Source organism: Shinella sp. GW835-FHT14H05, assembly GCF_058793575.1.
The window spans coordinates 1-112,019 of the sequence record NZ_JBXAFY010000001.1 but is presented as its reverse complement, the minus strand read 5'-3'; the positions used below and the strand labels follow the sequence as shown (position 1 = coordinate 112,019).

The 112,019-nt window shown below is 63.9% G+C and carries 102 protein-coding genes, 2 pseudogenes and 1 riboswitch (1 of these 105 running past the window's edge); of the genes and pseudogenes, 50 read left to right on the top strand and 54 right to left on the bottom strand.

Annotated features, from left to right (window positions below):
- Both AC1Q6Z_RS00520 and AC1Q6Z_RS00515 read right to left on the bottom strand, forming a co-directional pair.
- Positions 1-1,152: the 5' portion of a sugar ABC transporter ATP-binding protein gene (locus AC1Q6Z_RS00520; RefSeq protein WP_256119682.1), read on the bottom strand. It extends 390 nt beyond the left edge of the window; 1,152 of the gene's 1,542 nt are visible here — the first part of the coding sequence; its start codon is at positions 1,150-1,152; its stop codon lies off the left edge, out of view.
- A complete protein-coding gene (locus AC1Q6Z_RS00515; protein ID WP_492646377.1) occupies positions 1,149-1,799 on the bottom strand; it encodes a DUF2291 family protein in 651 nt (216 codons plus the stop codon). The genes AC1Q6Z_RS00520 and AC1Q6Z_RS00515 overlap by 4 nt, the downstream gene beginning before the upstream one ends.
- A 778-nt stretch (positions 1,800-2,577) precedes the next feature.
- On the opposite strand from AC1Q6Z_RS00515, the gene AC1Q6Z_RS00510 reads away from it, so the two are divergent.
- The 7 genes from AC1Q6Z_RS00510 to derI all read left to right on the top strand — a co-directional run bounded on the left by AC1Q6Z_RS00510 (position 2,578) and on the right by derI (position 9,734).
- Positions 2,578-4,128, top strand: coding sequence for an FGGY-family carbohydrate kinase (locus AC1Q6Z_RS00510; RefSeq protein ID WP_492646376.1), 1,551 nt, complete (start codon positions 2,578-2,580; stop codon positions 4,126-4,128).
- A gap of 47 nt (positions 4,129-4,175) precedes the next feature.
- The gene (locus tag AC1Q6Z_RS00505) at positions 4,176-5,687 is read left to right on the top strand and encodes a glycerol-3-phosphate dehydrogenase (protein WP_492646375.1); all 1,512 of its coding nucleotides are present in this window, start codon (positions 4,176-4,178) and stop codon (positions 5,685-5,687) included.
- An 8-nt stretch (positions 5,688-5,695) separates the two neighbouring features.
- Positions 5,696-6,631: a sugar phosphate isomerase/epimerase family protein gene (locus tag AC1Q6Z_RS00500; RefSeq protein WP_492646374.1), complete on the top strand. Its 936-nt coding sequence runs from the start codon at positions 5,696-5,698 to the stop codon at positions 6,629-6,631.
- Between the two features lie 72 nt (positions 6,632-6,703).
- On the top strand, positions 6,704-7,648 hold the full coding sequence (locus tag AC1Q6Z_RS00495) for a sugar-binding transcriptional regulator (RefSeq protein WP_492646373.1): 945 nt from the start codon (positions 6,704-6,706) through the stop codon (positions 7,646-7,648).
- An 86-nt stretch (positions 7,649-7,734) separates the two neighbouring features.
- Positions 7,735-8,508, top strand: coding sequence for a DeoR/GlpR family DNA-binding transcription regulator (locus AC1Q6Z_RS00490; RefSeq protein ID WP_492646372.1), 774 nt, complete (start codon positions 7,735-7,737; stop codon positions 8,506-8,508).
- Entirely contained in the window at positions 8,505-9,263 is a 759-nt protein-coding gene (locus AC1Q6Z_RS00485; RefSeq protein WP_492646371.1) for a triose-phosphate isomerase, read from the top strand. Before AC1Q6Z_RS00490 ends, AC1Q6Z_RS00485 begins: the two co-directional genes overlap by 4 nt.
- A gap of 12 nt (positions 9,264-9,275) precedes the next feature.
- Positions 9,276-9,734: a D-erythrulose-4-phosphate isomerase gene (derI, locus tag AC1Q6Z_RS00480; protein WP_256119673.1), complete on the top strand. Its 459-nt coding sequence runs from the start codon at positions 9,276-9,278 to the stop codon at positions 9,732-9,734.
- Positions 9,735-9,797: 63 nt separating this feature from the next.
- On the opposite strand, the gene AC1Q6Z_RS00475 is transcribed toward derI, so the two are convergent.
- From AC1Q6Z_RS00475 to AC1Q6Z_RS00450, 6 genes are all read right to left on the bottom strand, one after another.
- The gene (locus tag AC1Q6Z_RS00475) at positions 9,798-10,511 is read right to left on the bottom strand and encodes an aspartate/glutamate racemase family protein (protein ID WP_439617704.1); all 714 of its coding nucleotides are present in this window, start codon (positions 10,509-10,511) and stop codon (positions 9,798-9,800) included.
- Between the two features lies 1 nt (position 10,512).
- Positions 10,513-11,235: an ABC transporter ATP-binding protein gene (locus AC1Q6Z_RS00470; RefSeq protein WP_492646370.1), complete on the bottom strand. Its 723-nt coding sequence runs from the start codon at positions 11,233-11,235 to the stop codon at positions 10,513-10,515.
- Between the two features lie 3 nt (positions 11,236-11,238).
- Complete coding sequence (locus tag AC1Q6Z_RS00465; RefSeq protein ID WP_256119670.1) at positions 11,239-12,021, bottom strand: ABC transporter ATP-binding protein; 783 nt, start codon at positions 12,019-12,021, stop codon at positions 11,239-11,241.
- Complete coding sequence (locus AC1Q6Z_RS00460) at positions 12,018-12,989, bottom strand: branched-chain amino acid ABC transporter permease (RefSeq protein WP_256119669.1); 972 nt, start codon at positions 12,987-12,989, stop codon at positions 12,018-12,020. The genes AC1Q6Z_RS00465 and AC1Q6Z_RS00460 overlap by 4 nt, the downstream gene beginning before the upstream one ends.
- A 4-nt stretch (positions 12,990-12,993) precedes the next feature.
- Positions 12,994-13,863, bottom strand: a complete 870-nt coding sequence (locus tag AC1Q6Z_RS00455; RefSeq protein ID WP_256119668.1) for a branched-chain amino acid ABC transporter permease — start codon at positions 13,861-13,863, stop codon at positions 12,994-12,996.
- A gap of 96 nt (positions 13,864-13,959) precedes the next feature.
- Positions 13,960-15,147: an ABC transporter substrate-binding protein gene (locus AC1Q6Z_RS00450; RefSeq protein WP_305112339.1), complete on the bottom strand. Its 1,188-nt coding sequence runs from the start codon at positions 15,145-15,147 to the stop codon at positions 13,960-13,962.
- A 234-nt stretch (positions 15,148-15,381) separates the two neighbouring features.
- Between AC1Q6Z_RS00450 and AC1Q6Z_RS00445 the strand changes: the two genes are divergently transcribed.
- Positions 15,382-16,086, top strand: a complete 705-nt coding sequence (locus AC1Q6Z_RS00445) for a GntR family transcriptional regulator (RefSeq protein WP_256119667.1) — start codon at positions 15,382-15,384, stop codon at positions 16,084-16,086.
- A gap of 6 nt (positions 16,087-16,092) precedes the next feature.
- Here AC1Q6Z_RS00445 and AC1Q6Z_RS00440 read toward each other — a convergent pair whose 3' ends face one another.
- On the bottom strand, positions 16,093-16,281 hold the full coding sequence (locus AC1Q6Z_RS00440; RefSeq protein WP_439617705.1) for a DUF6894 family protein: 189 nt from the start codon (positions 16,279-16,281) through the stop codon (positions 16,093-16,095).
- Positions 16,282-16,394: 113 nt separating this feature from the next.
- The gene (locus AC1Q6Z_RS00435; protein WP_439617706.1) at positions 16,395-17,000 is read right to left on the bottom strand and encodes a hypothetical protein; all 606 of its coding nucleotides are present in this window, start codon (positions 16,998-17,000) and stop codon (positions 16,395-16,397) included.
- A 433-nt stretch (positions 17,001-17,433) separates the two neighbouring features.
- Here AC1Q6Z_RS00435 and AC1Q6Z_RS00430 point away from each other — a divergent pair, with 433 nt between their 5' ends.
- Positions 17,434-19,377: a methyl-accepting chemotaxis protein gene (locus tag AC1Q6Z_RS00430; RefSeq protein ID WP_492647222.1), complete on the top strand. Its 1,944-nt coding sequence runs from the start codon at positions 17,434-17,436 to the stop codon at positions 19,375-19,377.
- A 65-nt stretch (positions 19,378-19,442) separates the two neighbouring features.
- A complete protein-coding gene (locus tag AC1Q6Z_RS00425) occupies positions 19,443-19,646 on the top strand; it encodes a hypothetical protein (protein WP_492646369.1) in 204 nt (67 codons plus the stop codon).
- Positions 19,647-19,697: 51 nt separating this feature from the next.
- On the opposite strand, the gene AC1Q6Z_RS00420 is transcribed toward AC1Q6Z_RS00425, so the two are convergent.
- The 6 genes from AC1Q6Z_RS00420 to AC1Q6Z_RS00395 all read right to left on the bottom strand — a co-directional run bounded on the left by AC1Q6Z_RS00420 (position 19,698) and on the right by AC1Q6Z_RS00395 (position 26,087).
- The gene (locus AC1Q6Z_RS00420) at positions 19,698-20,822 is read right to left on the bottom strand and encodes a substrate-binding domain-containing protein (protein WP_492646368.1); all 1,125 of its coding nucleotides are present in this window, start codon (positions 20,820-20,822) and stop codon (positions 19,698-19,700) included.
- Between the two features lie 62 nt (positions 20,823-20,884).
- Positions 20,885-21,886, bottom strand: a complete 1,002-nt coding sequence (locus AC1Q6Z_RS00415) for an ABC transporter permease (RefSeq protein ID WP_492646367.1) — start codon at positions 21,884-21,886, stop codon at positions 20,885-20,887.
- Positions 21,883-22,863: an ABC transporter permease gene (locus AC1Q6Z_RS00410; RefSeq protein WP_492646366.1), complete on the bottom strand. Its 981-nt coding sequence runs from the start codon at positions 22,861-22,863 to the stop codon at positions 21,883-21,885. The genes AC1Q6Z_RS00415 and AC1Q6Z_RS00410 overlap by 4 nt, the downstream gene beginning before the upstream one ends.
- Positions 22,860-24,368 carry a sugar ABC transporter ATP-binding protein gene (locus AC1Q6Z_RS00405; protein WP_492646365.1) on the bottom strand — a complete coding sequence of 503 codons (1,509 nt, stop codon included), beginning with the start codon at positions 24,366-24,368 and terminating at the stop codon, positions 22,860-22,862. Before AC1Q6Z_RS00405 ends, AC1Q6Z_RS00410 begins: the two co-directional genes overlap by 4 nt.
- Positions 24,365-25,213, bottom strand: a complete 849-nt coding sequence (locus AC1Q6Z_RS00400) for a sugar phosphate isomerase/epimerase family protein (RefSeq protein ID WP_492646364.1) — start codon at positions 25,211-25,213, stop codon at positions 24,365-24,367. Before AC1Q6Z_RS00400 ends, AC1Q6Z_RS00405 begins: the two co-directional genes overlap by 4 nt.
- Before the next feature lie 7 nt (positions 25,214-25,220).
- Positions 25,221-26,087 (bottom strand): sugar phosphate isomerase/epimerase family protein, encoded by an 867-nt coding sequence (locus tag AC1Q6Z_RS00395; protein ID WP_492646363.1) that lies wholly within the window; start codon positions 26,085-26,087, stop codon positions 25,221-25,223.
- A gap of 161 nt (positions 26,088-26,248) precedes the next feature.
- On the opposite strand from AC1Q6Z_RS00395, the gene AC1Q6Z_RS00390 reads away from it, so the two are divergent.
- Complete coding sequence (locus AC1Q6Z_RS00390) at positions 26,249-27,283, top strand: AraC family transcriptional regulator (protein ID WP_256119657.1); 1,035 nt, start codon at positions 26,249-26,251, stop codon at positions 27,281-27,283.
- 1 nt (position 27,284) lies between these two features.
- On the opposite strand, the gene AC1Q6Z_RS00385 is transcribed toward AC1Q6Z_RS00390, so the two are convergent.
- The 10 genes from AC1Q6Z_RS00385 to katG all read right to left on the bottom strand — a co-directional run bounded on the left by AC1Q6Z_RS00385 (position 27,285) and on the right by katG (position 38,502).
- Positions 27,285-28,421 carry a GNAT family N-acetyltransferase gene (locus AC1Q6Z_RS00385; protein WP_492646362.1) on the bottom strand — a complete coding sequence of 379 codons (1,137 nt, stop codon included), beginning with the start codon at positions 28,419-28,421 and terminating at the stop codon, positions 27,285-27,287.
- A gap of 37 nt (positions 28,422-28,458) precedes the next feature.
- Positions 28,459-29,322 carry an ROK family protein gene (locus tag AC1Q6Z_RS00380; protein ID WP_492646361.1) on the bottom strand — a complete coding sequence of 288 codons (864 nt, stop codon included), beginning with the start codon at positions 29,320-29,322 and terminating at the stop codon, positions 28,459-28,461.
- Positions 29,323-29,333: 11 nt separating this feature from the next.
- Positions 29,334-30,410, bottom strand: a complete 1,077-nt coding sequence (locus AC1Q6Z_RS00375; RefSeq protein WP_492646360.1) for an ABC transporter ATP-binding protein — start codon at positions 30,408-30,410, stop codon at positions 29,334-29,336.
- Between the two features lie 22 nt (positions 30,411-30,432).
- On the bottom strand, positions 30,433-31,242 hold the full coding sequence (locus tag AC1Q6Z_RS00370) for a carbohydrate ABC transporter permease (RefSeq protein ID WP_492646359.1): 810 nt from the start codon (positions 31,240-31,242) through the stop codon (positions 30,433-30,435).
- The gene (locus AC1Q6Z_RS00365; RefSeq protein WP_492646358.1) at positions 31,242-32,111 is read right to left on the bottom strand and encodes a carbohydrate ABC transporter permease; all 870 of its coding nucleotides are present in this window, start codon (positions 32,109-32,111) and stop codon (positions 31,242-31,244) included. The genes AC1Q6Z_RS00370 and AC1Q6Z_RS00365 overlap by 1 nt, the downstream gene beginning before the upstream one ends.
- Positions 32,112-32,167: 56 nt before the next feature.
- Positions 32,168-33,460 (bottom strand): ABC transporter substrate-binding protein, encoded by a 1,293-nt coding sequence (locus tag AC1Q6Z_RS00360; protein ID WP_492646357.1) that lies wholly within the window; start codon positions 33,458-33,460, stop codon positions 32,168-32,170.
- 85 nt (positions 33,461-33,545) lie between these two features.
- Entirely contained in the window at positions 33,546-34,559 is a 1,014-nt protein-coding gene (locus AC1Q6Z_RS00355) for a Gfo/Idh/MocA family protein (protein ID WP_492646356.1), read from the bottom strand.
- A 16-nt stretch (positions 34,560-34,575) separates the two neighbouring features.
- On the bottom strand, positions 34,576-35,250 hold the full coding sequence (locus tag AC1Q6Z_RS00350) for an N-acetylmannosamine-6-phosphate 2-epimerase (RefSeq protein ID WP_492646355.1): 675 nt from the start codon (positions 35,248-35,250) through the stop codon (positions 34,576-34,578).
- A gap of 96 nt (positions 35,251-35,346) precedes the next feature.
- Positions 35,347-36,186, bottom strand: coding sequence for a MurR/RpiR family transcriptional regulator (locus AC1Q6Z_RS00345; protein ID WP_492646354.1), 840 nt, complete (start codon positions 36,184-36,186; stop codon positions 35,347-35,349).
- A gap of 132 nt (positions 36,187-36,318) precedes the next feature.
- On the bottom strand, positions 36,319-38,502 hold the full coding sequence (katG, locus tag AC1Q6Z_RS00340; protein ID WP_492646353.1) for a catalase/peroxidase HPI: 2,184 nt from the start codon (positions 38,500-38,502) through the stop codon (positions 36,319-36,321).
- A 152-nt stretch (positions 38,503-38,654) separates the two neighbouring features.
- Between katG and AC1Q6Z_RS00335 the strand changes: the two genes are divergently transcribed.
- Positions 38,655-39,569: a hydrogen peroxide-inducible genes activator gene (locus AC1Q6Z_RS00335; protein ID WP_492646352.1), complete on the top strand. Its 915-nt coding sequence runs from the start codon at positions 38,655-38,657 to the stop codon at positions 39,567-39,569.
- A 3-nt stretch (positions 39,570-39,572) separates the two neighbouring features.
- Here AC1Q6Z_RS00335 and AC1Q6Z_RS00330 read toward each other — a convergent pair whose 3' ends face one another.
- Positions 39,573-40,007 (bottom strand): Lrp/AsnC family transcriptional regulator, encoded by a 435-nt coding sequence (locus tag AC1Q6Z_RS00330; protein ID WP_256119645.1) that lies wholly within the window; start codon positions 40,005-40,007, stop codon positions 39,573-39,575.
- 126 nt (positions 40,008-40,133) lie between these two features.
- Here AC1Q6Z_RS00330 and AC1Q6Z_RS00325 point away from each other — a divergent pair, with 126 nt between their 5' ends.
- Together AC1Q6Z_RS00325 and AC1Q6Z_RS00320 are read left to right on the top strand one after the other, a co-directional pair.
- Complete coding sequence (locus AC1Q6Z_RS00325; protein ID WP_492646351.1) at positions 40,134-43,184, top strand: aminotransferase class III-fold pyridoxal phosphate-dependent enzyme; 3,051 nt, start codon at positions 40,134-40,136, stop codon at positions 43,182-43,184.
- A gap of 98 nt (positions 43,185-43,282) precedes the next feature.
- Positions 43,283-44,290 carry an amino acid ABC transporter substrate-binding protein gene (locus tag AC1Q6Z_RS00320; RefSeq protein WP_492646350.1) on the top strand — a complete coding sequence of 336 codons (1,008 nt, stop codon included), beginning with the start codon at positions 43,283-43,285 and terminating at the stop codon, positions 44,288-44,290.
- Positions 44,291-44,336: 46 nt separating this feature from the next.
- Here the strand turns inward: AC1Q6Z_RS00320 and nrdF are convergent, their stop codons facing one another.
- From nrdF to AC1Q6Z_RS00295, 5 genes are all read right to left on the bottom strand, one after another.
- The gene (gene nrdF / locus AC1Q6Z_RS00315; RefSeq protein WP_492646349.1) at positions 44,337-45,326 is read right to left on the bottom strand and encodes a class 1b ribonucleoside-diphosphate reductase subunit beta; all 990 of its coding nucleotides are present in this window, start codon (positions 45,324-45,326) and stop codon (positions 44,337-44,339) included.
- A 14-nt stretch (positions 45,327-45,340) separates the two neighbouring features.
- Entirely contained in the window at positions 45,341-47,488 is a 2,148-nt protein-coding gene (gene nrdE, locus AC1Q6Z_RS00310) for a class 1b ribonucleoside-diphosphate reductase subunit alpha (protein WP_256119752.1), read from the bottom strand.
- Positions 47,485-47,880 carry a class Ib ribonucleoside-diphosphate reductase assembly flavoprotein NrdI gene (gene nrdI, locus AC1Q6Z_RS00305; protein WP_256119641.1) on the bottom strand — a complete coding sequence of 132 codons (396 nt, stop codon included), beginning with the start codon at positions 47,878-47,880 and terminating at the stop codon, positions 47,485-47,487. The genes nrdE and nrdI overlap by 4 nt, the downstream gene beginning before the upstream one ends.
- 10 nt (positions 47,881-47,890) lie before the next feature.
- Positions 47,891-48,112 carry a glutaredoxin-like protein NrdH gene (gene nrdH / locus AC1Q6Z_RS00300; RefSeq protein ID WP_256119640.1) on the bottom strand — a complete coding sequence of 74 codons (222 nt, stop codon included), beginning with the start codon at positions 48,110-48,112 and terminating at the stop codon, positions 47,891-47,893.
- A gap of 281 nt (positions 48,113-48,393) precedes the next feature.
- Positions 48,394-48,610, bottom strand: a riboswitch (cobalamin riboswitch).
- A 98-nt stretch (positions 48,611-48,708) separates the two neighbouring features.
- Complete coding sequence (locus tag AC1Q6Z_RS00295) at positions 48,709-49,950, bottom strand: aromatic ring-hydroxylating oxygenase subunit alpha (protein WP_256119639.1); 1,242 nt, start codon at positions 49,948-49,950, stop codon at positions 48,709-48,711.
- A gap of 247 nt (positions 49,951-50,197) precedes the next feature.
- Between AC1Q6Z_RS00295 and AC1Q6Z_RS00290 the strand changes: the two genes are divergently transcribed.
- A complete protein-coding gene (locus AC1Q6Z_RS00290; RefSeq protein ID WP_492646348.1) occupies positions 50,198-50,671 on the top strand; it encodes a hypothetical protein in 474 nt (157 codons plus the stop codon).
- Between the two features lie 47 nt (positions 50,672-50,718).
- Here the strand turns inward: AC1Q6Z_RS00290 and putA are convergent, their stop codons facing one another.
- On the bottom strand, positions 50,719-54,405 hold the full coding sequence (gene putA / locus AC1Q6Z_RS00285) for a trifunctional transcriptional regulator/proline dehydrogenase/L-glutamate gamma-semialdehyde dehydrogenase (protein WP_492646347.1): 3,687 nt from the start codon (positions 54,403-54,405) through the stop codon (positions 50,719-50,721).
- Between the two features lie 178 nt (positions 54,406-54,583).
- Here putA and AC1Q6Z_RS00280 point away from each other — a divergent pair, with 178 nt between their 5' ends.
- Positions 54,584-55,057 (top strand): Lrp/AsnC family transcriptional regulator, encoded by a 474-nt coding sequence (locus tag AC1Q6Z_RS00280; RefSeq protein ID WP_492646346.1) that lies wholly within the window; start codon positions 54,584-54,586, stop codon positions 55,055-55,057.
- 6 nt (positions 55,058-55,063) lie between these two features.
- On the opposite strand, the gene AC1Q6Z_RS00275 is transcribed toward AC1Q6Z_RS00280, so the two are convergent.
- The gene (locus AC1Q6Z_RS00275; RefSeq protein WP_492646345.1) at positions 55,064-55,498 is read right to left on the bottom strand and encodes a PACE efflux transporter; all 435 of its coding nucleotides are present in this window, start codon (positions 55,496-55,498) and stop codon (positions 55,064-55,066) included.
- A gap of 93 nt (positions 55,499-55,591) precedes the next feature.
- On the opposite strand from AC1Q6Z_RS00275, the gene AC1Q6Z_RS00270 reads away from it, so the two are divergent.
- On the top strand, positions 55,592-56,485 hold the full coding sequence (locus AC1Q6Z_RS00270; RefSeq protein ID WP_492646344.1) for a LysR family transcriptional regulator: 894 nt from the start codon (positions 55,592-55,594) through the stop codon (positions 56,483-56,485).
- A 25-nt stretch (positions 56,486-56,510) separates the two neighbouring features.
- Here AC1Q6Z_RS00270 and AC1Q6Z_RS00265 read toward each other — a convergent pair whose 3' ends face one another.
- From AC1Q6Z_RS00265 to AC1Q6Z_RS00255, 3 genes are all read right to left on the bottom strand, one after another.
- Complete coding sequence (locus AC1Q6Z_RS00265; RefSeq protein WP_492646343.1) at positions 56,511-56,909, bottom strand: VOC family protein; 399 nt, start codon at positions 56,907-56,909, stop codon at positions 56,511-56,513.
- A 212-nt stretch (positions 56,910-57,121) separates the two neighbouring features.
- Positions 57,122-58,879: an ABC transporter ATP-binding protein gene (locus tag AC1Q6Z_RS00260; protein WP_492646342.1), complete on the bottom strand. Its 1,758-nt coding sequence runs from the start codon at positions 58,877-58,879 to the stop codon at positions 57,122-57,124.
- 148 nt (positions 58,880-59,027) lie between these two features.
- The gene (locus tag AC1Q6Z_RS00255) at positions 59,028-60,005 is read right to left on the bottom strand and encodes an oxidoreductase (protein WP_492646341.1); all 978 of its coding nucleotides are present in this window, start codon (positions 60,003-60,005) and stop codon (positions 59,028-59,030) included.
- Between the two features lie 92 nt (positions 60,006-60,097).
- Here AC1Q6Z_RS00255 and AC1Q6Z_RS00250 point away from each other — a divergent pair, with 92 nt between their 5' ends.
- Positions 60,098-61,021, top strand: coding sequence for an AraC family transcriptional regulator (locus tag AC1Q6Z_RS00250; protein ID WP_492646340.1), 924 nt, complete (start codon positions 60,098-60,100; stop codon positions 61,019-61,021).
- Positions 61,022-61,031: 10 nt separating this feature from the next.
- On the opposite strand, the gene AC1Q6Z_RS00245 is transcribed toward AC1Q6Z_RS00250, so the two are convergent.
- Together AC1Q6Z_RS00245 and AC1Q6Z_RS00240 are read right to left on the bottom strand one after the other, a co-directional pair.
- Positions 61,032-61,928 carry a fructose bisphosphate aldolase gene (locus tag AC1Q6Z_RS00245; protein WP_492646339.1) on the bottom strand — a complete coding sequence of 299 codons (897 nt, stop codon included), beginning with the start codon at positions 61,926-61,928 and terminating at the stop codon, positions 61,032-61,034.
- A 131-nt stretch (positions 61,929-62,059) separates the two neighbouring features.
- A complete protein-coding gene (locus tag AC1Q6Z_RS00240) occupies positions 62,060-65,707 on the bottom strand; it encodes a caspase family protein (RefSeq protein WP_492646338.1) in 3,648 nt (1,215 codons plus the stop codon).
- Between the two features lie 312 nt (positions 65,708-66,019).
- Between AC1Q6Z_RS00240 and aspT the strand changes: the two genes are divergently transcribed.
- Together aspT and AC1Q6Z_RS00230 are read left to right on the top strand one after the other, a co-directional pair.
- Positions 66,020-67,705, top strand: coding sequence for an aspartate-alanine antiporter (gene aspT, locus AC1Q6Z_RS00235; RefSeq protein ID WP_492646337.1), 1,686 nt, complete (start codon positions 66,020-66,022; stop codon positions 67,703-67,705).
- A gap of 35 nt (positions 67,706-67,740) precedes the next feature.
- The gene (locus AC1Q6Z_RS00230) at positions 67,741-69,336 is read left to right on the top strand and encodes a bifunctional aspartate transaminase/aspartate 4-decarboxylase (protein ID WP_256119626.1); all 1,596 of its coding nucleotides are present in this window, start codon (positions 67,741-67,743) and stop codon (positions 69,334-69,336) included.
- A gap of 57 nt (positions 69,337-69,393) precedes the next feature.
- Here AC1Q6Z_RS00230 and AC1Q6Z_RS00225 read toward each other — a convergent pair whose 3' ends face one another.
- Positions 69,394-70,224 carry a hormone-sensitive lipase gene (locus tag AC1Q6Z_RS00225; protein ID WP_492646336.1) on the bottom strand — a complete coding sequence of 277 codons (831 nt, stop codon included), beginning with the start codon at positions 70,222-70,224 and terminating at the stop codon, positions 69,394-69,396.
- 306 nt (positions 70,225-70,530) lie between these two features.
- Here AC1Q6Z_RS00225 and AC1Q6Z_RS00220 point away from each other — a divergent pair, with 306 nt between their 5' ends.
- The 7 genes from AC1Q6Z_RS00220 to AC1Q6Z_RS00190 all read left to right on the top strand — a co-directional run bounded on the left by AC1Q6Z_RS00220 (position 70,531) and on the right by AC1Q6Z_RS00190 (position 77,583).
- Positions 70,531-72,150, top strand: a complete 1,620-nt coding sequence (locus AC1Q6Z_RS00220; protein WP_492646335.1) for a benzoate-CoA ligase family protein — start codon at positions 70,531-70,533, stop codon at positions 72,148-72,150.
- 1 nt (position 72,151) lies between these two features.
- Positions 72,152-72,988 (top strand): tryptophan 2,3-dioxygenase, encoded by an 837-nt coding sequence (gene kynA, locus AC1Q6Z_RS00215; protein ID WP_492646334.1) that lies wholly within the window; start codon positions 72,152-72,154, stop codon positions 72,986-72,988.
- Positions 72,989-73,028: 40 nt separating this feature from the next.
- On the top strand, positions 73,029-74,165 hold the full coding sequence (locus tag AC1Q6Z_RS00210) for an ABC transporter substrate-binding protein (RefSeq protein WP_492646333.1): 1,137 nt from the start codon (positions 73,029-73,031) through the stop codon (positions 74,163-74,165).
- A 93-nt stretch (positions 74,166-74,258) separates the two neighbouring features.
- On the top strand, positions 74,259-75,179 hold the full coding sequence (locus AC1Q6Z_RS00205; RefSeq protein WP_319320150.1) for a branched-chain amino acid ABC transporter permease: 921 nt from the start codon (positions 74,259-74,261) through the stop codon (positions 75,177-75,179).
- Positions 75,180-75,186: 7 nt separating this feature from the next.
- Positions 75,187-76,158 (top strand): branched-chain amino acid ABC transporter permease, encoded by a 972-nt coding sequence (locus tag AC1Q6Z_RS00200; protein ID WP_492646332.1) that lies wholly within the window; start codon positions 75,187-75,189, stop codon positions 76,156-76,158.
- On the top strand, positions 76,151-76,900 hold the full coding sequence (locus AC1Q6Z_RS00195; protein ID WP_492646331.1) for an ABC transporter ATP-binding protein: 750 nt from the start codon (positions 76,151-76,153) through the stop codon (positions 76,898-76,900). Before AC1Q6Z_RS00200 ends, AC1Q6Z_RS00195 begins: the two co-directional genes overlap by 8 nt.
- Positions 76,897-77,583: an ABC transporter ATP-binding protein gene (locus tag AC1Q6Z_RS00190; RefSeq protein WP_492646330.1), complete on the top strand. Its 687-nt coding sequence runs from the start codon at positions 76,897-76,899 to the stop codon at positions 77,581-77,583. Before AC1Q6Z_RS00195 ends, AC1Q6Z_RS00190 begins: the two co-directional genes overlap by 4 nt.
- 3 nt (positions 77,584-77,586) lie before the next feature.
- Here AC1Q6Z_RS00190 and AC1Q6Z_RS00185 read toward each other — a convergent pair whose 3' ends face one another.
- The 5 genes from AC1Q6Z_RS00185 to AC1Q6Z_RS00165 all read right to left on the bottom strand — a co-directional run bounded on the left by AC1Q6Z_RS00185 (position 77,587) and on the right by AC1Q6Z_RS00165 (position 82,597).
- Complete coding sequence (locus tag AC1Q6Z_RS00185) at positions 77,587-78,555, bottom strand: threonine ammonia-lyase (RefSeq protein WP_492646329.1); 969 nt, start codon at positions 78,553-78,555, stop codon at positions 77,587-77,589.
- Positions 78,556-78,570: 15 nt separating this feature from the next.
- Positions 78,571-79,818 (bottom strand): kynureninase, encoded by a 1,248-nt coding sequence (gene kynU / locus AC1Q6Z_RS00180; RefSeq protein WP_492646328.1) that lies wholly within the window; start codon positions 79,816-79,818, stop codon positions 78,571-78,573.
- Between the two features lie 15 nt (positions 79,819-79,833).
- Positions 79,834-80,757 (bottom strand): ABC transporter permease, encoded by a 924-nt coding sequence (locus tag AC1Q6Z_RS00175; RefSeq protein WP_439617749.1) that lies wholly within the window; start codon positions 80,755-80,757, stop codon positions 79,834-79,836.
- 5 nt (positions 80,758-80,762) lie between these two features.
- Positions 80,763-81,542 (bottom strand): ABC transporter ATP-binding protein, encoded by a 780-nt coding sequence (locus AC1Q6Z_RS00170; protein WP_492646327.1) that lies wholly within the window; start codon positions 81,540-81,542, stop codon positions 80,763-80,765.
- Positions 81,543-81,610: 68 nt separating this feature from the next.
- The gene (locus AC1Q6Z_RS00165) at positions 81,611-82,597 is read right to left on the bottom strand and encodes an ABC transporter substrate-binding protein (RefSeq protein WP_492646326.1); all 987 of its coding nucleotides are present in this window, start codon (positions 82,595-82,597) and stop codon (positions 81,611-81,613) included.
- A gap of 160 nt (positions 82,598-82,757) precedes the next feature.
- Between AC1Q6Z_RS00165 and AC1Q6Z_RS00160 the strand changes: the two genes are divergently transcribed.
- The 8 genes from AC1Q6Z_RS00160 to AC1Q6Z_RS00125 all read left to right on the top strand — a co-directional run bounded on the left by AC1Q6Z_RS00160 (position 82,758) and on the right by AC1Q6Z_RS00125 (position 91,877).
- Complete coding sequence (locus AC1Q6Z_RS00160; RefSeq protein ID WP_492646325.1) at positions 82,758-83,522, top strand: GntR family transcriptional regulator; 765 nt, start codon at positions 82,758-82,760, stop codon at positions 83,520-83,522.
- A gap of 67 nt (positions 83,523-83,589) precedes the next feature.
- On the top strand, positions 83,590-84,114 hold the full coding sequence (locus AC1Q6Z_RS00155; protein WP_492646324.1) for a MarR family winged helix-turn-helix transcriptional regulator: 525 nt from the start codon (positions 83,590-83,592) through the stop codon (positions 84,112-84,114).
- 154 nt (positions 84,115-84,268) lie between these two features.
- Positions 84,269-86,590, top strand: a complete 2,322-nt coding sequence (locus AC1Q6Z_RS00150) for a bifunctional salicylyl-CoA 5-hydroxylase/oxidoreductase (protein WP_492646323.1) — start codon at positions 84,269-84,271, stop codon at positions 86,588-86,590.
- Positions 86,587-87,357 (top strand): SDR family NAD(P)-dependent oxidoreductase, encoded by a 771-nt coding sequence (locus AC1Q6Z_RS00145; protein WP_492646322.1) that lies wholly within the window; start codon positions 86,587-86,589, stop codon positions 87,355-87,357. The genes AC1Q6Z_RS00150 and AC1Q6Z_RS00145 overlap by 4 nt, the downstream gene beginning before the upstream one ends.
- Positions 87,358-87,368: 11 nt before the next feature.
- Entirely contained in the window at positions 87,369-88,211 is an 843-nt protein-coding gene (locus AC1Q6Z_RS00140; RefSeq protein ID WP_492646321.1) for an enoyl-CoA hydratase family protein, read from the top strand.
- Between the two features lie 2 nt (positions 88,212-88,213).
- Positions 88,214-89,401, top strand: a complete 1,188-nt coding sequence (locus AC1Q6Z_RS00135; protein ID WP_492646320.1) for an acyl-CoA dehydrogenase family protein — start codon at positions 88,214-88,216, stop codon at positions 89,399-89,401.
- A gap of 122 nt (positions 89,402-89,523) precedes the next feature.
- Positions 89,524-89,919, top strand: a complete 396-nt coding sequence (locus AC1Q6Z_RS00130; protein WP_256119606.1) for a RidA family protein — start codon at positions 89,524-89,526, stop codon at positions 89,917-89,919.
- A gap of 11 nt (positions 89,920-89,930) precedes the next feature.
- A complete protein-coding gene (locus AC1Q6Z_RS00125; protein ID WP_492646319.1) occupies positions 89,931-91,877 on the top strand; it encodes a 3-hydroxyacyl-CoA dehydrogenase NAD-binding domain-containing protein in 1,947 nt (648 codons plus the stop codon).
- 38 nt (positions 91,878-91,915) lie between these two features.
- Here AC1Q6Z_RS00125 and AC1Q6Z_RS00120 read toward each other — a convergent pair whose 3' ends face one another.
- Together AC1Q6Z_RS00120 and AC1Q6Z_RS00115 are read right to left on the bottom strand one after the other, a co-directional pair.
- Positions 91,916-92,356, bottom strand: coding sequence for a GlcG/HbpS family heme-binding protein (locus AC1Q6Z_RS00120; RefSeq protein ID WP_492646318.1), 441 nt, complete (start codon positions 92,354-92,356; stop codon positions 91,916-91,918).
- A gap of 21 nt (positions 92,357-92,377) precedes the next feature.
- A pseudogene (locus AC1Q6Z_RS00115) lies at positions 92,378-92,929 on the bottom strand (ROK family protein); the annotation flags it as partial.
- A gap of 168 nt (positions 92,930-93,097) precedes the next feature.
- On the opposite strand from AC1Q6Z_RS00115, the gene AC1Q6Z_RS00110 reads away from it, so the two are divergent.
- The 5 genes from AC1Q6Z_RS00110 (at position 93,098) to AC1Q6Z_RS00090 (ending at position 99,671) form a co-directional block, all read left to right on the top strand.
- Positions 93,098-93,376 carry a hypothetical protein gene (locus AC1Q6Z_RS00110; RefSeq protein WP_492646317.1) on the top strand — a complete coding sequence of 93 codons (279 nt, stop codon included), beginning with the start codon at positions 93,098-93,100 and terminating at the stop codon, positions 93,374-93,376.
- Positions 93,377-93,474: 98 nt separating this feature from the next.
- Complete coding sequence (locus tag AC1Q6Z_RS00105) at positions 93,475-94,935, top strand: MDR family MFS transporter (protein WP_492646316.1); 1,461 nt, start codon at positions 93,475-93,477, stop codon at positions 94,933-94,935.
- Positions 94,936-95,115: 180 nt separating this feature from the next.
- Complete coding sequence (locus AC1Q6Z_RS00100) at positions 95,116-97,302, top strand: caspase family protein (RefSeq protein ID WP_492646315.1); 2,187 nt, start codon at positions 95,116-95,118, stop codon at positions 97,300-97,302.
- Positions 97,303-97,392: 90 nt separating this feature from the next.
- Positions 97,393-98,451, top strand: coding sequence for an alpha/beta fold hydrolase (locus AC1Q6Z_RS00095; protein WP_492646314.1), 1,059 nt, complete (start codon positions 97,393-97,395; stop codon positions 98,449-98,451).
- Between the two features lie 170 nt (positions 98,452-98,621).
- Positions 98,622-99,671 carry a class I SAM-dependent methyltransferase gene (locus tag AC1Q6Z_RS00090; RefSeq protein WP_492646313.1) on the top strand — a complete coding sequence of 350 codons (1,050 nt, stop codon included), beginning with the start codon at positions 98,622-98,624 and terminating at the stop codon, positions 99,669-99,671.
- A gap of 90 nt (positions 99,672-99,761) precedes the next feature.
- Here the strand turns inward: AC1Q6Z_RS00090 and AC1Q6Z_RS00085 are convergent, their stop codons facing one another.
- Positions 99,762-100,355: a general stress protein gene (locus AC1Q6Z_RS00085; protein ID WP_435266551.1), complete on the bottom strand. Its 594-nt coding sequence runs from the start codon at positions 100,353-100,355 to the stop codon at positions 99,762-99,764.
- 22 nt (positions 100,356-100,377) lie between these two features.
- Entirely contained in the window at positions 100,378-100,695 is a 318-nt protein-coding gene (locus AC1Q6Z_RS00080) for a PepSY domain-containing protein (protein WP_492646312.1), read from the bottom strand.
- 265 nt (positions 100,696-100,960) lie between these two features.
- Here AC1Q6Z_RS00080 and AC1Q6Z_RS00075 point away from each other — a divergent pair, with 265 nt between their 5' ends.
- Both AC1Q6Z_RS00075 and AC1Q6Z_RS00070 read left to right on the top strand, forming a co-directional pair.
- Positions 100,961-101,860, top strand: coding sequence for a hypothetical protein (locus AC1Q6Z_RS00075; protein ID WP_492646311.1), 900 nt, complete (start codon positions 100,961-100,963; stop codon positions 101,858-101,860).
- 128 nt (positions 101,861-101,988) lie between these two features.
- Positions 101,989-103,068: an extracellular catalytic domain type 1 short-chain-length polyhydroxyalkanoate depolymerase gene (locus AC1Q6Z_RS00070; RefSeq protein WP_492646310.1), complete on the top strand. Its 1,080-nt coding sequence runs from the start codon at positions 101,989-101,991 to the stop codon at positions 103,066-103,068.
- 211 nt (positions 103,069-103,279) lie between these two features.
- Here the strand turns inward: AC1Q6Z_RS00070 and AC1Q6Z_RS00065 are convergent, their stop codons facing one another.
- The 5 genes and pseudogenes from AC1Q6Z_RS00065 to AC1Q6Z_RS00045 all read right to left on the bottom strand — a co-directional run bounded on the left by AC1Q6Z_RS00065 (position 103,280) and on the right by AC1Q6Z_RS00045 (position 104,925).
- Positions 103,280-103,489 carry a hypervirulence associated TUDOR domain-containing protein gene (locus tag AC1Q6Z_RS00065; RefSeq protein WP_492646309.1) on the bottom strand — a complete coding sequence of 70 codons (210 nt, stop codon included), beginning with the start codon at positions 103,487-103,489 and terminating at the stop codon, positions 103,280-103,282.
- A gap of 17 nt (positions 103,490-103,506) precedes the next feature.
- Positions 103,507-103,632: a hypothetical protein gene (locus tag AC1Q6Z_RS00060; protein WP_492646308.1), complete on the bottom strand. Its 126-nt coding sequence runs from the start codon at positions 103,630-103,632 to the stop codon at positions 103,507-103,509.
- 9 nt (positions 103,633-103,641) lie between these two features.
- Positions 103,642-103,704: pseudogene (locus AC1Q6Z_RS00055) on the bottom strand (DUF2934 domain-containing protein); the annotation flags it as partial.
- Between the two features lie 119 nt (positions 103,705-103,823).
- Positions 103,824-104,120 carry a PRC-barrel domain-containing protein gene (locus AC1Q6Z_RS00050; protein ID WP_435269820.1) on the bottom strand — a complete coding sequence of 99 codons (297 nt, stop codon included), beginning with the start codon at positions 104,118-104,120 and terminating at the stop codon, positions 103,824-103,826.
- Positions 104,121-104,430: 310 nt separating this feature from the next.
- Complete coding sequence (locus AC1Q6Z_RS00045; protein WP_256119592.1) at positions 104,431-104,925, bottom strand: BON domain-containing protein; 495 nt, start codon at positions 104,923-104,925, stop codon at positions 104,431-104,433.
- A gap of 175 nt (positions 104,926-105,100) precedes the next feature.
- On the opposite strand from AC1Q6Z_RS00045, the gene AC1Q6Z_RS00040 reads away from it, so the two are divergent.
- The 8 genes from AC1Q6Z_RS00040 (at position 105,101) to AC1Q6Z_RS00005 (ending at position 111,805) form a co-directional block, all read left to right on the top strand.
- Positions 105,101-105,337 (top strand): hypothetical protein, encoded by a 237-nt coding sequence (locus AC1Q6Z_RS00040; RefSeq protein WP_435269819.1) that lies wholly within the window; start codon positions 105,101-105,103, stop codon positions 105,335-105,337.
- A 276-nt stretch (positions 105,338-105,613) separates the two neighbouring features.
- A complete protein-coding gene (locus tag AC1Q6Z_RS00035; protein ID WP_492646307.1) occupies positions 105,614-105,859 on the top strand; it encodes a hypothetical protein in 246 nt (81 codons plus the stop codon).
- 14 nt (positions 105,860-105,873) lie between these two features.
- Positions 105,874-106,023 carry a hypothetical protein gene (locus AC1Q6Z_RS00030; protein ID WP_492646306.1) on the top strand — a complete coding sequence of 50 codons (150 nt, stop codon included), beginning with the start codon at positions 105,874-105,876 and terminating at the stop codon, positions 106,021-106,023.
- Positions 106,024-106,191: 168 nt separating this feature from the next.
- A complete protein-coding gene (gene coxB, locus AC1Q6Z_RS00025) occupies positions 106,192-107,244 on the top strand; it encodes a cytochrome c oxidase subunit II (RefSeq protein WP_492646305.1) in 1,053 nt (350 codons plus the stop codon).
- Positions 107,241-109,745 carry a cytochrome c oxidase subunit I gene (gene ctaD / locus AC1Q6Z_RS00020; RefSeq protein WP_492646304.1) on the top strand — a complete coding sequence of 835 codons (2,505 nt, stop codon included), beginning with the start codon at positions 107,241-107,243 and terminating at the stop codon, positions 109,743-109,745. Before coxB ends, ctaD begins: the two co-directional genes overlap by 4 nt.
- Before the next feature lie 4 nt (positions 109,746-109,749).
- The gene (locus AC1Q6Z_RS00015; RefSeq protein ID WP_492646303.1) at positions 109,750-110,130 is read left to right on the top strand and encodes a hypothetical protein; all 381 of its coding nucleotides are present in this window, start codon (positions 109,750-109,752) and stop codon (positions 110,128-110,130) included.
- Positions 110,127-110,741, top strand: a complete 615-nt coding sequence (locus tag AC1Q6Z_RS00010) for a cytochrome c oxidase assembly protein (protein WP_492646302.1) — start codon at positions 110,127-110,129, stop codon at positions 110,739-110,741. The genes AC1Q6Z_RS00015 and AC1Q6Z_RS00010 overlap by 4 nt, the downstream gene beginning before the upstream one ends.
- On the top strand, positions 110,741-111,805 hold the full coding sequence (locus AC1Q6Z_RS00005; RefSeq protein ID WP_492646301.1) for a c-type cytochrome: 1,065 nt from the start codon (positions 110,741-110,743) through the stop codon (positions 111,803-111,805). Before AC1Q6Z_RS00010 ends, AC1Q6Z_RS00005 begins: the two co-directional genes overlap by 1 nt.
- The last annotated feature ends 214 nt before the right edge of the window (positions 111,806-112,019 follow it).

Sequence of the window (112,019 nt, the reverse complement as noted above, 5' to 3'; positions counted from 1 at the left end):
CGTGGAGGTGAAGAGGCGGCGCGTGAAGGCGCCGATGCTGGCAAGCGACAGGTTGCGGCCGACCGTCATGGTCTGCACGAGGCCATCGCGTTGCCGGTCTTCCGGCACCAGAACGAGGCCATCGCGAATGCAGCTCGCAATCGACTGCCCGGTAACGTCCCGGCCCTTCAGCACGACCTTGCCGGCAGATGCCTTCAGGCGTCCCGCGACCGCTTCGAGCAGTTCCGTGCGCCCCGCGCCCATCAGGCCGTAGATGCAGACGATCTCGCCGGCGCGCACCGAAAGCGACAGCCCGTCCACCACCGAATAGCCAGCGCCCGCCGGATCAGGCACGGTGATGCCCTCGATCGACAGCGCGACATCGCCCTTCTCATAGCCGGTCGGCGGCGAGCCGAGGTCGAAATTGTCGCCGACCATGTGGCGCACGATCCATTCGAGATCGATGTCCTTGCGTTCGGCGTAAGCCGTCATTGCGCCGTCGCGCAGCACCACCGCATGGTGGGTGATCTGCAAGGCCTCTTCCAGATGATGCGAGATATAGACGATCGACACGCCGCGGCCCGTGAGGTCGCGGATGACCTTGAACAGCACTTCCACTTCCGTGGCGGACAGCGCCGAGGTCGGCTCGTCCATGATCAGGATGCGTGAATTGACCGAAAGGGCGCGCGCAATCTCGACGATCTGCTGCTGGCCGAGGCGCAGGTCCTCGACGGGGGTCAGAGGATCGATGTTCTCTTCCAATTCAGCCATCAGGAGGCGCGTCTGGCGCTCTTCTTCCGCGAAGTCCACGCCCGTCGCAGTCATGATCTCGCGACCCATGAAGATGTTGTCGCGCACGTTCATGTTGGGAGCGAGGCTCAGCTCCTGATGGATGATGGAGATACCGCGATCACGTGCTTGGGAGGATGACGCGAAAACGATTGGCTCTCCATCTAGGACGATCTCGCCGGAGGTGGGCTGCACCACGCCGGAGAGAATTTTCATCAGTGTCGACTTGCCGGCGCCGTTCTCGCCAAACAGCGTCGTGACCTGGCCGCGGTGAATGTCGAAGTTCACGCCCTTGAGGGCATGGATGTTGCCGTAGGCCTTCGCCACGTTGCGCGCGGCGAGAACGACTTCACCCTTCTGATACGAGCCATCGAGCGCACTCATTGGACGTCGATCCTCACGGGGGTGACGATCCAGCTCTTCGGATTGACGAGCTTGAAGACGCCGATGACCGTCACGGTCTTGCCGGTGAGCGCCGCCGGGTCGAGGCTGCCGAGCACGACCTTCTTGACCTCGTTGTTGATGGCTGAGCCGGCATCCTGATATTCGATCTGGTTCTTGAACTGGCCGAATTCGATCTGGCCCGTGGCATCGCGCAGGTCCGTGCCGTTCAGCGCCGGGCCGGTCTGCACGCGCAGCGTCAGCTCGGCGGGAAGGCCCTCGACGGCGACGACGTTGTAGTTCGCCTTGCGCTCGCCGACGACGCCGGTGAACTTGACCGGGAAGACCGGGCCGACGGAGGTCGCAACACCGTATTTCTCGCCCGCCGCCTTCTTGTCGGCGGTGATCGCCTGCGCCAGTTCCGCGGCCTCGACGGCGCGCGTCTCGACGCTCTGCTTGATCAGCGGGAACTGCTCGGTTCCGAACGCTTCCGGCGAGAACCGCTGCACCTGCACGTCCCTTTCGGAACCGATCTGCACGATTGTCGTGTCGAGCGCCATGGCCACGAGCAGCGCGACGACGGCGACGCCACCGATCCAGCGATAGCTCTTCGCGGGCTGGGGCGATTTGGAAATCGTGGTGTCAGTCATGTCGATTGGCCTTGGATGGGATGGACGGTTTCAGCGGGGATGCCGGCGACAGGCCGATGGCATAGGCAGGCCCTCGGGTGGACGCGCAGCGCAGCGCCCAGGCATCGCTCTCTTCCGTAAAGACCATGTCATGATGACCTCCCCATGAACGGCGCCGGCCAGGTCTCCTCACCCGCCTTGCGCTGCATTGCACACATCTTCGCAGTTGCGATATCTGCATGTTATATGTCGCAGTATATATGTTAAATTAACACAGCATGTCAATTGGGCTTTTTCGCTTAGGCTTCGATCATATGCTCACTATTTCGTCATAAAAAGGCGAACCTGTGCATTGAAATGAGCGCTCGATGCAGAGGCGCACTGTACGTGAAACACTCCGGCGAACTGAAAGATAGGCGGCATAAATATCAGATATTATTAGATAAAGATCTGAATTTTCTTGCGATTGAAGCGCCATTCTGCCAAACGCGCCGACGATTTGCGGCGGCAGCGGCCGACGAACGAAGCCGCCAGACACTTTCCTTCCCTCCCTCTATCATACCTGAAAAAAAATTCTTGGTGCGCAAAATTTTACGAGACATAAGGTATCTTTGTGTTATGTTCGTTATGAGGTCCGGGAGGCCCGTGGTAAATCCTCTGAAACAGGTCGCAGGACCTCTGCTCTGCGGTACAAAGGGACCACGCGCACTTTCGCGAGAGAATTTCGGGAGGAAATCATGCTCTGTTTCGGGTCAGGCGAAGCGACGTGCGTCGTCGTGCGGTCCGTGGAGCAACAGGCATGACTGAACGCGCAGACCTCATCATCGGCATCGACGCCGGCACCTCCGTCATGAAGGCCGTCGCCTTCACGCTCGCCGGCCGCCAGGTCGCCAGCGCCTCCGTGCGCAACACCTATACCACCGGCGATGACGGCTCGGTCACGCAATCCCTCGACCAGACATGGCTCGACTGCACGCGCGCCTTGCGCGGGCTCGCCGACAAGGTCGAAGGCCTCGCCGAGCGCACCGCCGCGATCGCCATCACCGCCCAGGGCGACGGCACCTGGCTCGTCGGCGCCGGCAACCGTCCGGCCGGCGACGCCTGGCTGTGGCTCGATGCCCGTGCGGCACCCACCGTCGAACGGCTGGCCGCGACCGAGGCCGACCGCGCACGGTTCGAGGCGACCGGTACGGGCCTCAACACCTGCCAGCAGGGCACACAGCTCGCCCATATGGACCGTTATTTCCCGGAGCTGCTGGCCGGCGCCGAGACGGCGATGCACTGCAAGGACTGGCTCTACCTGAACCTGACCGGCATTCGCGCCACCGACCCGTCTGAAGTAAGCTTCACCTTCGGCAACTTCCGCACGCGCTGCTATGACAGCGACGTTCTTGCGGCCCTCGGCCTGACGCACCGCCGCGCCCTGCTGCCGGAGGTGATCGAAGGCACGGAGACCACGCATCCGCTGACGGCGGAAGCCGCGGCCGCCTCCGGCCTGAAGGCCGGCACGCCCGTCTGCCTCGGCTATGTCGACATGTGCATGACGGCGCTCGGTGCCGGCGTGCGCAGCGAAGGCCGCAACGCTGCCTGCTCCGCCATCGGCTCGACCGGTGTGCACCTGCTCGCCAAATCCGTCTCCGAAGTGGTGTTGAATGCCGAGCGCACCGGCTATGTCATCGCGCTGCCGATCCCGGGCGTCGTCACCCAGGTGCAGACGAACATGGGTGCGACGATCAACCTCGACTGGCTGCTCCAGCTCGGCGCCGACCTGCTCGGGGAATTCGGCGTGACCGTCAGCCTCAACGAGATGATCGCCCGCGTCGACCCTTGGTTTGCCGCAAGCAAGCCGGGCAACATCCTCTACCACCCCTATATTTCCGAGGCGGGAGAGCGCGGCCCCTTCGTCAATGCGCGGGCACGCGCCAACTTCTCCGGCCTTGCCAGCCGCCACCGCTATCCGGATCTCGTGCGCGCCGTCGTCGAGGGCCTCGGCATGGCGACGCGCGATTGTTACGCCGCGATGGGCACATTGCCATCGGAGCTTCGCGTCAGCGGCGGGGCAGCCCGTTCCGCGGCGCTGCGAAGCACGTTGGGTGCCGCCCTCGGCGCGCCCGTCCGCATGAGCCTTCGCGAGGAGGCGGGTGCTGCTGGTGCTTCGATGATGGCCGCGGTCGCCATCGGCGCCTACCGCACCATGGACGATTGCATCGCCGACTGGGTGACGCCCGAACTCGGCGAGCCTGAAAAGCCGAACGCCGAAGACACCGAACGCATGACGCGCCTCTTTGCCGCCTATGCGGATGTCCGCCGGGGCATCGCGCCCGCCTGGGACATCCTGGCCGCGCGCTGACACGAATGACGATTGCGCCTTCCCAAGGGGTGCCGAAGGAGAATTTGATGAACGAGCCCGAGCTTATTGACCTCTTCGTGATCGGCGGCGGCATCAACGGCGCCGGCATCGCGCGCGATGCGGCGGGCCGCGGCCTTTCCGTCGTCCTCAGCGAAAAGGACGATCTGGCCGAAGGCACCTCCTCGCGCTCCGGCAAGCTGGTGCATGGCGGCCTGCGCTACCTCGAATATTACGAATTCCGGCTGGTGCGCGAGGCGCTGATCGAGCGTGAGGTGCTGCTCAACGCAGCGCCGCACATCATCTGGCCGATGCGCTTCGTGCTGCCGCACAGCCCGGAGGATCGCCCGGCCTGGCTGGTGCGGCTCGGCCTCTTCCTCTACGACCATCTCGGCGGTCGCAAGAAGCTGCCCGGCACCCGCACGCTGAATCTGGCCCGCGACCCCGAGGGCACGCCGATCCTCGATCAATATGCCCGCGGCTTCGAATATTCCGATTGCTGGGTGGACGACGCCCGCCTCGTGACCCTCAACGCGGTGGGTGCTGCGGAAAAAGGCGCCGTGGTGCTGACCCGCTCGCCCACCGTCTCCGCCCGACGAGAAAATGGCGCGTGGAGCGTGACGACGAAAAACAGCGTGACGGGCGAAACCCGCACCTTCCGCGCCAAATGCCTCGTCAACTGCGCCGGCCCCTGGGTCTCCGACGTCATCAACCGCGTCGCCGGTTCGAATTCCAGCCGCAACGTGCGCCTCGTCAAGGGCAGCCACATCATCGTCCCGAAATTCTGGGCGGGCTCGAACGCCTATCTGGTGCAAAACCACGACAAGCGCGTCATCTTCATCAACCCCTATGAGGGCGACAAGGCGCTGATCGGCACCACGGATATCGCTTACGAAGGCCGCGCCGAGGATGTCTCCGCCGACGAGACGGAAATCGACTACCTGCTCAAGGCCGTGAACCGCTATTTCAAGGAAAAGCTGCGCCGGCAGGACGTGCTGCATTCCTTTTCCGGCGTGCGCCCGCTGTTCGACGACGGCAAGGGCAACCCCTCCGCCGTCACCCGCGACTATGTCTTCGATCTCGACGAGACCGGCGGCGCGCCGCTGCTCAACGTCTTCGGCGGCAAGATCACCACCTTCCGCGAGCTCGCCGAGCGCGGCCTGCATCGCCTCAAGCACATCTTCCCGAACATGGGCGGCGACTGGACGGAAAAAGCGCCGCTCCCTGGCGGCGACATGCCCGGAGCCGACTACGAAACCTTCGCCAACAGCCTGCGCGACGCCTATCCCTGGATGCCGCGCAAGCTGGTCCATCACTACGGCCGCCTCTATGGCACGCGGGCAAAGAATGTCGTTGCCGGCGCCACCAGCCTCGACGGCCTCGGCCGGCATTTCGGCGGGCAGTTCTATGAGGCGGAAGCACGCTATCTCGTCGCGACCGAATGGGCGCAAAGGGCTGAGGACATCCTCTATCGCCGCACCAAACACTACCTGCACCTGACGGAAGCCGAGCGTGCGGCCTTCGCCGACTGGTTCCATTCCGCCCGCCTTGCCGCCGCCTGAGGACGACCATGCCGCTGACGCTTTCGCTCAACACCAATCCGCTGGTCAACCGCTTCGCCGATCCCGACGACCTGATCGAGACCGTGGCGCGCGACCTGCGCCTGCGCGATCTCCAGCTGACGCATGAATTCATCAATCCGAGCTGGAATGCTTCCACGATCCGCCGGCTGACGCGGCAGATGGACAAGGCACTCCAGCGCACCGGCGTGCGCGTCACCTCCGGCATGACCGGCCCCTACGGCCGCCTCAACCATTTCGGCCATCCGGATGCGGATGTGAGGCGCTACTATGTCGACTGGTTCAAGACTTTTGCGGACATCATCGGCGATCTCGGCGGCACCTCCGTCGGCACCCAGTTCGCCATCTTCACCTACAAGGATTTCGATGATCCGGCGCGCCGCGAGGAACTGATCCGGATCGCCATCGACTGCTGGGCCGAAGTGGCGGAACACGCCAAGCGCGCGGGCCTGTCCTATGTCTTCTGGGAGCCGATGAGCATCGGCCGGGAATTCGGCGAAACCATCGCCGAATGCGTGAAGCTTCAGGATCGCCTCACCGCCGCGGACATGGCCATCCCCATGTGGATGATGGCCGATATCGACCACGGCGACGTGACGTCCAGCAATCCGGATGACCTCGACCCCTATGCCTGGGCGCGCGCGGTGCCGAAGGTGTCGCCGATCATCCACATCAAGCAGAGCCTGATGGACAAGGGCGGACACCGTCCGTTCACCGCCGAATTCAACGCAAGGGGCCGCATCCAGCCGGAACCGCTGCTCAAAGCCTTTGCGGAGGGTGGCGCGGTAGACAACGAGATCTGCCTGGAACTCTCCTTCAAGGAGCGTGAGCCGAACGACCGGGAGGTCATTCCGCAGATCGCCGAGAGCATCGCGTTCTGGGCACCCCATATCGATACCGGCGTTTCCAATCTCAAGCTGGGCTGACCGTCCGACGGCCACTTGCTAAGACGGACCTGAAAACCGCTTCCGGTTGCAAAGCAAGGCAGGACATCGCTGATGACCGACAATGAAGACTCCCTCGCCGTCCGCGCCGCCTGGCTGCACTATGTCGGCGGGTTCACCCAGTCCGCCGTTGCGAAGCGCTTGGGGATTCCCTCGGTGAAGGCGCACCGGCTGATTGCGCGCGCGGTCGCCGAAGGCGTGGTGAAAGTCAGCATCGATGGCGACATCGCGGAATGCGCCAACCTGGAGGTCGAGCTTTCCACCCGCTACGGGCTCGATTATTGCGAAGTCTCGCCCGATATCGACGACGATCCGCTGGCGCTGACGACGCTCGGCCAGGCGGGCGCGAATTTCCTGCGGCGCGAGATCGAGCGCGGCGAGGCGTCCGTCATCGGCCTCGGCCATGGCCGCACGCTTTCGGCTGCCGTTCGCCACCTGCCGCGCATCAGCGCGAGCGGCATGCGCTTCGTCTCGCTGCTCGGCGGCCTCACCCGCAACTACGCCGCCAATCCCTATGACGTCATGCATCGCCTGGCCGAAAAGACCGGCACGCAGGCCTATGTCATGCCCGTGCCCTTCTTCGCCAACACGGAGGAGGACCGCGAGGTGCTGCTCTCCCAGCGCGGTGTCAGCGAGGTGTTCGATCTCGCCCGCAGCGCCGACCTCAAGATCGTCGGTATCGGCACCGTCGACAACCAGGCGCACCTCGTGAAATCCGGCATGTTGCAGCCGGATGAACTGGAGGAGATCGCCAGCCTCGGCGGCGTCGGCGAACTGCTCGGCCACTTCTTCGACAACCGGGGCCGCATCCTGCAGACGTCGGTGACCGCGAGAACGCTTTCCGCATCCTTCTCCGAGAACGGCAAGGACAGGATCGTCGCGATTGCCGGCGGGCCGGTGAAGACCGAGGCCATCCGCGCCGTGCTTCATAGCAACAAGCTCTACGGCCTGATCACGGACGAGCGTACGGCCCACGCATTGTTACAAGGCACCCCGTAAGAAAATCACAAAATCACAAAATCTGTGTTATATTCTGCGAAGAATGGTGTTATAGACCTCCCCACGGCGTGAAGATGGAGAACGCGGTGAAACGGGAAGAGCGCAGGCAGGAGATCATCAACCTTCTGATCGAAAGCCGGGCCGTCGAACTCGACGACATCGCGGCGCGCTTTGGCGTCTCCAAGATGACCATCCACCGCGACCTCGACGATCTCGAACGCGCCGGTGTGCTGCGAAAGGTGCGCGGCGGCGCGACGATCGATGCCGGCACCCAGTTCGAGAGCGATTTCCGGTTTCGCGAATTGCAGGAGGCCGACGTCAAGCGCGCGCTGGCGGAGACCGCAGCAGAGCTGGTCGAGCCCGGCATGACGGTCATGATCAACGACGGCTCGATGGCCTCCGTGCTCGGCGACGTGCTGGCTTTGAAAAAGCCGATCACGCTCATCACCAACAACGCGGCGATCATGGAGCGCCTGAAGGGCGTCTCCGGCGTCACGCTGATCGGCCTCGGCGGCGTCTATTCCGCAAAATTCAATGCCTATTTCGGCATCGTCACGGAAGAGGCACTGTCGCGCCTGCGCGCCGACATCGCCTTCGTTTCGGCGCCCGCCGCCACCGGCCGGCTCGCCTACCACATGGACGAGGCGGTGGTGCGCACCAAGCGGGCGATGATGAATGCCAGCCGCCAGACCTGCCTCCTGATCAACAGCCGCCGCTTCGGCCATACGGCGCTCCATGTGCTGGCCGATCTCGCTGAATTCGACACGGTCATTTCAGACAAACCCCTGCCCCACGATACCGCCGCCGAACTCGGCAGCGGCAAGATCGTGGTGACGATTGCCAAGGAGACAACGACATGACGTTCTGGGTTGGCACCAGTTGGAAGATGAACAAGACGCTCGCGGAGGCGAAGCTTTTTGCAGACGGCCTCGCTGCCGCGGATGGCGATCGCGACCCACGCATCCAGCGCTTCATCATCCCACCCTTCACGGCCGTGCGCGAGGTGAAGGCGATGCTCGCGAACACCTCCGTCAAGGTCGGTGCGCAGAACATGCATTGGGCCGACGAAGGCGCGTGGACGGGCGAAGTCTCGCCGGTGATGCTGAAGGATTGCGGCCTCGATCTCGTCGAGCTCGGCCATTCCGAGCGTCGCGAGCATTTTGGCGAGACGGATGAGACGGTCGGCCTCAAGACCGAAGCCGCCGTGCGCCATGGTCTCGTGCCGCTGATCTGCATCGGCGAAACGCTTGCCGACCGCGAAGGCGGCCATGCAACCGAGGTGCTGGCGCAGCAGGTTCGCGGCGCGCTTGCGCGGCTCGACACAACGCAGAAACAGGCGGAAATCCTGCTCGCCTACGAGCCCGTCTGGGCGATCGGCGAAAAGGGCATTCCGGCGACGGCGGATTATGCAGATGCGCGTCACGCCGAAATCGCCGAAGTGGCGGAAAGCATCCTCGGCCGCCGCATTCCCTGCCTCTATGGCGGCTCGGTCAACCCGCAGAACTGCGAGGAACTGATCGCCTGCCCGAACATCGACGGGCTCTTCATCGGCCGGTCAGCCTGGAAGGTTGAAGGCTATCTCGACATCCTGGCGCGCTGCGCCTCCACGATCTGAAAGGAGATTTCCATGAAACTCGCTATTGCCGGTGACAGCGCGGGCGAAGGCCTCGCCAAGGTTCTCGCCGATCACCTGAAGGACCGCCATGACGTGCACGAGGTCTCGCGCACCGATGCCGGCCCGGATGCCTTCTACGCCACCCTCTCCGACCGCGTCGCCTCGGCCGTCATCGCCGGCGAATACGACCGCGCGATCCTCGTCTGCGGCACCGGCATCGGTGTCTGCATCTCGGCCAACAAGGTGCCGGGCATCCGCGCCGCGCTGACGCACGACACCTATTCGGCCGAGCGCGCCGCGCTTTCCAACAATGCGCAGATCATCACCATGGGCGCCCGCGTCATCGGCACGGAACTCGCCAAGGCGATCGCCGACGCCTACCTCGCCCAGACCTTCGACGAAAACGGCCGCTCGGCCGGCAACGTCCAGGCGATCAACGAGGTCGACGCCAAATACAACGCGGGCAAATAAGCCGCAGCACACGAAGCGGAATGCGATCGCCCGATCGCCTTCCGCTCTTCGCGTAAGCTTTGACTAACCTAGAGCCGCCTGGAGCTTGCTGGCCGGCGGCGGCGCATAACCGCCGAGGCGGGATGTGCGCATGTTGAGGCCGGCCATGGCCTCGGCAAGCTTCACCGCACAGGTGACGCCATCGAGCACCGGCAGGCCGTGTTCCTGCGCAAGGTCGTTCGCGAGGCCCGCCATACCGGCGCAGCCGAGCACGATGGCCTCCGCCCGGTCCTCGCTGACGGCAAGGCCAATCTCGGCACTGATCTTCTGGCGCGCATTGGAGCCTGGCTGCTCCAGTTCCAGCACCGCCACTTCCGAGGACCGCACGCGGGCGCACCGGACCGACAGGCCGTAGCGCGAGAGATTGTGCTCCAGCGCCGGCACCGAGCGCGCCAGCGTCGTCACCACGGAAAACTTGTTCGAGATCATCGAGGCGAAGTGATAGGCCGCCTCGCCGATGCCGATGACCGGCCTGTCGGTGAGGCAGCGCGCCGCATCGAGCCCGGTATCGTCGAAACAGGCGATGACCACGGCGTCGCAATCCGGATTGCTGCGGATGGTGGAAAGCAGCCCGGCGAGGCTCATCGCCTCGTCGAAATAGCCCTCGATCGAGACCGGGCCGTGCGCCGGGTTGACAGCGACGATCTCGGTGCCGGGGGAAGCGGCGTTGCGCGCCGCCGCCCCGATATGCGCCGTCATCGATGCGGTCGTGTTGGGGTTGATGACGAGGATTTTCATGTCAGAGTTCGCCTCCGAGGTAGGCAGCCTTGATGCGGTCGTCGTTCATCAGGTCCTTGGAATTGCCTGACAGCGCGATCGACCCGGTGGAAAGCGCATAAGCGCGGTTGGAGATGGATAGCGCCATGCGGCTGTTCTGCTCGACGAGCAGGATGGAGACCTTCTCGTCGCGGCTGATGGCGACGATGGCGCGCGCAATGTCCTGCACGAGCTTCGGCGCGATGCCGAGCGAGGGCTCGTCCAGCAGCAGCAGTTTCGGGCGGGCCATCAGCGCCCGGCCGATCACCATCATCTGCTGCTCGCCGCCCGACATGGTGATCGCCTGCTGGTGATAGCGTTCGCGCAGGCGGGGAAAACGCGTCAGTACGTTTTCCAAGGTCTGCTCGATTTCCGCCTTGTCCGAGCGCGTGAAGGCGCCCATCAGCAGGTTGTCCTTCACCGACATCAGCGGGAAGGCGCGCCGCCCCTCCGGCACCATGGAGATGCCCTTGCGCACGACATCGGCGGCCGACGTGCCGTCGAGCCGCTCGCCCTGGTAGAGGATCTGGCCCGACTTGATGCCCCGCAGGCCGGTGATCGCCCGCAGGATGGAGGACTTGCCCGCCCCGTTCGCGCCGATCAGCGCGACCGTTTCGCCTTCCGCCACGTCGATGGAAACGCCCTTCAGCGCGTAGATGTGGTCGTAGTAAAGCTCGACATTCTCAACACTCAAGATCTTGGTCATGGCTTACATCCCGATCGCAGCATCTTCGGAACCGAGATAGGCTTCGATCACCTTCTCGTTCTCGCGGATTTCCTGGGGCGTGCCTTCGGCGATCTTCTGCCCGAAGTTGATGCACACGATGCGGTCGCTGATCTTCATCACCGCAGGCATGTCGTGCTCCACGAGGAGAACGGTGACGCCACGCTCGTCGCGAAGCCGGCGGACAAGGCCCACCATCTTCATCGTCTCGTCGTGGTTCATGCCGGCGAAGGGTTCGTCGAGCAGGATGACCTTCGGATCGGTGGCAAGGCCGATGGCCATGCCGAGCGCGCGCAGGTGCCCCTGCGGCAGGTTGGAGGCAAGCTCGTTGCGGATCGCCTGGAGGCCGAGGAAGTCGACGATGTCGTCTGCCGAAGAGGCAAAGGCCGCCTCGTCTTCCTTGGCCTGTTTCGTGCCAAGGAAGAAGCCGAAGAGGCTCGCCTTGGACCGAAGGTGATGGGAGACGATGATGTTCTCGCGCACCGTCATGGAGCGGAAGATCGTCGTTTCCTGGAAGGTGCGCACGACCCCCATCTGCGCGACCTTGTGGGGCGCGAGGCTGGAGATGCGCCCGCCGTTGAAGAGCACCTCGCCGGAGGTCGCCGGCACGAAGGAGGAGATCAGCTTGAACAGCGTCGACTTGCCGGCGCCGTTCGGGCCGATCACCGAGAGGATTTCTCCCGCCTTCACGTCGAAGGAAACATCGTTGACCGCGGTGAGGCCGCCATAGCGCTTGGTGATGTTCTTGATTTGCAGGATGGGTGTCATCTGCTGCCCTCCTTCTTGTCGAGAAGACTCAAGACACCGTTCGGCAGGACCAGCATGAGCAGGATCATGACGCCGGAGTAGATGAGGAGCTGGTATTCGCGGGCGATCGACAGCAGGTCCCAGCCGAAATAGAGGAGCAGCGTGCCGAGCATCGGGCCGAAGACGTAACCGAGGCCGCCGAGGAAGCAGTAGAGCATGAAGTTCACGCTATCGGCGACCACGAAGGAAGACGGATAGATCGACTGCGCGATGGAGGCGAACATGGCGCCCGCAATGCCGCCGAAGAACGATGAGATCGCATAGGCGAGCACTCGGAGATAGGCGGTGTTGACGCCGATCGAGGCCGAAAGCTCTTCGTTCTGCTGGAGGCTGCGGCAGAGATGCCCGAGCCGCGAGTTCACGATGCGCCAGAGCACCAGATAGGTGATGATCATCAGGAGCACGGCCATGATGTAGAAGCCGAAGCGCGGATTGGACAGCGTGCCGAAGGCCGGGATGATCGTCAGGCCGAAGATCGACAGTTCGCCGGGCAGCGGGATGGAGGTGATGCCCTTCGCGCCGTTGGTGATGGGAAGGGCGAGTGCCGTGAGGCGCGCGACCTCGGTCAAAACCAGCGTGACCATGGCGAAGTAGACGCCGCGGAGCCGGAGGATCGGGAAGCCGATCGCCACCGAAATAATGGCGCAGAACAGGCCCGCAAGCGGCAGCGTCAACCAGAAGGAGACGTTTGCCTGGGTGACGAGGATGGTCGACACATAGCCGCCGATCAGGGCATAGGCGCCCTGCCCGATATTGATGCGGCCGATATAGAAGGTGAGCCAGACGCCGGCAGCCCCGACGGAAAGCAGCGCGACCGAGGTCAGCGTGTAGAAGAAGTCCCAGCGTCCGGTCGCGCTGATGAACAGCGGCACCAGCACGAAGACGACAACGAGGAAGGCGATAAAGCCAAGGAGTTTTTTACCGATCATCGCCTCAACCCCACGGCTTGCCCATCAGCCCCTGCGGGCGGACGGCCAGGAACACCATCAACGATGCGAAGATGACGAGGTAGGTGATATCGCCGTAGGCGGAGAGCACGGTGAGCCCGACGCTCTCCATCATGCCGAGGATGAACCCGCCGGCAATCGCCCCGGAAATCACGCCCGCACCGCCGATCATGATCATCAGGAAGGCCTTGACCGAGGTCGGGCCGCCCATGCCGAGATTGACGCCGGTGATGGTGACGAGCAGCCCGCCGACGAGGCCGGCCAGCATGGCGCCGAGCGCAAAGCCGATCATCGAATAGCGGGAGACATTCACGCCCATCAACTGGGCGGCTACCTTGTCCTGGGCGAGTGCGCGCATGGCGCGGCCGGTCCGGGAATAATGCATGAAGGCGATAAAGGCCACGATGAGCAGGATGGCGAGAACGCCGATCAGGATACGGTCATAAGGCATGATGATGCGCATATCGAGATTGAGCACGCCGTTGACGATCTTCGGCACGCCGCGCTGCTTTTCGCCGAAGAACAGCAGGATGACGGCATCGAGGAAGAAGGCGATGCCCGCCGCAAGCAGCATGGTCGATTCATCGCGTTTTGACCGGCGCACCACAGGCGCGAAGAGGAATTTCTCGATGGCCGCGCCCATGACCGCAAGCACGATCGCCGAGGCGAAGAGGCCGACGATGAAGGGCAGGCCGAGCTGCACGACGACCGTGTAGGTGACGAAGCCGCCGAAGACGTACATCTGCCCGTGGGCGAAGTTCAGCACGTTCATCAGCGAGAAGATCAGCGTCAGACCAAGGGCGATCAACGCATATTGCGCCCCGAGGTAGAGACCGTTGGCGATTATCTGTTCCATCGTGAGCCTCCAATGGAAGGTTCAGGCAAAGAGGGACCCGGCCGGAACTGCACGCGCGGTCCGGATCCCGTTTCTTTGTAAGGTCCTAGGCTCGGATCAGTCGACCTGGCCGACGAACAGCGTCTCGAACTTGCCGCCCTTGTACTCGTTCACCACGAGCGGAACGGAGACCTGGCGCTTCTGGCCGAAGGAGGTCATGCCGACATATTTCAGCTTGGCGTCGCCCTTCATGAAGGGGTTGGCGGCTTCGAACGTGTCCATCGTCTTCTTGAATTCATCGACATTCTCGATGGCGGCTGGGTTCGCCTTCAGTGTCTCGAGGATGTATTCGAGCGCATAGACCTTGGTGTTCGACTCGTCGTTATATTCGCCGAACATCTTCGTATAGCGGTCGACGAATTCCGTCATCGTTTCGCTGGCAAGCTCCGGCGTGGACGCACCACCGACGGAGATGAAGCCGTCCGCGAGTTCGCCCGCACCTTCCTGCAGGACGCTCGCATCCTGGCCGGTTTCCGTCGAGATGAGGCCGGTATAACCGAGCTCGCGCGCCGAGCGGATGAGCTGCGGCGCATTGGCCGGCGAAACGCCGGAAAGCACCAGCAGATCCGGCGACGCCTGGATGACGGGCAGCAGAACCGGCGTGAAGTCCGTCGTGTCCACCTGGTAGGTCACGTTGCCGGACACGACTTCCAGCCCGAGCGCCTCGGCGGCGGCAATGCCGGATTCACGCTGGCTGAGCGGGTCGGATTCGTTGGCGGCAACGAAGGCCACTTTCTTCACGCCCTTGTTTTCCTTCAGGAACTTGTAGATGGCGGGACCGGACTGGTAGTTCGCCACCATGCCGAGGATCGCGTTCGATGCCGGCGCAGTGAAGAGTTCCTTCGGGAAGGCATACGGGAAGTACATGATGCCGTTCTGTTCGGCGACCGGGCGAACGGCCGCGGCACCGTCATCGACGTTCGGGCCGACGACGTAGTGCACGCCGTCCTGCGCCATCTTTTCCATGCCGGCGATGGCACGCTTGGGGTCCTTCTGGTCGTCGAAGGGGACGATCTCGATATTATAGGTCTTGTCGCCGATCTTGACGCCGCCGAGCTCGTTCAGCCAGGCCGCCCGGGTTTCCATCGAGCGCTGGTTGGAAACGCCCCAGGATGCGGCCGGGCCGGAGGTGACGCCCACGAAGCCGATCTTCAGCGTCGCGTTCTGGGCATAAGCCATAAGCGGCAGCGAAAGGACGGTCGCTGCGGCAAGGGCGGAAAATTTCAGGAATGTGCGCTTTTGCATGATGTTCCACTTCCTCTGGGCCATTGATCTGTTTTCTATTGGCGAGCGGGCCGCTGAGCGCGGCCTCATTCGGCCTTTGGCATGGGCATTACGCGCATTGTTAACGATCCTGTCAAGGGGTTGTGAACAAGACATTTTGATCATGTCAACGAAATCGCGGCTTGTTGGTGAACCGAATGCGACATATTAGATGGATCATGCGAGTGCAGGCGGAGCGTATCGAGGTAAACGGCAGTGGTTGAACTCAGCAGCGGAGCGCCCTTCGAAGCGGACGAGATCGACGAGAGCGATATCGTCGAGCGTATTTTCGAGGCGGTCATCGAACAGCGGTTGCCCCCGGGCACGAAATTGTCGGAATCCGCCCTGTGCGATGCCTTCGGCGTCGGGCGCATGCGCATCCGGCGCAGCCTGCTGCTGCTCGCCAGCCGCGAGGTCGTCGAACTGCACGCCAACCGCGGCGCCTTCGTCGCCTCGCCGACACCCGAGCAGGCCCGCGAGGTCTTCGAGGCCCGCCTGGCGCTGGAGCCGAATATCGCGCGGCTCGCCGTCCACCGTGCCTCGGAGGAGGATATTTCCGCGCTGACGCGCCACCTGGAAATGGAATATGTCGCGCACAAGGAGCGGCGGCGTCACGATGCGATCCGCCTTTCCGGCCAGTTCCACACCCTGATGGCGCAGGTCGCCGGCAATGCCATCCTCATCCGCACGATGAAGGAACTGGTGACCCGCACCTCGCTGATCATCGGCCTTTTCGGCTCCGGCGTCAGCAATTGTCGCGACGACGACCACGCGGCGATCGTCGGTGCGTTTCACACGCGGGATGCGGAAAAGGCGGCGTGGATGATGACGCTCCACCTGCGACACATCCAGAACCACCTGGAGCTCGGCGCGAAGACCACGGACTCCGTCGATCTCATGGCGCTTTTCGGCAAGGCGTGAGACGGTTTACGGAACCCGCATCAGCGACTGACCATCCGCATCGGTGACGAGCACGGTCACCTTTTCGGTCACCGCGATTTCCCGCACGATCCGCCGCGCATAGGCAGCTGCAGCCGCCGTGTCATTAAGGATGATGCCCTTGTCGTCCCGCAAGGTCTCGGTGTCGTTGGATATGTGGAAATAGAACCTGGGCATCCCGGCAGGAACTTGCGTTTCATCAGTTTTGAGCATGTTCCTCGCTCTTGGCATAAAACCTCCGACCGCAATATTGATAAAAAATCACTGTGTTGAGATGAGCTTTCCGGTCGCTAGCGGGGCACCTCCACGCGGATAACGGGATCGAAACGGTAGCGTGTCGTCGCGACGACCTTGTAGCCGTTCACCTCCGCATTGGAGACGACCGCCACCGGCAGGCGGGTCGCGGGATCGAACCAGGCCGTCACCCGGCTTTCCAGCACGCCGACCGTCTGGTTGAAGACGAAGCGCTCATGCGGCTTGCCCTCGAACGCCGCCTCGCCCGGGCATTCGAAATCCCGCGCATCCCGGTCGTAGACATAACGATCGGCCATGACGCCTTGCAGCGCCAGCGTCCGCTGCTCGGCCGGCATCGGCGTCCACTGTCCTGCCGCGTGCGTCCAGCCTTCCTCGCCGATCAGGATGAAATCGGCTTGGGTGTTGAGCCCGGAGGTCTTCATGCGCAGGCCGTCCGTCAGGTCGAACAGCGACGAGGAGGCCATGTGCTTGACCACGCTGCCCTCGGGCGAAAGCACATCCGCCGAAACCTCCAGTGCATAACGCGCGGTGTCACGCCGCTGGCTGTTAATCGCGTTGAAATCGGCAAGGCAATCCGCCCGACCGGCCTCTGCCCCCAAGACCGCCAGCAGACCACCAAGAAAAACCGTTCTGGCTTGCAAAACCCTCTCCCCTGCAAACAGCAGCGCTCCTGCGCATCCAGACAGGTGACGCCTCAAGCCGTGCTGCTATTCGCCGGCGCCGCAAATTCGTGCCGCGAAGGCTGAGTGATGTATAAAATGGACGTATAGAGATTACATTCGGCGAATTAAACTCAACATCTTGAGTTTTTCTCAACAAAATGCGAATGAGAATGCCTATTTCTTAGCATTATTGACGATCTATACGACCGTTAATTCAAACTTTAATTACAACTTAACAATTCACGCAAATATTGACAGCACAAGCCCTTCGCTTGCCATGATGGCATCTTCGCGTGCGATTCAGAGTGTTGCGCGTTACCAGCGTCAGTCGGTGGCCTTACATAGGTCGCGTTGCCGATATGGAGGGGGCGATGTTGATCATCCCGGCTTCCGCCATCCTCACGAGGCAACCATGTCTTTCCTGCAAAATGCCAAGATCATCACCAAAGTGCTGGCACCGCTTCTCATTCTAGGCGCCATCACCGTAGCCAGCGTTCTCTACCTGTGCTGGAACTACCAAAGTTCAGATGAACGCTACAGCGACTTTGTTGAAACCGATACGGGCGCGACGTTGCTACTCTCACGCGCCAATACGAGTATCCACACAGCGGCTTACGTCGCCTACAAAATACTTGCTTATGATGACAATTCACCAGACGTGCCGGGGTTGCTCAAGAGCTACTCGGACAACACCACGCAGGCTATTCGACGACTTGAAGAGGCCAAGACGCTGCTGCCTGCGGAAAGCACGACTATTCAAAGCTTCATCGATCAGGCAAGTTCCATTTTCAAGGAAATGGCAAGAGCCAGCGAACTTGGATCTACTGGCAAGAACGAGGAAGCGCGTACACTTCTTGCCCAACAGGACATCGCAATCATAGACCTGCGTAAATCTCTTGCAGCTTTCATCGACAAAAGTACTACCGCCATCGCAGAGCAATCTACCGAGTTGTCTAGTGATGCGTCCTTCACGATCCAGACGTCGCTAGGCGTGCTGGGCGCCGTCTTGCTTGCTGCGCTGGCGGGCGCGCTGGCCATCACGATCTATGGCATCACCAGGCCGGTCAATGCCCTGCGCCAACGCATGCTCACACTTGCGGAGGGCGAGACGGCAGCACCGGTCTCTGGGCTCGCCCGCAAGGACGAGGTCGGCCAGATGGCGGCCGCTGTCGCCGTCTTCCGCGACAATGCGATCGAGCGCATCCGGCTCGAACAGGAAGCCGAGGCGAACCGCGGGCTTTCCGAGCAGGAACGCCGCCAGCGCGAGGAGCAGAAGGCACAGGAGGCAGCAACCATCCAGCACGCCGTCGACGCACTCGCCACCGGCCTGGAACGCCTCTCCGGCGGCGACATGACCCACCGCATCGAGCAGCCCTTCGGCCTTAATCTCGATGGCCTGCGCAGCAACTTCAACGACTCGATGCTCAAGCTCCAGACGACCCTGCGCCGTGTCGAGCAAAGCACGCGCAGCATCAATGCCGGCGCCAACGAAATGCGCTCCGGCGCCGACGATCTGGCGCGCCGCACCGAACAGCAGGCCGCTTCCGTCGAAGAAACGGCAGCCGCACTGGAAGAGATCACCACCGCCGTCAAGGACTCCGCCCGCCGCGCGGAAGAGGCCGGCAGTCTCGTCGCCCGCACCCGCGCGGGAGCTGAACGTTCCGGCATCGTCGTCGGCGACGCGATCGAGGCAATGCAGCTCATCGAAAAGTCCTCCGGCGAGATCACCAACATCATCAGCGTGATCGACGAAATCGCCTTCCAGACCAACCTTCTGGCGCTCAATGCCGGCGTCGAGGCGGCACGGGCGGGCGAGGCCGGCAAAGGCTTCGCCGTCGTGGCACAGGAAGTCCGCGAACTGGCGCAGCGCTCGGCGGCCGCCGCCAAGGACATCAAGAGCCTGATCAGCGCCTCCAGCCTTCAAGTCCAGGCGGGCGTGCAGAAGGTGCGTGAAACGGGTGCGGCGCTCGGCACGATCGCGACGGAGGTGCAGCAGATCAACCGCAACGTCTCGGCCATCGTCGAGGCGGCGCGTGAACAATCGATCGGCCTTCAGGAGATCAACACTGCGGTGAACTCGATGGACCAGGGCACGCAGCAGAATGCGGCGATGGTGGAGCAGACCACGGCCGCGACGCACAGCCTCTCCACCGACGTGTCGACGCTCTCGCAGCTTCTGGCGCAGTTCAAGCTGGACGAGCGCCAAAGTGGGCCGGCCGCGGTAACGGCGATGAACCACCCCGCTGCCGCAAAAGCCTCCCCCGCCCGCACGCTCGCCCGCAAGGTGGCGACCGCCTTCTCGAACTCTTCCGCCCTCGCCCATGCTCCACAAGGCGATCAGTGGGAGGAGTTCTGAGCGGCGTGGGGAGAGTGGCCTCCCGCTCTCCCCATGCCATGTCCGCCCCTGCGACCGGAGACCCCATGTCCAACGTCCTCGCCTTCCCCAATACCAGGCTGATCACCAAGGTGCAGGGCAGCGTCTTCGACGAGGCGCAGATCCAGGCCTATGCGGAGCGGCATCCCGACCGTGTGGCGGAAATGTCCGCCAAGCTGCACCTGGCCGTGAAGGCCGCCGTGATCCTGCATGCGCTCATGGACGACATCAATGCGGAAATCAGGTCATAGGCATGGTGGCGGGTCCGGGCCGCAGCAATCCTGCGGCCCGGATGACGGTGTTTACTGGCCACCCCAGGCGGCCGGATAGTCGGGCAGCTTCTCGCAGCCGCACATGGCGTGATGCAGCGGCGGCATCTTGTCGTTGACATACTGGTCGAGCGTCTCGGCGGTGATGGACGGCTGCGGCATCACCCATTCCGGACCCGGCACCGCTTCGCCCTTCAGCACCTTGACGGCCGCGATGATCGGCGTGCGCCACTGATAGGTCGGATAGGTCGGCGCGATCGCCTTGAAGCCCTCGGCCTTCCATTTCATCAGGAAATCCTGCTGGTCCTCGCCAGTGATGATCGGCAGCGGCAGGCCGGAATCCTCGAAGGCCTCCAGCGCCGCGACGGCCGTTGCACCCGCATCCATCCAGATCGCATCGATCGAGCCGCGTTGCAGGTAGTCCTCGACGATCGACTTGGTCTTGGCATTGTCGCCCTCGGTGAATTCCTCGCCGATGACGTTCAGCCCCTTCTCCTTGAAGATGCGCTTGGCGGCCGAGGCACGGGTTTCCAGCACATCGACGCCGGGCACGATGCGCAGCATCAGCACGTTGGCGCCGGCCGGTGCGGTGGACGCCACGAACTCGCCGGCCTGGATGCCGAAACCGTAGCCGCCGACCGGGTGGATGAAGGTCACCGGGCACTTGGTGTTGACGCCGCGATCGAAGACGATGACCGGCAGCTTGGCGCAGGCTTTTTCGACGGCGGGCGTCAGCGCCGCGGTGGTGTTCGGCGAGACGATCAGCACCGAGCACTTGCCGCCGTTGATCAGGTCGTCGATGTCGGAGATCTGCTTGTCGTCGGAGCCTTCGGCATCGACATGGATGAGTTCCTTGATTTCCGGATGCAGCTTCACCTCGGCCTGCATGTTGGTCCAGCCGGTCACGCGCCAGGCATTGTTCACGCCGGCATTGGAAAAGCAGATCGTGTAGGGACCTTCCTTCTTGTGCTGCGCAGTGTCGACCATCTGGTCACCGTAATATTGCACCCATGGCTCCCCCTCCGGGCCATTGGCCTTCGCCGTCAGCATCTCGCGCTGCCGGTCGAATTCCGCGGGGTCGTCGAAGTTTAGCTGTTGGGCCTGCGCGGTGCTGGCAAAGAGGGCAGCCGAAAGGGCGGCGGTCAGCAGTTTTTTCATGTCTCACTCCCATTTGATCATGATGTTCAGGTTCCTCCCGACGGCCTGACGGCCGGCGAAATTCAGGTCCCGCCGGCGCGGTTGCGCCGGTAGGTGGCAAGCACGACGGCGACGATCAGGATCACACCCTGCACGACGTCGCGCACCGGTTTCGGCAAGCCGATGAAGTTGAGCAGCGTGAAGATCGCCGTCAGCGTCAGCGCGCCGGCAATCGAGGCCGGCACCGAGCCGCGCCCGCCCAGAAGCTGCGCGCCGCCGATGACGCAGGCGGTGATTGCCTGCAATTCGTAGCCGACGCCGACATCCGTCGAGACCCCGGCAAAGCCGCCAAGCAGGATGCCGGCCGTCACCGCGCTCAGCGACGAGACGACGAAGGCGATGATGCGCACCCGCTCCAGCGGAACGCCCGACATCTGCGCCGCCCGCGGATTGTCGCCGATCGCATGCAGCAGACGCCCGAGATTGGTGCGGTGCATGAGCCAGAACAGGCAGATCCCGACCACGATGAGCACCAAGAGCGCCACCGGCAGGAACTGGATCAGCGGAATGCCCTGGATATTGGTGCGCCCGAAGAAGCGGAACGTCTCCGGCAGATAGCCACGCGGCGACCCGCTCGACCACATGAAGGCCGCACCGTTCAACGTGATCATCATGCCGAGCGTCGCGATCAGCGAGGGCACCCGGAGATAGCTGACGACGAGCCCGTTGACCACACCGACGGCAAGCCCGACCGCATACATGACCGGAATGACCCACCAGGTCGCGTCGGCATTGTTGTTGAGCAGCATGGAGGAGCCGACCACCGTCAGCGTGATCACCGAGCCAACGGAGAGATCGAAACCGCCCGAAACGATGACGTAGATCTGCCCTGCGGCGAGGATCGCCAGCGGTGCGGCCCGCTTCAGGAAATTCATGTAGCCGGTAGGCTCGACGAAATTCGGGTTGGACAGCGTGATCGCGACAAGCAGCGCTGCAAGCACGAAGAAGACGGGATTGATCTTCGGCAGACGGCCGCCCCTCGCGGCGCCGGGCGCCTCTGCGGAACCGACGGTTTCCTGGATCATGCCACTATCCTCTTCGAACGCACGGCGTAGAAGGCGACGGCGGCGACGATGATGATGCCGCGCATCACCTGCTTGGCGAAGGCATCGACGCCGGCGAGATTGAAGATCGAGTCGATCAGCGAGAAGATGATGACACCCGCCACGGTGCCCCAGATCCCGCCCTTGCCGCCGGACAGGATCGTGCCGCCGATGACAACCACCGCGATCGATTCCAGATCATAGGCACCCTCGGTGCCGATCCACGGCGAGCCGGATTTCAGCCGGCTTGCGAGATAGAGGCCGGCGAGCGAGGCGCAGAGGCTGCAAATGATATGGCTCGCCATAACCACCCGCGCCGTCTTGATGCCGGCCGCGCGCGCCGTATCGCGATTGCCGCCGACCGAATAGATGTTCGAGCCGAAGCGGGTAAAGCGCAGCACAGCCCAGGCCGCCAGCACGAGCAGCGCCAGCACGATGAGGCTCATCGGCAGGCCAAGCACTTCGCCATAGGCGAAATACTGGAACGCATCCGGCACCGAACCGCCGAAACGGCCGTGGAAGGAGGCAAGGCAGCCCTGGATGATCAGCGCCATGCCGAGCGTCGCGATCAGCGGATTGACCTCCAGCTTGGTGATCATCAGCCCGTTCAGCGTGCCGACGACAGCACCCATCAGCAGCACGGCGAGAACCGCAGGCACCATCATTGCGGGGTCGCCATTCATGATCGCCGAGGAGACGACGGCGGACGCCGAGATCAGATGCGCCACCGACAGGTCGATCGAGCCGACGAGGATGGCAAAGGTCTGGCCGACGGCGGTGATGCCGAGCGCGATGGAGCGGTTGAGGATGGAGACCGCTGCTTCCGGCGTCAGGAACCGCGTGAGGCCGAGGCTGAGCGCAATCGCGATATAGAGGGCGAGTGCTGCGGCAAGCAGCAAAGCCGGTGCATAACGCTCCATGCGCCAGGCGGGACGTTTGGTGAGGGTCGCCGTGGTCATGCCGCCACCGCCTCTTCACCGGTTGCGGCAAGCATGACATCGGCCTCCGATACGCCACGCGGGAACGCGGCCACGAGTTCGCCGGCCCGCATGACAAGGATGCGGTCGGCGGCGCCCAGCACCTCCGGCAGGTCGGACGACACCATCATGATCGCCGTACCCTTGCGCGCCAGATCGCGCATCAGGTGATAGATGCCGGCCTTGGCATTGACGTCGATGCCGCGCGTCGGCTCGATGAAGATCAGCAGCCGCGGCGCCAGCGCCAGCCAGCGCGCGACGATCGCCTTCTGCTGGTTGCCGCCGGACAGCGCCTTGATCTCCTGGGAAAAACTGCCGGCCCTGACATCGAGCTCGTGCAGCAGCTTGTCCATCTCTTCAGCGGAGGCAAAGGGCGTCGCATCGGCCTTGCCCGCAAGGCCGGAAAGCGCGCGCGCCGTCAGCAAACCATTGTCCGAGACCGACTGCATCAGCACCAGCCCCTCGGCCTTGCGGTCCCCCGGTAGAAGACCGATGCCTGCGCGGATAGCGTCGCGCGGACTGGTGAAGCGCGCCGGCTTACCGGCAAGCGCGACCTCGCCTTCAGTGAAGGGCGCAAAGCCGAAGATCGCCTGGGCCAGCGCCACGCGCCCTGCCCCCTGCAATCCGGCAAAACCGACGATCTCGCCCGCCCGCAACTCGAAGGAAATGTCCTTCAGCCGCTCATTGCCGGCGTGGCGCACGGACAGCACGACCTCGCCGATCTCCTGGGACGTCGCCGGTGCCGCATAGAAATCGCCGATATCGCGGCCGACCATGGCGCGCACGATCGTATCGGGCTCCGGCACATGGTCGAAGCTCGCCGCCGTCTCGCCGTCCTTCAGAACGGTCACCCGGTCGGCCAGCCGCGTGATCTCGCGCATGCGGTGGGTAATGTAGACGATCGCCACGCCCCGCTTCTTCAGCGTATCGACGAGGCCGAACAGCACCTCGCATTCCGCCTCGTTGAGGGCGGCGGTCGGCTCGTCCATCACGATCACCTTTGCATCGAGCGACACCGCCTTGGCGATCTCGACCAGCTGCTGGCTTGCGACGTCGAGGTCGGCGACGACCGTATCCGGCTCGATCCGGTGCGCCGAGCCGAACAGTGCGAGCACGCGCCGCGCCTCCGCGTTCATCGCCTTGTGGTCGATCAGGCCAAGCCGCGTCGGCTCGCGACCGAGGAAGATGTTCTGCGCCACCGTGCGCTCCGGCAGCAGGGAGAATTCCTGGTAGATCACGGCGATGCCGGCGCGGATCGCCTCCAGCGGATGGCTGAAATGCCGCTCCTCGCCGCCGACCACGACGGCGCCGCCATCCAGCCGGTAGACGCCGGAGAGGATCTTCATCAATGTCGACTTGCCGGCGCCGTTTTCGCCGGCGAGTGCATGCACCTCGCCCGGATAGGCCGAAAAACTCACGCTCTTCAGCGCCTTCACGCCGGGGAAACTCTTGGTGATGCCGCGCATCTCGATTGCGGGACTATTCATGCTGCTGCCCATGTCTTGCGAATGAACGTTGCGCTTTCGGAGAAAAGCGTCTCGAAATCCGGGAACAGCGGCCGCCAGACGCGGGTCGCCGTCGCGATGGCCGGCAGGCCGGCCCCGAAGGCCTCGAGCGTCAACCAGCCGTCATAACCGGTCTCCTTCAGCACGGTGAACATTGCCGGGAAATCTATGTGTCCGCGCCCGGGGATGCCACGGTCGTTTTCCGAGACGTGGAAGACGCCGATATCCGGGCCGATCAGGCGGATCGCCTCCTCCGGCCGGCGCTCCTCCACATTGGCGTGGAAGGTGTCGTACATGATCTTGAAGGCCGGATGCCCGACCCGGTCGACATAGGCGCGGGCCTGCTCCATCGTGTTGAGGTAATAGGTCTCGAAACGGTTGAGCGGCTCCAGGCTCAGAAGCATGCCATTCGCCGCGGCCCGCTCCGCCAGTGCCCGGTGCGCATCCGCGCCGTATTTCAGCTCATCCTCGCTGGCACCGGCGCCGGTGAAAAAGCCGATCGGCGCATGGAACGGCCCGCCCATGCTTTCGGCGCCCAGCGCAATGGCGCAATCCAGCGCCCAGTCGAGATGGGCAAGCCCCCGCGCCCGCACCTCTGCATCGCAGCTGACGGGATTGGCCTCCGGCGTCGGCACGATCGACGTGGTCGATCGGCCAAGGCCGAGCAGATCGAGCTCTCTGCCAAGGCGCTCGTAGTGGCCGGCGTCCCCCTTGAGGACCGGCACCTCGACGCCGTCATAATGGAGGTCGCGCAGACGCCCAATGCTTTCGAGATGCTGGTCCTCGACGAAGTCGGTCAGGCACAGCAGGTTGATGCCGAGTTTCATGGCGCGCTCAATGCAGCTTGATGCCGAGATCGCGGCAGGTGCCGCGGATCCAGGCGAGCGATTTCTCGATCATCGGCCCGGCCGCTCCCTCGCATTCGAGGCTCAGCACGCCGTCATAGCCATGGTCGCGAAGTTGCGCGAGGCAGGCCTTGATGTTCTCGGCGTTGACGCCGTCGCCGAGCGCGCAATGGCTGACGGCAATGCCGGTCTGCCCGCCGCGCACCGCATCCGCCAGCGACTGCGATACGTCCTTGACGTGCACATGGCTGACCTTGTCGATGAAACGCGGCAGGAACTTCGTCGGCTCCTGGCCGGCGATGAAGGTGTTGCCGGTGTCCATGTTCATGCGCAGCCACTTCGAATCGACGAAGGCCAGCATGCGCGCCATGAATTCGGGGCGGGTCGTGAAATAGCCGTGCGGCTCGATGTTGACGATGATCTCGTGTGCCTCAGCGACCTCGATGATCTTCTCGTAGCTGCGCTTCATCAGCGCCATCGATTCCTCTTCGCTGAGGCCCGCCGGCATGTGCAGCCCGTCGGTGGTGTCGACGCAGGGGCTGCCGGCCTGCGCGGCCCAGGCGATCGACTTCAGCACATAGGGCACGCCCCGCAGCGGACCGTCTTCGCCGGAAAGCGGATAGGCAGCATCGATCTGGGAGAAACGCACGCCGTAGCGGTCCATCTTGCGGCGCAGCAGCGCGGGGTCCTCGTAGAGCGCGACATGCGGCTGGTAGCCGAGGCCGTGGATCCAGCTCACGCCGTCGATCAGGCCACACTCGATGAAGTGCACATCGTTGTCGCTCGCCCACTGCAAGCATTTTTCGAACGACCAGTAGGCCGAGTTGAACGCGTCCGTGTGGAAGCCTATCCGCACCGGCAATTCCTCCCTGATTCTCCTCCATGCCGTTGAGTTTCAACGACAAATCACCAGCGCCTCCATTTGTCGCTTGATGATGCCCCAGCATTGCGCAATAAATCGCTGCCGGCGTTCGAAATAGACGACCGGTAAATTTTAGACATCCGCGGAGGGGAGCGATGACCAAGGGCAGCAATGAACGGGCCGTCAACCGGCCGGCGGTTTTCCGCGAGCCGGGCGCCCTGCTCTATGCCGGCAATTGTCAGGACCTGATGAAGGCCTCGCTTGCCGGGCAGGTCTCGCTCAATGCCTGGACGCGGCGCGGCTATCCGGGCATCGACCTCGGAAACGCGCTGCCGCAGGTCTGCTCCGTCGGCGGCTGGGACGCGACGATCCCGCAGGATTGGGGCCTGCGCGAACATTGCAACGAGGGCGTCAAGATCGCCTATCTCGCCCGCGGTTCGCTGGCGATCACCATGGATGGCCGCAGGACGGTCATCAACGAGGGCCAGATGTTCGTCGTGCGGCCCTGGCAATTGCATGCGCTCGGCGATCCGAATATCGGCGCCAGCCACATCATCTGGGTGCTGATGGACATGGGGGTGCGCCGGCCGCACGAGACCTGGCTCTGGCCGGACTGGATCGGCTGGCCGGAGCGCGACCGCAAGCGGCTGAGCGAGCTCCTGTCGAAAAACGAACAGCTCTCCTACCTCGCCTCGCGCGATGTCGCGCGCACCTTCCTGGAAATCCACGAGGTGGTGGCGGGCCGCGATATCGACGGCGGGGAGGCGCGCCTGCGCCTGCTGATCTCGATGATGCTGCTGCAATTCCGCCAGATGCTGGAAAGCCAGTCGCCCGTGCTGGACCTCGCGCTAGCGAGCTCCAAGCGCACGGTGGAAATCTTCCTGAAGCGGCTGAAACACGCGCTCGACGAGGACTGGACGCTGGAGAACATGGCGGCGGAGTGTAACCTCTCACGCACCCAATTCACCCAGCACTGCCAGGTGCTGACCAACATGACGCCGGTACGCTATCTCCAGATGCTGCGGCTCAATGCAGCGCGGCAATTGCTTGAAAGCGGCCAGCAGACCGTCACCAACATCGCCTATGACTGCGGCTTCTCCTCCAGCCAGTATTTTGCCACCTGCTACAAGAAACGCTTCGGCTTTTCCCCGATCGAGACCCCGCGCCAGCAGGCTCACATGAACGGCTAACTCAAAAATGCTCGGCGACCCAGGGCGGCGGGCCGGCAAAAATGCGGTCGGCGAGCACAACCGCCTCGGGATCGCCGTCGACATGGCCGGCGCGTTGCAGGAAGCTCGCTGAGCGGAAGCCGGAGAACAGACTTGGAAGCTGGGCCGCTTCGATCGACAGCGACGGTCCCTCGCCACGACTAGGCGTGCAGCTTGCCTTGCCGTCGCGAAGGGCAAGGTGCAGGACCTGCGGTTCGGCCCCGTTGATCGTAAGCGTCAAATTACCATAGTCGCAAGCATAACCCCGCGCGTTCAGGGCGGCGACGGGGTCCAGCACGCGCATCAGAAACTCTTCCTGGTGGACCAGCGACCATCCCTTGTCCGGCATGGCGAAGACGAGCGCATCCTGTGGCGCACCGTGCCAGCGCACGGTGCGATAGACCGTCGAGAACGTGCCGATGAATTTCAGGATCTGTCGCGCGGCCGCACCATTGAGCGCCGCCCAATCGCGGATTTCCAAGACGTCTTCACTGGGCGTCTCGATCACCACATAGCCTTCGTCCTCACCCAGGACGAAGGCGGAGGGAATATATGTCGTTTCGTCGAGGCGGGCGTTCCAGTGCGCGTCGCGGCGGTCGAGCAGGCCGGCCTCGTTGCGGCAGGCGCGCCGGTAGATCGGGTCGAGAACGGCCTGCGCCTCGGCGAGCGGTGTGCGGCGGACGCGGATATCCTGCCGGATCTTGTAGAATTCCGCGGTCTGCGCCTCGTAGATCATCTCGTGGCCGGCGAGGTTGAAGCCGGAGCGGCGATAGACCGGGCGCGTCGAGGCAAAGAGGCTGGCGAGGTAGGCGCCGCCCTTACGCGCGTCGTCACAGGAAAGCTCCATGATCTCCGCGGCAAGCCCTCCGCCGCGAAATTCCGGCTGGATCGCGATATGGGCGATGTTGGCGGCCGGCACCGCCCGTCCACCGAACCAGTGGCCGCAGGGCACGACCGCCCAGACCGCGGCCGGCACACCGTCCTTTTCGAGGATGCGGAAGCAGTCGATGCCCGTCATGCGCACATAGTTGCGTGTCCATGCTTCGTTGACGGCAAAGGCCAGGCGATAGGCATCCATGATGAAGACCATGTCCGTCATGGCCGCGTTGCGAACCGACATCCGGTTCCTCCTTTTCGACGAATGAGGACGGCGCGCCTTAGCGGCCCCGCCCCGAAAATGCGATACGCGCGAGATCCGCGACCCCGAGAATGCCGGCGCGAACGCCGAGTTCGGCGCGGCAGATCGACACCGGCGAAACCGCGCCGAGCGGCGGCCGGAGAGCGTTGACCCGATCGATGAAACCCTCCGCCAGACCGATGCCGCCACCGAGCACGATGCGCGGCGGATCGAGCGCGAGCTGGATGTTGCGGCAGAGCCGCGCCACGCGCTGGGCGGAGGCTGCGACAATATCCATCGCCCATGTCTCGCCGCGCGATGCATGGGCAAAAACCTGTCGCGCGTCAGCGCCATGTCCCTGCCGCCGGGCTTCCGCCGCCATCCAGCGTCCGGAAACGCGGTTTTCGAGGAAGGCGTCGTCATCGCCATCGGTGGTGAGCCCGAAATGCCCGGCGAGGCCCTCTTGCAGCCGGCCGCCGAGCACGATGCCGCCGCCGATGCCGGTCGATATGGTGAGGAAGACGAGGTCTTCGCCCCGCCCTGCGCCAAAGGCATGTTCGCCCCAGGCGGCGGCCTGCGCATCGTTGACGGCGATGGCCGGCAGGGAGGTGAGCGCCTCGACCCGGGCGATGAGCGGATAATCCGGCGGAATGCCCAAGGTCGCCGGGTTCATCGCCGACCAGCAGCCATTCCGCACGAAACCTGTGACGGCAAGGCCGACACCATGGAACCGCCCCTGCCAGGGTTTTGCGGCAGAAAACGCCGCTTCGAGCCAGCGGTCGGGGCCGTCTTCCCGGGCGGTCGCGACCATGACCTCTTCCACCACGCCGGACGTATCGACAAGGGTGACTAGGGTTTTCGTGCCGCCAATATCCACGGCGAGGATTGCGCTATCGTCCGTCATGGGTCGTTATCCTAGCCGATCAGCCGGCCGCTGGCGGCATCGAAAAGCGAAACCTTGTCGGCCGCGATCGTCACCGGCACGGTGGAACCCTGCGAGACGCTGCCGGTCTCCATGCGGGCGACCAGCGAGTGGCCGTGCACCGACAGCGTGACATTATCCTCCGGCCCGGTGGATTCCACCATCTCGACCTTGGCGTCGATCGCCTGCGCCCCCTCCCGCGCAAGCCGGATATGTTCCGGCCGGATGCCGAGCAGCACGTCGCTGTTTGCCGCGGCATCCGCCGGCAGGGAGAGTGGTAGCGTCCAGCCCTTTCCGTCGCTGAAGGACGGTTTTCCGTCAGCGTGTGCAAGCGCGCCGGGCACGAAATGCATGGCGGGCGAGCCGACGAATTTCGCGACGAAGAGATTGGCCGGGCGGTGGTAGATTTCGTAAGGGCTGCCGATCTGCTGCACCTCGCCCTTGTGCATCACGACGATCTTGGTCGCGAGCGTCATCGCCTCGATCTGGTCATGCGTCACATAGATCATGGTCTTGCCGATGCGCTCGTGCAACTGCTTGATCTCCACCCGCGTCTCGACGCGCAGCGTGGCATCGAGATTGGAGAGCGGCTCGTCGAACAGGAAGACCTTCGGGTCGCGCACGAGCGCCCGGCCGATCGCCACGCGCTGCCGCTGGCCGCCGGAGAGTTCGCGCGGCTTGCGCTCCAGCAACTGCTCGATCTGCAGCAGCCTTGCCACCTGCATGACCTTTTCTTGCATGTCCGCCACGTTGGTGCGGCGCATGCGCAGCGGAAAGGCGATGTTCTGCCGGACCGTCATGTTGGGGTAAAGCGCATAGGACTGGAACACCATGGCGATGTCGCGCTCGCGCGTCGGCACGGCTGTGACGTCCCGTCCGTCGATCTCGATCAGCCCGCCATCGATCGGGTGCAGACCGGCAATGGCGTGCAGCAGCGTGGATTTCCCGCAGCCCGAGGGGCCGAGCAGCACGACGAAGTCGCCTTCGTTGACCTCGATGTCGATGCCCTTCAGCACGCTGACATTGCCATAGGATTTGCGGATGCTTTTCAAGAGAAGGGACCGCGTCATTGTGTTGGTTTCCATCATCGTTCTATCCCTTGATGCTGCCGAGCGACATGCCGCGCACGACCTTGCCCTGAACCAGCATTCCCAGAACCAGCATCGGCAGCATGACCAGCGTCGCCGCCGCGGTCAGCGGCCCCCATTGCACGCCCTGGAAGGTGAGGAAGGAGGTGATGCTGACCGGCAGGGTCTGCGTATCGCGGCCCGTCAGCACCAGCGCGATGAAGAATTCGTTCCAGGTGAAGAGCACGCAGAGAATGAAGGTGGCGACGATGCCGCCGAACGCTACCGGCAGGAAAATCTCGCGAAAAATCGTGAATTCGCGTGCACCATCGACCTTCGCCGCATCCCGCAATTCCCGCGGAATATCCTCGAAGAAGGTGATCAGCAGCGAGATCGCGAAGGGAATGTTGACGAAGGCATAAACCCCGATGACGATCCAGTGGTTGTTGAGCAGCTTCAACTGCGCCGCCAGGAAATAGGTCGGGATGATGAAAATCAGCGGCGGCGCGATGCGAAGGCTGAGGATGAATTTCTCGTTCTGCCGCTTGGTCGCCTCGTCCTGCGCCACCAGGCCATAGGCGACGAGCGCGCCGACGCCGACGGAGATCAGGCTTGCCGAAAACGAGATCACCACGCTGTTGAAGAAGGCGCGGATGAAGACGCCGTTGTTCAGCACCTTGGCATAGTTCTCCCAAGTCGGCGCAAACAGCCAGACCGGCGGCATGGCGAAGGCGTCGCGCTGGGTTTTCAGCGAGGTCGCCACCACCCAGTAGAGCGGGAAGAGCACGCAGAGGAGGAGGATGGCAAGCGCGATCCAGAAGATGATCCGGCGCATCAGGCTTCTCCTTGCTTCGGCGCCTTGAAGGCGAGGTTGTAGAGCAGCAGCAGGGCGACGTTCGTGAGAATGGTCAGCACCATGGCTATTGTCAGCGAATAGGAGATGTCGAAATTGGTGAAGGCGGAGATGTAGCCGTAGAGGTTGAGCGTCTCCGTGGAGAGCGCCGGCCCGCCGCGCGTCATGATGTAGAAGATGTCGAAGGCCTTGACTGCATCGATCGCCCGGATGAGGGCCACCACCATCAGCGCCCGCTTCAGCGCCGGCAGCGTGATGTACCAGAGCACCTGCCATTCCCGCGCGCCATCGACGCGCGCGGCATTCTGCGGGTCGCCCGGCAGCGATTCCAGCGAGGCCATTGTGAGCAGCACGACGAAGGGCGTCCATTGCCAGATATCGGCCATCAGCAGCGAGAACAGCGCGACATTCGGATTGCCGAGCCAGTCGACCGGGCCGAGGCCGATGGTCGAGAGCAGGTAATTCATCATGCCGTTCGACGGATCGAGCAGGAAGCGCCAGGTGAGGCCGACGACGACCGGCGTCATGACGATCGGCACCAGCAGGATGCCGCGCACGATGCGTTTTCCCAGGAATTCCCGGTCCACCAGCAGCGAGATCGCCAGCCCCAGAGAGACTTCAATGACGGTCGCCGCGACCGTGAACAGCACGGTGCGCCCGAGCGCGTTGATGGCGCGGCCGTCGAACAGCAGCCGGATGTAGTTGTCGAAGCCGATGAAGCTTTCCTGCCCCGGACGAAGCAGGCTGATATTGTGCAGCGTCAGCCACACGACATAGACGGTCAGGATGACCGAGACCGTGCCGAAAAACAGGACGACCGGACGGTAGAAATAGGTGGTCGCATCCTTCATGGTGCCGCTCCCCGTGAGGCTGGCCATGCCCGGCGAACCGGGCACGGCCGTGATGGTCAACGGCTGAGGGCCGCGTCGTTGGCGGCATTCGCCTCGGCGAGCGCATCCTTGGCCGTGGCCGTGCCGGCGAGCACCTTCGATACCGCGATGCCGGCATTGTTGATGACCTCGTTGGCGGCCTCGACGGTCGGCAGGTATTGCGGATTGCCGGCATTGATCGAGGCAAGCATGGCATCCTTGAAGGCGCCGTAGCGCTTGTTGAACTCTTCCGAGTTCAGCGCCGCAAGCGAGGTCACGCCGGAATTGGGCGCCAGGCCGAAGGACTTGACCTGCTGCTCCTTCGCCGTCGCCCAGGAGGCGAAGAGCCAGGCCGCTTCCTTCTGCTGCGAGGCCTCGGAAATATAGAGGCTGTGCACGGCAAGCGACGAGGAACCGCCCTTCAGCTTGTCGGTCTCGACAGGCACCGGCACATAACCGACCTTGCCGACGACGGAGGAAATCGAGGCGTCCTCGTTGAAGGCGCCGTTGACGGTGGCGTCCATCGTCATGCCGGCCTTGCCCTGCTGGAAGAGCACGCGGTTCTCCTCCCAGCCGAAATTGGCGACGCCGACCGGGCCGTAATCCCGCAGCACGCCGGCAAAGGCGTCGAGCGAGGCGGCCGCCTCATCGCTGCCGAGCGCCGACTTGCCATCCGCGCCGATGAACTCGCCGCCATAGCCCCACAGCCAGCCGGCCCAGACATAGACGTTCTGGATGCCCTGCGCGCCGCGCATGGTGATGCCGGCGACCGCGCCGTTCGATTTTTCCTTGATCGTCTTCGCGGCCGCCGTCACCTCGCCAAAGCTCTTGGGAGGAGCAATGCCATATTCCTCGAACAGGTCCTTCCGGTACATCAGGAAGGTGCTTTCGCCATAGACCGGCAGGCCATAAAGCTTGCCATCGACGATATTGGTGTTGAGATAGCCGGGCACGAAGTCGGCCTTGTCGTAATTGGCGGAGAACTTGCCCGCCAGCTCGTCGAGCGGCGCGATATAGCCGGCCTTCAGGAAACCCGGAATGTAGATGATGTTGTTCTGGACCACGTCATAGCGGCCCGAGCCGGAGGAGAACTCCAGCAGCATTTTTGCGGTGATGTCGGATTCCGGCACCACTTCGAGCTCGACCTCGATGCCGGTCGCCGCGGTGAATTCCGGCAGCAGCGCCTGGATGCCTTCGGTGGTCGGGTGACCTTCCATCAACACGGCAAGGCGGGTGCCCTTGTAGGGCTGGTCCGCATCCTGCGCGAAGGCCGACACCGCCACGGACGAGGACAGTGCAAGTGTCAGAGCAATAAAATGACGTCTTTTCATGTCGTTCCCCTTTTTTGGATAGCGCTCGTCAACGAGCCGTCAGTTGCACTTCGCAGCGCCTAGCCGCGCTGTATTTCTGTCGAGTTCAGAACCGCTGCACCTCGCCCGTATCGGCCGAGCGCACGAGCGCCTGCGTGAGTTCGAGGGACAGCAACGCCTCCTCGCCGGTCGCGACCTGGCATTCGGCGCCGTCGATCCATTCGAGCACGCCGGAAAGCTGGAGGCGCAGGTCGCCACCGACCTTGCCGCCGATCTCCGGCCAGTGCTGGGTGTCGATCTCGCGCGAGGCCTGGTTGTCGGCGAAGTAGAGACCGCTGTCGCCGCACTGCACCTCGAAGGAGCCTTCCGTGCCGATCATTTCGAGGCGCGCGTCGATCATGTGGCGGGCGCCCGCCGGCAGCGACCAGGCGCTTTCGAAGGTCACCACCGTGCCGCCGGAAAAGCGCACGACGCCGGCAATCGTGTCCTGCGTGCCCATCTCGCCGAGCAGGATTTCCGTCTGCTGCGCATAGGCGGTGACAGGCACCTGGCCTTTCAGCATCCACAGCACCATGTCCACGTCGTGCACGGTGACGTGCATGGCGAGCGGCAGGGTGCCGGCATACCGCTTCGGCCCTTCGGTGCGGGCGCTGTTGCGGCGGGCGTAGACATGGATGGGCGTGCCGATCTTGCCGGTCTCGATCAGCTCACGCGCCTTGTAATAGCGCGGGTCGAAGCGCAGCAGGTAGCCGACGCCAAGCTTCACATTGGTCGCCTGGCAGGCCGCGACGATCTTGCGCCCGTCCTCCAGCGTCGAGGCGATCGGCTTCTCGATGAACAGGTTGACGCCCTTTGCGGCGATCGCCAGCGCGGGTTCGAGGTGGAGATGGTCCGGGGTGCAGATGCTGACAAGGTCGAGCGTCTCGGCCGCGAGCAGCTCGTCATGCGAGCCATAGACGCGCACACCGCCGCCGAGCCCGTCCGCCACGGCCTGCGCCCGAGCAACATCCCGGTCGACGATCGCCACCAGCTCCGCCCGCGGATCGCTGGAAAAGATCGAGGCGTGCATCGAGCCCATGAAACCGGCGCCGATGACGGCGACTTTTTTCGTCCTGATCATGTCATCCTCCAAAATCTCAACGCGTGCCGCCGGCAAGGGCGTCGGCAAACCGTCTGGTAATCTCGTCCGGTCGGGTAATGGCGGAGCCGACGACGACGAAGGCCGCACCAAGCTCCAGGGCGCGCCGCGCCTGCTCCGGCTCCCAGATCCGCCCCTCCGCGACGAAGGGGATGCCAGCCACTGCAAGATCCTGCATCAGCGCAAAGTCCGGGGCCGTGGTGCCGGTCGTATAGGGCGTGTAGCCGGACAGCGTGGTGCCAACGAAATCCGCACCGGCGTCAATCGCCTGCCTGGCCTCCGCCAGCGTGCTGATATCGGCCATGCTGATCTTCTTCAGCCGCGCGATCTCGCCGACAATGTCGGCGACCGGCACCGGGCGCGGCCGGTCCGTCGCATCGAAGGCGATGACATCGGCACCCGCCCCGGCAAGGCCCTGCACGTCATCAAGCGAAGGCGTGATGTAGACGTCGGAGCCCGGCTGGGCGATTTTCGTGATGCCGATGATCGGCAGGCCGATGGCGCCGCGCACCGCCTGGACATTGCGCACGCCCTCGATCCGCACACCCGAGGCGCCGCCGAGAACGGCCGCGCGGGCAAGCGCCACGATGTGCTCCGTGGCATGGAGCGGGCTGGTTTCCGCCGCCTGGCAGGACACGACAAGCCGGCCCCGCATTGTTTCCATGATGTCCATAAACGCCGCATCTCCTTGACTGGAGACAACGTTACGGCCTTTGGCGAAAACCGTCAATAATTTTTTTCATATGAAGATTATCTTCAAAGAAAAACTTCATATGTTCCGGTCGCTGACGCTCTCCGCCGTATTCTTGATGGTTTCGAGGCGTGCGGGATCGAGTTTGGTGATCGTGTTGGCGATGGCATCGACAATCAGCAACTGGCTGATCTTCGACGGGAAGGCGCCGCCCGTCAGCGGCGTTTCCGGCGAGGAGGCGAGCAGCACGAAGTTACAGATCGCGGCCAGCGGGCTCTTCGTCCGGTGCGTAATGCCGACGATGCGGGCGCCGCGCGCATGGGCATTCTCCGCCACACGCAACGTATCGATGGTCGAGCCGGAGGTGGAGACGAGGATGTAGAGATCGGCGGGCGAGGCGGTCGCGGACGCCATGGTGGCGAGATGCGCATCGCGGCCGATATGAGCGGAAATGCCGAGGCGGGCGAGCTTGTATTCGAGATATTGCGCCGTGATGGCGGATGCGCCGACGCCGAAAATCTCGACATGGCGGGCCGAAAGCAGCAGCGAGGACACCTCCTCGATGGCCCGCCGGTCGAGCATCCTTTCGGTTTCCTCCAGCGCGATGCGGGCGGTCTCGACCAACTCCTGCACCATGTCGCCGGGGGTGGAGGTGGAAGCGGTCTGCTGGAGCGTGGCAAGCTCATGCGCAAGCGCCAGCTTGAAATTCTGGAAGCCGGGATAGCCGAGTTCGCGACAGAACCGGATCACGCTCGCCTCGGAGGACTGGGCCTCGTCGGCAAGCTCCGTGATGCTCTTGAAGAGCACGGATTGCGGATCGGCCAGCACGAAGGAAGCGACGCGCTCCAGCGCCCGCGTCATGGCGGGTCCCTGCGAGCGGATTCGCGCGATCAGCGGCGGTTGAGGATGTACGTCCACCTTGTTTCCTTGCAGCAGGCTGAGCTTCGGATGGCCCGATTCATATGCGACGGCTGGGGGAAAGGAAACAGGCCCGGTTGGCGGGCAGGTCGTCAGGGCGCGGGTAAACCGCGCCCTGAACTATATCGTCGATCAGACGAGATCGAAGCGGTCGGCGTTCATCACCTTGTTCCAGGCCGAGACGAAGTCCTTGACGAACTTCTCCTTGGCATCGGACGAACCGTAGACTTCGGCGAAGGCGCGAAGCTGCGAATGCGAGCCGAAGATCAGGTCGACGCGCGTGGCGGTCCACTTGGGTTCGTTCGTCTTGCGGTCGCGGCCCTCATAGACACCCTTCTTGTCGGCGACGGGCGCCCAGACAGTGCCCATGTCGAGCAGGTTGACGAAGAAGTCGTTCGTCAACGCTTCCGGACGGGTCGTGAACACGCCGTGTTCCGGTTCGCCGGCCTTCAGCACACGCAGGCCGCCGAGGAGCACCGTCAGTTCCGGCGCCGTCAGCGTCAGGAGCTGGGCGCGGTCGATGAGCGCCTCTTCCCCCTTCAGGAACTGATGACGGTTGGCGTTCACATAGTTGCGGAAGCCATCGGCGCGCGGCTCAAGGGCTGCGAAGGACGCGGCATCGGTCTGGGCATCCGACGCATCCGTGCGGCCCGGCGTGAACGGCACGGCGACATCGTAACCGCCAGCCTTCGCCGCCTTCTCGACGCCGGCAGCACCGGCCAGCACGATCAGGTCGGCGAGCGAGATCTTCTTGCCGCCGCTCTGCGCCGCGTTGAAGTCTGCCTGGATGCCTTCGAGCACGCCGAGAACCTTGGCGAGCTGCGCCGGCTGGTTGACCTCCCAGTCCTTCTGCGGAGCAAGGCGGATGCGCGCGCCATTGGCGCCGCCGCGCTTGTCGGAGCCGCGGAAGGTCGAGGCCGACGCCCAGGCGGTGGAGACCAGCTCCTGCACCGAGAGGTCGGTGGCAAGAACGCGCGCCTTGAGGTCGGCGACATCCTTGTCGTCGACCAGCGGATGATCGACGGCAGGGACGACGTCCTGCCAGATCAGGTCTTCCGCCGGCACTTCCGGGCCGAGGTAGCGGGCCTTCGGGCCCATGTCGCGGTGGGTCAGCTTGAACCAGGCCCGCGCGAAGGCATCGGCGAACTGGTCCGGGTTTTCGAGGAACCGGCGCGAGATCTTCTCGTAGATCGGGTCGAAGCGCAGCGCGAGGTCGGAGGTGAGCATCTTCGGCAGGTGCTTCTTCGTGGAATCGAAGGCATCCGGGATCGTGGCGCCGGCGCCCTTCGCGACCCACTGGTGCGCGCCGGCCGGGCTCTTTTCCAGTTCCCATTCATAGCCGAACAGGTTCCAGAAGAAGTTGTTGCTCCACTTGGTCGGCGTCGAGGTCCAGGTGACTTCGAGGCCGCTGCCGATCGCATCCGTGCCGACGCCCGAATTGAACGTGCTCTTCCAGCCGAGGCCCTGCGCTTCGAGTGCGCCGCCTTCCGGGTCGATGCCGACAAACGACGCGTCGCCGGCGCCATGCGTCTTGCCGAAGGTGTGGCCGCCGGCGATCAGCGCCACGGTCTCTTCGTCGTTCATCGCCATGCGGGCGAAGGTGTCGCGGATGTCGCGGGCGGAGGCCAGCGGATCGGGATTGCCGTTCGGGCCTTCCGGGTTGACGTAGATGAGGCCCATCTGCACGGCGCCGAGCGGTTCTGCCAGCTCGCGTTCGCCGCTATAGCGCTCGTCGCCGAGCCAGGTGCCTTCCGGGCCCCAGTAAAGCTCTTCCGGCTCCCAGACGTCGGCGCGGCCGCCGGCGAAACCGAAGGTCTTAAAGCCCATGGATTCGAGCGCGACGTTGCCCGTCAGGATGAGAAGGTCGGCCCAGGAGATCTTGTTGCCGTATTTCTGCTTGATCGGCCAGAGCAGGCGGCGGGCCTTGTCGAGGTTGACGTTGTCCGGCCACGAGTTGAGCGGCGCGAAACGCTGCTGGCCCTGGCCGGCGCCGCCGCGGCCGTCGGTGATGCGGTAGGTGCCGGCGGAGTGCCAGGCCATGCGGATGAACAGGCCGCCGTAATGGCCGAAGTCGGCCGGCCACCATTCCTGCGAATCCGTCATCAGGGCCGTGAGGTCCTGCTTGACGGCGTCGAGGTCGAGCGTCTTGAAAGCCTCGGCGTAGTCGAAATCCTTGCCCAGGGGATCGGAAAGGTTGGAATGCTGGTGCAGGATCTGGACATCCAGCTGGTCCGGCCACCAGTCGCGGTTGGATCTGCCTTTGGGGGCCGCATGGGCGACGGGACACTTGCCCGCGGTGTCAGTTTTCTGGTCCATGATTCTCTCCTGTTGTTTCCTGGGGGCTGCCGCTCGGGGCAGCCTTGCGAACGCTTGGGGGAGAAGCCTGCGCCCTCTCCTTGATACCTTCTTATCGGAAGCCTGCGATAATTTTAAGTTGGATTTACTGATCGCTGCGATAAGCTAAGATTATGACCAACCTTACACTGAAACAGCTACGCTATTTTGAAGCCCTGGCGCGCCATGGCCGGTTCCGCCATGCGGCCGATGCCTGCGCGATTTCCCAGCCGGCATTGTCCATGCAGATCAAGGAGCTGGAGGAGGAACTCGGCAACGACCTCTTCGAGCGCAGCGCCCGCGAGGTGAAGCTGACCGCCTTCGGCCAGACCTTTGCAATGCGGGTGCGCGGCATCCTGCGCGCCGTCGACGAGCTCGGCGACCTTGCCCGCGCCTCGCGCACACCGTTCCTGTCGCGCCTGCGCATCGGCATCATCCCCACCGTCGCGCCCTACCTTTTGCCCGCCATCATAAACGATCTGAACAAAACCTTCGACGGCATCCAGATCGAGGTGCGCGAGACGATGACGGCGAAGCTGATCCAGGAACTGGGACAGGGCGATCTCGACATGGCGATCGTCGCCCTCCCCGTCTCGGAACCCTCGCTCACCGAACTCAAGCTGTTCGAGGAGGAATTCGTGCTGGTGCGCCACCGGGAGGACGAGGGCAAGCCGACCCCCGAGCCCGACAAGCTGCGCGAAATGCGCCTGCTGCTGCTGGAGGAAGGCCATTGTTTCCGTGATCAGGCGCTGTCCTTCTGCCGGATCGGCTCGGCGCGGCCGCGCGAGGTGATGGAGGGCAGTTCGCTGTCCACGCTGGTGCAGATGGTCGGCGCCGGCATCGGCATCACGCTGATCCCGGAAATGGCAGTGCCGGTGGAAACCCGCTCGGCACAGGTCTCGATCGCCCGCTTCCAGACCCCGCGACCCGCCCGCACCATCGGCATGATCTGGCGCAACTCGACACCGCTCGCCAGGCAGCTTCTGGAGATTTCCGAGGTGGTGCGCCGCTCGGCCGACGCCATGCGCGAGCGCTGTGGGCCGCTGTAGCGATCAGCTCCGCTCGATATCCCGCCGCAGCACGATGGATGTCGTCAGGTCCTCGACATTGTCCATGGTCGAGACCTCGTTGCGCAATTCATTGAGCGCATTGATCGAGCCGACCTCGACTTCCACCACCAGATCGAGCTGGCCGCTGACGGAGGAAACCTTGCGCACGGCGGAAAAGCCCGCGAGACGATCGAGCACGCCGATCGAGGGCGTGCGTTTCAGGGTGACGAGCAGGAAGGCCTGGACCTGTCCGTCGTCGAGCTGGCCGATATCGGCGCGGTAGCCGCGGATGATGCCGGCCTTTTCCAGCCGGCTGACGCGCTCGGTGGTCGCGCTGCGCGAAAGCCCGATCCGGCCGGCGAGCGACTTCATGGGGATGCGCGCCTCCTTCGACAGGATGCTGAGGATCGTCCGGTCGATGGCGTCCGTATCCTGCATGGCCCCTCCTCCAATCCCGCCGACAAGATGACGGTTATTACATACAGAGTGCCGGCACAACCGGCATAATGCCGGATGCGCCCAACTGCCTCCCGTGCAACTCTTGTCGCCACGAAGAGGATTGCCATGAACGACATGCTGAAGACGACACCGGATTTTTCCATCGAGGCCGCAGCCGGGCTGCTTTCCGAGCATTACGGGCTTTCCGGCACGCTCTCGCCGCTCGCCAGCGAGCGCGACCAGAATTTCAAGGTGGAAACAGCGGATGGGACCTTCATCCTGAAGATCGTCAACGCCGCCGAGCCGGAGGTCGAGAGCGACTTCCAGACGGCGCTGCTCGCCCATATTACCGCGCATGCCGGCGATCTGCCGGTGTCGCATATCCGCCCCACGCTTTCAGGCGCCAGCCTTGGCCGCACCACCAGCCCGCACGGCGTCGACCACCGCATCCGGCTGGTCGGCTGGGTCGTCGGCCAGCCGCTTGCCGAAACGGGCCGCAGCTATGCCGCGCTCGAATCGCTCGGCCGCATGCTCGGCCGCTTCGATGCGGCGCTGAAGGGTTTCATGCATCCGGGCGCACTGCGCGATCTCGACTGGGACATCCGCAAGGCCGGCCGGTCCGCCGAACGCCTGCAACACGTCGCCTCCGCCGAAGACCGGGCCCTGCTGGAACGGTTCCTCAAGCGTTTTGCATCCCTCGCGCCGCGTCTCGCGACATTGCGCGCCGCCGTCATCCACAATGATGCCAACGACTGGAACGTGCTGGTCGACAGCGCGGATCACGACCGCATGTCCGGCCTCATCGATTTCGGCGACGCACTGCATGCGCCGCTGATCGCCGAAGTGGCGATCGCCGCCGCCTATGCCGGCCTCGACCATGCCGATCCGATCGGCGCCGCAGCCGCGATCGCCCGCGGCTTCCATGCCGAATATCCGCTGCTGGAAGAGGAAATCGACCTTCTCTACGACCTCATCGCAATGCGCCTCGTCACCTCCGTGACGATCTCCGCCTCGCGCCGCAGCCACACGGAAGACAACCCCTATCTCGCCATCAGCGAGCGCCCGGCCTGGACGCTGCTGCGCAAGCTCGACCGGATGAACCCGCGCTTCGCCACCGCCATCCTGCGCAAGGCCTGCGGCTTTGAGGCAGCACCAGGCGCGCATGCCGTTGCCGACTGGATCGCGAAGAACCGCAAGGCACTCGCCCCCATGCTGGAGCGCCCGGCCGCGACCTACCCCGCCGCCCTCGTGCCCTATGGCGACCCGACACACCCGATGACCGTGAAATCGGCCGCCGAACAACCGGACGAGGCACAGGCGATCTGGGAGACCCATTGCCGCGAGAATGGCATCGCGCTTGGCATCGGCCCCTTCGGCGAGGCGCGCACCGTCTATGCGGGCGACATGTTCGTCTCGCGCTTCATCGAAAACAGCCGCCGCACCCACCATCTCGGCCTCGACCTCTTCATGCCCGCCGGCACGAAAGTCTTCACGCCGCTGCCGGCAACCGTCGTCAGCGTCGAGATCGAGCAGGACCCGCTCGGCTATGGCTGCCTGGTCGCGCTGCGCCACGAACCGGAAGGCTGCCCGCCCTTCGTCTCCCTCTGGGGCCACCTCGCGCATGAGGCCATGCAGCGTCTGAAGGCCGGCGACCGGCTGGACGCAGGCTGCCTCGTCGGCGAAATGGGCGCGCCTGCGGAAAACGGCGGCTGGGCGCCGCACCTGCACCTCCAGCTTTCCACCGACACCAACCTCTCCGCGACCGAAATCCTCGGCGTCGGCGAGCCGAGCTATCTCGACGTCTGGGCAGAACTCTTCCCGGATGCGCGCACCTTCGCCGGCATCGCCGAAGAGTTTTACGAACGCCACGGCCGGTCGCACGACGAGATCGTCAAGCTGCGGCACGAGCTGCTCCTGCCGAACCTCTCCATCTCCTACGACAAGCCGATCAAGTTCGTGCGTGGCGAAGGCGTCTGGCTGATCGACGACAGCGGCCGGGCCTATCTCGACTGCTTCAACAATGTCTGCCACATCGGCCATGCTCACCCGATCGTCGTCGAGGCGATGGCGAAACAGGCAGCCACGCTCAACACCAACACCCGCTACCTGCACGACAGTATCGTCGCCTATGCCGAACGCCTGACGGCGACGCTGCCGAAGGAACTGACCGTCGCCGGCTTCGTCAACAGCGGCTCGGAGGCAAACAGCCTGGCACTGCGCATGATGCGCGCGCATACGGGCCGCGAAAACGCCATCGTGCTCGACTGGTCCTATCACGGCACGACCCAGGAACTGATCGACATCAGCCCCTACAAGTTCCGCCGCAAGGGCGGCAAGGGACCGAAGCCGCATATCCATGTCGCGGCCATTCCCGACAGCTACCATGCGCCGGCGGACTGGCCGGCCGAGGAACACGGCAAACGTTTTGCCGAAAGCGTCGCCGAACTGATCGCAACCATGCAGGCAAGAGGCGAGGCGCCCGGCTTCTTCATCGCGGAATCGATCCCGAGCGTCGCCGGCCAGGTCTTCCTGCCCGAAGGCTATCTCAAGGAGGTCTACCGCCCGGTGCGCGAGGCCGGCGGTGTGTGCATCGCCGACGAGGTGCAGGTCGGCTTCGGCCGCGTCGGCAGCCACTGGTGGGCCTTCGAGACGCAGGGTGTCGTGCCCGACATCGTCACCATGGGCAAGCCGATCGGCGACGGCCATCCGCTGGCGGCGGTGGTGACCACGCGAGAGGTCACCGACAGCTTCAACAACGGCATGGAATATTTCAACACCTTCGGCGGCAATCCGGTGTCCTGCGCCGTCGGCCTCGCCGTGCTCGACGTCATTGAAAGCCAGGATTTGCGTGGCAATGCGCTCGCCATCGGCAACCACCTCATGGACGCCTTCCGCGACATGCAGAAGCGCTACGACGTGATCGGCGATGTGCGCGGCCTCGGCCTGTTCCTCGGCATCGAGCTGGTGACCGACCGCAGGACCAAGGCGCCCGCCACCGATTTCGCCCGCGCCGTCTCCAATGGTGCGCGCCGCCGCGGCGTGCTGATGGGCACCGAAGGCCCGCATGACAACGTGCTCAAGATGCGCCCGCCGATGATCTTTTCGAAACGCGACGCTGATCACCTGATCGCCGTGCTTGAGGAAACCTTCGCCGACGTCGCAAGAACGCTCGGCTAAGGCGAACCGCACCACCGCTCAAAACCTGTTAGCCGGGAGGAACGCCCCTCCCGGGCAGGACGACGCATGCCGAAAAATCAACCAAGGAGGAGAACGACATGACGATTACAATTCTGGCGATATTCGCCGCAGGCCTTGCCGCCGGCACCGCACATGCAGGGACGTTGGACGTCATCAAGGAGCGCGGCGAGGTGCGCTGCGGCGTCAGCCAGGGCGTGCTCGGCTTTTCCGTGCCCGACAAGAACGGCGTCTGGAGCGGCTTTGACGTCGATTTCTGCCGGGCGATCGCCGCTGCGACGCTCGGCAATCCGGACAAGGTCGCCTATGTGCCGCTCTCCACAAAAGATCGCTTCACGGCGCTGCAATCGGGTGAAGTGGACCTGTTGTCGCGCCAGACGACGTGGACGCTGTCGCGCGACACCGATCTCGGCATGAGCTTCGTCGGCGTCAACTATTATGACGGCCAGGCCTTCATGATCAACAAGGACGTCGGTGTGAAGAGCGTCAAGGAGCTCTCCGGCGCCTCCGTCTGCACGGAGACCGGCACGACGACCGAGCAAAACATGGCCGACTATTTCAGCGCCAACAAGATCGAGTACCAGGTCATCGCCTTCGAGAAGCCGGACCAGACGATCCAGGCCTTCAACACCGGCCGTTGCGACGTCTATTCCACCGACGCCTCGGCGCTCTATTCCCAGCGCCTGACGCTGAATGACCCCGAGCGTTTCGTCGTGCTGCCGGAGGTCATCTCCAAGGAGCCGCTCGGCCCGGCCGTGCGCCAGGGCGACGACCAATGGTTCAAGATCGTGCGCTGGACGCTCTTCGCGCTGGTCGAGGCGGAGGAAATGGGCATCGGCAAGGAGAATGTCGCGTCCCTTCTCGAAAGCGGCACCGTCGCACAGAAACGTTTCCTCGGCATCGACAACGAGGCCGGCAAGACGCTCGGCCTCGATCCGAAATGGGCGTACCAGGCGGTCTCGGCCGTCGGCAACTACGGCGAAATCTTCGAGCGCCATCTCGGCAAGGACAGCCCGCTGAAAATCGACCGCGGCCTCAACCGGCTGTGGAACGACGGCGGCCTGATGTACGCCCCGCCCGCCCGCTGAGGACGCGGGACGAACGCCGCGGGATCAAACCCGCGGCGTTGATCGTTCAGAAATCCCAGTCCGCATCCTCGGTCGCCACCGCCTTGCCGATAACGTAGGACGAGCCGGAGCCGGAGAAGAAGTCGTGGTTCTCGTCGGCGTTCGGCGAGAGCGCGGAGAGGATGGCCGGGTTGACCTTGCAGGCTTCCGACGGGAAGAGCGCCTCGTAACCGAGGTTCATCAGCGCCTTGTTGGCGTTGTAGTGCAGGAACTTTTTCACGTCCTCGGTCAGCCCGACGCCGTCATAGAGCGCCTCAGTATATTTCGCCTCGTTGTCGTAGAGTTCCAGCAGCAGGTCGAAGGCAAAATCCTTGATCTCCTGCCGGCGCTCCTCCGAAAGACGCTCCAAAGCACGCTGGAACTTGTAGCCGATATAATAGCCGTGCACGGCCTCGTCGCGTATGATCAGGCGGATCATGTCGGCGGTATTGGTGAGCTTTGCGCGGCTCGACCAGTACATCGGCAGGTAGAAGCCGGAATAAAACAAAAAACTTTCGAGGAAGACGCTGGCGACCTTCTTCTTCAGCGGATCGGCAGAGGCATATTGCTCCATGATCAGCGCGGATTTGCGCTGCAAAACCTCGTTTTCCTCCGACCAGCGATAGGCGTCGTCCACGTCCGGCGTCGAGCACAGCGTGGAAAAGATCGAGGAATAGGAGCGGGCGTGTACCGCCTCCATGAAGGCGACGTTGGAGAGCACGGCCTCCTCATGCGGCGTGGCGGCGTCTTCCATCAGCCGCACGGAGCCGACACCATTCTGGATCGTGTCGAGCAACGTCAGGCCGGTGAAGACGCGGATGGTGAGTTGCTGCTCCTCCGGCCGCAGGGTCGCCCAGGACGGGATATCGTTGGAGAGCGGCACCTTTTCCGGCAGCCAGAAGTTTCCGGTGAGCCGGTTCCAGACTTCGAGGTCCTTGTCGTCCTCGATGCGGTTCCAGTTGATGGCGCGCACGGCGGCGGCTGCCTTCGGGGCCTTGGTCTTCAGTTGGATGTTCATGGTCTTCCCCGATCTCACAGCGCGCAGGAAACGCAGCCCTGCACTTCCGTGCCGGACAGCGCCATCTGGCGAAGGCGGATGTAGTAGATGGTCTTGATGCCCTTCTTCCAGGCGTAGATCTGCGCCCGGTTGATGTCGCGCGTGGTCGCCGTATCGCGGAAGAACAGCGTCAGCGACAGGCCCTGGTCCACATGCTGGGTGGCCGCCGCATAGGTGTCGATGATCTTCTCCGGACCGATCTCGTAGGCGTCCTGGTAGTAGTCGAGATTGTCGTTCGTCATGAAGGCGGCGGGGTAATAGACGCGGCCGATCTTGCCCTCTTTCCGGATCTCGATCTTCGAGACGATCGGGTGGATCGAGGAGGTCGAGTGGTTGATATAGGAGATCGAGCCCGTCGGCGGCACGGCCTGGAGGTTCTGGTTGTAGAGCCCGCCGTCCATGACGGCCTTCTTCAGCTCCAGCCAGTCTTCCTGCGTTGGGATATGGATGCCGGCCTCTTCGAAAATGCCCCTCACCTTCTCCGTCGCCGGCAGCCATTCGGCCTCGGTGTATTTGTCGAAATACTCGCCGGAAGCGTATTTGGAGTTCTCGAAACCCTTGAAGCTGACACCCTTCTCGACGGCCAGCCGGTTCGAGGCGCGGATGGCGTGGTAAGTCACCGTGTAGAAATAGATATTGGTGAAGTCGACGCCCTCTTCAGAGCCATAAAAAATGCGCTCGCGGGCAAGGTAGCCGTGCAGGTTCATCTGGCCAAGGCCGATGGCGTGGCTGTCGTCGTTGCCCTTCTCCACGGAGGGAACCGAGGAGATGTGGCTCATCTCGGAGACCGCCGTCAGCGCGCGGATCGAGGTCTCGATCGTTTGGCCGAAATCGGGGCTATCCATCGCTGCCGCGATGTTGAGCGAACCGAGATTGCAGGAAATGTCCTTGCCCATCTTCGAATAGGACAGGTCGTCGTTGAACTCGCTCGCCTCGCTGACCTGCAGGATTTCCGAGCAGAGGTTGCTCATCGAGATGCGCCCGGCGATCGGGTTCGCGCGGTTCACCGTGTCCTCGAACATGATGTAGGGGTAGCCGCTCTCGAACTGGATTTCGGCGATGACCTGGAAGAAGTCGCGCGCCTTGATCTTCTTCTTCTTGATGCGGGCGTCCTCGACCATCTCGCGGTACTTTTCCGTCACCGAGATCTCGCTGAAGGCGACGCCATAGACGCGCTCTACGTCATGCGGCGAGAACAGGTACATGTCCTCGTTGTTCTTCGCGAGTTCGAAGGTGATGTCCGGAATGACGACGCCGAGCGACAGGGTCTTGATGCGGATCTTCTCGTCGGCATTTTCGCGCTTGGTATCGAGGAAGCGCATGATGTCCGGATGGTGGGCGTTGAGATAGACCGCGCCTGCGCCCTGCCGCGCGCCGAGCTGGTTGGCATAGGAGAAGCTGTCTTCCAGGAGCTTCATCACCGGGATGACGCCGGAGGACTGGTTTTCGATCTGCTTGATCGGCGCGCCCATCTCGCGAAGGTTGGTGAGCGACAAGGCCACCCCGCCGCCACGCTTGGAAAGCTGGAGCGCCGAATTGATCGAGCGGCCGATGCTCTCCATGTTGTCCTCGATGCGCAGCAGGAAGCACGAGACGAGTTCGCCACGCTGTTTCTTGCCGGCATTGAGGAAGGTCGGCGTCGCGGGCTGGAAGCGACCGGAAATGACCTCGTCGACGAGGTCGCGGGCAAGCGCCTCGTTGCCGCGCGCCAGTGCCAGCGCCACCATGCAGACGCGGTCCTCGTAACGCTCCAGGTAACGCTTCCCGTCAAAGGTCTTCAGCGTATAGGACGTGTAATATTTGAAGGCGCCGAGGAAGGTGGGGAAGCGGAATTTCTTGTCATAGGCGTGGTCGAACAGATCGCGCACGAAGTTGAACGAATACTGGTCCAGCACCTCCTGCTCATAGTAGCCCTCGGTCACCAGATAATCGAGTTTTTCCCGCAGGTTATGGAAAAACACCGTGTTCTGGTTGACGTGCTGGAGGAAATATTGTTTTGCGGCCAGCCGGTCCTTGTCGAGCTGGATTTTGCCACCCTCGTCATAGAGGTTCAGCATCGCATTGAGGGCGTGGTAATCCAGCGCCGTGATTTCCGGGACCTTTGCCGGCTTGCCGAGCGTCATCGTGTCCAAAATCGTTCCAATCCGTCTTTGACATTGGCGACGTCCTCCGCGGTGCCCAGAAGCTCGAAGCGGTAGAGATAGGGCACCCCGCATTTGGCGGAGATGACGTCGCCGGCGATCCCGAAGGTCGCGCCGAAATTGCTGTTGCCCGCGGCAATCACGCCGCGAAGGTTCGACCGGTTGTCCGCATCGTTGAGGAAGCGGATCACTTGCTTGGGCACGGCGCCTTTCCCCTCCTCGCCGCAATAGGTCGGCACGACGAGCACGAAGGGTGCTGCGGCTTTCAGCGCCTCATCGGCGCGAAGGGGGATGCGGGCGGCGGAAAGGCCGAGCTTGGCGACGAAGCGATGGGTGTTTTCCGACCGCGTGGAAAAATAGACGAGATCGCCCATCGCCCGAGGCTCAGGCGAGCGCGCTGATCATGTCGGGGCGGAAGCCGGCCCAATGCTGCTCGCCGGCAACCACCACCGGAACCTGCCGGTAACCGAGACCCTGGACGAGTGCAAAAGCGTCGCTGTCCTCGGAAATGTCAACGACGCTGTAGTCGATGCCCTGGCGGTCGAGCGCGCGGGTGGTCGCGGTGCACTGGACGCAGGCGGGTTTGCTGTAAACGGTGATGGACATGGTTTTCCTCGTGACTTTGCAATTGAGCATGGGGCAAATTGGGCGTTGAGCAATTGGGCATGGGAGATCGTCCGGTCATCCGCCGATGGCCGTGCGATGGATTGGAAATGGATCAGGCAGCCGCAGGCGCGCGGCCGGGATTACCGCCTACTCGCGCGGATATGCTGGAAACTGTATCGACATGGACTTCACCCCGAAGCAATTCATGCGGGGGCCATTCGGGAAACGACAGGGCGGCATCATTCCGCAACCCATCGTTCGCCTGCCGGGCACCCCGCCCGTGGACGTTCATGCGCGAGGCAGGTCTCCTGGCTTGCGGGTCGGCGCATCCGTTCACCTTCCCAAGGCATTTGCGCCCCAGTGGCTTATCGAACGAACGCTCGCCGCTTACAGTTGCGGGGGCAGCTCCGGATTTACAGGGCCATCATGGCCCCACCGGATTCCCGTCTTAGCTTCCGATCCTCTCGAATCGGAAGAACCTCGAACACAAGATATAGTAGACGAGGTAAAAAATGCGTCAACAATTATGATGTCTGGCCGCAATATCGCTTGGGGATAAGGAAGGCGCATGCCGGAAAATTCGGCATGCCCAAGGCTCACGCCTTGCCGGTCGGCCGGCTGATCTCGTCCAGATACCAGTCGATATAGCGCAACTCGTTCTGCTCCATCGGCGCGATGGGACCGGGCACGAAATAGTGCGACTGCACGCCGCGCGCCGTGTGCTCGATGATCGTCTTGTCTTCCGCCGTCGTCACCTTCCAGAGCCAGGTGAGCTTTTCGAGGTCGTAATCCGCGCCCTCTTCCGCCTTGCCGTCGACGAGCCAGATCAGCTCCATCTCGCAGCTCTGCGCGGTCTTGGGGATGAAGCGGTAGATCATGCCGTGGTCGGGATAACAGACGAGGAAGGTCGTGCCGCCGAGATGGATGGAGGTGACGCCGCCGTCGAAATCGGAGAAACGACCCATCAGCGGCGCGACCGCCGTGCCGTCCTCGCTGCCACTCTGCACGCCGTCATACAGCGCATAGCGGAAGGCATGGATCGCCTCGCGGCCCTCGCGCGACGTCTGCCAATGGTTGCCGGAGCCGACCTCGATGCCGAGCGCACAGGTGCGCTCCTCCATCGCGGCATTCAGCGCCTCGATCATGTGCAGCGGCTGCTCAAGCGCATGGGTCTGCGAATATTCCGGATGCGCCGGGCCGCAATGGTAACACTCGACATAGTTTTCCACCGCGAGCTTCCAGTTGGCATCGACCGGATAGGTTTCGCGGTGCGCGATCTTCGCGCTCGCCCAGCCATATTGCCCGCAGGTCGCATGCAGCAGGCGCTCCACCTCGGAAAAATCGAGCGGCTCATCGGCAAAGGAAATGAAGATCAGTCCCTCGACAACGCGCACATGCAGCGTCTTCAGCCCATGGTCCTCGCGCTTGAAATCCTTCGGCATCAGGCGGGCGGCCCGCAGGCTCCCGTCATTGCCGTAGGTCCAGGCGTGGTAGGGACAGACGAAGACGCGGGCATTGCCCTTCTGCTTGGTGCAGACTTCCGCGCCGCGATGGCGACAGACGTTCAGGATTGCGTTGATCGACCCGTTCGCCGCGCGGGTGACGATCACCTGCTCGGTATCGATGCGGAAAACCTCGAAATCGTTGACGTTCGGGATGACGCTCTCATGCGCGATACAGTGCCAGTGGCGGCGGAACACCCGCTCCATGTCGCGCTGGTAGATGTCCGGATCCTGATAGAACGCGCGGGCGAGGCCGTGCCCCGGCCGATGGTCTGCCACAAGACGGTCGATACGGTCGGCGATATTGTCGATTACGGCTTCGGCGATATGTGCCATACCAGCGGACCCCTCAATGGCTTTTTCTCGCGGCAGTATCCAGAGGATAAAACCTCCCGGCAAGATGACCGGAAGGCCACGATTAATCGACATAGTCGATTAGCGCCTCCGCGGGCGCCACGCGCCCGCCGCGTCCCGATGGCCCACATTTCGCGAATTTCGACAGGGTCTCGGCCGTCTCTATGATAGGTCTGCGCGTTCCGGGCAAAGCCCAGGGGCACATTCCACCGGGCCGGCAGAGGTGCACATGTTTCGGATTCTGTACCAGGGCGACATCTTCGCCGACTATTTCCAGATTTACCTGCGCGACGAGGCGCATGCGGACCTGCCCGACGACTACACGGAAGAAACGATCGCGTGCCACCTCATGGCCGGGCCGCATGCCGTCATCCTTCACACCGTGCGCAACATGATGGTGCCGGTCTGCGTCGAATGGCACCAGCAGCGCCCCGACCTCGATCTCGACAGCCACCAGCATGTCGTCGAGGCGGGCATCACCTGCCCGTCGGGCCAACTGGTGCTTGCCGGCATGACCGAAAACGAAATGGAATCTCCGCGTCTTGCCGTGAAGGCGGGGCCGCTCGGCATTCGGGCGAGCCTCGCCGGCCTCGACACGCTCAGCACCGACGGGCTAGAAGGCGACGACCGTTACCTCTTGCAGCTTTGGCCCGGGGTGGAGGCAAAAGGCGTGCGGGTGCTGAAGGCCTGGCAGACGGCCTAGGATCGCTACCGCCCTCTCGCGGCGGTAGCGGCTTTGCAAAAGAGGCTTTAGCCGATGCTCATCAGGCTAGCATTTCCGCCGGCGGCTGCGGTGTTGATCGAGGTCGAGACCTCTTCGAGCAGCCAGTTCAGGCAATAGGCTTCGCTGCCCGCCTGGATTTCCTGCGTGGAGGCGGCCTGCGTCAGGACGAGCGGACCCGGCAACGTCGCGATGCGGCGCGCGGCCTCAACGACCCTGTCGCCATCCCCTTCGATCAGCGCACCCGCATAGGGGCCATCGGCCGCCCAGTCGGTCGACCAGGTGATGAGGGCGGCGAGGCTCGCCGGCAGATCGGACAGGCTGGCCTTGAGGCCGGAGGCCGCATCGATGACCGCCTTGTTGCCCGTGGCGAGCACGGCACCGAGCTGGGCCAGAAGCCCCTCCTCCGTCGCCGGCACGAGAAGGATGCGGCCGCGCGGATGGAGCGAATAGAGGTTGCGCTCGCCGACGGGGCCGGGCAGTTCGAGGTCGAGCCCGAGTGCCGAATTGCTGCCGAGATCGCGCACGCGGTCCGCCAGTTCGGCCTTGCCCTTGCCGCGCAGCCATTGCGCGAAATCGGTCACAGCCGGCTGAAGATGCACGGATGAATGCTGCGGCGGCACCGGCGGCGTCTGCACGAGACGGCCGATATAGAGCGGCCCGCCGGCCTTCGGTCCGGTGCCCGAAAGCCCCCGACCGCCGAACGGCTGCACGCCGACGATGGCGCCGATAATGTTGCGGTTGACGTAGATATTGCCCGCCTTCACCCGGCTGGTGACATGGGCGATCGTCTCGTCGAGACGGGTATGCAGGCCGAAGGTCAGGCCGTAGCCGGTCGCGTTGATGTCGTCGATCAGGCGATCGACGTCTTCGCGCTTGAAGCGGATGACGTGCAGGACCGGACCGAACACCTCGCGCTCCAGGTCGGCAAGCGATTGCAGCTCGATGATGGTGGGCGAAACGAAGGTGCCGCGCGCCGCCTCCACCGGCAGCGCCACCTGCTCGACCTTGCGGCCGCGGGCGCGCATCTTTTCGATATGCCCCTCGATGTTCTGCTTGGCTTCCGCCGTGATGACCGGACCGGTATCGACATTCAGCCGGTCGGTGCGGCCGATTTTCAGTTCCGCCAGCGCGCCCTTCAGCATGGTCAGCGTCCGGTCGGCGACGTCTTCCTGGAGGCAGAGCACGCGCAGCGCCGAGCAGCGCTGGCCGGCGCTGTCGAAGGCGGATGCGATGACATCCGCCACCACCTGTTCGGCGAGCGCAGACGAATCGACGATCATCGCATTCTGCCCGCCGGTTTCGGCGATCAGCGGAATGGGCTTGCCCGAGGACGACAGGCGCCCCGCAAGCTCCTTCTGGATAAGGCGGGCTACTTCCGTCGAGCCGGTGAACATGACGCCCGCCGTCTCCGGCGCACCAACGAGGGCGGCGCCCACGCGGCCATCACCCGGCAGCAATTGCAGCGCGCCGACTGGAATGCCGGCCTCATGCAGGATACGCACGGCTTCGGCAGCGATCAGCGGTGTTTCTTCCGCAGGCTTCGCCAGAACCGGATTGCCGGCGACGAGCGCCGCGGCAATCTGGCCGGAGAAGATCGCCAGCGGGAAATTCCACGGGCTGATGCAGACGATGGGGCCGAGCGGCTGGTGGGCGGCACCGAGCGTGCGGCGCGCCTGTTCCGCATAATAACGCAGGAAGTCGATCGCCTCGCGCACTTCGGCAATGGCATTGGCCGCCGATTTGCCGGCCTCGCGGATGGCAAGGCCGATCAGGGTCGAGATTTTCGCCTGCATCAGGTCGGCGGCGCGGTCGAGGCGGTCGCCACGCTCGCGCGGCGGCACGGCGGCCCATTCGGACGCGGCTGCCAGCGCCAGTTTCGCGGCCTTCGCCACGCCCTCGCTGGAGGTTTCCGTCACATAGCCGACGACATCGGACTGGTCGGCCGGGTTCAGCACCGCCCGCTTTTCGCCATCGCTGGAACCATCCGCGATCTGCGGAACGGCCTGCCATTCGACAGCCGCGGTCCTGGCGAGGTCCTGCGCAAGCGCTGCAAGCACCGTCTCGTTTGACAGGTCGAGACCGGCGGAGTTCAACCGGCCCTTGCCGTAAAGTTCTGCCGGAAGGGCGATCCGGTCATGTTTTCCGCCCGGCACCGGCATGGCGCGCACGACGGCGGCGGGATCGGCGATCAGCTCATCGACCGAGATGGCCGGATCGGCAATGCGGTTGACGAAAGAGGAGTTCGCGCCGTTTTCGAGCAGGCGGCGGACGAGATAGGCGAGCAGCGTCTCATGCGTGCCGACCGGCGCGTAAATGCGGCATGGCCGGTTGAGCTTTTCCGCGCCGACGACTTCGTCATAAAGCGGCTCACCCATGCCGTGCAGGCACTGGAACTCATACTGCCCGACGCGGAAATCCGGCCCGGCGAGCTGATAGATCGTGGCGAGCGACTGGGCATTGTGCGTGGCGAACTGCGGGAAGACCGCGTCCGTCGCCGCCAGCAGCTTTTTCGCGCAGGCGATGTACGAGACATCCGTGTGGATCTTGCGCGTATAGACCGGGAACTCCTCCAGGCCATCGAGCTGCGCGCGCTTGATCTCGGCATCCCAATAGGCGCCCTTGACGAGGCGCACCATGATGCGGCGGCTGGAGCGGCGGGCGAGATCGATGATGAAATCGAGCACGAAGGGGCAGCGCTTGCCATAGGCCTGCACCACGAAGCCGACGCCATCCCAGCCCGTCAAAGCGGGATCGTGGCAAAGCTCTTCGAGCAGGTCGAGCGACAGTTCCAGCCGGTCGGCCTCCTCGGCATCGATATTGAGGCCGATATTGTAGGATTTGGCAATCACCGCCAGCGCCTTCACCTTGGGCAACAGCTCGCCCATCACGCGCCCGGCCTGCGCCCGCACGTAACGCGGATGCAGCGCCGAAAGCTTGATCGAAATGCCGGGGCCGTCATAGATGCCGCGGCCGGCAGATGCCTTGCCGATGGCATGGATGGCGTTCTCGTAGTCGCGGTAGTAGCGCTCCGCATCGGCAGCCGTCGTCGCCGCCTCACCGAGCATGTCGTAGGAATAGCGGAAACCCTTGCGCTCCATGGCGCGCGAATTGCGCAGCGCCTCGTCGATCGTCTCGCCGGTGACGAACTGCTCGCCCATCATGCGCATGGCCATGTCGACGCCGCGGCGAATGACCGGCTCGCCGCAGCGGGCGATGAGACGCGTGAGCGCGGCGGAAAGGCCGCGGTCGTTCACAGTCGAGGTCAGCTTGCCGGTGACGACGAGGCCCCAGGTCGCGGCATTGACGAAGAGCGAGCGACCACCCCCCATATGCGACTTCCAATCGCCTTCGGAAATCTTGTCACGGATCAGCGCGTCGCGGGTGGCGTTATCGGGAATACGCAGCAGCGCTTCGGCAAGGCACATGAGGGCGACGCCCTCCTGGCTGGAGAGCGAATATTCATGCACCAGCCCTTCGACGCCGGAGCCCTTGTGCTTGGCGCGCAACGCAACGATCAGCTTGCGGGCCGTTTCGCGGATGCGGGCGGTCACCTCGTCCGGCAGCGTCGCCTGGTCGAGAAGCGGCCGCACGGCCTCCACTTCGGGAATGCGATAGGCGGCGGTGATGCGCTGCCGAAGTTCGCTCTGCGCCCGGATGGGCGGTGCAAAATCGGCGAAAGCGGGAGCATTATGTTCGTTTGCAGACTGGACCATTTTCATCACCATCTCGGGCTATCGGCCATTCCATCCGAGCGCAGAATACATCGCCTGCCGGCGCATTCCACCCTCGTGGCGCTGGCCGGGAACATAGTGGATTGCTACGGGACCTTCTCACCAATATAAGGCTTCAAACGAGAACTATCTCCAAATGAATCCTGATTTGGTGGTCTTAATGTCCAGGGGAAAGCAAGTTTTTAGTGAAATCGATGCGATCGACCGGAAGATCCTCGATCTTCTCGTTGAAAATGCACGCATTTCCATCACCGAAATGTCCGAAATCGTCGGCCTTTCGAAGACCCCGTGCACGCTGCGCCTGCAACGCCTGATCCATGACGGTTATATCGACGGCTTCCGCGCCGTGCTCAATCCGAAGAAGCTCGGACTGGACCATGTCGCCTTCGCGGAGGTCAAGTTGTCCGACACGAAGGAGGCAGCACTCATCGCCTTCAACAATGCGGTGCGCAAGATCAAGGAAGTCGAGGAGTGCCACATGATCGCCGGCCGCTTCGACTACCTGATAAAGATTCGCACCTCCGATATCCGCAGATACCGGGAGGTGCTGGGCGAGAAGATTTCGAGCCTGCCGAATGTCGCAAGCACCTCCACCTCCGTCGCAATGGAATCCATCAAGGAAAGCGGCCGCTGATATCCGTCAGGCCGGCTGCGCGGCCTGCGGCACCGGGAAGACCCGGTCATAGGCGAGGTTATAGGCGAAGGTGTAGACCACGTAGAAGCCGACGATCGCCATGTCCATCATCAGCGCCTGCCACACGGTGATGCCGAGATACCAGGCGATCGGCGGAATGAGGATGGCGAGCAGGCCGCCCTCGAACAGCAGCACATGTACCACGCGCGCTTTCAGGCTCTTGCGCGTATGGCCGAGGAGCCGCAGCATCGCGTGGTCGAAGCCGAGATTGTAGACGAAGTTCCACAGCGTCGCGATCGTCGCCGAGACGACGCCGACGACGCCCATATGGCCAACCGGCTGGTTGAACAGCGCCGCCGCCACGGGAACGAAGATCGCGAGGCCGAACGCCTCGAAGAGGACCGCATGACGGACGCGATCGGGGAAAGTGCGCATGGACATGATGTCTATCCTTTTGTTGTTTTCGTTGACTTGCGCGCTTTCTATCTCAATATCCTGGATTATAAAGTTAGCTACTATCCGGATTTGAGATAGATGACCGTTTCCATGGAACAGTTGGAGGCCTTCGCTGCGGCCGCCGAGCACGGCTCCTTCTCCGCAGCCGGCCGGGCGTTGCGCAAGGCGCAGTCGGCGATCAGCGTGCTGGTGTCGAGCCTGGAGGACGATCTCGGCATCCAGCTCTTCAGCCGGGCGTCGCGCAATCCCGCCCTCACACCGGCCGGCGAGCGGCTGCTGGCGGAAGCGAAGGTCATCCTCGATCGCCGTGAGCACCTGATCGGCGTGGCGGCCAGTTTCGAGGCCCATGTGGAAAAACGCCTGGTCGTCGCCATCGACGAGCTCTATCCGGAGCGCGCGCTGGGCACGCTCTTTGCCGAATTCGCCGAGCGGTTTCCCCATGTGGAACTGGAGCTGCTCTTTCCGATGATGGAGGATGTCAGCCGGCTGGTGCTCGACGGCAAGGCCGATATCGGCGTGATGTGGCGGCAGGAGACGCTGCCGGCGGCCCTCGCCTTCCACACGATAGGCTGGGTGCCGCTGAAACTGGTCTGCGGCCGGAACCATCCGCTCGCCGGCACGGCGGTCGACTGGGAGGAGCTGAAGCGCCATCGCCAGCTGATGGTCGCCGTGCGCAGCGAAGGCCCGGAAAAACAGCGCCTGCGCACCGCCGCGGAAGTCTGGTGGGTGGAAAGCCACTGGGTGATCCTGCAAATGGTCAAGCAGGGCATCGGCTGGGCGCTGGTGCCGGACCATATCATCGATTATTCCCCGGTCATCGACGATCTCGTGACCCCCGCCCTCCAGTTCGACGACGCAGACTGGCCGGTCGCCCTCGAAATGGTCTGGCACAAGCAGAAGCCAAGCGGCCCCGCCGCCGAATGGCTGCGCGAACGCTTCGCCTCCACGCGCATCAACGCCACGCCGGGATAAGGGCCGCAAGAGTGCGGCCCTCGCCTCACCGCCCGTCGCTGAACTGCACGAGATCCCAGAGATTGCCGTAGAGGTCCTCGAAGACCGCCACCGTGCCGTAATCCGCCTGCTTCGGCGCGCGCACGAAGCGGATGCCCCGCTCGGTATAGAGCGCGTGATCGCGCCAGAAATCATCGGTCGAGAGGAAAAGGAAGACCCGTCCGCCCGCCTGGTTTCCGATGAAGGCCTCCTGATTGGCTGCAGAGGCGCGCGCCAGAAGCAGCGACGTGTTGCCGCCGCGCGGCCGCACCACCACCCAGCGCTTGTCCTGCTCGGGCTGGTAGCTGTCCTCGACCAGCTCGAAGCCGAGCTTTTCGACATAGAAGGCGATGGCCTCGTCGTAGTCGCGGACGACGAGCGCGATATGCGCGATGCTGTGCTTCATTCCGGCTCCGGCGGCAGGGGTATTGGCCCGGCAGATCAGCACGAGTTTCCGGCGGATGCCATCGTTTTCTCGCTAGCGCACGACGATCAGCGGCCCGATAAGGCCTGGCCGCGCAGGTGGCGCACCGTGCGCCGCCGGCCCAAACAGATTCCACTTCAAGGACGATCGACGCGGTCCAATCGGACTCGTCCTCCGCGATTTTTCCGGGTCGGCTATCGCTTCAGATTCAGATGATGCACGGGATCGCTGGCGGTCTGCGCGGCCTGGAGGTTCTTGTAGCGTCCGTTCTTGCGGGCGATGAGGTCGGCATGGTTGCCGCTCTCGACGATGCGGCCATCATCAACCACGAGAATGCGGTCGGCATTCGCGATCGTGGCGAGCCGGTGGGCGATGACCAGCGTCGTACGGCCGGCGGAGAGCTCTGCCAGCGATTGCTGGATGGCGCGCTCGGTCTCCGTGTCGAGCGCCGAGGTTGCCTCGTCGAGGATGAGGATCGGCGGGTTCTTTAGGAAGATGCGGGCAATCGCCAGGCGTTGCTTCTGCCCGCCGGAAAGTTTCACACCGCGCTCGCCGATCATCGTGTCGAGCCCGTCCGGCAGGTTGGCGATCACATCGTCGAGCCGCGCGCGCCTTGCCGCATCCAGAATCTCGGCTTCCGTGGCGTCGAGCCGGCCATAGGCGATGTTCTCACGGATCGTGCCGGCGAAGAGGAAGACGTCCTGCTGCACGATGCCGATATTGGAGCGCAGCGATTTCAGCGTCATGTCGCGGATGTCGATGCCGTCGACGGTGATCGCGCCGGCGGTGATCTCGTAGAACCGCGGCAGCAGCGAGCAGATCGTCGTCTTGCCGGCGCCAGAGGGGCCGACGAAGGCGATGGTCTCGCCTGCCTGGATTGCGAGGTCCAGCCCGTCGAAGACTGGCCTTTCGGTGCTGTAGCCGAAACGCACGCCGCGATATGCGATATCGCCTTTTAGCCGGCCAGCCTCCCGGGCGCTGTCGCGGTCCATGATGTCGGGCTGCGTGTCGAGGAACTGCGTGTACCGCGCAAAACCCGCAATGCCCTTCGGATAGGTCTCGATGATCGAGTTGATCTTGTCGATCGGCCGGAAGAACACGTTGACGAGCAGCAGGAAGCCGACGAAGCCGCCGGCGGAAAGCTCGCCGCGCGTCACGAACCACGCGCCGGCCAGCATCACCACCACCTGCACGAAGCGCATCGAAAGGTAGGAGAGCGACATGGAGGCCGCCATCACCTTGTAGGCTTCGAGCTTGGTGACGAGGTAGTTGCGGTTGCTCTCGGCAAAAAGCTTGCGCTCGTGATCTTCGTTGGCAAAGGCCTGCACGACGCGGATGCCGCCGACATTCTCCTCGATGCGGGCGTTGAAATCGGCGACGCGGCCGTAAAGCGCGTGCCAGTTGGAGGTCATGCGCGCGCCATAATGCGTGGTGACCCAGGCCGTCAGCGGCACGATGACGGCGGTGATCAGCGCCAGCGGCACATGCACCCAGAGCATCAGCAGGAAGGCGCCGATCAGCGTCATGATGGCGATGAACAGGTCTTCCGGCCCGTGATGGGCGACTTCGCCGATTTCTTCTAGGTCCTTGGTCAGCCTCGCGACGAGATGGCCGGTCTTCTGGTTGTCGAAGAAGCCGAAGGAGAGCTTTTGCAGGTGGTCGAAGGCCTTGCGGCGCATCTCGGCCTCGATGCGCACGCCGAGCATGTGGCCCCAATAGGTGACGATGACCTGAAGGCCGGCATTGATGAGATAGATCAGGAACAGGCCGATGGCGGCGAGTGCGATGAGATCGAGCCGCCCGGTCGGCAGCAGCCGGTCGATGAAGAGCGTCACCGCGACGGGAAAGGCCAGTTCCAGCAGGCCGGCGGCGACGGCGCTGCCGAAATCCAGCGCAAACAGGCCCCGATGCGGGCGGTAATAGGCGGCGAAGCGCTTCAGGTGGTCGGACATGAACGGCATGCTTTCGATATCGATCTTATTGCTAAGACGATCAACTACCGCGTCTCATCCCACAGGTCGCAAAATTTTTCTTCCCCGACACGGTTTTGTGATTGGCGCCCTTTTGCGGGCGCCAATCCTAGCTTCCGGCAAAAGCCGCTCAGTTCGTGGCACTAGCCAGGGAAACACCCGTCAGCCGTTCGGACAACGCCCACAGACGCTCCGCCGCATCCGGATCCATCGCCCAGGGCGCCACGCCCTTGTTGCCTGCCGCCTCGCCCTGCGGGAGCGACACCTCGCAATCCTCGCAATAGACGCCGCCGATGCCGTCGAGTTCGGGGCGTGTCGCCGCCCAGACGCTGGTTGCGGCACCCTGCTGCGGGCTCTTCAGATCGCGCGCAGGATCGACGCGGCGGTTGCCGTTCTCGTCATAGACGTCGAAGGCATTGATCTCCTCCTCGCTGAGATGGCGGGCAAGATCGGTGAGGATGACGCCCGGATGCAGCGAGAAGGCGCGCACGCCATGTTCAGCCCCGCGCCGGTCGAGCCCCAGCGCAAAGAGCGCATTCGCCGTCTTCGCCTGGCCATAGGCCTGCCACTTGTCATAGGCGCGCGTGCGGAAATCGATATCGTCGAAATCGACCGGCCCGATCTGGTGCCCGCGCGAGGAGACCGAAACGACCCGCGCGCCGCCGGCCGCAACCAACGCCGGCCAAAGCCCCGCCACCAGCCGGAAATGGCCAAGATGGTTCGTCGAAAATTGGCTCTCGTGCCCCTCGGCATCGCGCGCCAGCGGCGTCGCCATAATGCCGGCGCTGTTGACGAGGATCGACACCGGCGTGCCGGCCGCGACGATCCTGTCCGCGAAGGCGGCGATAGATGCGGGGTCTGAAAGATCCATCGCCTCGATGCGCACATTGTCGATGCCGGCCAGCGTGCGCTCCGCCTTGGCGCGGTCGCGTGCCGGCACGATGACCGCGGCGCCGGCGCCCGCAAGTGCCCGCGTCGTCTCGACGCCGAGGCCGGAATAGCCGCCGGTCACGATCGCCGTCTTGCCGGAAAGGTCTATCCCGGCGACGACCTCCTCGGCGGTGCTGGGGGCATTGAAACGGGACCCGATGGGTTTTTGCTCGGACATGTCGTCACTCCTTCGTTCTCTCGTGCTGGTGTCCGTGCCTCATATCGGGTAAAGTTTCGGCGTCTCCAGCTTGCAAACTCCAGGTTTTTGTCGTGATCGTCCAGAATGCACAGGATGCCTTGTCAGACGTGCTGAGCGCCATCGATGCGCGCGCGCTCTTCTCCGTGCGCTTTGCCGCCGGCGGCCCATGGTCCGTCGCCTTCCCGCCGCCATCCTATGTGAAGTTCAACGCCATCCGCCACGGCGGCGCCTGGGTTATCCCGGAAGGCGAGGCGCCGATGCGCATCGAGGCGGGAGATTGCCTGGTGGTCAGCGGCAAGGCCTTTACGCTTTGCAGCGATCCCCGGGTCAAACCCATCCCGGCGCGCGACGTCTTCATCGGCGGCAACCTCGATGTGATGGTCGGTGACGGCCGGGATTTCGTGCTCCTCGGCGGCAGCGTGAACCTCGATACGGTGGACGGCACGCTCCTGACCGACGCCCTCCCCCCGGTCGTCGTCATCGCGCGCGAAGAGGCCGGGCCGATCGCCTGGCTGCTGGAACAGTTGGATGCGGAGTGGAACAGCACGGCACCGGGATCGCGCATTGCCTGCAACGACCTCCTGCGCCTGATCTTCATCCATGTGCTGCGCGCCTATCTTGCCCGCGAGACGTCGCGGCATCCGGGCTGGCTGGCCGGTCTCACCGACCGTCGCCTTGCCCCGGCGCTGCGGGCCATCCATGCCGACCCGGCGCGCCGCTGGACGGTGGACGAACTCGCCGGCATCGCCGGCCAGTCACGCTCGGCCTTTGCCGAACGGTTCCGCGAGACCGTCGGCGCCTCGCCGATCGATTATCTTGCGGCATGGCGCATGCGGCTTGCGGCCGCCCGGCTGCGGCGCGGCGACGAACCGCTGCCGCGCATCGCCCAATCGCTGGGCTATGCCTCGGACAGCGCCTTCGCCGCCACCTTCCGCCGTGTCCTCGGCCAATCGCCCGCCCGCTACCGCAGCCTGCACCGCGGCGCGGCGGCCTAGCTTCGCCCGATCAGGCCTTCACGGCGCTCGCGGTGTAGATCTCGTCGATCGTCCGGCCGAGGCTGGCGTCGAACTCGGCATCGCTCATTTGCAGGCGCAGGTCTTCCGTGAGCGCGCGCGAGAAGCTGGCAATCATGCCGTGGTTGCGGCTGAGCTTTTCGCAGGCGTCGGCGCGGCTGTAGCCGCCCGACAGGGCCACGACGCGAGCGACCGCCTTGTGCGCGATCAGCGGCTTGTAGAAATCCGCAACCGTCGGGATGGTAAGCTTCAGCATGACCTGCTCGCCCGCCGGCACCGCGTCGAGCTGGCTGGCGATCTCGTCGCGCAGGATCGCCTCGGCCTCCTCTTTCGTCGCACTCTTGATCGAGACTTCCGGCTCGATGATCGGGACGAGGCCATGGCCGAGGATCTGGCGTCCCACCTCGAACTGCTGCTTCACCACGGCGGCGATGCCGGCCTTGTCGGCATGGGCGATCACCGAGCGCATCTTGGTGCCGAAAATGCCCTTCCTCACGGCGCGGGCGAGCAGCGCGTCGAGATCGGGCATCGGCTTCATCACCTGCGCGCCGTTCTCCTCGGCGGCCAGCCCCTTGTCGACCTTGAGGAAGGGCACGACGCCGCGGTCTTCCCACAGATAGGAGGGAACCGACTTGCCCTTGGCCTCGCCATCCATGGTCTTTTCGAACAGGATGGCGCCGATCACCTTGTCGCCGGAGAAAGCGGGCGCCGTCATGATGCGCACGCGCATCTCATGCATCAGGCGGAACATCGCCTCGTCACCGCTATAGTCGGTGTCGGCAATGCCGTAGAGGCGCAAGGCGCCGGGGGTGGAACCGCCGCTTTGGTCGAGGGCGGCAATAAAACCCTCCTTGCCGGACATCTGCGCCATCATCTTTGCGTCAGCCATGCTTTCCCCCCTTTTCGGACCGGCGCGTGGTGCGCTCGGACACGCTGCTCTGCCAATTTGCTCGGAGCATAACCGACGATATCTGGTTCTCCTACCCCTTGCCGAGATCGGCGCGGGTGGATTTTACCGGCTCAAAACAAACTCATGTCGCCGACCAGGAGGTTTCGCGCGAGCCATGGGCTTTGCCGGCCTTCGGTGTCGCGCAGCACGCGGGATTTGACGGCGGAGTAGAATTCGCCGAGGTCGATGACGCCGTTGGCATCGACGTCCGCCGTGCCGCGGCCGGTCCCGAGCACCTCGACGATGGCAGAGGTGAAGACGCCGCCGCCCTTTCCGGCACTTTCCAGCGCGACCTGCCGCCCCTTCGACGCGGCAAGCACGACCATGGGTGCGCCGGCTGACGTCAGCAAGGCACCGGCGACATCGTCGTTCGTGGCGAAGGCGCTGCTGCCGGCAAGCCCGGTGTGACAGGCGTCGAGCAGGATCACCACCGTTCCTTTTGCCTTGGATAGCACCGCCGCGACATCGCTCCACGCAAGCGCGGTCTCGCGCAGCGCGCCGGTGCGCGTATCCGGCAGGGCGAGCAGCAGGTCGCCGGTCGTGCCCGTGCCGCCGGAACCGACGGCGTGGCCGGCAAAAGAGAAGAGCAACGTATCATCCGGCCCGGTGGCGGCGACGGCATCGGCCACCGCCTTGAGGATCGCTTCGCCCGTCGCCGCACGGTCGCTCAGCACGGTCAACTCCGGCGACGCTGCGCGATGGCCGCCGACGCCCGCCAGAACCGCTTTCAGGCGCTCCGCATCACTGCGCGCGAAGGACAGCGCGGGAATGCCGGGATCGCCGCTATAGGCGTCGATGCCCACGAGCACCGCGCGAAGACGCCCGTGCCCACGCGATGGCGGCGGCAGGAGCAGGCCTTTCGGGGTGCTGACCAGGCCGTCCGCATCGTCGGCAAGCACGGTGATCCACCGGCTGCCGCCAGGATCGGCAATGTCGAAGACCTCTTCGGCCGCTTGTCCCTGCACATTCCGCTCGGTGATCAGCCGGCCGTCGACGAACACACGCAGCCGCGCGAGCCCGGTATCGTCCGTGGCGCTCACCGACAGGCGGCGTTTTCCCGCCCCGGCCACGCTCGCCGTGAAGGAAACCAGCGGCGGCGAACCCAGCGTTTCCGGGCGCGCAGCGATCTCCCGCCCTTCGAGCACCGCCTGCGCGAGGCCTGGCCGGTGGAGGGCCACCCCGAATTGGTGCACGGTCTGCAAAGCCGGCATGCCGGCAAAACGCACATTCAGCGCGTGCGCACCTTCGTAAGTCGTGTCGAACCGACCGTCGGGCAGCATGACGACGATCTCGTCATCGATATGCGCGCCGCCCAGGATCTGCTCGCCCGTCTCGGCACGAAACACGGCGAAGCGGCCGTCATGGTTGAGCTGCACCAGAAACCGGCCGTCCCGGGTCAGACGCATGGCGCGCACCAGCGTCGGATCGGCAAGCGGAACGAGGTTTCCGACGCGCTTGCCGGTTCGCGTATCGATGAAGGCGGCCTGTCCGATATAGCTGGCGGAGACGAGAATCCGGTCGTCGCGCACCGCGAAGACCCGGATTTCGCTCGCATCCGTCGAGCTCCACCCGAACGCACTGGTATCGTCGGACGCGCCTCCCGGTACGAGTTCCCGGTCGATGTTCACGATGAGGTCGCGCGAAACCAGAATGAGGCCCGCCATGCTGACCCTGGAGCTGCCAGCATAACAATTGGCAAAGAGCAGCGCATGGGCCTGTTCCTCTTCGCCCCAGCGCCAGGCCTGTTCGATGGAGGCCGGGTCGAACGCCTCAGCGGAGGTCTTGCATTCGAAGGCGACGTTTTCCGGCGAGACGGTGCTGAAGCGCTTGCGGATGGTGGGAGCGGTCCGCGCCACGGCATCGATGAGCGTATCGATCTTCGGTTTTCGATCGGCATTCACATCCATGTAGTGACCATAGGTGCTGTGAGCGACCGACGACACCCGGTCGATCGCGCCGATGACGGCGCCGATCCGGTCGAACACCGTCGCCTCGGAGGGCTGGAACGACGATTGCGGCAGGCGCCCAAGGCCGCGCCCGGCGATCTGGACCGCGCAAAACACGCCGCCCTCGGCGCGCGCCAGACCACGCCCATCGCCGACATCCCCGCATCGGTCATCCGCAGCCACAACTGCTGTTCCCTCCATCAGGGGTTTGCGAACGAGCTTGTCGACGGGCACGAACAGCTGCTCGTCCGGCGCTGATGCATTGATGAGATAACTCTCCATGCCATGCGTGACGCGTATCGGCTCGCCGAAACGCCAGAGGTGTTTTTCAAGAGGGATATCGAAACCGCGATGGGTCCTGACGAGCTGGCGAAGCGCTTTTCGCGCGCCGTCCGGGTCAAAATCGTCGAAATTCCCTTGCGAAGCCGACAAGTAGTAACCTGGTCCGCTTTCCTCCAGGTCGTAAACCTCGCCGGAGACGATGTCCCAGAACCGCCCGCCGTCTTTGGTGCCATCGGCGCTGGGGCCGGTCATCGCCGCGAACATGCGATCGACATCGAGCACGATTTCGGTGCGCCAGCCGACCCCCATGTTCCGCATATAGGTTCCGGTGCCGATATCGCCGTTGAGGGTGGAGACGACGGAATTCTCCATCTGCCGGATTTCCGCGCCGAGCACGATGAAACTGTCGTTGCGCGCCCAGGCGAGCAGCCCATGGCGCAGGTTCTGGACGACGGCGCCATCGGCGAGGTCGACGACCTCCAGCCGCCTGTCGACCGAACGCACCGCTGCCACGAAGCGTCCCGTCGGTGAGAAGCGCGGCTGCAATCCTGCGCGCGAGAACAGCAGAGCGCCCATCTCGCGGTCGAACACGTCGTAGCGGTCCTTGTAGACCTTCATCTCGTAGCGCCCGGACGCGTCGGCCAGAACCTCGTCCGGCGCATCGCTCGTGAAGCGGTCCTGCACGACGATTTCCGGCAGCCCGAGTTCCACCGTCAGGCGCAGTGAGCGCTCCGTGCGCAGCACATGCTCGCCGCAGGTGCCGCCCGTCACGAGGCTGAAGCCGATATCCTGCGGGCCGGCGGAAAGCAGGAAGACCGTAATGGCGCCGCTTGCCGCGGGCATGCGCCCATGCAGCGGAATGATGGCGCGCGTGCGCTCTTCGGCATGTTTCAGACCATCCGGCCCCTTCGCCCCAGCCGTCAGGGGCAGGAAACCCTTGCCCTTGAAACGCGTGGTCGCCGGGAAATCGGCGACGATGAAAAGCGGTAGCGGGGCGGGTTTTGCCGCTTGGAGCTGATAACCCAATAGGAAGCCCGTGCCCGGCGTCAGTTTCTGCGTCATGCCGATCGTAAACTGGATGCCGGCGACCAGCGCCCGCGCCTCATTAAGCGCCTCGGGACAGGTAAGCGCCACGGTCTGAATGGCCGGCATCTGCCGAAGTTCGGCGATGCGTTCCCGCATCTGTTTCGCAAGACAGGCCACATCGCCGCGGCATCGGCTTCGCTTACGCATCCACGCGCGCTGGTCCGCCACCAGTTTCTCGGCCGCCTTGCCTTCAGCTGCGGAGCGTTGCTGCGAATAGACGGCAGCCATTTCCGCGTCGAGCGCCGCCAAAGTGGGATCGCCGCATATGGCATGCTCCACCGCATTGGAGGCCTTGGCGCAATCGAAACTGGGCTGCGCGGACGCCGATCCGGCACCCAGCAGCGAGAGCATGGTGCAAACAGCCGCCATCATCAGAACATGCAGTCGCGTGCCGGAACCGGTCATGCCGTCCCCCTCCGCATAGGGCCTGCTCCCCTGTCCGGAAGCAGGCCTCACCACTCGGCTTCACTGACAATTCCTGAAATTCCTGCGCTGGCGGGGCCAGGTATACTCAATTCTTCTAACGTACCAGCCAAGCCGTTCATTCGGCCGACGGAGGCTGCGTTCAAAAACGGCACATTTTCCGCAGGTTGTGCTGAAACTCATTCACCCTGGCGTTCCAGTCAAAACGACACATACGAGTTATAGTTGCAGTTTTGCAAAACTCATTTAGCGTGCCGGAAGCGGAGTGCCGCGCGGCTGCAAGTGGGAAAACGCATGAACTATCTGCACTCGATCTTCCAGCAATCCCCCGAGATTGCCCTCTTCCTCGCCCTTGCCGGCGGCTACTGGATCGGCAAGTTCCAATTCGGCAAATTCCAGCTGGGCGGCGTCGCTGGCTCGCTGTTGGTCGCCGTCGTCCTCAGCCAGGTCGGCGTGACGATCGACAATGGCATCAAGACCGTGCTCTTCGCACTGTTCATCTATGCCGTCGGTTTCGAGAGCGGGCCGCAGTTCTTCCGCTCGCTCGGCCGCAAATCCATTCGCGAGATCGTCATGGCGGCCGTGCTGGCGCTGAGCGGGCTTGCCACGGTGGTGGTGCTCGCCAAGATATTCTCGCTCGACAAGGGTCTTGCCGCCGGCATTGCCGCAGGCGGGCTCACCCAGTCGGCGATCATCGGCACCGCGAGCTCCGCCATCGGCAAGCTCGGCCTTTCGGCGGACCAGACTCAGACGCTCCAGGCCAACGTGGCGATCGGCTATGCCGTCACCTACATCTTCGGATCCTTCGGCGCGATCCTGGTCTGCGTCAACATCCTGCCCTGGTTCATGGGCCGCGGCATCCGCGACGACGCGGTGAAGGCGCAAGCCGAAATGCTGGCCGGCGCGCAGGTCTTCGGCCCGGGCGAAAGCGCTGCCCTGCCGGATCTCGTCGGGCGCCTCTTCACGGTGGAGAAGGCGGCCGGCCGCACGGTCGCCGACCTGGAGGCCAGCGCCACGGCCGCGCCGATCGCCGTCGAGCGCATCAAGCGCAAGGGCAGCATCGTCGGCGTCGATCCGACCTTCGTTCTGGAGCGCGGCGATATCGTGCTCATCGTCGGGCGCCGCTCCGGCGTCGTCGGGCTGGAGGCCGTGGTGGGACCGGAATTGCAGACCTCCGACGGCATGGAGATGGTTCTCGCCACGCGCGACGTCGTCGTCGCCAATGCCGAATTCGCCGGCCACACGGTCTCCGACATCATCGAGGCGACGCGCGACCTGCGGCACGGCGTTTTCGTGCTCTCCGTCAAGCGCGGCGGCACGCCGCTGCCCCTCGAAGCGAAAACGCGGATCGAGGCCGGCGATATCGTCACGGTCTATGGCCTCCAGGAGGATCTCCAGCGCATAGCCAAGCGCGTCGGGCCGGTTCTCGTGCCGAGCGACAAGACGGATTTCGTCTTCCATGGCCTCGGCATCGTCGTCGGCCTTTTGATCGGCCTTCTTGTCGTGCGCATCGGCTCGATCCCGCTGACACTCGGCAGCGGCGGCGGCGCGCTTCTGGCGGGCCTTGCCTTCGGCTGGTATCGCAGCCGCAACATGACGCTGGGCAACATGCCGACCGGCGCATCCACCCTGCTTCGCGACCTCGGCCTTGCCGGCTTCGTTGCGGTGGTCGGCCTCCAGTCCGGCCAGCAGGCGGTGCACACCATCATCGAGAGCGGCCTGTCGATCTTCCTGATCGGCGTCGCCGTCACCATCATTCCCATGCTGATCACCATGGCCGTGGGACGATACGTGCTGCACTACGACAACGTCGCGGTGTTCGCCGGTTCGCTGTCGGGTTCGCGCAGCGCCAATCCCGCCTTCGGCGAGGTGCTCGACAAGGCCGGCAATTCCGTGCCGACGACATCCTTCGCCATCACCTACGCCCTCGCCAACGTGTTCCTGACCCTGCTCGGGCCACTCGTCGTCGCCCTCGTATGACCGCCCCCCTAGGTCAAGCCTTCGGAGAAAGCCCCATGACCGACTACAGCCAATACGCCAAGCTGAGCCCGTTCGAGCTCAAGGACGAGCTCATCAAGCTGGCCACGAGCAAGAAGAACCAGACGATGCTAAATGCCGGGCGCGGCAACCCAAACTTCCTGGCCACCCTCCCCCGCCGGGCCTTCTTCCGGCTCGGCCTGTTCGCCACGGCCGAGGCCGAGCTTTCCTATTCCTACATGCAGCAGGGCATTGGCGGCCTTCCCAACATCGAAGGCATCGAAGGTCGGTTCGAGCGCTTCATCAGCGAGCATCGCGACCAGGAGGGCGTCGTCTTCCTGAGCCGCAGCCTGTCCTATGTCCGCGACCAGCTCGGCCTTTCCGCCTCGCAGTTCCTGCATGAGATGGTCGAGGGCATCCTCGGCTGCAACTATCCCGTCCCGCCCCGCATGCTGCGGGTGAGCGAAGAGATCGTCCGGCAATATCTCGTCAAGGAGATGATCGGCGGCTTCACGCCGGCCGGCGATGTCGACGTCTTCGCGGTGGAAGGCGGCACGGCCGCCATGACCTACATCTTCAACACCATGAAGCAGAACGGGCTCGTCGAGCGCGGCGACAAGGTGGCGATCGGCCTGCCCGTCTTCACGCCCTATATCGAGATCCCACAGCTCGAGGAATACGGCCTGAAGGAAGTCGCGATCAATGCGGACCCGGCCGCCGGATGGCAATATCCCGATTCGGAACTGGAAAAGCTGAAGGACCCCGCCATCAAGGTGTTCTTCTGCATCAATCCGAGCAACCCACCCTCCGTCAAGCTCGACGAGCGCAGCCTGAAGAAAATCGCCGACATCGTCGCCAACGACCGGCCGGACCTCATCATCCTGACCGACGACGTCTACGGAACCTTCGCCGACGACTTCCAGTCGCTTTTCGCGGTCTGCCCGAACAACACGATCCTCGTCTACTCATTCTCGAAATATTTCGGCGCCACGGGCTGGCGGCTCGGGGCCATCGCCACGAACCGGGAAAACGTGCTCGACCGGAAGATCGCAGACCTGCCGAAGAAGACGCGGGAGGCGCTGGAAAAACGCTACAACTCGATCGTGACCGACGTAAGCGCGCTGAAATTCATCGACCGGCTCGTCGCCGACAGCCGCACGGTCGCCCTCAACCACACGGCCGGGCTCTCGACGCCGCAGCAGGTGCAGATGGTGCTGTTCTCGCTCTTTGCCCTGATGGACGAGCACGACATGTACAAGGCGTCGCTGAAGAAGGTCATTCGCCGGCGCGAAGCGGCCCTCTACCGCGAACTCGGCATCGAACTCACCGAGAACCCGAACCAAGTGGATTATTACACGCTGCTCGACCTCGAAGACATCGCACAAAAACTCTACGGCTCGGAGTTCGCGGCGTGGGTGAAGAAGACCTTCACCGCCAACGAACTTCTCTTCCGCATCGCCGACGAAACCGGCATCGTCCTCCTCCCCGGCCGCGGCTTCGGCACGCAGCACCCCTCCGGCAGAGCTTCCCTCGCCAACCTCAACGAGTACGAATATGCGAGGATCGGCCGTGCACTGCGGAACATGGCGGACGAGTATCACCGGCAGTTCACGAAGAAGAAGTCGAAACGCTGAGACCGTCGGAGCCACCAGCCGAGTGGCAGCGACACGTCTGACCTATCGTCTCGGTGCTCACTCCGACAGGAGGGTTCGCGTAAGAGCATGTCCCGCTTCGGCGAGGCCGTCGTTGATGGTGAAGTGATGCCTGTCCGGCTCGACGATCACGGCGGTGGTCGCGCCCAGCCCCGTCCAGATGTTGGCGAGGAGGGCGTTCTGGCGCAGGAATTCCGGTCGCTCGCTTCCGCCCACCCAGCAGGTGATGCGGGCGTCTCGCATGGGCCGCAGCAGCGCCGGGCTTTCCGCAAGCGCCTCCGCTTCGTCGATGGCGAGCCTTTCGTTCATGGCGGTCGACAGGAGGGGGCGCAGGTCGTGCAGGCCTGAAATCGAGACGACGTTGCGGATGCGTTGCTGAACCTGTGGCGCCAGCGGCGCCGTCGTGGTGATCATCCGGCTGGCGAGATGGCCGCCGGCCGAATGCCCGGTCAGGATCAGCGGTCCCTCGACCAGTCCTGCTGCTTCGGTGATGGCCGCCGCGACCTCCCTGACGATTTCCGCGATGCGAACCTCCGGGCACAGCGTGTAGGAGGGCATGGCGACCGCATAACCGCTGGCGACGGCGCCTGCGGCCAGATGCGACCAGAAGCTCTTGTCGAGCTGCAGCCAGAATCCACCGTGTACGAAGACAACCAGGCCCTTGGCGACACCTTCCGGGAGAAAGAGGTCCATGCGGTTTCGGGGCCGTTCGCCATAGACAAGATCGAGTTTTGCGCGGCCGGCCGACTGCAGCGCGCTTCGGAATGTCTCGGCGGGCGTGACCCAGGCCTCCGGCCATCGATCGCCGCGCGGGATGTTCACCCCGTTGGCATAGGCGTTGTCCCAGTCCGAAATGCGGTATTCCAGCATCGTTGCACCCCTCCCTTGATGGCCGACGGGAATAGAAATCACCCGGACGGCGGCCAAAGGCAATGCCATCAACGAAAAAACTTTAGGCTTGAAATAATTTTTGACAGATGCGATGCTGCACCATGTTCAGCGCAGAAGTGGAGGTCTTCGCTGTGCCCATCACAATCGATGACATTTCCAGCGCGACGACATGGCCCCTCGGCTCGGCGAAGCTGCGCCTTGCCGCCAGGACCCTCGCGACCGCAAAAAATCTAGCCGATGCAGCCTGAACAACAGGCACGACACGAACAGGGGGATGGCCGCCACATGCTTGGACCGACTGCACATGTCGACACGTTCACACGCGACAACCTGCCGCCGCCGCAGGAATGGCCGGATTTCCTGCTCGACGGTTTCGATTATCCCGACCGCCTTAACGCCGCCGTCGAACTGACGGATGCGATGGTCGCAAAGGGTGTCGGCGACCGCACCGCGCTGATCGGCAACGGGCGCCGCCGGACCTACAAGGAACTCTCCGACTGGACCAACCGGCTGGCCCATGCGCTGGTCGAGAACTACGGCGTGAAGCCGGGCAACCGGGTGCTCATCCGCTCGGCCAACAACCCGGCCATGGTCGCCTGTTGGCTTGCCGCCACCAAGGCCGGCGCCGTCGTCGTCAACACTATGCCGATGCTGCGCGCCGGCGAACTCACCAAGATCGTCGACAAGGCCGAGATCAGCCTGGCGCTCTGCGACACGCGCCTGATGGACGAGATGATCGCCTGCGCCAAGGACAGCCGCCATCTGAAGCAGGTCGTCGGCTTCGACGGGACCGCGAACCACGATGCCGAACTCGACCGGATCGCCCTCGACAAGCCGGTGCGCTTCGACGCCGTGCCGACCGGCCGCGACGACGTGGCGCTTCTCGGCTTCACCTCCGGCACGACCGGCGTGCCGAAGGCGACCATGCACTTCCACCGCGACCTGATGGCGATCGCCGACGGCTACGCGCAGGAAGTCCTCGGCGTGACGCCGGAGGACGTCTTCGTCGGTTCGCCGCCGCTCGCCTTCACCTTCGGCCTGGGTGGCCTTGCGATTTTCCCGCTGCGCTTCGGGGCGGCGGCGACGCTGCTCGAACAGGCGACGCCGGCGCTGATGGTGGAGATCATCGAGACCTACAAGGCGACGATCTCGTTCACCGCGCCCACGGCCTACCGGGCCATGCTGAAGGCGATGGATGCCGGCGCGGACCTGTCGTCGCTGCGCGTCGCGATCTCGGCGGGCGAGACGCTGCCCGGCCCGATCTTCGAGGAATGGACCGAGAAGACCGGCAAGCCGATCCTCGACGGCATCGGCGCCACCGAGATGCTGCACATCTTCATTTCCAACCGCTTCGAGGACCGCAAGGCCGCCTCCACCGGCAAACCGGTCGGCGGCTATGAGGCGAGGATCGTCGACGACGAGATGCGCGAAGTGCCGCGCGGCACCGTCGGCAGGCTCGCCGTGCGCGGGCCGACCGGGTGCCGCTACATGGCCGATGCCCGCCAGCGCGACTATGTCCGCGACGGCTGGAACATCACCGGCGACGCCTTCTTCCAGGACGAGGACGGCTTCTTCCATTTCGCGGCCCGCTCCGACGACATGATCGTGACCGCCGGCTACAACATCGCCGGCCCCGAGGTCGAGGCGGCGCTGATCGCGCACCCGGAAGTGGCGGAATGCGCGGTGGTGGGCGCGCCGGACACCGAGCGCGGCCAGATCGTGGAAGCCTATGTCGTGCTGACCGCCGGCGTGCTCGCGGACGAGGCGACGATCAAGCGCCTGCAGGATCACGTCAAAGCGACGATCGCGCCCTTCAAATATCCCCGCTCGGTGAAGTTCGTCGAGGCCCTGCCGAAGACCGCGACGGGCAAGATCCAACGGTTCCGTTTGCGGGCGGAGCACTGACATGAGCGACCCATACGACCCTTCGAAGGAAGGCGCACAAATGTCGTTCGAGGGACGCATGTCCTACAGCGACTATCTCAAGCTGGAGAAGGTTCTCACCGCGCAGGCGCCGCTTTCGCAGGCGCATGACGAGATGCTGTTCATCATCCAGCACCAGACCTCCGAGCTCTGGATGAAGCTCGCCTTGCACGAGATCAACTCGGCGATCCGCTCCATCCGCGAGGACCGGCTGGAGCCGGCCTTCAAGATGCTGTCGCGGGTCGCGCGCATTTTCGAGCAGTTGAACAACGCCTGGGACGTGCTGCGCACGATGACGCCCAGCGAATATACCGAATTCCGGGATTCGCTCGGGCAATCGTCCGGCTTCCAGTCCTGGCAATATCGGGCAATCGAGTTTTCCGCCGGCAACCGCAACCTTGCCATGCTGCGCCCGCACGCCCATCGCCCCGACATCCTGGAGAAGCTGGAGGCGATCCTCTCCGCCCCGTCGCTCTATGACGAAGCGATCCGACTTCTGGCACGCAACGGCTTCGATGTCGGCGACGAGGCCGCGCGCGACGACTGGCGCGAGACGCGCAGCGAGAACGGCAAGGTCTTTGCGGCGTGGCAAACCGTCTACCGCAATCCGGAGCGCTACTGGATGCTCTACGAGCTTGCGGAAAAGCTGGTCGATTTCGAGGATTATTTCCGGCGCTGGCGCTTCAACCACGTGACCACCGTCGAACGCATCATCGGCTTCAAGCGCGGCACGGGCGGAACGTCCGGCGCCTCCTATCTCAAGAAGATGCTCGAGGTGGAGCTCTTCCCCGAACTATGGCATGTGCGTACGGATCTTTGATAGAACACGATAAAAACCGAACCATAATGAGGAGAACAGCATGAACCGCATTCTGGCAGCAAGCCTCTTCGGCCTCTCGCTCGCGACGTCCGGCCTTGCCCATGCCGAGCCGGTGAAGATCGGCGTCATTACCACGCTTTCGGGCGGCGGTGCCGGCCTCGGCATCGATATGCGCGACGCCTTCACGCTCGCGATCAAGCAGTCGGGCAACAAGGACGTCGAACTGGTTATTGAGGACGATGCCCAGAAGCCGGAACTTGCGGTGCAGATCGCCGAAAAGATGATCCAGGGCGATAAGGTCGATCTCATGACGGGGATCATCTGGTCGAACCTTGCCATGGCCGTGGTGCCGAACGCGGTAGCGCAAGATGTCATCTATCTCTCGCCCAATGCCGGCCCCTCGGCGCTGGCCGGCGCGAACTGCAATGCGAACTACTTCAACGTCGCCTATCAGAACGACAACTTCCACGAGGCGATGGGCCAATACGCCAACCAGGACTACAAGAACTCGTTCATCCTCGCGCCGAACTACCCCGCCGGCAAGGACGCACTGACCGGCTTCAAGCGTTTCTACAAGGGCGGCCTCGCCGGCGAGGTCTATACCCAAGTCGGCCAGACGGACTATGCGGCGGAGATCGCGCAGATCCGCGCTTCGGCCGCCGATTCCGTCTATTTCTTCCTGCCCGGCGGCATGGGCATCGCCTTCATGAAACAATATGCCCAGTCCGGCGTCGGCATTCCGGTCATGGGGCCGAGCTTCTCCTTCGACCAGGACGTGCTGCCGGCTATCGGCGACGCGGCGCTCGGCGTCAAGAATTCCGCCAGCTGGTCGCCGGACCTCGACAACGAGGCGAGCAAGGCCTTCGTCGAAAGCTTCAAGGCCGAATATGACCGCCTGCCGTCGATCTACGCCGCGCAGAGCTGGGATACGGCAAACCTGATCCTCTCGGCGCTTTCCAAGGCGAGCGCCAAGGACAAGGACGCATTCAAGGCGGCGCTGAAGGCCGCGGACTTCAAGTCCGTGCGCGGCACGTTTTCCTTCAACACCAACCAGCACCCAATCCAGAACATCTATGTGCGCGAGGTTGTGAAGGATGGCGACGTGCTGACCAACAAGATCGTCGCGACCGCCTTCGAAAACCACAAGGATGCCTACGCCGAACAGTGCGGCCTGTAACACCCTTGCACGTCCCATCGTCCGGCGTCCGGCTTTTCTGCCGGCGCCCGGACGATGCCCACGCGATCCCGACCTGAAGCTTGGACCGACGCCGTGTTCACCGCACTCCTGATCGAACAACTGCTCAACGGGCTGCAGCTCGGCGTCATGCTGTTTCTGATGGCCGCCGGCCTGACGCTGATCTTCGGCGTCATGGGCCTCATCAACTTGGCGCACGGCTCGCTTTACATGATCGGCGCCTTCGCCTGCGCGACGGTTGCCGCGGCCACCGGCTCGTTCTGGCTCGGCCTGATCGCCAGCCTTGCCGCCGCGGCCGGCGTCGGCGCGCTCATCGAGGTCGCCGTCATCCGCCGGCTCTACGACCGCGACCATCTCGACCAAGTGCTCGCCACCTTCGCACTGATCCTGATCCTGTCGGAAGGTGCGCGATGGGTCTTCGGCTCGTTTCCGCTCTATCTCGACATTCCCCCACAGCTTCAGGGCGCAGTGCCCCTGCCGGGCGGCGGCCAGTACCAGCTCTACCGCCTGGCGATCATCGCCGTCGGCATCGCCGTTGCGGCCGGGCTCTATCTCCTCATCTCCAAGACCCGGCTCGGCATGCGCATTCGCGCCGGCGAATCCGATCGCGAGATGATCGCAGCACTCGGCGTCGATATCAGCACGCTTTATACGGTGGTCTTCGCGCTCGGCGCAGCGCTGGCGGGTTTTGCCGGCGCGCTGGTCGGCGCCCTCCAGTCGGTCCAGGTCGGCATGGGCGAGCCCGTGCTCATTCTCGCCTTCGTGGTCATCGTCATCGGCGGCATCGGCTCGATCAAGGGCGCGCTTGTCGGCGCTGTGATCGTGGGCGTCGTCGACACGATGGGCCGCTTCCTGCTTCCCTCGCTTCTCGCGCTGACGATGCCCGCATCGCAGGCCACCACGATCGGCGCGGCACTGGCCTCGATGCTGATCTATGTCGTCATGGCCCTCATCCTCGCCTTCAGGCCGAGCGGCCTGTTCGCGGCGCAGTCGTGAGGACAAGATGACCCGCGAAACCACGATCAACCTGCTGCTCGCCCTCCTCCTGCTCGCCATGCCGCTCGCGGGGGCGGGGCTCGGAGAACCCTTCTACGTCACGCTCGCGACCCGCGTCGTCGTCCTGGCGCTTGCCGCCACCGGCCTCAACCTGGCGCTCGGGCTCGGCGGGCTGATTTCCTTCGGCCATGCCGCGTTCTTCGGTCTCGGCGGTTATGTCGCCGGCATCCTGGCGACGCACGCCTTCAATGCCGAGCCGCTGGTGGGCGGCATTCCCGGCACGACGTCGATGCCCATCATCTGGCTGACGGCCGTGGTGATCGCCGGGCTCGTCGCGCTGCCGATCGGCATCATCAGCCTGCGCACCACCGGCATCTACTTCATCATGATCACGCTCGCCTTCGCGCAGATGATCTATTATTTCGCCATCTCCTGGCCGGCCTATGGTGGCGAGGACGGCCTGTCGATCTATGTGCGCAACGCCTTCCCCGGCATCAACACCACGCAGCCCCTGCCCTATTTCCTGGTCTGCTTCGCCGTCCTGATGGTGACGCTGCTGCTGTTCCGCCTCGTCGAGAGCTCGCGCTTCGGCAGCGCCCTGCAGGCGGCACGGCAGAACGGCACGCGGCTTGCTGCGGTCGGCATTGCGCCCTTCAACATCCGGCTTGTCGCCTTCGTGCTCTCCGCGATGATCACCGGCTTCGCGGGCGCGCTCTATGCCGATCTCAACCGGTTCGTCGGCCCATCGATGTTTTCCTGGCACATGTCGGGCGAGCTGATCGTGCTGATCATCCTCGGCGGCAAGGGGCGGCTGTTCGGCCCCGTCGCCGGCGCGATGATCTTCGTCTGCCTCGAATATGTGCTCGGCGGCATCACCGAGCGCTGGCAGTTCTTCCTTGGCCTCATCCTGCTCGGCATCGTGCTTTTTGCGCGCGGCGGGCTGCTTGGCCTCCTGTCCGGAAAGCCGCGTCATGCCTGAGCCCATTCTCGAAATCCGCGATTTGCGCAAATCCTTCAATGCGCTGAAGGCCACGGACGGGGTCAGCCTCGACCTCTATCCCGGCCAGATCCACGCCCTGATCGGCCCGAATGGTGCGGGCAAAAGCACGCTCATCCACCAGATCGCCGGTTCGCTTGCGGCCGACAGCGGCACGATCCGTTTCTTGGGGCAGAACATCGGCGGGCTCGACATGGCGGCACGCGCGCGGCTCGGCCTCGCTCGCAGCTTCCAGATCTCCTCGCTCGCCCAGGAATTTTCCGCCCTGCGCAACGTCATGCTGGCGGCGCAGTCCCGGCAGGGCAGCAGCTTCCGGTTCTTCCGACAGGTGGCGAGCGACCGCAGCCTGATCGATCCCGCCATGGCCATGCTGGAGCGCGTCGGCCTTGCCGCCCGCGCCCATGTGCCGGCGGCGGAACTCTCCCATGGCGAGCGCCGGCAGCTCGAAATCGCCATCGCGCTCGCGCTTGCGCCAAAAGCCTTTCTCTTCGACGAGCCCATGGCCGGCATGGGGCCGGAAGGCTCCAAGCAGTTGACGTCGTTCCTCGACGGCTTGCGCCACGAAGCGCCGATGCTGCTGGTGGAGCACGACATGGACGCGGTCTTTGCGCTGGCGGACCGCATATCGGTGCTCGTCTACGGCCGCATCATCGCGACGGGCACGGTCGATGAAATCCGCAGCGACCCGGACGTGCGCCGCGCCTATCTGGGAGAAGCCGCGTGACCCTCCTCGACCTGAAAGGCCTCGAAACCTTCTACGGCGCCTCGCAGGCGCTCTTCGGCGTCGATCTCGATATTCGCGAAGGCGAAGTGGTCGCGCTGATGGGGCGCAACGGCATGGGCAAGACGACGACGATCAACTCGATCATCGGTCTCGTGCGCCCGCGCTCCGGCGCGATCCGCTTTTCCGGCAAGGCGATCTTCGGCATGCGACCCTACCGCATCGCCAGGCTCGGCCTCGGCCTCGTGCCGGAGGGACGGCGCTGCTTTCCCAACCTGACGGTCATGGAGAACCTGGTCGCCACGGCGCGTGGCAGCGAGTGGACCTTCGACAAGGTCGTCGATCTCTTCCCCCGGCTCGGCGAGCGGCGCGACCAATATGCCAGGACTCTCTCCGGCGGCGAACAGCAGATGCTCGCCATCGGCCGCGCCCTGATGACCAATCCGCGCCTTCTCATCCTCGACGAGGCGACCGAAGGTCTGGCCCCGGTCATCCGCCAGGACATCTGGTCGGCGATCCGCAAGCTGAAGGCCGCCGGCCAGTCGATCCTCGTCGTCGACAAGACGCTGTCGGAACTGCTGCCCGTGGCCGACCGATGCTTCGTGCTGGAGAAAGGCACGACGGTTTTCGAAGGCGCGCCGACGGGCCTGACACCGGAGCTTCAGGACCGCTATCTGGGCGTCTGATTCTCAAGCGGCGGGAATACCGCCCCCGAGCACCACGGAATAGGCCGCCGCGTCGATATTGCCGCCGGAGATAACGCAGACGATCTTGCCCGTCAGGTCGGGTCGCGCGATTGCGGCGGCGATCGAGGCGGCACCCGCACCCTCGGCGACGACCTTCGCCTTGCTGAACAACAGCCGCATCGCCTCCGTCACCTCGGCGGGGCTGACGGCGATGGCGCCGTCGATCAGGTCGCGCGCGACGGGCCAGAGCTGCGGCACCAGCGAGGGGCCGCCGATGCTCTTGATGAAGGACGGCCGGGTTTCGACCGTCACGATTTTTCCGGCTGCAAGGGCCGCGGTGACCGGCGCCGCGCTGTCGTCCTCGACCGCGAAGACGCGCGCCCGCGGGCAAACGGCCTTGACCGCGCTGGCGACCCCGGTGGTCATGCTGCCGCCGCCATAGGGTGTCAGCACCACGTCGACGCCGGGCAGATCCTCGACGATTTCCATGCCGATGGAGCCGTTGCCGTTGAGCACCGCCTGATCGGTCACCGGGTTGATCAGCAGTTCCGGCGCATCCGGCCGGTCCGCGCCGATGATGTAGTGCCACCAAGTCTCGGCGCTGATGAAGCGCACCGCGCCGCCAAGGTTTCGCACGCCGTCGATCTTGGTCTGCGGCGCGCCGCGATACATATAGGCCACCATCGGCACGCCGGCGAGGCGCGCGGCGAAGGCCATGCCGTAGGCCATGTTGCCGGAGCTGGTGACCGCGACGCCTTCCCTGAGCGTCGCGGAATCGCGGGACAGCACCGCATTCAGCGCCGGGCGAAGCTTGAAGGCGCCGATCGGTGACAGCGTCTCAAGCTTCAGGAAGATCTGCCGGTCCGGCAGCCCGAGGTCGAGTTTCACCAGCGGCGTGCGCGCAAGATGCGGTGCGATGCGCGCACGCGCCTCGGCGATCTCATCGAGCGTCGGGCGGCGTGGTGCGGTCATGGAGAAAATCCCGGATCAGGTGACGGCGGCGCGCACGGCGAAGCGTGCGTCCTGCCATGATCCTGTGCGCAGGATGTCCTCCAGGATTCCCACCGAATGCCACACCTCCGCGTAGCTGACGTAAAGCGGCGTGAAGCCGAAGCGCATGGTCGAGGGGGCACGGAAATCGCCGATGACGCCGCGGTCGATCAGCGCCTGCATGACCGCATAGGCGTTCGGATGGCGGAACGAGACCTGGCTGCCGCGTTTAACCCGTTCGCGCGGGCTTTCCAGCTCCAGGCCGTAAGCCCCGCACTTCGCCTCGACGAGCGCGATGAAGAGATCGGTGAGGCCGAGGCTCTTTTCGCGCAGCGCCGCCATGTCGACCTCGTCCCAGATGTCGAGCGCGCCCTTCAGCGCGCGCAGCGACAGGATCGGCTGTGTGCCGCACAGGAACCGGCGGATGCCTTCGCCGGCCGCATAGTGCTTTTCGAAGGCGAAGGGCCGTGCATGACCCCACCAGCCGCTGAGCGGCTGGCTGATGGCGCCGTGGTGGCGTGTGGCCGCATAGATGAAGGCCGGCGCGCCGGGGCCGCCGTTCAGGTACTTGTAGGTGCAGCCGACGGCGAAATCGACATTCGCGCCGTCGAGATCGACCGGCAAGGCGCCCGCCGTGTGGCAGAGGTCCCAGATGACGAGTGCGCCGTTTTCGTGGGCTTTCCTCGTGAGCGCCGCCATGTCGCGCAATTCGCCCGACTTGTAGTTGACGTGGTTGACCAGAACGACCGCGACATGGCCGTCGATCAGGTCCTCGATGTCAGGCGCATCGACACCTTCGAGGCGCAGCGAGGCGCCCGGACGTGTCGAGATTACGCCCTCGGCCATGTAGATATCCGTCGGGAAGCTGCCGCCCTCGCTGACGATGACCGACCGGTCGGGCCTCAGCGCCATCGCCGCGTGAAGAGCCTTGTAGATGTTGATCGACGTCGTGTCGCAGACGACCGTCTGGCCGGCGGCGGCCCCTATCAGCCGCCCGACGCGGTCGCCGAGCGCAAGCGGCATGTCGAACCAGCCGGCCGTGTTCCAGCTACGGATGAGGTCCTGTCCCCATTCCTGCGTGGCCGCCTTCTGAAGCTCTGCGAAGGCGGCATGCGAGGCGACGCCCAGCGAATTGCCGTCGAGATAGATCAGGCCCTGCGGCAGGATGAAGCGCTCGCGCAGGGGCCGCAGGCCATCGGCCGCATCCATGGCCTCGATTGCAGCGAGATCGGGAAGTGCAGTCATAGGGTCGTCCTTGGATTATTCTCGAATGGTTTCGCGGGCCGCGGCCGGCCCGCGGCTGCGCTTGAGGCTCGGCAGGGCGAGCATGGCGAGCACGAACAGGCCCGTCGCCAGCTTCAGGTCCGGCGGCGGCATGCCGGCGGCAAGGCAGAAGGAGACGAGCTGGTAGTAGACGATGGCGCCGACGAAGGGGGCGGCGAGCTGGCGCGGCACGCTGCTCTTGCCGACGATCGCCTCGCCGATCATCAGGGCCGCAAGCCCGTTGATCAGGATGCCGAGGCCCATATTGACGTCGGCAAAACCCTGCGACTGCACCATCAGCGCGCCGCCGGCCGCCGAAAATGCCCCGGCAAGCCCCACGCCGCCGATCGTCGCAAGCCAGACGTTGATGCCCTGCGCCTCCGCCATGTCGGGATTGGCCCCGACGGCGCGCACAGCCGTGCCTTTTTCGGTGCGAAAATAATGCAGCAGCAGCGCGAAGACGAGCAGACCGAAGGCTCCGGCCATGACGATCTTGCTCGCCGGAAAGCCCGGTTGCAGGAACGGCACCCAGTCGAAAACGGTCGTCGAGCCGAAGACCGAAAGGTTCGAGCGGCCCATGATGCGCAGGTTGATCGAATAGAGCATCGTCATCATCAGGATGCCGGCGAGCAGGGTATGGATGCGGAAGCGCAGGTGGATGAAGGCCGTGCAGCAGCCGGCGACGAAGCCGGCGAGGAGCGCGATCAGGATTGCCGCGAGCGGCGACATGCCGGCGGCCATCAGCACGCCGCAGACGCAGCCGCCGAGCGGGAACGCGCCCTCGCTGGTCAGGTCCGGAAAGCTCAGCATGCGGAAGGGGATCATGATCCCCAGCACGACGAAGGCGAGGATCAGGCTCTGCGCGAGCGTGACGGGAACGAGCGCGATGAAGCTCGAGACGGTGTTTTGAAGCAGATCCATGGTCGTCAGCTCGCCAGAAACATGCGGTCGGTTTTGACGGAGAAATGGCCGATCAGGTCCGGCACCGTGATGGCCGCCTTTTCCCTGCCGGCGATTTCGAGGCGCACGCGGCCGGCATCGAGCATGATGACCCGGTTTCCGAAGTCCACGGCGTGCTGCATGTTGTGCGTCACCATCAGGGTCGTCAGCTTCAGGGCCTCGACGGCGCGGATCGTCGCCTGCATGACGATGTCGGCGGTGCGCGGATCGAGAGCCGCCGTGTGTTCGTCGAGCAGCAGCAGTTCCGGCGAACCGCCGACTGCCATGATCAGCGACAGCGATTGCCGCTGCCCGCCGGAAAGCAACTCCACCCGCGTATCGAGGCGGTTTTCGAGGCCGAGACCGAGCAGTGAAAGGCGCTCCTTGTAGGTGGCGAGCCGCGTCGGGTTCAGGCCGCGGCGCAGCGTCCGCCTGGCGGCCCTCAGTTCCGCCAGCAGCATGTTCTCCGCCACGGTCATCGAGGCGGCGGTGCCCTTCATCGGGTCCTGGAAGACGCGGGCAAGGCGCATGGCGCGCTTGTGCACGGGCATGGCCGTCACGTCGTCGCCGTTGATGAGGACCTTGCCGCTATCGAGGACCAGCGCCCCGGAAATGGCGTTGAGCATGCTGCTCTTGCCGGCGCCGTTCGAGCCGATGACGACGCCGAAGTCTCCTGTTTCGAGGCGCAGGCTGAGATCGTTCAGCGCGATCTTCTCATCCGCCTGCCCCTTGTAGAACATCTTGCGGGCCGACCTGATTTCCAGCATTGGCTCCCCCTTTTTATTATGGGGCGACGGCGCGACGAGCGCCGCCACCTGTTGGAACCGAAGTGCGATCAGTCGATCAGGCAGCCGCAATCGGCGAGCGATGCCGGCACGTCCAGGCCGAAGGCGGCCAGCGTCTTCTTCGAGATCAGCGGCTGGTGGTCCTCATAGGCCGGGCGCCACGGTGCGATGGACTTCGGGTCCTTGCCCTTGAGGATTTCCGCGGCGATCCTGCCGGCGGCAAGGCCGACCTGCTCGTAGTTCACCGCGAAGCTTGCCGGAACGACGCCGTTGCGCACGGCACCGTCGTCGGAATTGACGATCGGGATCTGCGCCTGGCGCGCGGCGGCCGAGACGGCAGCGATCGCCGGCTGGAGCAGGTTGGAGGCCGGCGTGTAGATCACGTCCGCCTTGCCCGCGAAGGAGGCGATGCGCTGCTGGATGTCGTTGACGTTATCCACGCCGACATCCACGACCTCGAAGCCGGCGGCGGGTGCCGCTTCCTTGATCTTGTCGAGCAGCGCCGTATCGTTCGCCTCGCCAGGGTTGTACGGCACGCCGAAGCGCTTGGCATTCGGCAGCAGCTTGAGAGTGAACTCCATCACGGCGGCGACGTCCTGAAGGTCCGTCGCTCCGGTCATGCCCTCGTCGCCGGCCTCCCAGGAAGGAACCAGCTTGGCGGCCACCGGATCGGTGACGGCGGAAAAGACGACCGGAATGCCCGAGCCGGCCAACGCCTTCTTGGCGATCTGCGAGACGGGGGTGGTGATCGTGTAGATCAGCTTCGGCTGCTCGGCCTGGAGCTTGGCGATCATCTGCGGCACCAGCGACGCGTCGAAATTCGTGTGGCTCTCGGTGTAGACGACGTCGGTGCCCTCGACGAAACCGTTCTCCGCCATCGCCTTCTTGAAGCCGGCGATCGATGCGGAGAGCTGCGGATGTTCGCCGAAATTGGCGATGCCGATGCGGATCGGCTCGGCGGATGCCGTCGTGGCGCCCAATGCGAGCGCACCGGCGACGACCAATCCCGAAAACCACGTCTTTGTAAGCCTGCCCATGAAATCCTCCCAGATACGATAAGCGGCCGCCGTTCCTCAGCGGCTTGGCAGGGATCATGGCGACGGTGCGCTTTCTTGTCAAACAAATATATATAGTTTTGCGTAACGCGCAGAACTATATATATTTGTCTGCATCACAGGGAGACGCTAAGGGAACTTGATGCAAGACCTTGAGCAATCGACCAAAACGGAATCGGCCTACCGGCTGCTGCGGCGCGACATCCTCACGACGCGGCTCCTGCCGGGTGCGCCGATGAAGCTGAGCGCGCTGCGCGACCGCTATGAACTCGGCTGGACGCCGCTGCGCGAAGCGCTGTCACGGCTTGAGGCCGAAGGGCTCGTCACCGCCATCAGCAATCGCGGTTTTGCCGTCGCCCCGGTTTCGCGCGAGGCACTGGAGGATCTCACCCGCGCGCGTCTGGTCGTCGAAGTCCCGCTTCTGCTCGAATCGATGGAGAATGGCGCCAGCGATTGGGAATCCGCCGTCGTCACGGCGCATTACCGGCTGTCGCGCTGCAAGATCGCGGTCGAAAACGCCTCCGAAAGCGAGATCGACGAGTGGGACGAGAAGCACACGGCCTTCCACGCGGCGCTGATCAGTGCGGCCCGTTCGACCTGGCTGTCCCGTTTCCAGGCGACGATTTCCGACCAGCTTCGCCGCCACCATCGTTTCCTTGGCCTCGCGCCGACCTTGCGCGCCGCCGAAGGCATGAGCGAGGGCTATCAGGAAGCGGTCGCCGCGCTGCACGACGCCATGTCCATCGGGCATCATACCGAATTGATGGAGGCGGCGCTCGACCGGAATATGGAGCGCGCCAAGGCGTTGATGGCCGACCACATCGGCATTACGGTCCATGTCTACGACCAATCCAAGGACGGCACCGGCACCGTGCTGTCGGCGCCCCTGCAAGCGTCTTCCAAATGACGCGCGGCCTGTCCAAGAGCCCGAAACATCTCTAAAAGGCTAGGCGACATGAAAGCGGGTGTTGGCAATGACGGGTGAAGACAAGTTCGACATCTCGCCGGAATGGCTGGATGGCGAGACCAAGGTCCTTGAGGCGCCGCACGATCACCGCGCCGAGCTCCGGCTCTGGCTGCGCCTCCTGACCTGCTCGACACTCGTGGAGAGCGAGGTCCGGCGGCGGCTTCGGGAAGAATTCGACTCCACGCTGCCGCGCTTCGACCTGATGGCGCAGCTCGAACGCGCGCCGGACGGCATGGTGCTCGGCGAAGTCTCCAAGCGCATGATGGTTTCGCCCGGCAATATCACAGTGCTGGTGGAGCGGCTCACCGAGAGCGGCCACATCAGCCGCACGACGCTCGCGACGGACCGGCGCGTGCAGATCATCGCGCTCACCCCCTTCGGCCGCGCCGAATTCGAGAAGATGGCCGCCCATCACGCCGACTGGATCTCCGACCTCTTCGCCGGCCTCGCCCCGAAGGACAGCGGCGTATTGATGGACGAGCTGGCCAAGCTCAAGCGCTCCATCATCGCCTCCCTCGCCAAGGACGCCTGAGGCAACTTTCCTTTTCTGACATTCCTTGCGGCGCGCCCTGTTAGGAGCGTGCCCATTTTTGCGTCTTCGCGCCAAAAACAATTTTAAGCTTGAAATTTCTTCCGAACGGGTCCACCTTGCCTTCGACGCAGCCGGACCTCGGGAGGAGAACGACATGCGGATTGTCTGTATCGGCGGTGGGCCAGCCGGGCTCTATTTCGCGCTGCTCATGAAACGCCAGCATCCGGACCATCACGTCACCGTCGTCGAACGCAACCGGGCTTTCGACACGTTCGGCTGGGGCGTGGTCTTTTCCGATGCCACCATGCAGTCGATGCGCCGATGGGATCCGGAAACGGCCGAGGCGATCGAAGTCTCCTTCAACCATTGGGACGATATCGAGCTGGTTTTCAAGGGCCGCAAGATCCGCACCTCGGGCCATGGCTTCGTCGGCATCGGCCGCCGCAAGATGCTCAACATCCTGCAGGAGCGCTGCCTCGAACTCGGCGTCGAGCTGCGCTTCGAGCGAGACGTGGAAAGCGACACGGAATTCGCCGACGCCGACCTCATCATCGCCTCGGACGGCGTCAATTCGCGCATCCGCAACAAATATGCCGAAGTCTTCCGACCCGACATGGTCGTGCGGCCGAACCGCTATATCTGGCTCGGCACGAACAAGCTGTTCGACGCCTTCACCTTCGATTTCCAGCGCACCGAACACGGCTGGTTCCAGTCGCATATCTACCGCTTCGACGACACGACCTCGACCTTCATCGTCGAGACCACGGACGAGGTCTTCAAGGCGCACGGGCTCGACCAGATGGACCAGGATCAGTCCATCGCCTTCTGTGAAAAGCTCTTTGCGCAAACCCTCGACGGCCACAGCCTGATGACCAATGCGCGGCACATGCGCGGCTCCGCCTGGCTGAATTTCGGACGGCTGATCTGCGACAAGTGGAGCCATTTCAATGGCAACAGCCATGTCGTGCTGATGGGCGACAGCGCCCACACCGCCCATTTCGCCATCGGTTCGGGAACCAAGCTCGCCATCGACGATGCAATCGAGCTGACCCGGCAGTTCGACATCCTCGGCCATGACAAGGCCAATATCCCCGCCGTGCTCGCCGCCTATGAGGACGTGCGCCGCGTCGACGTCGCACGCATTCAGAATGCGGCACGCAACGCCATGGAATGGTTCGAGGTCGTCGGCACGCGCTATGCCGACACGCTGGAGCCCGAGCAGTTCATGTATTCGATGCTGACCCGCTCGCAGCGCATCAGCCACGAGAACCTTCGCCTGCGCGACAAGGAGTGGCTGGAGGGCTTCGAGCGCTGGTTCGCCGAACGGGCAGGCGCCGAACCCATGGCAAACGGCGCGGTCCCGCCGCCAATGTTCACGCCCTTCAAGATCCGCGGCCTGACGCTTCGCAACCGCATCGTGGTCTCGCCGATGGCCATGTATTCGGCAACGGACGGTCTGCCGGGCGATTTCCACCTGGTCCATCTCGGCTCCCGCGCCATGGGTGGCGCCGCCCTCGTCTTTCCGGAAATGACCTGCGTCTCGGCCGATGCGCGCATCACGCCCGGCTGCCTTGGCCTGTGGAACGACGAACAGGCACAGGCCTTCAAGCGCATCGTCGATTTCGTCCACCACCAGACGCCTGCCAAGATCGGCCTCCAGCTCGGCCATGCCGGGCGCAAGGGTGCCACGAAGCTCGCCTGGGAGGGCATCGACCAGCCGCTCGCCGAAGGAGGCTGGCCGCTGATCTCGGCTTCGGCCCTGCCCTATCTCGCGCATTCGCAAACACCACGCGAAATGACCCGCGTGGACATGGACCGCGTCATACAGGACTTCGTGCGAGCCACTGAACGAGCCCGCGACATCGGCTTCGACATCATCGAACTGCACGCGGCACACGGCTACCTGCTGTCGAGCTTCCTGTCGCCCCTGACCAACACGCGCACCGACGACTACGGCGGCGACCATGCGGCCCGCGCCCGCTTCCCGCTCGAAGTGTTCCACGCCATCCGCAAGGTCTGGCCCGAGGACAAGCCGATCTCGGTGCGCCTGTCGACGCACGACTGGCACGAGGGCGGCAACACGCCGGAGGATGCGGCCGTTTTCGCAGGAATGTTCAAGGCGGCCGGCGCCGACCTGATCGACTGCTCCTCGGGACAGGTGGTGAAGGAGGAAAGACCGGTCTACGGCCGCCTGTTCCAGACGCCCTTCTCCGACAAGATCCGCAACGAAATCCAGGTGCCGACCATCGCAGTCGGCGCGATTTCCGAGGCCGATCACGCCAATTCGATCATCGCGGCCGGCCGGGCCGATCTCTGCGCCGTCGCCCGCCCGCATCTGGCCGACCCGTCCTTCGTCCTGCACGAGGCGGCGCGGATCGGCTACGAGGGCCAGCCCTGGCCAAAACAGTACCACTCCGCCCGGGCGCAATACGTCAACAACCTCGCCCGCGCGGCAACGACGGCGGGCAAGCCATGAGAACGCGGCACGCCCTCGTCACAGGCGCCGGAAGCGGCATCGGAAAGGCGATCGCGCTCGCCTTGGCGACCGACGGTCATGTCGTAAGCCTCGCCGGGCGGCGCACAGCCCCGTTGGAGGCAGTGCGGGACGAGATCCTCGCGGCGGGCGGAGAAGCCTTCGTGCATGACGGGTTCGACGTCAGCGACGCTGTCTCCGTCGAACGCGGCATTGCGGCCGCCATCGCCGACGTCGGGGACATCGCCGTCCTCGTCAATTGCGCCGGCGAGGCACCCTCGGCACCGTTCGAAAAGACCGACCTTGCCCTCTGGCAGCGGGTCCTCACCATCAACCTGACGGGCGTCTATCTGGTCACGCATGCTGCACTCGCTTCCGTGCGCCGGGCCGGAAACGGGAGGATCGTCAATATCGCGAGCACGGCAGGTCTCACCGGCTATGCCTATGTTTCCGCCTATTGCGCCTCCAAACATGGTGTCATCGGCCTGACGCGGGCGCTGGCACTTGAGCTTGCGCGCACCGACGTCACCGTCAATGCCGTCTGCCCGGGCTTCACCGACACGCCGCTCCTCGACGGCGCGCTCGAAACGATCAGCCAGAAGACCGGCCGTACGCGCGAGGACGCCCGTGCCAGCCTCGCCCGCGCCAATCCGCAGGGCCGGCTGGTGACACCCGGAGAGGTGGCCCACACCGTCTCCTGGCTCGTGTCGGAAAAGGCGACAGCAATCACCGGCCAGGCCATTGCGGTCGCCGGCGGCGAAGTTCTCTAGGGATATCAGACATGACGAACCCCATGCAGGCCAAGAAACGCCCCTTCAAGGACCACGTAGCCAAGCACTTCCTGTTCGAAACGGATACCGACGGCCGCGTCGCGACGATCACGCTCAACCGCCCGGACAAGAAGAACCCGCTGACCTTCGAAAGCTACGAAGAGCTTGGCGATCTCTTCCGGTCGCTGACGCGCGCCAGCGATGTGCGCGCCGTGGTGCTGACCGGCGCGAAGGACAACTTTTCCTCCGGCGGGGACGTGTTCGAGATCATCGAGCCGCTGACGCGCATGGAAATGCCGGACCTTCTCGATTTCACCCGCATGACGGGCGAACTGGTGCGCCAGATGCGCGCCTGCCCGCAACCGATCATCGCCGCCGTCGACGGCATCTGCGCGGGCGCCGGCGCCATCCTGGCCATGGCCGCCGATTTCCGCGTCGCGACGCCGGAAGCCAAGACCGCCTTTCTCTTCACCCGCGTCGGACTTGCCGGCGCGGACATGGGTGCCTGCGGCATCCTTCCCCGCATCATCGGCCAGGGCCGCGCCGCCGAGTTGCTCTTCACCGGCCGCGTCATGAGCGCGGCGGAAGGCCTGAACTGGGGTTTTTATAACGCCCTGCATGATCGTCCCGCGCTGTTGGCCGAAGCGCAGCAATTCGCGCGCACCGTCGCCGACGGTCCCTGGTTTGCCCATGCGATGACGAAGAAGATGCTCGACCAGGAATGGGCGATGGGCATCGACCAGATGATCGAGGCGGAGGCGCAGGCCCAGGCGATCTGCATGGCGACGGGCGATTTCCAGCGCGCCTTCGAAGCCTTTGCCGCCAAGGCGAAGCCCGTCTTCCAGGGAAACTGACCATGCCCAATGCCACAAAGGGGCCGACCCGCGACCACCTCGACTGGCCGTTCTTCGACGAGAGCCACCGCGCGCTTGCAAAAGACCTCGACAGCTTCGTCGCCAAGGGCGGCCTCGACGGCGTCGACCACGGCAATGTCGACGCCGCCTGCCGGCATCTGGTCGCAGCGCTCGGCACCGCCGGCCTCCTTCGCCACTGCGTGCCAAAAGCGTTCGGTGGCGTGAGCGAAGAAATCGACAGCCGGGCGCTCTGCCTCGTGCGCGAGACGCTGGCCTATGCCGATGGCCTCGCCGACTTCGCCTTCGCCATGCAGGGCCTCGGCACCGGCGCGATCAGCCTGTCCGGTTCGCAGGCGTTGAAGGAACGCATCCTGCCGAAGGTCGCAGCCGGCGAATGGATTTCCGCCTTCGCCCTTTCGGAGCCCGACGCGGGATCGGACGTCGCCGCCATGGCATGCGCCGCCCGGCGCGACGGCGACGACTTCGTGCTCGACGGCGAAAAGACATGGATTTCGAACGGCGGCATCGCCGATGTCTACACGGTCTTTGCCCGCACCGGCGAAGCGCCCGGCACGCGCGGCATTTCCGCCTTCGTCGTCTTCGCCGATACGCCCGGCTTTACGATTGCCGAACGCATCGAGACGATCGCGCCGCACCCGCTCGCCCGCATCCGCTTCGAAAACTGCCGCATCCCGGCCACCCAGCGTCTCGGCAGCCCCGGCGAAGGCTTCAAGATCGCGATGCGCACGCTCGATATCTTCCGCCCGTCCGTCGCCGCGGCCGCCACCGGCTTTGCCCGCAGGGCGCTCGATGAAGCCGTGGCGCATGCCAAAAGCCGCAAGATGTTCGGCGCGACGCTTTCCGATCTGCCGACGGCGCAAAGCACGCTTGGCGAAATGGCGACCGCCATCGACGCCGCAGCCCTTCTCACCTGCCGCACCGCCTGGAGGCGCGACGTGCAGAAGCTGCCGACGACGCGCGAAGCGGCCATGGCAAAGATGACCGCGACGGAAAATGCCCAATGGGTCATCGACCAGGCGCTCCAGCTTTTCGGCGGCCGGGGCGTGCGCACCGGCGAGATCACGGAGCGGCTCTACCGCGAAATCCGGGCGCTGCGCATCTACGAGGGCGCGACGGAGGTTCAAAAGCTCATCATCGGCCGCGAGCTGATGAAGGACGCCGCACGATAACGGGAGGTCCGACATGCATTTCAGGCTCCGTTCGCTTCGTAAGCGCAACTGACCACACGCCAAGTTACTTGCCAGGCCGGACGACATCCGCGCCGCACAGACACAAAAGCTGGAGACGCCTCATGCACACCATCCTGCAACCTGAAGGCTGGGCAAAACCCATTGGCTATGCCAACGGCGTGGCGGCGACCGGTCGCACACTCTTCGTCGGCGGCCAGATCGGCTGGAACGAACGCTGCGAGTTCGAAACCGACGATTTCGTCGAGCAGGTGCACCAGACGCTGAAGAACGTCGTCGCCGTGCTCGCGGCAGGCGGCGGCGAACCGCACCACATCACCACGATGACCTGGTACTTCACCGACAAGCAGGAATATCTCGGCAACCTGCGCGGCATCGGCCAGGCCTACCGCGACACTATCGGCCGGCATTATCCCGCTATGGCAGCCATGCAGGTGGTGGCGCTCGTCGAGGACCGCGCCAAGATCGAGATCCAGGCCACGGCCGTCATTCCCGCGTGAGGCTTTCCGAAATGCGTTTTTCGCAGAGCGTTTCCGCCCGCCTTGAGGGGGGCGTGCTCGTCGTCACCATCGACAATCCGCCCGTCAACGCCCTGTCGGCGCATGTCAGGTCCGGCCTGCTGGCGGCGCTGGATCATGCCGCGGCGAGCACGGACATTACAGGCCTCGTCATCTCCGGCGCCGGCCACACCTTCATGGGTGGGGCCGATATCAAGGAGTTTGGCCAGTCGATGGTCGAGCCGACGCTTCCCCAAGTGATCGCGCGCATCGAAGCCTTCGAAAAACCGGTCGTCTGCGCCATCGACGGCGCGGCATTGGGCGGCGGCTGCGAAGTGGCGCTTGCCTGCCACGGCCGCATTGCCGGCGAGAACGCCTCGTTCGGCCTGTCGGAGGTGAAACTCGGCATCGTTCCGGGCGCCGGCGGGACACAACGCCTGCCGCGCCTGATCGGCCCGATCGCCGCCATCGATCTCATCGGAACGGGGCGCGCGGTGAAGACGCGCGAAGCTGTTGCGCTCGGTCTCGCCGATACCGTCGCCGCCGACCCTGTAGCCGCAGCCGTGGCGGCCGTGCACGCCGGGCAGCCGCTGCGCCGGACCGGGAGCATCGATGTTTTCGCCGCAGGTGCCGCCGCTATCGACGCCGCGGAAGCAAAGGTGCTTGCCAGAAGCCGCGGCCAGTTGGCGCCGGCAGAAGCCGTCCGCCTCGTCAAAGTGGCTGGCCAGCTCGACCTTGAACAAGGTCTGGCGGAGGAGCGCGCCACGTTCTTGCATCTGCGCGACTCCGAGGAATCCGCGGCACTACGGCATGTCTTCTTTGCCGAGCGCGCTGCCGGCAAGGTCGAAAAACTCGCTGAAGTCTCGCCGCGACGGATCGAAACTGTCGGGATCGTCGGCACGGGGCTGATGGGTTCCGGCATAGCGGTCTCGGCTCTCACCAGCGGTTACCGCGTCATCGCTCTGGAACAGACGCAGGAGGCTGCCGCCGCCGGGCGCGCGCGCATCGCCGGCATCCTCGACAAGGCCATCCAGTCCGGGCGCCTGACCGCGGAGGCGCGCGAGGCCTGCCTCGCCCGGCTCGAAACAACGTCCGAGGCCACACACCTTGCGGCAGCCGACCTCGTCGTGGAAGCCGTCTTTGACGACCTCTCCGTCAAGACGGCGCTGTTTCGCAGGCTCGACGGCATCGTTGCGCCCGGCGCCATTCTGGCGACCAATACGAGCTACCTCGATCCCGATGCGATCGCCGCCGCGACGGCCGCTCCGTCCCGCGTGGTGGGCCTGCATTTCTTCTCGCCCGCTCATGTCATGCGGCTGGTCGAAGTCGTCGATTGCGCCAAAACCGCGCCCGACGTGCTGGCGAGCGCGCTAACCTTCGTCAAACGCCTCGGCAAGCTTCCCATCGTCTGCGGCGTCACGGAAGGTTTCATCGGCAACCGCATCTTCTCCGCCTATCGCCGCGAGGCGGAGTTCATGCTGGAGGATGGTGCCTTGCCGCACGAGATCGATGCCGCGTTGGAGGCCTATGGTTTTCCAATGGGCATCTTCGCCGTCAACGACATGGCCGGTCTCGAAATCGCCTGGGCACGCCGCAAGCGGCTGGCCGCAACACGCGATCCCGCTGAGCGCTATGTGGAAATCGCCGACCGGCTCTGCGAAGCCGGCCGCCTCGGCCGCAAGACCGGCCTCGGCTGGTACGCCTACCCCAACGGCGAGCGCACCATCGATCCCGCCGTGACGGCAGTGATCGAAGCGGCGCGGGCCGCGAAAAACATTGTGCCCCGCGCGTTCACCGCGCAGGAGATCATGGACCGCCTGCTCAAGGCGATGGTGGACGAAGGAACGGCGCTACTCGCGGAGGGCATCGCCGCCCGCCCCGGCGACATCGACCTGGTGATGATCAACGGCTACGGCTTCCCCGCGCACAAGGGCGGGCCGATGTTCGCCGCCGAACACTGATCGATGACGGGCCGGGTCAGACCGGCCCGTCCTGTCCGTCAGGACTTTTCGGAAGCGCTCAGGCCAGCGAGGAAAAGATCGATGCCTGCCTGCGCGCAATCGCTGTCCTGCGCGGGCGTGCCCGAGCTGACGCCAACCGCGCCAACGACCTGCCCGTCCACGATGACGGGAATACCGCCGGCCACGACCAGCAGACGCCCGCCGATAGCCGAATTGATGCCGTAAGCGGGCTTGCCGGGCTGGCTCGCTTCCCAATAGCTCTCTGTGGTGCGCTTGGCGCCGGCGGCCGTGAAGGCCTTGTCCTGGGCGATCGTGGTGCTCGTGACCTTTCCGCCGTCCATACGCTCGAACGCGATCAGCTGACCCGATTCATCGGTCACGGCGATGCACATGGGCACGCCGATTGCCTCGGCGCGGGCGCGGGCGCCCTCGATCAGGGTGCGGGCGTCGGCAAGGCTCAGTCTCTGGATTGTCAGCACGGTATGGCTCCACTTCGATTTTCAACGACGCGCGGCGAGCGCAGATGCGCTCTCTTGCGGCCTGTCGGCAAGAAATGCCAGAGCCGCCGCGCCGACCAGACCGGAATTTTGACCGAGCGCCGCCCGAACGACAGTCACGTCCTTGAAGGCGGGCATGGCCCAGCGAGCAATATAGTCCTGGATTCCAGGGCGAAGACGGTCGAATTCATGGGAAAGACCGCCGCCCATGATCACGACGTCAGGGCTGAAGATGTGAACCAGGCTGACGAAACCCCGCCCCAGTATCTCCGCCTCCTCATCGATCAGACGGTTGGCGAGAACGTCACCATTCCTTCCCGCAGCGAACACATCGCGGCTGTGAACGGGGCTTCCGCCTTTTCCAAGAGTGGTCTCCTCACTGGCGAGCGCGCGGACCCGAGCGCGCTTGGTAAACGCCGTGCCGGAGCCGTATGCCTCGAAACACCCCCTGTTTCCGCAGGGGCAAAGCTCGCCGTTCGGCACCACGGACATATGGCCGATGTGAGCCGCCATGCCCTTGCGTCCGCGAAGCACCCGGCCATCGGCGACGATGCCCACGGACGCGGGAGGGGTTGGACGCGGCAAGCAGACCATCGGCTAGGGCGCGGATTTGCCCGATCACGCGGCCGGCACCCGCATTCGCCTCCGTCCGCTCTTCGGCCCACGCAACAATGTTGCCTCGATACAAACGCGGGGCACGGCTGCGCTCGAAGAGTGGATGGCGTGGCTGCGCTCGCCAAGGACACCCTTCTCCACTCACGCGGCAGCCTTGAAGAAATCGCCGAAAAGGTCGGTTACAAATCCGCCAGCGCCTTCAGCCAAAAAGTCGGCTGCCCCCAAGCGAATTCGCCCGCAGGGCCGTCGCGACGTGCTGATTTAGCGAGAAACACACGCTCCGCGAAGACGAGATCATTGCTCGCGGCGCTGATGCCTACCTCCCTCAACGAAACAGGCGAAGCGCCCGTCGTGTCCTTGCCTGATAAAAACTGTATCGGTGCTTGACGCATGGGGAGCGAGGAGTAGTTAGAGCTTCATGCAATGACCTCTCCATCGGCGCAAAGTGCCTCTCCAGGCCCGCCGCCTTAGCCTGAAAGCCATCCATGTCGGAAAGAAGCTCCCATCGCGGGCTCGTCGTCGCCGCGATCATGGCAAGCATGGCAATGATCGCCATCGAGGCAACGATCGTTTCGACTGCAATGCCGCAGATCGCCGCCCAGCTCGGACAAATCAATCTTTATTCCTGGGTCTTTTCGTCCTTCCTTTTGACCCAGACGGCGACGACGGTGGTCTTCGGCAAGCTTGCAGATATTTATGGCCGCAAGCCGATGATCCTGATCGGCATCGCGCTATTCCTGTTTGCCTCCGTGCTCGCGGGCTTCGCATGGTCGATGCCATCGATGATCGCCTTTCGTCTTTTGCAGGGGATTGGCGCGGGGGCGATTCAACCCGTGGCAATGACGGTGGTCGCTGATCTGTTTCCAGGCAATCAGCGTGGCAAGGTTCAAGGCTACCTGGCAAGCGTCTGGGCGTTGTCTGCCGTTATCGGACCGCTTCTCGGCAGTCTCATCATTCATAACCTCCCATGGGCATGGATCTTCTGGATCAATGTGCCGGTTGGACTTCTTGCGGCACTTGGGTTCGTTCTGTTCCTGCATGAGGAGAAACGGACACGCGTCGTCTCCATCGATATCCTCGGCGCTTCCCTTTTTGCGGTGTCCATTTCCGCCCTGATGGTTGCCCTGACGGAAATGGAAACCACGATCTCCAGCACCGCTATGATGGCCCTGGCCATCGCCATCGCAGCTCTTTTCGCGTTCATCTGGCAGGAGCGGCGCGCCGAGGCGCCTATGGTCGCTCCAGATTTGTGGCTGAAGCGACCCATAGCGTTCTCGAACCTGGCTGTTTTCTTCGCAAGCATGTCGATCATGGGGCTGACGACATTCCTGCCGATGTACGTGCAGACCGTTCTCAACGGCTCACCGCTGGTGGCGGGTTTCGCCCTGACCATGCTGCTCCTGGGCTGGCCCTGCGGCGCAACGATCGCGTCGCGCCAGTTTGCCCGGTTCGGCCTGCGGCCCATCATGATCACCGGCAGCATATGCATTCCGGTCGGCACATGTCTCCTCGTGCTGCTCACGCCGTCGAGCTCCGCGATACTGGCCGGCGCCGGCTCGCTGATAATGGGTTTCGGCATGGGCCTGCTGAACATCAGCGCGCTGATTCTTACGCAGGATAGCGTGAGTTGGACCGAGCGCGGCAGCGCCACGGCGTCCAATGTTTTTTCGCGCAATCTCGGCAGCACGCTCGGCGCCGCCGTGCTGGGTGCGGTGCTAACCTATGGACTGGCGCATTCCACCAATGGCCAGCCGATTACGCCAGAACAACTGCGAGCCCTGCTGAACGGCACCGGCACCATCATGGCCGATGGCGAAAACATCCGGCTTGCATTGCAGCATGCCCTGCATTCCACCTTCGTCGCCATGCTTTTGATCGCGGCACTGATCGTCCCTGCTTGCCTGCTCGTCCCTCGACACGAGCCCATTCGGGAAATGCCGCAATAGACCTGAGCTTGACAGGATCGTGAAAAATTTCCGGCAGATCAGACCCACATTCATCCAAGGATCGCTGCCCCTCAACGGCGTTAATATTTACTTTTTCTAATGGGCGTGCTACCCACACGATCATCCGTTCCAGGCATTGCCAATATATTCGCCGTTGGATTTTCCTCCGAGGAATTGAACATGCTTGTGAAAAGTTTGCTCGCCTGTGCAATGTTTGTGCTCGGCTCGGTATTTTCACAAACCTTCGCCGGCGCATGGGCGGCAACGCAAGAGGTTCCCACCGATACGTGCCACGAGATTGCGGCTGCCGATGCGGCCGTTCCAAGCGATGCAATTCAAAGCAAGGCGGGCAAGTTCGCCCTTGTGATCGGAAACGCGGCCTATAGCGGAGGAATACCACCGCTTCGCAACCCGGCGCATGATGCCTCCGCCGTGAGCGACGTCCTTCGAAAGCTGAACTTCACGGTGTTCCTGGCAATCGATGCGCGAGGGGTAACGATACGCGACTGCGTCGCGCGTATGCAGGCGGCCCTTTTGGGTGACGATATCGCGCTCATCTATTATTCCGGCCACGGCATCCAGATCGACGATCGCAACTATCTGGTTGCAACCGATGCCAAGGCCGGCGACGGCCTTTCCGATGCCTTCGTCTACATCGATGAGATCATCGACGGTATGAAGGAAAAATCGGCATCGATCCTCGTTTTCCTTGATGCTTGCCGGAACAACCCGTTCGCAGGCGAGGGCAACCAGGGTTTGTCCGTATCGACCGGCCGCAGCCTCGACAGAGGGTTGGCGAAGGTCGACCCGGGGATGTCAGGCGCGAGAAAGCAAGCGCGCGGCATCTTCGTTGCCTATTCGACATCACCGAATGCAACGGCGACAGATGGCGAGGGAGACCTCAGCCCCTTCACCGCTGCCTTCGTCAAAGCCGTAAAGACCCCCGGCTTCTCGGTTCAGCGCGCCCTGAGCGAGGTTTCTCGCAGCGTCGGCGAGGCGACGGACTGGTCTCAGACACCATGGATAAAATCGTCGCTCACCGCCGAGATCCTGTTGAACGGCGTCCTGACGCTCGAGGAGGCGATTGCGGTCTCCCAAAATCATGCGGCGACGTCGAAGCGTCTGTTGGGAACCGGCGATGTCCAGGGTGCGATCGTCGAAGCCTTTCGCGGGCTTCCGCAGCGAATAGACGAAACGACCGCGGCACAATATCCATCCGCCTATCAGGCGCTGACGGCTGCTGCGCGGTCCAGCAGCATCGTTCTTCCCGTCCCTGCAAACAACATTCACGTCGTCATCGTCAATGCGAACGGCAGCCGGGCCGTCGTCGCCTCCGTCGACCGCGAATATCGCGGAACAGGCAAAGGCACGCTGGAAATCTGGGATACCTCCACCAAGAAGGTGATCGGCGCTCTCGGAGACCTGGGCACCGCAGTTCCCAGCGCAAAATTCTCCGCGGACGGATCGCGCGTGGCAGCCTATCTGGGCGAAGGGATCATAAAAGTCTCAGATGCCATCACGGGCGAGACCGTCGCGACGATCACACTCTCGGCAAAGAATCTCGGCCCGGCCTATGGTGGCCTCAAACCCCCAATTTTGGTGTTCAGTCAGGATGGAGCGGTTCTTGTCGGCACGCTCCACAAGAAGGGCGTGGCATTGGTGCAGGGCTGGGATGTGGCGAGTGGCGCGAAGCGTTTCGAGTTTGATCTCGGCTCCAGGTGCAACAGGCTGGTCAAGATAGCCGGCTGGAACCTGGACAGGGGTTTTGCCGTGCTGAACGCCGACGGCGCATCCCTTTCCTTCGTTTGCACCAACAATTCCCCCAAAATAGGAAAGGCGATCGTCGTCGGCCGATGGTCATTGTCGCAGAACGCCATGATCGGCTCCGGTGTCTTACCGGTCCCGGACGAGATTTATCCGATCGGATTCGGTTTCAGCCCCGACGGGACGCGGATGACTGTCCAGGAACTCGACAATGGCGGCTCGTACCAAATAACCGTCCTGGATACACAGACCGGGCAAAAGATCGGAGACGTGACGAAAGGGCTCTATTCGTCTTTCTCCCCGGAAGGCGACCTCTACTCCGTCGTTCATGAAGGCGGTGCCACGATTTTCTCCGCGAGAAATGGCGAACGCGTAAGCGAGATCACGGATTATGCCTATACTGTGCCGGCCGCCTTCCGGAAATTCGGCGAGAAATTTGCCGACTACATTCTTCTCGACAACGACATGTCCACGCTGACCCACGACGTATGGTGGCGGCCGGCGGGCACCCTCACGGTCGCTGAGGCGGCACGATCGAGGCTGACGGCGGAACAAAAGGCGGAGGCTGATGCCGGCGCGCTGGCTTACAATGAAATTCCGTGAGGCCCGGGCGAAATTCGACCTTCCGAGGGGGCGCGGCCGGGCTGTAACATAAACCTGTCACGCGACTTTCCACTGCGATAGTCTTGGCCCATGAAACTCGACCAGACCATACGGTTCTGCAGCTCGGCAGATGGCACCCGTATCGCCCTCGCGTCCTGCGGGAAGGGACAGGTACTCCTGCGCGCGGCCCACTGGCTCAGCCATGTCGACTATGATCTCCAGAGCCCCGTCTGGCGGCCATGGCTCCAGGCGCTTTCGGCCCGCAACCGGTTCGTGCGCTACGATCCACGCGGCTGCGGTCTGTCGGATCGCTACGTTGCCGACCTCTCGGTCGATGCGTGGCATGCGGATCTGGAGGCCGTGGCCGAAACGATCGAGGAACCGCAATTCGTCCTCCTCGGCCTTTCGCAGGGCGGTGCTCTTGCCATCGCCTATGCCGCGAGGCATCCCGAGCGTGTCTCCCGCCTGGTGCTTCTGAACGCCTACGGCCAGGGCGCCCGGGTCCGGGCGCAGACCGATGCGGAGCGACTGGAAGCCGAGACCCTTGTCAATTTCATCCGCGTGGGCTGGGGACGCGACAACCCGGCATTCGCCCAGTTCTTCACCAATCTCTTCATCCCGGATGGCACACCGGAGCAGCATCGCTGGTGGGGCGATCTCGAGCGCCTGACGGCGGCAGGCGACGTCGCCGCGCAACTGCTATGGAACATGCAGGGCATCGATGTGCTGGAGCTCGCGGCGACCCTCAGCGTGCCGACATTGATCGCCCATAGCCGCGGTGACATGCGCGTGCCGTTCGACCAGGGCTGCAAGCTTGCAGCGGCAATTCCGGGCGCACGCTTCGTACCGCTCGAGAGCAAGAACCACGTCTTGCTGCCCGATGAACCCGCCTGGCCCGTCTTCCTGTCCGAACTGGCCGCCTTCCTGGGGCAGGATCGGCCCATGCGGCCGCTTGCGGTCCGCGAAGCCGGTTTGACGCCCGTGGAGGCGGCACTTCTCGACCTCGTCGCAGAGGGGCTCGACAACCGCGAGATTGCGGAACGTCTCGGCAAGAGCGTGAAGACCGTGCGCAACCAGTTGTCGGTGCTCTTCGGCAAACTCGACGTACACAGCCGCTCGCAAGCGATTGTCGTCGCGCTGTCTCGATAGCCTGCGTCGAGAGCCGGCTTCTCCTCGCAAGGCGGAACGGGACATCTGTCCCTCGCATTGGCGGATTTCCTCCCCCGCTCGGGACTTGCGCCTCATGCCATCCCTAGGAACTAAGCCCATTCTCTGATCGTGGGCGGCAACATGTCGCCCCGGAACAGGAGGGAACTCACATGATGGAACTCAATGAAACAGCGCTCAATGAACTCGTCGGCCGCGTGCTTGGTGATCTTGGCGGCGCCGTCAGCGTTCCGCTGGTGCGGATCGGCGATGCTCTGGACCTCTACAAGACGCTCAAGGAAATCGGCCCCTCAACGGCCGATGAATTCGCCGATGCTGCGGGATGTTCGCCTCGGTACGTGCGAGAGTGGCTCGCAGCACAGGCGGCGTCGGGTTACGTGCACTATGAGGACGGACGGTTCTCGCTCACCCCCGAGCAGGCATTCGTGTTTGCCGAGCCCGACAGCCCCGTCAATCTGATCGGCGCATTCGATACCGCTGCTGCAATGGCTGAAAACCAGCCGAAGGTGCAAGCCGCCTTCAAGACCGGAAGGGGCGTCGCCTGGGGCGACCAGGCCGGCTGCATGTTCTGCGCCGTGGCACGGCTTTTCCGCCCGGGCTACGTCAATGCCCTCGTGCAGGATTGGCTTCCGGCGTTGGACGGTGTCGTCGACAAGCTCAAGGCGGGAGCGAAAGTGGCGGATGTCGGATGCGGGCACGGACTGTCGACGATCCTGATGGCACAGGCTTTCCCGCATTCCCGCTTCACGGGCTATGACTTCCATCCGGACTCGATCGCCGCTGCAACGGCGCACGCTCGATCGCATGACTTGGCGAACGTGCGCTTCGACGTCGGTCGTGCCCAGGACTTCGATGGACGCGATTTCGATCTGATCACCTGTTTCGACTGCCTGCACGACATGGGCGACCCCAAGGCAGCGGCAACACATATTCGCCGGGCGCTGAAGCCGGATGGGATATGGATGGTGGTCGAGCCCATGGCTGGGGACAAGCTGGAAGACAATATCAATCCCGTCGGCCGGCTCTACTACTCGGCGTCGACGATGATTTGCGTTCCCACGTCGCTGGCGCAGGAGACGGGGCTCGCGCTCGGTGCTCAGGCGGGGGAGAAACGGCTCGCCGAAGTGATCCGATCCGGTGGCTTCACTCGCGTTCGGCGCGCCGCCGAGACGCCCCTTAATATGGTTCTAGAGGCGACCTGATGTTGTTTTTACGGGTGGCGCAACAATTGGCGACACCTTCCCTCATCAATCAAAAAAAGGCCGGCGGGTGCCGGCCTTTTCCTTGGTCCATCAGCGCCTGTAGCGCAGACGTTCCTGTTCGATTTCGGCCGTACCATAAGGCTTCTGCGTGTCGTCGAAGCTCGTCCAGCCGCCTTCGGCATAGGCCGCGCGCCTCTGCTCGGGGTCCACCCAATTCGACTTGCGAAGGATGGCCTCGGCTTCGGCCTGCAGGCTGTCGTCAACCTTCGCGGTCACCAGCGTGCCGCCGCGGCGCACACCTTCGGCGTAGACGTGCGCGTGTTCTTCGGACACGCCGGATTCGGTCAAAGCGCCGATCAGCCCGCCGGCCGCACCGCCTGCCACGGCACCGGCGACCGCACCTGCTGCCGTGGCAGCGAGCCACCCGGCGGCGACGACCGGCCCGACACCGGGGATGGCCATGATGCCCAGTCCGGTCAGGAGGCCGCCGACGCCGCCAACGGCAGCACCGATGCCCGCGCCGGTTCCGGCACCTTCAGCGGCATTGGTTTCCTTGCCGTGGCGTTCGTCCGCATTGTTGGAAACGATGCTGATATCGCTGGAGGGCACACCACGTGCCTCCAGGGCGCTGACGGCGGCGCTGGCATCGGAGTAATCGTCGAACAGTCCGGTAACAGTTTTCATGGGAATCTCCTGAAGTCTGAAATTACTTGGCGACGATGTTGCCCTGGTAGTCGAGCGCGACAGTCACGGCCTTGCCGTCTTTCATCGCCTTGGCCTGCCAGATGCCCTTGTCGTCCAAGGCAAGGTCGGTGACCTCAGCATAGCCGGCCTGTGCGATGCGTTCCTTCGCCTGGTCCTCAGTGAAGCTGTTGGCACCCTCGACAGGCGCTGTCGCATTCATGCTGTCGGGCGTGGCAACCGCGGGTGTGTCGCCATCAGTCGTCGGGGTCGTGGACGTCTGAGCAAAGGCGCCAAAAGTCGAGGCGCCCACAAGCGCTGCGGCTAGGAGAAGTTTTTTCATGATTATTTCCTCGTTGAAGCCTGAGAGCAGGCTCCACAAGAACACCGTGCCAGGCGCATGGTTCCACGAAGAGAAAAATAGAAAATGGTGATGATAACCCGTGGAACATCAGCCGTTTCAAAGAGTTGACGCGCCATGCTGCGAACATTCGCTCGCAGGCAATTGGAGGTTTTCAAAAATGGGTCGCGGTATTCTTCTCTGGCTTCTGGGCATTCCCCTGCCGATCGTCATCCTGCTCGTTCTCTTCCTGCGATAGGAGACGGACATGTCCCTTTACAGTTCTGACGTCTCCGACGTCGGCGTTGAATCCAGCACGCCGGCGCTCGCCTGGGGTCCCGTAATCGGCGGTTCGGTCGCGGCAGCCGCCACGACGATCATCCTCCTCCTTCTGGGTTCCGGGGTCGGCCTCACGATGGTCTCGCCCTGGGCGGGGGAAAGCGCGTCCTTTACGGCGGTCAGCGTGACGGCGGCGATCTGGTTCGTCGTCGTGCAATGGCTCGCTTCGGCGCTTGGCGGCTATCTCACCGGTCGCCTTCGCACCAAATGGGCCGGCATCCATACGGATGAGGTCTTCTTCCGCGATACGGCGCATGGCTTTCTCAGCTGGGCCTTGGCGACAGTTGTCGTTGCAGGCCTGGCCGGTTCCGCTTTCACGTCGCTTGCCGGGACGGGCGTGCAGGCCGCCTCGACGGTCGCAGCAACCGCGACAGTTGCAGGCTCGGCCGCGGCAGCAAACAGCGATGCGTCGCCCGACGCGGCCACCGGCTACTTTACGGACCTTCTGCTTCGCCCGCAGGATCTGACAACGCGGGCGCAGGGCGATGACGTATCGGCCACCGCCGAGATTTCCCGCATCCTGGTGCAAGGCGCGGTCAACGATGGTGTACCGGAAGCCGACCGGGCCTATATGTCCGCCATCGTCGCATCGCGCGCCGGCGTGACCCCGGAGGAAGCGCGTGCCCGGGTTGACCAGGTTCTTCAGCAGGTCGAGGATGCAAAGAATGCCGCGCTGAAAGCCGCCGATGAGGCGCGCAAGTCCGCCGCGACGGTGGCGATGCTCGGTGCCCTGTCGCTGCTCGTCGGCGCGTTCATCGCGTCCGCTGCCGCCGCCCTCGGTGGACGTCAGCGTGACGACGAAGAAGCCGCATTGATTGTCAAGCGCTAGACCTGATCGAAGCCGCCTCCCGGGGCGGCTTCTTTCCTCAAAGCAGATTTATTGTGCAGTGCAGCAACCATATCGCTACTAATGGGTTAGGGTGTATGCGCCAATCCGGCGCGCCCCTGGAGCACCCCATGAGATCCCTGTCCGATACGCTCGAACGCCTCGCCCGGTTGCGCGCGGTGAAGCCCGCCGCCCCGACGGGCTCCATTCTCAGGAAACTCGATCAATTCGGAAGCAACCCTGGTGCTCTGACCTCATGGCACCATGTGCCCAAGCATCTGCCGACCGCGCCTGCCCTGGTGGTCGTGCTGCACGGCTGCACCCAAACCGCCGCCGGTTACGACGCCGGCTCCGGCTGGTCGGCGCTCGCCGAGGATTACGGTTTCGTCGTCCTTTTTCCCGAACAGGTCAGACAGAACAATGCGAACCTGTGCTTCAACTGGTTCAATGCCGCCGACACGCGGCGCGATGAGGGCGAGGCCATGTCCATCCGGCAGATGATTGCCACGATGGTCGCCGCTCATCACATCGATGAGCGCCGGGTCTACATCACCGGCCTCTCGGCCGGCGGCGCCATGGCGAATGCGATGCTGGCCTGTTACCCGGATGTTTTTGCCGGCGGCGCCATCATCGCCGGCCTCCCCTACTCTGCCGCGTCAACCGTGCCTGAAGCATTCGATCGCATGCGCGGGCAAGGGCTTCCCAAAACGAACGCCCTGCAGGCAAGCCTGCGCGCCGCCTCACGGTATGAGGGCGCGTGGCCGACGGTTTCCGTCTGGCACGGAACGGGTGACAACACGGTCGTGCCGGAAAATGCGGCCGCGATCGTCGCGCAGTGGCGCGGCGTGCATGCATTGCCGGAACAGCCGACATCCTCAGAGACATTCGCCAAATATTCCCGGTCGGCCTGGCGCGACGAACGCGGCACGGATGCCATCGAACTCTACCGGATCCCCGGCATGGCCCACGGCACACCCATCGATTCCTCCACCGGCTATGGCCACGGCGCGCCCTTCATGCTCGATGTCGGCGTTTCCTCCACCGTGGAGATCGCAAGGACGTGGGGACTTGCGGCCTCCTTCGAGCGCCGCGAGCGTCCGAAGGCCGAAGTCATCGACGAGCGTCCCGCCATACACCCGAGCGGCGGTGCTGGAAACAAGATCCAATCCGTCATCGAGAATGCACTGCGCTCGGCCGGGCTGATGAAATGATGGCACCGTGGCTCACCTGACACGCCACATATAGATGGTCGGCGGAGCACGTCGCTCCGTCGTTGTTCTGGCAAGAGACCGACGGTCCGCCCGTTACAATTCCGAGAGCGAAGGGCTGGATCGGCGGCGAGGCCAGCTGCACCACGCGTCATCCGAAATCGTCAATGTCCATCTTGCCGGCCGTATTCGAGGCTCACATCCGACAAAGGCTCTAGGCCTTCTTGAGCGCCTCTGGCTTGTGCGCTGCCCGCTTGCCCGATTTGTCGCTTTCGACGATGAACTGAGGATCATCTTTCGTGGCCTTGACGTTATGGCCCTTGATCTTTGTTTCGCTGGTCTGCTTCCTTACGACCTTGCCTTCGGTTTCGCCCTGGCTGGTCTCCCAGTTCACCTTGTCGCCTTTTTTGAACTTGTCGCTCATCTTGGCCTCCTGCAACGTCAATCGGGGCTCGCCACTGAGGGAGGCCTGATGTTTGCGGGCTCGCTTTCCCCGCCGCCGCGCGCGAATTCGTCGTCGGCTTGCTGATTGACCCGGGCCACGTCATCCGACTCCTGCTCGGTCAACTCCACTTCCTCTCCGGCGCGCCTCCAATGGTCGGCGTGTTGGCCGTACGGACGGCCTTCGTTCTCCCAGATTTTTTAGGCACGCTCACGGTGCCGCTCCTTATCCACCATTTCAGTCTCCGCGATTTTTGAGCCGATCCACGACCTGAAGCCCGGCATCGAGCCGGGCTTCAGGTCTGCTGAAATACCTGTCAGTGATGGTGTTCGGGCATCGCCTTGAGCTGGTCCTTGGTCCAGGCCGTCACCGCGTGAACGTCGCCGTCCTCGTCGCGCATGAACTCGAGATCGGTCAGCGGAACGCCGACCGGCTTCGCACCGATGCCAAGGAACCCGCCGACGTCGATCACAGCGGTGCTTCCGGAGCCAGCGCCGTGGACATGGTCAAGGGTGCCGACCTTGTGGTCGTCCGCCCCATAAATGGTTGCGCCTTCCAGAACGTCAGGCGTCATTTCGGCAGCGGTGAGACGTACGTGATTTGTATGGTCCATGTCGGTTTCCTCCATTGAATAGGAGTTTGGGAAACCCACATGGCTCCTCTTTGTTCCACGAGGACGACCTGCGATTTTGCGGTTCTCAGCGCAACGACAGCCCCCTGTAGTCGGCTATGATCGAAGAGACGTCGTCGAGCGCAGTCTTCGCATCGACTCCACCGGCTTTCCGAGCCTCACCACATCATTTCCGGTTGGATCTCGGCAAATGGACGCGCCGCCCCTATTAGGAAGGCGCGTCCTGCCGGCCACGTCGCTCCAGCGTCGTCCGCCCCATTTCCTGGAACGAAGGCGCCGTCGCCGTTGGATCCTATTCTTCGCTATCGTTCGGAATATGGCTATCGACGCCCCGTGTCAGCAGCTCCCGCGCATGCACATTGCGAACGCCCTTGACGGCGCGGATCGAGCCAATGAGATGGCGACGATCGTCCTCGCTGTCGATACTGCCATCGATGTCGACCACGCCGTCGCGGACGTTGATCTCCAGGGAGGCAAGGTCGATCTGCTTGTCGCCTTCAAGTGCTAGCGTTATGCGCTCTTCCAGTTCGTCGTCCGCGATCACATCTTCCGTCCCGTCGGAAAATGGCAGGGGAGCGCCGCTCACGTCGGTCGCCACCGGATCGAGCGACACCTCGACACCCTCATTGTCCAACTGGTCGAAGTTTGCGTCCGGGGCGCCATAGGGTGCGTTCCGCGCTTCGCGTGGATCGGCGTCCTTGTCGGCATAGGGCCATCCATCGCGGATGTCCCGTTGCTCGAAGTCACGAAAATCGTCTTCACGTGAGACTTGCTTGCGGTCGGCCATCGCTTTCTCCACTTCATTATTCCTGCTGCATTGGGAAGACCGAACCGATCATGACGCACTTTGTTCCCTGCTTGCCCTGCTGCGCAGGGTCTGTGCGCTTATGCGGCAATCACCTTGCGCCCTATCTTGATGGTGCGGATGCTGTTAGCACCATTGGGCAACATTGGAGAAAGCCGTGACCCTCAACGAAAAATTCAAAATCATTCTCGGCGCCTTCCTTAGCCCGCGCTACGGGGTCTCGCCGTCTGCCCCCCGCGGCACGGTAGAAAACTACTCCAGAAAACATGGGTTGGCCGGCTCGGACTTTTCCGAGACCATCGAAGCGGCCATAAGCGCGGGATTGATCTCGATCGGCTCAGACTCGTCGTTCTCAATTAGGGAAGCCGGCCGCACCAAACTGGCACGGCGCTAGCCAAGAGCTGAAGCCGCAAGCGCAGAATGACCCCCTGAATAGGTTGGCGTGTTCATCCGCGAGACCTCACCAGGATGGCGCTCTCGGAAGTTTCAGGCTTCAAGTAACTTCCAAATTTGTCTTACCGTCGATGCGAGGCTCGGAGCCGCTCGAACCAAAGCCAGTGAACCGCGTTACTGGTGCGCTACGCTATCCGTATTGGATTTATCCCAAGAGGACGAGGGAAGGCGCGAGGCCAGTCAAAGCCCCGACTGGCCTCGTTCAAAAGGAGACACCATGACGACGCTTATCACCTCGCCACGCAAACCAATGAGTGACGCATCCGCGCAGAGCGACTGCGAGAACGCTGTTGCACGACCAGTGTGCGAATTGATCGACAAAATCACTCAAGCGGGCTGGGCGCCGGAGATTGCCTATGCGGCAGTCAAAAGAGTGCTGGAGGATCAGACGCATGCCTGCGCGACACACCCGCGGCCTGCTGAGGGCCGTAAGCCCAGCCCATTTCCGCTCGCGCCGTTTTGATAGGAGTCGACCCTGTGAGACTGAAAGCCAATGTCATGGGCATTTGTTTGCTCACCACCTTCGTCCTCATCTTCGGATCGATTATCAGCATGGTGCTGTTCTCGGCAGGAACGGCTCCAACGACAATGAGCGTCGAGGCCCTCGCAAAGCAAGAGGCGCACTAGTGCCTAAAGGCGCCAAACAATCCTAGATCCGGACGTAAAAGTGCTTGAGTAGAGCAAGCAAAAGTATTCGACGTCCCCGCATTTGAAAAGGCGATGCTCGTGGCTAATCTAGGGGCTCAGCGTCGCAGCAAATCCCGTCCCGGCAGCAAATGAGGAAGATCGGCGCCGGTGCAGGTTTACCCCCTTGCCCGCCGCCGGACGCGAGCCATATCGCTCAAATTAAGTCCCTCAGGAGCAAGATCGATTTCCCGACGCGCCCTCCCCATCCTGCTGATCCCGCTGAGCGGCTGCACCGGCGCGCAGTCGGCGCTCGACCCGGCGGGAGAGGAGGCCGCGGCGGTTTTTCAGCTCTTTCTTGTCATGGTGGTGGGTGGCGCGCTGATCTGGATCGCCGTGGTCGGCCTGCTGATCCATGCCGGGCGGCGACGCGAAACGCCGTGGTCGGCAGAGAAGGCCGGGCGGCTGATCGCCTGGGGCGGGGTTGCCCTTCCCGTCGTGGTGCTTCTGGCGCTGCTTGCCTATGCGGTCTGGCTGATGCCTGCGATCCGGCCGTGGCTGGCGCGCGTCGCCCCCGCGCCGGAAACGATCGAGGTCACCGGCGAGCAATTCTGGTGGCGAATCCGCTATCCGGCCAGCGACGGCATGGCGGGCTTCGAGACGGCAAACGAGCTGCGGCTGCCGGTCGGCACGCGCACCGCCTTTTCGCTGAAGGCCGCCGATGTCATCCATTCCTTCTGGATCCCGGCACTCGGCGGCAAGATGGACATGATCCCCGGCCGGACCAACACGCTGTCGCTGGAGCCGACGCGCACCGGGCTTTTTCGCGCGCCCTGCGCGGAATTCTGCGGCACGTCGCATACGCTGATGGCCTTTTCGGTCGTCGTCATGGAGCCGGACGATTATGCCACCTGGCGCCGGGCGCAGGCGGGGGGCAACCGGCCGGGTACCGGCGAAGGCGAGCGGCTCTTTGCCTATCATGGCTGTGCCGGCTGTCATGGGGTACGCGGCGTAACGGGGCCGGCAACCCTCGGCCCGGACCTCACCTTCTTCGGCCAGCGCCAGACGGTCGGCGCCGGCACGCTTGCCAACACGGCGCAGAATGTCGCCCGTTTCATCCGCGATCCGGCCGCGGTGAAGCCCGGCGCAAAAATGCCGGCCTTCGACATGCTGCCGGAAAAAGACATCGCCGCCATCGCCACTTACCTGGTGGGGCTTCAATGACCGAGCTCTCCAGCGAAGACCGGACAGCGCAGGAGGCGCAGTTGCGCGAGGTCTGGCGCACGCCGTCCGGCTGGCGCTACTGGACCTCCGTCAACAATACCGAGATCGGCTTGTGGTACGGCGCGGCCGCCTTTGTCTTCATGCTGTTTGCCGGGGTGCTGGCGCTGCTGGTACGCGTGCAGCTCGCCGTCCCGGGAAACGATTTTCTCTCCGCCGACATGTTCAACCAAGCCTTCACCCTGCACGGCACGGTGATGATGTTCCTCTTCGCCGTACCGATCTTCGAGGCGGTGGCGATCTTCCTGCTCCCTTCCATGCTCGGCGCGCGCGAACTGCCCTTCCCCCGGCTTTCTGCCTTCGGCTTCTGGAGTTTCGCGCTCGGTGGCGTCTTCGTCTGCGGCTCGATCTTTTTTGGCGCGGCGCCGAACACCGGATGGTTCATGTATCCGCCGCTCGCCACCGACAAGGAATATTCCGGTATCGGCGCGGATATCTGGTTGCTCGGCCTGTCCTTCATCGAGGTCGCGTCGATCGCCGCTGCGGTGGAGCTCATCGTCGGCATCATGAAGTGCCGCGCTCCCGGTATGCGCATCAACATGATGCCGCTCTTCGCCTGGTATCTCTTGATCGTGGCCGGCATGATCCTCTTCGCCTTCCCGCCGCTGATCGCTGGCGACATCCTGTTCGAGATGGAACGAATGTTCGACTGGCCGTTCTTCGACGCGGCACGCGGCGGCGATCCGCTGCTGTGGCAGCACCTGTTCTGGATCTTCGGCCACCCGGAAGTCTACATCATCTTCCTTCCGGCAATCGCGCTGATGGCGATGATCGTGCCGACCTTCGCGCAAAGACCGATCGTCGGCTATTCCTGGATCGTGCTCGCCGCCGTCGGAACCGGGTTCCTGAGTTTCGGCCTGTGGGTGCATCACATGTTCACCACCGGCCTGCCGCAAATCTCGCTCGCCTTCTTCTCCGCCGCCTCCGAGGCGGTGGCGATCCCGACCGGCGTGCAGATCTTCGTCTTCATCGCCACCATGCTCGCCGGCCGCGTTATCTTTTCCGTGCCCATGCTCTTTGGCGCAGGCGGGCTCGCCATCTTCATCATCGGCGGGCTGACGGGTGTCATGGTGGCGCTGGTGCCCTTCGACTGGCAAGCGCATGACACTTATTTCATCGTCGCCCACCTGCATTATGTGCTGATCGGCGGCATGCTTTTCCCGATCGTCGCCGGCATCTACTATTATTATCCGCTGCTGAATGCGCGAAAACTCTCCGACCGGTTGGGGAAAATCGCCTTCTGGCTGATGTTCGTCGGCTTCAACGTGGCCTTTTTCCCCATGCATCTCGCGGGCCTGCGGGGCATGCCGCGGCGTGTTTTCACATATCCCGCCGATATCGGCTGGGACTGGTTCAACTTGATCTCCACTATCGGCGCCTTCATCTTCGCCTCCGGCGTCGCCCTTGTGGTGATCGACGTGCTGCGCCCGAAACACCGCCAGCCGAAGGGCGAGCAGAACCCCTGGAACTCCGGCACGCTGGAATGGATCAGCGAGCCGGAGGAAAAATGGGGCGTGCGCTCCATCCCGATCATCACGAGCCGCTACCCGATCTGGGACCAGCCCAGCCTGATCGAGGACATCAAGGCCGGCCGCGGTTACCTGCCCGACACCAAGGATGGCGCGCGCGAAACGCTCGTCACCTCGGTACTCGACGCAAAACCCATCCAATGCCTGCGGGTCGGCGGCACGTCGATCCTCACCATCGTTGCCGCTTTTTCGCTCGGCGGCGTCTTCATCGCGCTGACGTTCCATTGGTGGATCACGACGATCGTCTGCGCGATCATGACGCTCGCGGCGATCATTGCCTGGCTCTGGACTGGCACGGCCGTCATCCCGAAGGAGGAGATGCGCGACGTCGGCCTCGGCGAGACGCTCCCGCTCTATACGTCGGGGCCGCAATCGGTCGGCTGGTGGGCCATGTGCATCACCATGGCAGGCGACGGCACGGCCTATGCCAGCCTGATGTTCGGCTACTTCTTCTCCTGGACGATCAACGAGGATTTTACCGCCGGCCATGCGGGTCCCGGCATGCTTTGGCCGCTTACCGCCGCCGGCCTCTTCACGCTCGCCTGGGCGGCCATGCTTGTCGCGCGGCGGGTCAATGAAGCCGACCGGCGCGGCCTCACCCGGCTTGCGCTCGCCGTCGCGATGCTCCTGACGCTCGCCGCCTGTTGCGCGGGGCTTGCCGGGCCCTATCTCACCGGCATGGACCCGACCGTGCATGTCTACCCGGCGATCGTCTGGGTCGTCGCCCTCTGGACCGTCTTGCATGGCGGTGTCGGCATCGTCATGCAGCTCTACTGCCTCGCCAGGAACCTCGCCGGGCGGATGAGCGCGCACCACGACATGGATCTTCGCAATGTCGTGCTCTACTGGCATTTCCTCGTCATCACCGCGATCACGTCCTTCGGCGTGCTCGGCCTCTTTCCGGGATTGAGGTGACGCGATGCGCCTCATTCCCAAGGACGTCGAAAGCCTTTGGACCCTCTTTACCGCACCGACCATCTGGGCGCTGCATTTCCTCGCCTGTTATGTCACCGCCGCGGTCTTCTGTGCCAAGGCGGGCGTGGCGCCCTTCTCCTTCGCGGCGATGCGGTTCGCCCTCGGCGTTGTTACGCTGGTTGCGCTGTCGGGCATCGTCCTCTCGGCCTATCTTGCCTGGCGGCAATGGGGTTTCGGCTCGGGCGACCCGCCGCATGACGAGCCGACCCGCAAAGACCGCCTGCTCTTCCAGGGCTTTGCGACACTGCTGCTCTCCGGCCTGAGCTTCGTCGCGGTGGTTTTCGGCGCCGTGCCGCTGCTGTTCATCGGAGCGTGCCAGCCATGAGGACGATCGCGCTCCCCGCCGGCCTTGCGCTTCTCGGCCTTGCCCTCGTCCTCGGTCTTGGCGCAGGCTCCTTCACCGTCCATATGGTCGCGCATATGGGCATCGTCGCGGTGGCCGCGCCGCTGATCGCCTGTGGCCTCGTCGGTACGCGGCGCGACCCGCTGGCGCGCAGGGCCTGGATGACACCAATGCTGGCCTCGCTGATCGAGCTCGTCGTGGTCTGGTTCTGGCATATGCCGGTGCTGCGCACCGCCGCAGATGCGAGCCTGGTGCTGACGCTCGTCGAACAGGCGAGTTTTCTCGCCGCCGGCCTGCTGCTGTGGATCACCTGTCTCCGGCCGGGCGACGGGCGCCTCGCCGGGACGATCGGCCTGCTGTTCACCTCCATGCACATGACGCTGCTCGGCGTGCTTCTGGCATTGGCGCCGCGCCCGCTTTACGGCGACGGTGCGGTCAGCTGTTTCGGCATCCCTCTTTCCGCGGCCGCCGACCAGCAGATCGGCGGCGTGGTCATGCTGATGGTGGGGGCGCTCGCCTATCTCGCCGGCGGCGTCGCCCTGCTCGCGGGCCTGCTTCGAGACGGTGAAGAGAAGATGGTGGAGGAGCGCTGATGCGGATCGGCTGGAAACACCTCGCAGTTCTGCCCGTCGCCGGCATCGCGGTCGCATTTCTCGTCGCATGGAGCGGCCTGATCAGCGTCAAGGCAAGCACCGGTCATTGGAAGGTCACGGACATTTTCCTGCACTGGGTGATGCGGTCGTCGGTCCGAACCGCCGCGATCGGCACGACGGTTCCGGCCTTCACCGAGGGCATGCTGCCGATGGCGGCCGGACACTTCGAGACCGGGTGTGCGATCTGCCACGGCTCGCCGGCCATGCCACGACCCGATAGTGTCGGCAGGATGCTGCCCCCGCCGCCCGATCTCAAGGACAAGATCGCGACCTGGAGCGACGCGGAACTCTTCCAGATCGTTCAGCACGGCGTTCGCTATACCGGCATGCCAGCCTGGCCGGTCGCCGGCCGTGAAGACGAGGCCTGGGCGATGGTCGCCTTTCTGCGCCGTTATCGCGAACTCGATGCCCAGCAATACCGCACGCTCGCAGGCTTCAGTGCGACCCGGTCGCAGGCGATGGACCAGATCATCGAGACCTGCAACGGCTGCCATGCGCCGGCCCGGCTCGGGCCGGACAGCCTCATTCCCCGTCTCGCCGGGCAATCCGCAACCTATCTTGAACAGGCTCTTCTTGCCTATGCTGATGGAACGCGGCACAGCGGCATCATGGCCGTGGCCATCGACACGCGGACCGAAGCGGAGTTGCAGGCTCTAGCGCGCCATTTCTCCGGGGAAGCCGCCGATTCAGTGCCCCGGTCGGAGAGCAGCCTGTTCGAACGAGGCCAGGCGCTCGCGACAAAAGGCGATCCTGACCGCGGCATTCCTGCATGCCTCTCGTGTCACGACAAGGCCCAGGCAAACCCCAGCTACCCCCGCCTATCCCGCCAACCCGCTGCCTATCTCGCAAACCAGCTTCAGCTGTTCATCGGGAAAACGCGAGGGGGCGGCCCCTTCAAGGAGCTGATGATCCGCTCGGCCGCGAACCTGGAAGCGAACGACATCGCGGCATTGGCGGCCTACTTCGCGATACGGGAAGCGACAGAGACCAATGTTGCGAAGTGAGCGGAGGGGACGCACGCGGATCGCCTGATTAGCAGCACATAACAGCGGCTAATTTTTCCCACCCCTAGAAACGGCAAAAGCCCTCCGAGTTTGGAGGGCTTTTTGATATTTGGTTGCGGGGGCCTGAACACAGTGAGTGACCTGAGCCCCTGAACTTCCTCCAGATTTTGGTAGAGTCCGTCGTATCAAGGAGACGGACGGAATGAAGCATTCA

What these genes read in the sequence shown, in the direction of transcription:
- AC1Q6Z_RS00460 (WP_256119669.1), bottom strand. Translation starts at nt 12,989, where the DNA reads ATGATCGGTAAAAAACTCCTTGGCTTTATCGCCTTCCTCGTTGTCGTC.
- putA (WP_492646347.1), bottom strand. Translation starts at nt 54,405, where the DNA reads ATGGTCCAGTCTGCAAACGAACATAATGCTCCCGCTTTCGCCGATTTT.
- AC1Q6Z_RS00260 (WP_492646342.1), bottom strand. Translation starts at nt 58,879, where the DNA reads ATGTCCGACCACCTGAAGCGCTTCGCCGCCTATTACCGCCCGCATCGG.
- kynU (WP_492646328.1), bottom strand. Translation starts at nt 79,818, where the DNA reads ATGACTGCACTTCCCGATCTCGCTGCAATCGAGGCCATGGATGCGGCC.
- AC1Q6Z_RS00220 (WP_492646335.1), top strand. Translation starts at nt 70,531, where the DNA reads ATGCTTGGACCGACTGCACATGTCGACACGTTCACACGCGACAACCTG.
- AC1Q6Z_RS00155 (WP_492646324.1), top strand. Translation starts at nt 83,590, where the DNA reads ATGACGGGTGAAGACAAGTTCGACATCTCGCCGGAATGGCTGGATGGC.
- derI (WP_256119673.1), top strand. Translation starts at nt 9,276, where the DNA reads ATGAAACTCGCTATTGCCGGTGACAGCGCGGGCGAAGGCCTCGCCAAG.
- AC1Q6Z_RS00360 (WP_492646357.1), bottom strand. Translation starts at nt 33,460, where the DNA reads ATGAAAAGACGTCATTTTATTGCTCTGACACTTGCACTGTCCTCGTCC.
- AC1Q6Z_RS00290 (WP_492646348.1), top strand. Translation starts at nt 50,198, where the DNA reads ATGTTTCGGATTCTGTACCAGGGCGACATCTTCGCCGACTATTTCCAG.
- AC1Q6Z_RS00470 (WP_492646370.1), bottom strand. Translation starts at nt 11,235, where the DNA reads ATGACCAAGATCTTGAGTGTTGAGAATGTCGAGCTTTACTACGACCAC.
- nrdI (WP_256119641.1), bottom strand. Translation starts at nt 47,880, where the DNA reads ATGGGCGATCTCGTCTATTTTTCCACGCGGTCGGAAAACACCCATCGC.
- AC1Q6Z_RS00140 (WP_492646321.1), top strand. Translation starts at nt 87,369, where the DNA reads ATGACGAACCCCATGCAGGCCAAGAAACGCCCCTTCAAGGACCACGTA.
- AC1Q6Z_RS00015 (WP_492646303.1), top strand. Translation starts at nt 109,750, where the DNA reads ATGCGCCTCATTCCCAAGGACGTCGAAAGCCTTTGGACCCTCTTTACC.
- AC1Q6Z_RS00125 (WP_492646319.1), top strand. Translation starts at nt 89,931, where the DNA reads ATGCGTTTTTCGCAGAGCGTTTCCGCCCGCCTTGAGGGGGGCGTGCTC.
- AC1Q6Z_RS00160 (WP_492646325.1), top strand. Translation starts at nt 82,758, where the DNA reads ATGCAAGACCTTGAGCAATCGACCAAAACGGAATCGGCCTACCGGCTG.
- AC1Q6Z_RS00505 (WP_492646375.1), top strand. Translation starts at nt 4,176, where the DNA reads ATGAACGAGCCCGAGCTTATTGACCTCTTCGTGATCGGCGGCGGCATC.
- AC1Q6Z_RS00150 (WP_492646323.1), top strand. Translation starts at nt 84,269, where the DNA reads ATGCGGATTGTCTGTATCGGCGGTGGGCCAGCCGGGCTCTATTTCGCG.
- AC1Q6Z_RS00165 (WP_492646326.1), bottom strand. Translation starts at nt 82,597, where the DNA reads ATGGGCAGGCTTACAAAGACGTGGTTTTCGGGATTGGTCGTCGCCGGT.
- AC1Q6Z_RS00050 (WP_435269820.1), bottom strand. Translation starts at nt 104,120, where the DNA reads ATGGACCATACAAATCACGTACGTCTCACCGCTGCCGAAATGACGCCT.
- AC1Q6Z_RS00420 (WP_492646368.1), bottom strand. Translation starts at nt 20,822, where the DNA reads ATGAAAAAACTGCTGACCGCCGCCCTTTCGGCTGCCCTCTTTGCCAGC.
- AC1Q6Z_RS00070 (WP_492646310.1), top strand. Translation starts at nt 101,989, where the DNA reads ATGAGATCCCTGTCCGATACGCTCGAACGCCTCGCCCGGTTGCGCGCG.
- AC1Q6Z_RS00430 (WP_492647222.1), top strand. Translation starts at nt 17,434, where the DNA reads ATGTCTTTCCTGCAAAATGCCAAGATCATCACCAAAGTGCTGGCACCG.
- AC1Q6Z_RS00225 (WP_492646336.1), bottom strand. Translation starts at nt 70,224, where the DNA reads ATGCTGGAATACCGCATTTCGGACTGGGACAACGCCTATGCCAACGGG.
- AC1Q6Z_RS00105 (WP_492646316.1), top strand. Translation starts at nt 93,475, where the DNA reads ATGTCGGAAAGAAGCTCCCATCGCGGGCTCGTCGTCGCCGCGATCATG.
- AC1Q6Z_RS00335 (WP_492646352.1), top strand. Translation starts at nt 38,655, where the DNA reads ATGACCAACCTTACACTGAAACAGCTACGCTATTTTGAAGCCCTGGCG.
- AC1Q6Z_RS00075 (WP_492646311.1), top strand. Translation starts at nt 100,961, where the DNA reads ATGTCCCTTTACAGTTCTGACGTCTCCGACGTCGGCGTTGAATCCAGC.
- AC1Q6Z_RS00170 (WP_492646327.1), bottom strand. Translation starts at nt 81,542, where the DNA reads ATGCTGGAAATCAGGTCGGCCCGCAAGATGTTCTACAAGGGGCAGGCG.
- AC1Q6Z_RS00255 (WP_492646341.1), bottom strand. Translation starts at nt 60,005, where the DNA reads ATGTCCGAGCAAAAACCCATCGGGTCCCGTTTCAATGCCCCCAGCACC.
- AC1Q6Z_RS00085 (WP_435266551.1), bottom strand. Translation starts at nt 100,355, where the DNA reads ATGAAAACTGTTACCGGACTGTTCGACGATTACTCCGATGCCAGCGCC.
- AC1Q6Z_RS00405 (WP_492646365.1), bottom strand. Translation starts at nt 24,368, where the DNA reads ATGAATAGTCCCGCAATCGAGATGCGCGGCATCACCAAGAGTTTCCCC.
- nrdF (WP_492646349.1), bottom strand. Translation starts at nt 45,326, where the DNA reads ATGAACATCCAACTGAAGACCAAGGCCCCGAAGGCAGCCGCCGCCGTG.
- AC1Q6Z_RS00185 (WP_492646329.1), bottom strand. Translation starts at nt 78,555, where the DNA reads ATGACCGCACCACGCCGCCCGACGCTCGATGAGATCGCCGAGGCGCGT.
- AC1Q6Z_RS00280 (WP_492646346.1), top strand. Translation starts at nt 54,584, where the DNA reads ATGTCCAGGGGAAAGCAAGTTTTTAGTGAAATCGATGCGATCGACCGG.
- AC1Q6Z_RS00130 (WP_256119606.1), top strand. Translation starts at nt 89,524, where the DNA reads ATGCACACCATCCTGCAACCTGAAGGCTGGGCAAAACCCATTGGCTAT.
- AC1Q6Z_RS00210 (WP_492646333.1), top strand. Translation starts at nt 73,029, where the DNA reads ATGAACCGCATTCTGGCAGCAAGCCTCTTCGGCCTCTCGCTCGCGACG.
- AC1Q6Z_RS00320 (WP_492646350.1), top strand. Translation starts at nt 43,283, where the DNA reads ATGACGATTACAATTCTGGCGATATTCGCCGCAGGCCTTGCCGCCGGC.
- AC1Q6Z_RS00005 (WP_492646301.1), top strand. Translation starts at nt 110,741, where the DNA reads ATGCGGATCGGCTGGAAACACCTCGCAGTTCTGCCCGTCGCCGGCATC.
- AC1Q6Z_RS00455 (WP_256119668.1), bottom strand. Translation starts at nt 13,863, where the DNA reads ATGGAACAGATAATCGCCAACGGTCTCTACCTCGGGGCGCAATATGCG.
- AC1Q6Z_RS00270 (WP_492646344.1), top strand. Translation starts at nt 55,592, where the DNA reads ATGACCGTTTCCATGGAACAGTTGGAGGCCTTCGCTGCGGCCGCCGAG.
- AC1Q6Z_RS00425 (WP_492646369.1), top strand. Translation starts at nt 19,443, where the DNA reads ATGTCCAACGTCCTCGCCTTCCCCAATACCAGGCTGATCACCAAGGTG.
- ctaD (WP_492646304.1), top strand. Translation starts at nt 107,241, where the DNA reads ATGACCGAGCTCTCCAGCGAAGACCGGACAGCGCAGGAGGCGCAGTTG.
- AC1Q6Z_RS00240 (WP_492646338.1), bottom strand. Translation starts at nt 65,707, where the DNA reads ATGACCGGTTCCGGCACGCGACTGCATGTTCTGATGATGGCGGCTGTT.
- AC1Q6Z_RS00245 (WP_492646339.1), bottom strand. Translation starts at nt 61,928, where the DNA reads ATGGCTGACGCAAAGATGATGGCGCAGATGTCCGGCAAGGAGGGTTTT.
- AC1Q6Z_RS00465 (WP_256119670.1), bottom strand. Translation starts at nt 12,021, where the DNA reads ATGACACCCATCCTGCAAATCAAGAACATCACCAAGCGCTATGGCGGC.
- AC1Q6Z_RS00515 (WP_492646377.1), bottom strand. Translation starts at nt 1,799, where the DNA reads ATGACTGACACCACGATTTCCAAATCGCCCCAGCCCGCGAAGAGCTAT.
- AC1Q6Z_RS00230 (WP_256119626.1), top strand. Translation starts at nt 67,741, where the DNA reads ATGACCGACTACAGCCAATACGCCAAGCTGAGCCCGTTCGAGCTCAAG.
- AC1Q6Z_RS00500 (WP_492646374.1), top strand. Translation starts at nt 5,696, where the DNA reads ATGCCGCTGACGCTTTCGCTCAACACCAATCCGCTGGTCAACCGCTTC.
- AC1Q6Z_RS00410 (WP_492646366.1), bottom strand. Translation starts at nt 22,863, where the DNA reads ATGACCACGGCGACCCTCACCAAACGTCCCGCCTGGCGCATGGAGCGT.
- AC1Q6Z_RS00295 (WP_256119639.1), bottom strand. Translation starts at nt 49,950, where the DNA reads ATGGCACATATCGCCGAAGCCGTAATCGACAATATCGCCGACCGTATC.
- AC1Q6Z_RS00355 (WP_492646356.1), bottom strand. Translation starts at nt 34,559, where the DNA reads ATGATCAGGACGAAAAAAGTCGCCGTCATCGGCGCCGGTTTCATGGGC.
- AC1Q6Z_RS00370 (WP_492646359.1), bottom strand. Translation starts at nt 31,242, where the DNA reads ATGCGCCGGATCATCTTCTGGATCGCGCTTGCCATCCTCCTCCTCTGC.
- AC1Q6Z_RS00145 (WP_492646322.1), top strand. Translation starts at nt 86,587, where the DNA reads ATGAGAACGCGGCACGCCCTCGTCACAGGCGCCGGAAGCGGCATCGGA.
- AC1Q6Z_RS00200 (WP_492646332.1), top strand. Translation starts at nt 75,187, where the DNA reads ATGACCCGCGAAACCACGATCAACCTGCTGCTCGCCCTCCTCCTGCTC.
- AC1Q6Z_RS00380 (WP_492646361.1), bottom strand. Translation starts at nt 29,322, where the DNA reads ATGACGGACGATAGCGCAATCCTCGCCGTGGATATTGGCGGCACGAAA.
- nrdE (WP_256119752.1), bottom strand. Translation starts at nt 47,488, where the DNA reads ATGACGCTCGGCAAGCCGGCAAAGGTCCCGGAAATCACGGCGCTGGAT.
- AC1Q6Z_RS00275 (WP_492646345.1), bottom strand. Translation starts at nt 55,498, where the DNA reads ATGTCCATGCGCACTTTCCCCGATCGCGTCCGTCATGCGGTCCTCTTC.
- AC1Q6Z_RS00475 (WP_439617704.1), bottom strand. Translation starts at nt 10,511, where the DNA reads ATGAAAATCCTCGTCATCAACCCCAACACGACCGCATCGATGACGGCG.
- AC1Q6Z_RS00390 (WP_256119657.1), top strand. Translation starts at nt 26,249, where the DNA reads ATGACCAAGGGCAGCAATGAACGGGCCGTCAACCGGCCGGCGGTTTTC.
- AC1Q6Z_RS00400 (WP_492646364.1), bottom strand. Translation starts at nt 25,213, where the DNA reads ATGAAACTCGGCATCAACCTGCTGTGCCTGACCGACTTCGTCGAGGAC.
- AC1Q6Z_RS00350 (WP_492646355.1), bottom strand. Translation starts at nt 35,250, where the DNA reads ATGGACATCATGGAAACAATGCGGGGCCGGCTTGTCGTGTCCTGCCAG.
- AC1Q6Z_RS00100 (WP_492646315.1), top strand. Translation starts at nt 95,116, where the DNA reads ATGCTTGTGAAAAGTTTGCTCGCCTGTGCAATGTTTGTGCTCGGCTCG.
- AC1Q6Z_RS00440 (WP_439617705.1), bottom strand. Translation starts at nt 16,281, where the DNA reads ATGCCCAGGTTCTATTTCCACATATCCAACGACACCGAGACCTTGCGG.
- AC1Q6Z_RS00095 (WP_492646314.1), top strand. Translation starts at nt 97,393, where the DNA reads ATGAAACTCGACCAGACCATACGGTTCTGCAGCTCGGCAGATGGCACC.
- AC1Q6Z_RS00175 (WP_439617749.1), bottom strand. Translation starts at nt 80,757, where the DNA reads ATGGATCTGCTTCAAAACACCGTCTCGAGCTTCATCGCGCTCGTTCCC.
- AC1Q6Z_RS00415 (WP_492646367.1), bottom strand. Translation starts at nt 21,886, where the DNA reads ATGATCCAGGAAACCGTCGGTTCCGCAGAGGCGCCCGGCGCCGCGAGG.
- kynA (WP_492646334.1), top strand. Translation starts at nt 72,152, where the DNA reads ATGAGCGACCCATACGACCCTTCGAAGGAAGGCGCACAAATGTCGTTC.
- AC1Q6Z_RS00510 (WP_492646376.1), top strand. Translation starts at nt 2,578, where the DNA reads ATGACTGAACGCGCAGACCTCATCATCGGCATCGACGCCGGCACCTCC.
- AC1Q6Z_RS00135 (WP_492646320.1), top strand. Translation starts at nt 88,214, where the DNA reads ATGCCCAATGCCACAAAGGGGCCGACCCGCGACCACCTCGACTGGCCG.
- AC1Q6Z_RS00450 (WP_305112339.1), bottom strand. Translation starts at nt 15,147, where the DNA reads ATGCAAAAGCGCACATTCCTGAAATTTTCCGCCCTTGCCGCAGCGACC.
- AC1Q6Z_RS00495 (WP_492646373.1), top strand. Translation starts at nt 6,704, where the DNA reads ATGACCGACAATGAAGACTCCCTCGCCGTCCGCGCCGCCTGGCTGCAC.
- nrdH (WP_256119640.1), bottom strand. Translation starts at nt 48,112, where the DNA reads ATGTCCATCACCGTTTACAGCAAACCCGCCTGCGTCCAGTGCACCGCG.
- AC1Q6Z_RS00090 (WP_492646313.1), top strand. Translation starts at nt 98,622, where the DNA reads ATGATGGAACTCAATGAAACAGCGCTCAATGAACTCGTCGGCCGCGTG.
- katG (WP_492646353.1), bottom strand. Translation starts at nt 38,502, where the DNA reads ATGGACCAGAAAACTGACACCGCGGGCAAGTGTCCCGTCGCCCATGCG.
- AC1Q6Z_RS00265 (WP_492646343.1), bottom strand. Translation starts at nt 56,909, where the DNA reads ATGAAGCACAGCATCGCGCATATCGCGCTCGTCGTCCGCGACTACGAC.
- AC1Q6Z_RS00385 (WP_492646362.1), bottom strand. Translation starts at nt 28,421, where the DNA reads ATGTCGGTTCGCAACGCGGCCATGACGGACATGGTCTTCATCATGGAT.
- AC1Q6Z_RS00330 (WP_256119645.1), bottom strand. Translation starts at nt 40,007, where the DNA reads ATGCAGGATACGGACGCCATCGACCGGACGATCCTCAGCATCCTGTCG.
- AC1Q6Z_RS00325 (WP_492646351.1), top strand. Translation starts at nt 40,134, where the DNA reads ATGAACGACATGCTGAAGACGACACCGGATTTTTCCATCGAGGCCGCA.
- AC1Q6Z_RS00365 (WP_492646358.1), bottom strand. Translation starts at nt 32,111, where the DNA reads ATGAAGGATGCGACCACCTATTTCTACCGTCCGGTCGTCCTGTTTTTC.
- AC1Q6Z_RS00485 (WP_492646371.1), top strand. Translation starts at nt 8,505, where the DNA reads ATGACGTTCTGGGTTGGCACCAGTTGGAAGATGAACAAGACGCTCGCG.
- AC1Q6Z_RS00010 (WP_492646302.1), top strand. Translation starts at nt 110,127, where the DNA reads ATGAGGACGATCGCGCTCCCCGCCGGCCTTGCGCTTCTCGGCCTTGCC.
- AC1Q6Z_RS00035 (WP_492646307.1), top strand. Translation starts at nt 105,614, where the DNA reads ATGACGACGCTTATCACCTCGCCACGCAAACCAATGAGTGACGCATCC.
- aspT (WP_492646337.1), top strand. Translation starts at nt 66,020, where the DNA reads ATGAACTATCTGCACTCGATCTTCCAGCAATCCCCCGAGATTGCCCTC.
- AC1Q6Z_RS00080 (WP_492646312.1), bottom strand. Translation starts at nt 100,695, where the DNA reads ATGAAAAAACTTCTCCTAGCCGCAGCGCTTGTGGGCGCCTCGACTTTT.
- AC1Q6Z_RS00375 (WP_492646360.1), bottom strand. Translation starts at nt 30,410, where the DNA reads ATGACGCGGTCCCTTCTCTTGAAAAGCATCCGCAAATCCTATGGCAAT.
- AC1Q6Z_RS00195 (WP_492646331.1), top strand. Translation starts at nt 76,151, where the DNA reads ATGCCTGAGCCCATTCTCGAAATCCGCGATTTGCGCAAATCCTTCAAT.
- AC1Q6Z_RS00065 (WP_492646309.1), bottom strand. Translation starts at nt 103,489, where the DNA reads ATGAGCGACAAGTTCAAAAAAGGCGACAAGGTGAACTGGGAGACCAGC.
- AC1Q6Z_RS00045 (WP_256119592.1), bottom strand. Translation starts at nt 104,925, where the DNA reads ATGGCCGACCGCAAGCAAGTCTCACGTGAAGACGATTTTCGTGACTTC.